The following is a 109,781-nucleotide window of genomic DNA, read 5'->3' as shown; positions in this document are numbered from 1 at the left end:
TGACGGCAGTCACCGGTCACCTCTCCTTCTGCAGTACGGACAGCGCGGCGATGAGTTCGGCCTGGGGTTCCGGATGGACCTCCAGGGCGTCGAGCGGGGCGAGCCGTCGCTCGCGTTCGTTGTGCATGACCCGGTCCAGGTGCTCGGTGAGCAGCCGCCCGGCCCGGTCGCGCAGCCGCAGCGCGCCGTGCGCGCCGATCCGTTCGGCGAGCCCCTCCCCCGCCGACCGCGCCCGGCGTCCGCCCAGCAGGGCGGTGGCGACGAGGGCGGTGACGACCTCGGAATCGGGGGCGACGCTGCGGTCGAGGACGCTCACCTCGTCCTCCGCGTACTCCTCGAGTTCCCTGCGCCAGCGCCGTACGGCCATGCCGATGCGGTGTTCGACGCTCGACGGCCGTGGGTCGCGGCCCGTCAGTTCGGGGGCTGCGGCGGCCGGTTCGCGCCGCCAGGCGTCGTCGACGCGCTCGTCGGCGGCGGTGACGGCGCACAGCAGGAGAGTGCTCAGGCTCTCCACCAGCGACTCCAGCAGCTCGCTGGCGGAGCAGTCGAGCGGGAAGGCGCGCCAGCGCTTCAGCGCGTCGCCGGCGAGCACGGCACCGGCCTGCAGCCGGCTCCGTACGCGCGCGTACTCGCTGTCGTACGCACTGTCCACGGCGCTGGTGAGCCGTAGCGCTGCCGCGTACTGGGCGGCGGCGGCGTTCGCCAGCTCGGGCATGCGGACCTTGAGCGAGTCGAGCAGACCGTTGGCCGTCCGGATGATGGCGTGTTCCCGTGCCCCCGGGTCCTGGGCCTGCTGGCTGAGCCAGGTGCGCAGCGGTGCCACCGCCGTCGCCGGCAGCAGCCCGCCGCCCCAGGCCGACTCGGGCAGCTCGGGCACGGTGAAGCGGGGGATGTGGCCGAGTCCGGCCTTGGTGAGGAGCGCGCCGTACTGCCGGGACACGTCGGAGACGACCTGATGCGGAACCCTGTCCAGAACGGTCACCAGGGTGGCGTCGTACTCCTTGGCTGTGCGCAGCAGATGCCAGGGGACGGCGTCGGCGTACCGGGCGGCCGTCGTGACCATCACCCAGATGTCGGCCGCGCAGATCAGCTGGGCCGCGAGGGCTCGGTTGTCCGCGATCAGGGAGTCGATGTCGGGCGCGTCGAGCAGGGCGAGCCCGGGCGGCAGCGTGTCGGCGGTCTCGAGCCGCAGCACGCGCGCGGAATCCTCGCCCGGTGCCATCAGTTCCTCCGCCGGATCCTGCTGGGGCATCCACACGCGCGTGAGGTCGGGCAGCACCCTCACCCCGCTGAACCAGCGATGGTCGTCCGGATGACAGACCAGCACGGGATTTCGCGTGGTCGGCCGCAGCACTCCCGCTTCGGTCACGCGCCGGCCCACGATCGAGTTGACGAGCGTCGACTTGCCCGCCCCGGTCGATCCGCCCACCACGGCAAGCAGCGGCGCTTCGGGCTCTCTCAAGCGGGGCACCAAATAGTCGTCGAGCTGTGCGAGCAGTTCGTCGCGGTTGGCACGCGCTCGTGGCGCCCCCGCCAGGGGCAGCGGAAAGCGTGCGGCCGCGACACGGTCGCGCAGGGCGGAAAGTGCGTCGAGCAGCTGAGGCCGTACGTCCAAGGTCACCACATGCGAAGAATGCCCAATTTTAGGGGAATTCTGAAGCATATGAGCATGTCTGCGCGCCGACGGGACACAAGGGATGGAAGGGACGACTGGGACACAGGCACAGTCCAGGCATAACGAGTGCACAACACCCGGGGCGCGAGAGGCCAAAAGCGGTGCACGATTCGTACCTGCCTGCGATTATCAGGACCGCTTCACCGAACCTCCACATCGAGCCACGGAGGCGAAGCAACAGGGACACGGACGCGGGAGCCCTATCCTTGTCCCCGGCAACGTCACGGAATCAGCCCACACCCGGGCGCACCACGACCGAGGCCACCACAACCGGCCCCCGTAGCTCAGTGGATAGAGCAGGCGCCTTCTAAGCGCTTGGCCGCAGGTTCGAGTCCTGCCGGGGGCGCACACACCCTCTGACCAGCGGAAACGCTGGTCTTCTTTCTGTCTGGCCCGAAGCACATCGCTGTGACAGCAAGCGCCTTGACTGCCCACGCCCATGGGCGCGACCATCAGTTCATGCCAACCGAGCGATATGACCTCGGTCCGATGGTGGCTAGCTGGCTGCGCTCTCTGCGCGCCCGGAACCTCTCGGACAACACCGTCAGGATCTACTCGAACGCGGCGAACAAGTTCCGCGACTTTCTGCTCGAGGAGTACGAGCCGGCCGACAGCAAGGCGAAGCCGGCGCCCGAAGAGCTCGAGGAGATTCACCGCGAGCACCTCGAGGCGTACGTCACGGCGACCATGCAGCGCACGAGCCCGAGCAACGCCCACAACCACTACCGCTCGCTAAAGACCCTCTTTAACTGGCTGGTTGAAGAGGAAGAGCTCGATCTGCACCCCATGCGCAGCATGAAGCCCCCGAGCTTGCCCGAGGTCGAGGTGCCGATCATCCCCGACGCTCACCTCAAGAAGCTCTTTGTGACCGTCCGCGGCAAGGGGTACGCCGAACGCCGCGACGCGGCGCTGCTCTTCCTCTTCCTCGACACGGGGGTGCGGCTGTCGGAGTGCACCGACCGAAAGGTCGGCGACGTCGACCTCGACCTCAACGTGCTTCGCGTGCTGGGGAAAAAGAGCAAGTGGCGGTCGGTCCCGTTCGGCCGGACGACGGCTCAGGCGCTCGACCGGTACCTGCGAGCGGCGGCGAAGCACAAGGGGAAGCCCCTGGAAGAGGATATGTGGCTGTGGTGGGGCGCCGACCGGCGGCACGTGTACCACCGCTTCACCGTCTGGGGTGTTGGGCAGATGCTCAAGAAGAGGTGTGAAGAGGCCGGCATCCCGCCGCTTCACCCTCACCAGTTCCGGCACACCTTCGCCCATCAGTGGAAGTTGGCGGGGGGCAGCGACGACGACCTGATGCGCATCACGGGTTGGTCGTCGCGCGAGATGATCACCCGGTACGGCGCGTCGGCCGGGACCGAGCGGGCGAGGATCGCGCACCAGAAAAACAGTCCGCTCGACCGGCTCATGTAAGCGCGTTCGAACAAGACTGCGCCCCGGCGACCGGTGTCGGCGAACCCGGTCGTGCGGGGCGTTGCAGTGCGGCCTCGAGCTCAAGGCTCCGGGCGGGATATCTCGAGATCTCCGATCAGCCGCGGCACTCGTACGCATAGCAGCGCGAGGGCTGCGGCTTCGTCCATTTGCGCGGGGTCATGTGCGAGCCGCACGTACGACCCGAAGTCTCTGTACATCATCGGCGTACCGTCGTCGAGCTCGACCTCTTCGACGTGCACCTCTGCCATCTGACCCCCTAACCCGCCGGTGAATCTGGACACGCCAGACTCGCACAAGCGTTCGAAACGCGCGAGGTCAGATCACCTTACGTCCGAATGCACCGCATGCGCAGGGTTCACACCTGTAACTTTGGGTCACAGGGGTCGTTCACCCGATCGGGTGATGGGGAGTAACGAAACGAGCGAAGAAATCGCTGTCTATGCCTCGGTCTGAGCTTCGATCTGCCACCGCTCGGCGACGGCGCGAGCCTTCGAGGTGTCGCTGCCGGCGTCGAGCGTCCGGATCAACGTCGCCGGGGCGCCCTGGGTGAGCTCTTCGGCGGTGTACCCGATCATCTGTAGGTGCGCAGCGGCGCCGACGACGGGGCGAGGCAGCCGGAGCCCGGCGGCGAGCGCCGAGACGAGCGTCGGAGTGATCCGGTACGAATCGCCGTTGATGATCTTCGCGATCAGGCTCTTACCGGGCGCGTAACCCGTTTCCGGGTCTTCCGCTTCCGCGGCAAACTCGCGCGTGCTCCAGCGCTTCCCTTCGCCGACCTGCGACTTAACGAGCTCGGTGAGTGCGTCGCGCTGCTCCAGCATGGTTCCACCTCTCCGTCTCGTCGTTCGATTCCACACCGCCCGTGCGATCGAGAGGTGAAAATAGCAGGTCATCGCGTACAACCATTTGCCCGGTGCGGTTCATTGTCCACGATCGCGGGCAGTCCTGGGGCGTCGACAGCAACTCGTACCGAAAATTGACGTATTCGGTCCCTGCCCACGTTCGTGGACACCGCTCAAGCGGTGTGCTTTAGTGGTGCTGCCCACGAACGTGGGCAGTTCAACGGAGGACCGCTCATGCCCGATGCCCGCGTACATCTGCACGACGGCGAGACGCTGCGCAAGCTGATGGAACGGGCGCCGAGCGGGTCAATCACGATCGAAGAGCTCGGCAAGCGAGTCGGTCTGTCGAAGTCGAAAGTCGGCATGCTGCTGTCGGGCGAACGCCCCACGGTGAGCGCCGCAAAGGCCGACGACATATGCAGAGTGCTCGGCGTCCACAGGGGCGCTCTCTTTTTTAAGCCACTGCCCACGCCCGTGGGCACGGACAGCACGGAGGGAACACGCGATGAACACGGACGAGCGCTCACTGCGAATGCGGATCGCGGCTCACAAGAGCTGGGCGGTCACGACGGACCGGCCCGGCCGTACCGCCGCCGCGCGTAAGGCGTCGCACTGGACTCGCTTCCTCGACATGGCGCGCAAGGCCAACCCCGAGGCGACCGAGCAGCAGATCGAGCAGATCGCCGAGTCAATGCGTAAGGCGCATTTCACCGAGCTCGCCGCCCGGTCGGCGGCCGCCCGCCGGATCAAGGCGCAGATGCGGCGCTCGCAGCGCACGGCGGCGACGCGCGCCGAGCTCGAGCAGTACGACGCCGGCCGAGGCAGCACCGCCGCCTGACCCCCGACGCGAGTCGGGGCCGGCCCGGACCGGCATCCGGATCGACCCCTTACGGCTCGCACCCCACTAACCAGAGCAGAAAGCGAGGCGGTCGCCTTGAGCGCTCAGCCTACCGAACGCCCCCACGAGCTCACCGACTTCGACCGGTCGGCGGGCAACGAGCTCGCGGTGTGCGCGATGCTCGATTACCTCAACCTCCCCGCGGCGACCTTCACGCCGCGCCCCGACGTCGTGCACGTCACCGTGATCGACGCTCGCGACCTCGGGCGCTGGATGTACGCACTCGGCGGCGAGCTCGTCCCGACCGGCGGCAGCCGCGAGGACGGCGTCACGCTGTGGACGCTGCGCACCGAGACGCCGGTACGCGGCGACGGCTCGAAGGTCCCGATCCGAGTGCACGCCGCGGTCGCCGAGGGCGTCGACGTCCTCGCCGAGCTGCGCCCCGGGGGTGCCCGGTGACCACGAACCCGCACGTGCTGCCCGCGGCCGACCTGATCGACGCCGTGATGCGTCGGGCCGCGGCCGACCCCGCCGTCGACGCCGCTGCCGTGCTCGACGACGCCGGGCTGCTCACCCGCCCGGACCCCTTCGCGACGCCCGGCCGACGCCGCCCCGGGCCGAGCCCGGCCGCCGTCGCTTCGCTCGTCGAGTGCCGCAAGGCGAAGGCGGCCGCCGACCTCGCCGAGCCCGAGGTCGCCGAGATGCCCGGCGAGCCGGCGGTGACCGCGGCGTACGGCGAGGTGCGCTTCGTTGTCCGTCCTCGCTCGCTCGACGACTGGCGCCGCTGGACTCAGGCGCTCGGCGTGCACGACGCGCAGGGTCGCGCGATCGGCGGCGCCCTGGTCGCCCGCTTCACGTACCGCGGCGTACGCGCCCGGCTCGTCGGCGAGGGCGTGCCCGCGCTGCTCGGTAAGGCGCTCAACGACTCGCCTCGGCGTCCGCGGTGACAGCGGCCGACTGGCTCGACGTGCTCAACACCCTCGGCTGCGGCGCGGCCGCCGGACTGCTGCTGATCCTCGCCGGCGCCCTCACCCCCGCACGCCCTCGCAACTCCCGTACTGGAAAGGACGACCCGGCATGACCGGACACATCACCGACGAAACGCTGCGCGAGATCGCGCTCGCGGTCGGGCCCGACTGGCAAGCGGGTCGGCACGAGCCGCGCGACCCCGAGGCGGCGCTCGTGACGCCCTCGCTCGACGAGATGGCGGCCGAACCCGGCGCTACACAAACGCAGTTCCGGGTCACGTACGAGCGGGTCGGTCGGCACGGCGGCCGCGGCGGGCGTCCGGCGCCGGCGCCGCTCGAGTGCTGGGCGATCGGCGCCGACGGACTCGCCGAGCACGTCGCTAAGGACGTCCGGCCGTACCTCGCGTCGAGCGACGTCGAGGTGCACGTCGACCTCGAGCAGATGACCGGGTTCATCCTCGCCGGCATGAACAACGGCGGGTCGTTCACGATCGAGCAGCTCGCCGTCGCCGAGAGGCGTGACGCCTGATGCGGACTCTCGACGAAGCGCGCGCCGCGGCCGCCGCGCAGTGGGGCGGCGAGGGGCTGCCGAAGTGGCGTACCGCGTTCCTCACGATCGCCGGCGAGGAACCGACCGCGATCGTCCCCGTCTGCCACGACCCCGAGCACGAAGAGGCCGACGGCAGCGTTTACGACTGCTGCCCCGAGCCGGCGATCGAGGTCGAGTCGGCCGAGCTCGCCGAGTATCTCGTCGCGTTGCTCAACACGGACGCGCCCGGTGATGCGGCATGAGCGCCTCGGTCGAGCGCCGTACGGAAACCGTTCCGCTGCTGATCGGCGAGCAAGTCGAGGCGTACGGCCGGCTCGTGCGCGAAGCGACGTTTCGCGAAGTGGCCGAGTTGCTGCGCAAAGACGGGTTGCCCATGTCCGCCGGGCTGCTCGAGGCGCAGCTCGAGCTCGAGGAAGTCGACCGGCGTGACGCTGCTCGGCGGCCGGCGAGCGGGCCGGCTGACGTGCCGGCGATCGCGGCGCCGAACCCGGTCGTGCCGCGTGCCGTGTCCGAGGAGAGCATCGACCGGGCTGTACGTCGGGCCGGTGTCGGCGCGTACTTCGCCGGCGTGCGTTGGTACGGAATCGCGGCCGCCGCAGGGGCGATCGAGCTGTGACTGACCCGAAGCATGCGGTCGCTACCGAGCGGGGTCGGTACTACGCCGACCCCGCCGGGGGTCCCGACCTGATCTCGGTAACGAACATCACGGGCTCGTCGGTGCACAAGCCGGCGCTCGTGCCGTGGGGCGCCGGGCTCGTCGCCGACGCCGTTATCGCCGACCCGATCGCGGTCGCGCGCCGTGCCCGGACCGAGCCGACCGCGCTGCGGCGCGAGCTCGTCGCGCTGCCGAACGCCCGCCGCGAGTCGGCGGCCGACCTCGGTACGCGCGTGCACCGCCGGGCGCACGCGATCGTGATCGGTTCGCCGTCCGCGGCCGACCCCGAGGTCGAGCCGTACGCGCGGCAGCTCGCCCGGTTCTTCCGTCTCTGGCGGGTCGACTTCGACCGCGACGTCGAGGCGGTCGAGACGACGGTGATGCACCGCCGCTACGGCTACGCCGGCACCGGTGATCTGTGGCTGTGGCTGCCGACCGGGCCCGGCGGCCGCCGTGAGTTGTGGCTGATCGACTACAAGACGTCGGCGAAGAAACCGGTCACGACGGTCTACGCCGAGCAGCCCTATCAACTCGCCGCGTACCGGTGGGCGCCCGTCGCGCTGCTGCCGGACGACACCGAAGTGCCGGCGCCTCGGCCGCGCCGTACGGCCGTGCTCAACCTGCGGCCGCGCGGGTTCCGGCTGATCGAGCTTCCGAGCGACCGCGCGGTGTTCCGGGCGTTCCTCGGCGCGCTCGCCAACGCCCGCTATCTGCACAACGCGCCGAGCGCGTACCCGACGATCCTGCCGCCCTGGGCGCCGGGATCACCGTCCCGAAAGGCAGCGTGACCATGGGATCGCGCATCCTCAACGCGAAGAAACAGGCCGCCGAGCTCGGCCGCATCCGGACCGGCTACAGCCGCCCCAACCCGAAGAACCCGAAGGGGCGGCCGATCCCGGTCCGTTCCCGCACGTTCCTTCTGTCGTCGCACTCCGAGCAGTACGTCGCGAAGGCGGCCGAGCTGTACGGCGGCGAGGTCGAGCAGTGGACCCCGCAAGGCTCGAAGGTCGCGCAGTACCGCGTGATCACCGAGGCGCGCGAGCTGCACGCGATCATGCCGGCCGGCGACCCGCTGTCGGTGTCGTACGAGCTGTGGTCGGGCGGGGGTTGCGCACGCCGCTGTGACGGCGTGACAGAGAAGATCAGCCGGCGCCCGTGCTTGTGCCTCGCGGAGTACGGCGAGGAATGGCACTTGCAGAACGACGTCGAGCCGGGCTCGGTCTGCAAGACGACCTCGCGCATCGGCGTCATGTTGCCGGACATGCCCGACCTCGGCGTTTGGCGGCTCGAGACGCACAGCCACTACGCGGCCGACGTGATGGCGGGCGGCGTCGACACGGTGCTACAGGCGACCGAGGGCAAGAGCATGATGCCCGTCCGGCTGTGGATCGAGCAGCGGGAAGTGATGCGCCCGACCGGGCCGAAGCACTTCCCCGTCGTGATGCTCGTCCCCACGATTCCGGCGCTTCGTCACGCCCTGTCGGGCCCGCTGTCGACGGCGGCCGCGTTGAACCCGGCCGTGCTCGTCGACCGGCCGGCACTCGAGGCGGGCCCGGCCGAGCGACCCGACTACCTCGCCGAGGCACGCGAGTGCACGACGGCGGCCGCCGTGATTCAGGTCTGGCACCGGGCGCGCGCGGCCGGGCACGGCTCCGACGAGCTGCTCGCCGACCTCAAGCAGATCGCCGAGGACGTCGAGGCCGGCGTCGACCCGCGGACGGGCGTCGTCGACGACGACCAGGGCGACGACGAGCCGGGCCCGGACGCCGACGGCGTGTACGACGTCGAGGTCGTCGAGGGCGACACGGAACCCCCGACCGCGTACCCCGCGGCCGCGTGGCCCGAGACGGCGCAGCCGGGCGGGGGTGCCCGGTGATGTGGCACACGGGCCGGCTCGCCGCCTTCGACCTCGAGACGACCGGGACCGACGTCGAGCGCGACCGGATCGTGACCGCGGCTGTCGTCGGGTGCGGCGGGTTCGGCTCGTATATCCCGTGCACGTGGCTCGCCGACCCGGGCGTCGAGATCCCGGCCGAGGCGACCGCCATACACAAGATCACGACCGAGCAAGCTCGCACCGAAGGCGAGCCGGCTGCCGACGTCGCCGACCAGATTGCCGAGCAGCTCGCGCAGTGGCTCGGCGACGGGATGGCTCTCGTCGGGCACAACGTGCCCTTCGACCTCACGGTGCTCGACCGCGAGCTGCGCCGTTACGACCGCGAGCCGCTGCTCGACCGGCTCGGCGAGCGGCCGCTGCACGTGCTCGACACACGAGTGCTCGACACGCACGCGCTGCCGTACCGCCGGCGCCCCTCGGCCGACCAGGGCGCGCGGCAGCTCATCACCCTCGCGCAGGTCTACGGGCTCGGGTGGGACGCGAAGGCGGCGCACGGCTGCAAGTACGACGCGCTCATGTCGGCCCGGATCGCTCAGCAGATCGGGACGCTCGCGCACATGTCGCGCCGCTACTGGCCCGAGTCGATCCGGACTGCGCGGCGGCCGCGGTTTCACGAGCTGCGCGGTCTGTCCCGGGCCGAGCTGCACGAGCTGCAAGTACGCCTCGCCGCCGAGCAAGCCGAGGGACTGCAAAGCCACTTCCGCAAGAACGACCCGACCGCCGTCGTCGACGGCTCTTGGCCCATTCGCCCATGGGTCGAGGACACAGAGAGCAAGGGAGTACCCGCGTGACCGACGCATACCGCTTTGTCGACATGGACGAGCAAGCGCTCGTCGTGCTGGTCGATCGCGAGGGCCGGCTCGAGGTGCAGACCGGCAAGATCTGCACCGTACGCGCCGCCGACGTGCTCGAGCGGCTCGCCGCCCGGCTGCGCGCATCGCACCCGCCCTTCCCGTGCTTCCCGCCGGCGGCGCCGAACCCGACGCCCGAGCGCCCCGACGTGCTGCTGCTCGGCGAAGGCGGCCGGCTCGACCGGTCGGCGAAGGTGTGGACCGACGGGCACGGGCACGCGTGGGACCTGTCCCTTACCTGGGGTGACGCGTACGGCGCCGAGTGGCGTTGGCACGGCACCCTCGACAGCAGCGGCGCGCCGCTGCTGCGGGCGAACAACGGCGTCACCGTGCAGTCGTTCGACATCGTGCACGCGCTATACGGGCCGCTCGCCCCCCTCGCCGAGGGCGCGAAGTGACCGGGGTCCCGGGGCTGCTCGAGCCGGCCCGGGCGGGCGTCGACCCCGCGGTACTCGAGGGCGCGCTGCGCGTGCTCGGGCTCGATCTGTCGATCGTCTCGACGGGCTACGGACTGCCGAACGGGTCGACGGGCCGGATCAAGACACGGCAGCGCGACGGCGACCGCCGGCTGCTCGTGATCGAGGACACGGTCGCCGAGCTCGTCGCCGAGCACCGGCCCGACGTCGCGGTGCTCGAGGACATGCCGACCCGGATGCGGCCGAACGCGGTCAAGGCGCTCGGCAAGGTGCACGGCGTCGTGAACGCGGTGCTGCTGCGCGCCGGCGTGCCGTACGTCTACCTGTCGCCGGCGACGCTCAAGAGCTACGCGGCCGACAACGGCAGCGCGTCGAAAGACGACATGGCGGCCGCCGCGTACCTCGCGGCCGGCGTCAAGTTCCCCGACGACCCGAAGGGCGACCGCTGTGACGGCTGGTGGCTGCGGGCAGCCGGACACGACGCCTACGGGGTACCGCTCTTCGAGCTGCCGAAGGCGCAGCGCGAGCGGCTCGCCGTAGTGCCATGGCCCAACTTGTCGCCGCAGCGATGGGTGTTGGGGGTCGACCAGTGAGGCGCGGCCGCGCCGCGCCGGGCGCCCCCACAATCCCCGGGACCGCGGTCACCCCGCCGCGCCGGCCGCTCGAGGACGTCGCCGGCGCCCGGCCGGTACCGGCGGTCGAAGGGCAGCTCGATCTCGTCGACTTCTGGCAAGGCTGCGGGTTGCTCGACGACCAGCAGCGCGAGGCGCTCGAGGCCGAGCAGCCATGAACGGCGCCGGCCCCACGATCGGACTCCCGCACCCGGGCTACGGGCTGCGGGTCCGGCTCGACCACGCGAAGGCGAAGGACCTCGCGGCCGCCGACTTCGCGTGTTCGTGCGGCCGGCCGCCCGAGGACGCCTTCGGATACGACGCGGTCGAGGCTCTCGTGATCCGGGCCGAGCGGCACATGCGCGACGAGTGCCCCAACGAACACGTACGAGCGGCTGCCGCCCTGCGCAGCGAGCGCCGCAAGCAACACGCACGGAAGCGAAGGAAGTAGTGCCCATGCCTCACGAGATCGAGCCGGGCAAGCTGCCCGAGGTCAAGGTCGACAGCAATGCGACATGGCTGCAAGCCGCTCTCACGGCCGAGCAGCGCCGCGGACTGTGGCAGCACCCGGGCACGTCCGTGTTCGCGGTCGTGCGGCTCACGGCGAAGAGCTTCGTCGGGCACGCTGAAGGCGAGGACAAAGACCCGGTCGTGAAGGTGCGCATCACGAGCGCCGAGGCGGCCGAGACCGACGAAGAGGCGAAGCGCGTCGCCGAGGTGATGCGCGCCATGATGCGCCGGCGCAGCAAGAACGGAACCTTCGACGAGCTCGGGCAGCCCGACGTCGAGGCAGCCGTGCAGGAAGTGCTCGCGCTGCTGCCGACCGAGGCGGACTACGAAGAGCACCTCGAGCGGCGCCGAGCCTCGCGCGACGGGCAGCAGTGATGCGGCCGGCCCGAGCGCAGCGCGCGCCCCCAACTCCCTTTATCCACACCTGTGGATCACTGCTCGACCGCCCCGGCGGCGCCTTCGCGGACACCCGCGGGCCGCGGGACCCGCACCACACCTTCCCGCCGGATTGCTCACCACTGAGAGGCTTCGATGCCCTGGTTCAACGTCGACGACAAAGCTCACTCGCACCCCAAGATGATCAAGGCGGGGAATGCTGCGGTCGGGCTGTGGCTGCGCTGCGGCTCGTACGTCGCGCAGCACTTGACCGACGGCGTCGTGCCCGGACTGGTCGCGGACATGTACGGCACGACGCCGCAGATCTCGAAGCTCGTCAAAGTCGGGTTGTGGCACCCGCACGGGCACATCTGCCCGAGCTGCCCGCAGCCGGCCGAGGGCGACTACTACATGCACGACTATCACGACCGGACGAACGGCAACCCGCTGCGAGCCGAGGTCGAGCAGCGCCGGCAGCGCGCCGCGGAGAAGAAGCGCCGGCAGCGCGGGGGCGGCGACGGCGGGCCCGGCGGTCCGTCGCGGAATCGCTCGCTCTTCGATGACGATCCCGACGCGATCGACGACGGATTCGACGACGATTCGCCCGCGAAAGACACCCCCGATTCTCACGACGACGCAGGTCACGGGGGTACGTCCCCCGGGGACAGTGCGGGGACCTCGCGCGCGCGTGCTCCACTCCCCTCCACTCCACTCCCTAAGAGGGGGGTTGAGGAGAGAGAGGAAGCTGCGGGTAGTTCGCGCGCGAGCGAGCCGGCTCTCTCTGCGATCACCGCCGATTGGCGGCCGAGTAGGGACGACGTCGCGGCCGCGCAGCTTGCCCGAGTCGACGCCGGCCGGCAGCAGTTGACCGACGAGCAGCTCGCCGAGGTGACGCGCAAGTTCGTGCGTCGCATGGCGGCCGACGGGCGTACGGCTGCCGCGTGGGGTGCCCGGTGGCAGGAGTGGGCCGAGCGCGAGCGACCCGAGCAGCACGACAACGTCGTGCCCTTCGCGGGTCCCGGTGCCCGTGCCCACGGGCGCGGGCCGACGAAGGGTGAGCAGCAGCGCGCGAGTCTCGAGGCACTGCGCCGGCGCGTCGAAGGGGGCGGCGCATGACCCCCGCCGAGACGCTCGAGCTCTTCGAGTTGATCAGCCGGATCGACGACCGCGTGCTGCGCACGACCGAGGACGAGCAAGCGGCGCAGCTCATGCTCTGGTCGACCGCGCTGCGGTACGTGCCCTTCGACTTCGCCGGCCGGGCGATCGGCGAGCACTACGCCGAGAGCGCCTTTCCCGTCATGCCGAAGGACATTGCCACCCGGTGGCGCAAGGTCGGCCGCGAGCGGCTCGAGCGGCTGCCGGACACCTTCGAGCCCTGCGCTTACCCGCAGCTCGACCCGGACGACGAAGCGGGTTACCGGGCAGCGCTGCGCGCACGCCGCGAGGCGGTGCTCGCCGGGACCGTGCGCCCGGGCGGTCTGCCCGAGCTGCGCGCGGCGTCGGTGCGTGTCTCGCCCGGCCGCCCTAACGACGAGTACCTGCGTGCCCGCGAAGAGATGCGCCGACGGCGCCTCGACCGGACAGGAAGCGAGGTCAAGCGATGAACGCCGCCGAACGAGAGCGCCGACAGATCTGCGACGCCGTCGCCGCGGTGATCGCGGGCGCGATCGAGGACATGCTCGCCGAGCACCCCGACGCGTCGCCCGAAGCGCAGGCCCGAAAAGCCGTGCGCGTGCTGCGGGCCCTGGGTTGGCACATCACGGCCGCGCCGCTGTGCGCCCTCCAGAGGGACGAACGCACCCCCGACAGCACCACAACCCCGGCCGACCACTCTGCGACCGCCCTGCGGTCCGCGTAGCGCCTTGACGAAGGGAAAGATCACATGACCGCCGAGAACGATCTCGCCGAGGGACCGCAGTACATCGGGGCCCGGATAGTGCGCCCCGACGAGCAACTCGCCCCGCCCCGGCTCTTCGTGCTGCGCCGGCACGTCGACGTGTCGGGCGTGAGCGGTACCGGCAACGTCGCCGACGGCGTCGAGTGGCCCGACGGGACGGCGTCGGTCCGGTGGCGCGGCGAACACCCCTCGCTCGTGTTCTGGGACCGCGGCCGCACGTCCGTTGAGCTCATCCATGGCCACGGTGGGGCGACCGACGTCGAGTACCTCGACCAGGAGGTGACCGGCGAGGCGCCGACGGCGGACGCGCCCGACGCCCTGCGCCGCGTGATCGACATAGCGCTCGGCAAGCCGGTGCGCTGCCCGCAGTGCGGCCGGCCCGGCGCGTGCCGCTGCATCGCAAACCGGCACGACGCCCGGGTCGAGGTCGTGCTCGCCGCGGTGCTCGGCTACCTCGCCCGCACGAACGGGCCGACGCCGTGAGCGCCTTCACGTACGACCCGACCGACCTCGACGAAGAGCAGCTCGAGGTGATCGACGGGCTCACCGACGAGCAACTCGCCGCGTACTTCGAGGACCCGATCGAGCCCGACCCGCTCGCCGGCTACTCCCACGCCGTCAGTCCCCAGCTCGGCCGCGCGCGCCCGTTCCCCAACGCCCGCGATCGCGGGATTACCGATCTCCCCGGTTTCTGACCGACCGCCCCACGCACCACAGCGAGGAACCATGACCGAGAGCACCACAACCGCCCCGAGCTGCGGCTCGGCATGCGCCGAACAGCACACCTACGCCGACCGTTGTGTGCTCGCACCGCTGTACCCCTCCGTGCACACCGACGAGCGGCTGCTCGCCGCCCTCGAGGACGTCCGCAAGTGGCGACACCGGCAGCCGAACCGAGGTGCGCGCCACTTCGCTGAGCTCGACGCGATCCTCGACGCCGCGGCTCTCGGCCGCATCCGGCGCGAGGTCGGCGAGGACGTCCCGGCGTCGCTGCCCGAGGCGGTCGCCGCGCATCACCGCATCATGGCCGCGCGGCGCCGCGCCCTCGACGACCTCGGTCGCGTGTGGGACGCAGCCGAGGCGGCAGCAATCCGGCAGATCGCTCGGTTCATGCCGATCGGGCAGGCGAGCCGATGACGACCGCGGCCGAGGCGGCGATCGAGCTGCATGTGCAGCGACTCGTCGACGCGCACGGGCTCGACGAGCCGACCGCGCGCGACGCCGTCGACGTCTACCGGCGCGGCGAGCGGGGCGAACATCACGAGCTCGTGCACCGCGCCGCCTTCGAGGTGCTCGCCGCGTTGCAGGGGCAGAACGTCGCGGCGCTGCTCGCCGCGGTCCGGTCCGTGGCCGAGCGGTGCTTCGCCGCGTTGCGGCCGATCCTCGAGACGTCGACCGTCGGGCAGCCCGAGGACTTCGGATTGGTACCGGTCGTCGAGGTCGAGCAGCCGGCCGCCCCGCGGTCCCGGCCGGCTCGGCGCCGGCCGGCGTGGCAGTCGCCCTACGGTCCGCCGGCCCGGCGCTCGAGGGGGCGGTGACTGTGCCGGCACCCCCGAACGCGTTCGCCGCCCTGTCGCGCCGCAGCCGCTTCGAACGCGGCGTCGCGCAGCTCGACAACGCCCCATAGCAGCGGGGCGTCCCCGTGCCGGACAGCAGCCGGGGCGCCCCGCCCCCCTTCGCGGGACAGATCACCCTACGCCCAAGCAAGATCAGGAGTACCGGCCATGACGAGCAACACCCGCACCGCTGCCGACGACCTTCGCGTCGTCGTCGACCACTGGCAGCACTTGCGGGCCCTGGTCGACACGTCGACGCCCGCTGTATGGACCCCGCCGAAGGACGTCGCCGACTACCTGCGACAGCTCGACGAGCATCACGCGGCCGAGCGCGCCGCCGAGTCGGTGATGACGCCGGCGAAGTGGCTCGCCCGCCCCGGCGAGCATGACCAGGACGCGGCCGCCCGCCCCGAGCGCGAGCCGCTCGCCCTCGCCGAGCAGTCTGCCCCGTTGCGGCTGCACGTCGTCGACGCGTGCCGCGCGGTCGAGGTCGCGCTGTGCACGGTCGCCGATGAGATCGCGGCCGCCGTGCAGCGCGCCCCGATCAAGCGACTGTCGCGGTCGATCCCGGGCGACCGGGTCGGTCTCGACCTCGCGCTGCTCGCCGCCCGAGACGAAGCGGACCCGCAACGCTGGCACTACAACCTCGGCGACCGCAGCGCGGTACGGGCGGCCGAGTGGCTGATCGACCGGCTCGAAGGCGCCCCGGGTCCGTGCACGCCAATCGACGATGCGCAGCGCGCGCGTATCGGCCGTATCGCTCGTGAAGCGGCTCGGCGTATCGAGCGGACGATCGGCAATGACCGGCGCCGCGAGTTTCCGATGGATCGCCCGTGTCCGTACTGCGGCGCATCACTGACGATGCACCGCGGCGGCACTGATGCGTCGACCGTGACCTGCGAGAACGGCGAAGAGTGCGGCGCCCCTGTACCGATCGTCGAGGGGCGCCGCACGTGGGCGGCGCCGCACGAGCTCGCGTCGCTCGAGGGCGCCCTCGCCGCTGCTGCGCACCGAGCCGTGCGCGCATTGGCCCGGCGACGGCAGCGCACCGCGGCCGCCGCGGGCGGTACCGGCACGTAGGCACGCAAAAGCCGCTGTCGTCCCGTGCGTTGGGGCGACAGCGGCGCTCGAGTGGTGACGCGGCCGGCTACTTGGGCGCGTGCTGACTCAGGATCTCGACCGCTTTCTCGGGCCCGCCGACTTGCTCGACGAGCTCGCCGAGGTCGACGGGGACGAGCGCCACCTGCCGCTTACCCCGACTCGTGAGGTACCGCACGACCCGCAGCTTTCGGACCGTCGCAAGCAAGTCGCTCAGGTTCGCGCGCGCTTCGACGATCGGGTGATCCGTCGCGTTCTCGTCCATGCCGCTCACTTTATCAACGCGCCCTGATGCGCATGAAGACTTGATGTACATAAAGACGCGATGTACATTAGGGCGCAACACGATGCCCCGGGAGGCGCCGCAATGCAGATGCCGAAGTTCACGAAGATCACGACCGGCGGTCACCCCGCTTACCGCTTCGAACACGACGGGAAGACCTACAGGGCACACCGATACGCCTCGGGCGCCGGCGCGTGGAACGTCGACCGGATCGACGGCGACAAGCGCACGCCCGTTGTCCGCGGAAGGGACACCCGCGCGGCCGCCGTCGCCGCGGTGATCGACGCCCCCGCCGCCCGCACCGCTGCTGACTTCCCGAAGGGGACCCGCGTTGCGTCCCCCGAGGGGCGGCACGGAACGGTAAACGGTGTCGACGTCGGGCGCGTCACCCTGCCGGAACACCCCAACTACGGTCGCGAGTACATCGGCGTCGACTGGGACGCGGTCGAGGGTGACAAGGGATGCGGCCGGCGAGGTCGACCGTTCGTCGACGAGTTGACGCCCGTCGCTCCGCTGGACGGTCCCCGCGTGGGTGAGCGCGTCACGTACGCGGTCGGACGCCACACGGTGAACGCGACGGTTACGCGACTCCAGAACGACGCGGGGCACGTGGGCGTCGTCGTCGACGGTGACCAGACGGGCGCGGTACGCCCCGTCGCGGTCGCGCTGCTCGACGTGCACGCGCCGGACCTCGACGAGCTGCACGGGGACGCGCTCGCGATCGACCGACTGTATGACGTGGCCGCAGCAGCCTCGCCCGCCGAGCCGGTCAACGTGATCGACCGACTCGACGCCGTCGTACGTGCGGCCGCCGGCGTCTCCGGACCCGGTGAGTCGCCGATCAGGCAGAGCCCGCTCGACGCCGTCGACTTCGGCGAGCCGCGGTGTGTGCACGGGTTCTACGAGCGCCCCGAGGACCGTACGAAGCCCGTCGAGGCGTGCAAGACGAAGCAGCCGACCGCGAGCGTCGGTGTGCTCTCTGATGAGGGTTGCGTCGATCAATTCGACTGCGCGGTGCAGGCGTCGGACGCGGCCGCGCGCATGAACGCCGAAGAACAGCACCCCGCCGACGACCCGCTGTACCGCTGGGCGGTGCTGTGCACCGAGCACGAAGAGCAGCCGGCCGGCACATGCGAAGACTGCTTCACCGAGCCCGACGCCGGTTGACACAAAGCAGCCCGGCCGGTGATTGCAGCACCGGCCGGGCGCAGGACCCGCCCCCGCCCCCCTTGCGAGAGTGACAGGAAGCCTGATCCATGAAGAATCGTAGCCACCCGCCGGCGGACGAAACCCCGCCGCCGATGATCCCGGGCGTCCGGTACCGGCGCGTCAAGCGCCGGCGCATGGTGACGACGACAATCGACGGCGAGGCACGCCAGACACCCGAGAATTACTACGACTACGTGCCCGTGCCCCCGCGCGACTTCGACGGGGCGCTCATGATCGGTGTCGTCGTCGTCGCGGTCGCCGTCACCGCCCTGTCGATCACGTGGTCAACGGCCAGCATCGGCGATCTGCTTGCCTCGGTCGTCGTCGCCGGCATCGCGTACGGCGCCGCCGCGGTGTTCGACTCGGCATGGCTCGCGTGCATGGCGATCGAGTGGATCGAGCGTCACGACCAGCAGCGCGCGACGTACGCCCGGATCGCCGGATGGATCGCGCTCGCCGCCGCGGTCGCCGCGATCGTGGCGCACGGCTATGTGCGAGACGACCGCCCGGCCGGCTACATCGGGGGGTGTGTCTCGATCATCGCGAAGGGGCTATGGCTCGTCGTGATGCGGCATTACCGGGTGAAGCTCGGCGAGGGCGCGCAGTCGTGGCTGTCGCAGCGCCGGCAGGAGATCGCGACCGAGCGCGCGCTCAGTGTCGAGGTGCGGCGCCTCGAAGGCGCACGGGCGTATCACGCCGCGGTGTTCGGCCCGACTGCTGCGGTCGCGCAGCAGATCGCCGCGGCGCCGGCGCCGGCCGAGCTGCCGCATGATGCGCCCCCGCCGCAGGTGCCCGCCGCACCGCCGCACCGCGAGGCGCAGCACCCTGTACCGCCCGTCGCGCCGCACCCCGCGGACGAAGAGCCGCAGCGCCCCCGCGAGGACAAGCGAACCGTTCTCGACATCATCGACGAGACGGTCGACGCCGCCCTCGCCGTATCGGGGCTGTCGAAGGCCGATGCGGTGCGGCGCGTCCGTGATGTGCTGCCCGCGCTCAACTCCGCGCAGATCGCCGAGCACCTCACCCGCCGCGGGTGGGAGACGACCGACGGGTACGTGCGCACGGTCAACTCGCGCGACGCGCAGAAGCCGCAGCCGAGGACGAAGCCCGAGCCGAACGGTCCCTATCTGTAGCCCGAGGGGGCCCGCCGTGCTCGCCGTGTTCTTCGTCGCCTACTTCGCCGTCTCGACCGCCGGCGCGTTCGTCGGGCTCGTCCGCATCGCGCCCCGCCGCGCCCCTGGTCTGTACGCCGGCCCGGTCGCCGGAACGACCGGCGTCATTCTCACGTTTCTCGCGCTCGGCGCGAGCCTGTACCGCTGAGGAAGCCATGCCCAAAGAGGTCACCCCGAGCGCGGTCTATCCCGCCGGGACACCGATCCCGACCGCCCCGCCGCTGCCCGCGGCGCCGCACGGGACCCCGAACCTTCCCCCGTGGCGCACCGCCGCGCCGCCCCCGCCCCCTCCGACAGCCCCGACGACGCCCCCGCCCGTAGCGGCGCCCGACCCGGGCCCGATCGAGCATCACGTGACCGTCGAGCTCGTCTACCCCGAGCAGCCCGAGCCCGAGCCCGAGCCCGGCCGGTGGGAACGACTCTGGGGCTCGGTCACCGGGTTCGTGAGCCCGTGGAAAGCGGTCGGCGCCCTCGCCGCCGCAGTGATCCCGATCCCGTGGACCGGCTACAGCGCCGCCGTCACATGGGCGTACATGACGAGCGAGGCGCGCGAGATGCACCCCGCCTTCGGGTACGCGCTCGCGGCCGGCGCCTTCGCCATCGCCGTGCGGCGCTTCGTGCAGCGCCGCAGTCTGCTCGCACTGTGGGCAACGGCCGTGACGCTCTTCGGGTTCGTCGGCGCCGCCGACTGGTTCGACGTCGTCGTGATCATCACGGGGGTTCACCGATGAACGTCGCCGTCAACCTCGGCGGGGTCGCGGTCGGGCTCGCGATCCTGTGGCTCAACGTCCGGAAGTGGTGGAAGGGGAACAGAGACCCGAAGGAACTGATCCCCTACGGCGCCGGCTCGGCGCTCGGGTCGCTGTCGACGATCTGCGTCGGGGGCGCCCTCGGGTGGGGCGCCTCGGGCATCGCAGGTCTGTTCTCCAGCGTCGGCAGTAAGGGCGTTGAGACGACGACCGGTACGAGCGGCGCCGCAGCCATGCCGACGGGCCGCATGGGCGTACTGACGCCCGAGGGCGGCGTGATCACGTGCCTGATCCTGGTGGGCGTCGTCGTGCTGTACAAGTCGGCGGGCAAGCTCGAGAAGCGTCGGATCATGGGCGGGTTCGTGACCTTCGCGATCCTCGGATTCCTGCCCGGTGTCGCGGCGCTGCTCGGCTGGTGGCCCGACTCGGTCAACTGGGCCGGCGCGAAGGTGCTCGAGGTGCTCAGCCGAGGGGCTGATGCACTGTGAAGCAGCAGATCGCGAAGGCGGCCGCGAAGGTCGCCGCCCGCAACACCGACGGATGGCTCGCCGAGGGGAGCGAGGCCATATGGGAGCGCCTCGCCGACGGCGTGACCGGCTGGATTCGCGAGGGTAGGCGAGACGACCTCGAAGGGTGGCGAGCAGCGCTCGGGCCGCTCTTCCGGCTCGTCGTGGTCGGCGCGCTCGGGTATGGCGCGTGGGCGCTCGTCCGGCGCTTCCCGTGGCTGCTGTGGCTGCTGCTCGCCGGGCTCGTCGCGGCCGCGTGGAAATCGACTCACAAGCGCCCCGCCGAGGACGTCGACGAGCCGGCCGAGGACGAGCTCGCCGAGCAGTCCCCCGAAGAGCGCCGCGCGGCCGCCGAGCAAGCCTTCGTCGAGTACGTCGTCGCCTCGATCGGAGAGGCGAAGGGAGTGCACCTCTCGACCCTCGCCGAGGGGCTCGACAAGCCCGGGCTCTTGCCCGGTTGGGGAGTGGCCGAAGTGCGCGCGCAGTTGGGGGCGCTCAACATCCCCTGTCGGCGGTCCGTAAAGGTGCGCGACGCGGCCGGTAAGTGGGCGGTCGCGTGGGGGGTCCACCGGGACGACATTCCGGCTCTCAACACCCCTACCCCGACCGAGGACAGCGAGGCGGCCGCGTAGCGGTCTACCCCCCGGTCTACCTGCGGTTCTACCGCCGATCTACCTCGATCTACCCCCTTCTACCGGGGGTGTTCTACCCCGGGGCGGCCGACAGCTTGCCGGCATCCCGACCGCCCCGGGTCACCTATCCCAGAAGAGACAGGACGACCCATCATGCCTAAGTTCCGTCGCAGCGTCCCCATGTCCGAACTGCGCGACCAGATGACCGACGAGCAGAAGAAGCAGCACGAGACGACCTATCAGGCGAGCCGCGGCGGGTGGTTCAAGACCGCTGAAAAGCCCGTACCGGGCACCCCGCAGAAGTAGCGCACCGCGGCCGCCGCGCCCCGTCCGGGACTGCCGGACGGGGCGCCCGTACGAGAGGATCGGACCCATGGCGAAGAAGATCGAACACGAAGGCGCCGACGGGCCGATGACCCTCGACGAGCTGTCGGCGTTCGTCGCCGACGCGTACGGCAACGGCGCGCAGGGCGACGAGACGGTCGCGGCCGCGGTCACCCTGCGGGGCAAGCTGCGGTCGGTCAAGGTGAACGCACCGGTGCCGGCCGAGCGCCCCGGCGCCGAGCGCTGATGTACGCCGGGATCACGTCGGCCGAGGCGCTCGAGAACGTCGCGGCCGCGACAGCCGATGCACATCGCTGGGGAATGTCGTACGCCGAGCTGTACGGCGAGCAGCTCGTCGACCAGGACGAGCCCGAAGAGCCCGACTTCGCACGGTGATTCGTCGACGATTCGCAGCACTTTCGCCGAGGATTCGTCGACGATTCACGCGCGAAAAATCTGCGATCGCCGGACGAGTACGCAGGTCAACACGCTGTGTCCCCCGGGGACTCCCTCGGGACTACGCGCGCGCGTGCCCCTATCCACTCCACTCCCAAGAGGGGGCGGGCGTAGAGAGCAGACGTACCGCAACCCTCGCGCGCGAGCGCGCAACGCCCGCACGCCGTACGCGTCGTGACTTGACGTAAGCGATCACATGTCGCACCCTGGCCGAACAGACGACCCCTGCCCGGATACGGGCAGCACCCCCTCGACGCCCCCGCCGGCCCGGCCGCGGGGGCGCTCGCATTTCCACCCCCAGACACCGCGCAGTGCGGTACACACGATCAAGTGCGGGTTGCTGGCTGCGCCCCGTGCTGCGCGGCACACCTCCGGCCGAGAGGAACACGTGATGCGCGTACGCCTCACGGACGGGACACGCGAGGTCGAGATCAGGACCGACGGCACCGCGGACGACGCGCCGCTGCTGCGGCAGATCGAACGCACCGCCCGCCGGCTGCTCGACGCCATGCCCGCACCGCATCATGCGGCGCCGCAGCGCTTCGGGTTCGGCCGCGACCTCGACCGCATCGCGCTCGACTCCGTCGCCGAGCGCGCCGACCCCGAGCCCGACTTCGAGGACGAAGGAGACGACGAGTGCCGGACACGGTGACGCTCCCCGTACGCATCCGTGCCGGCGACGGACCCGAGACAGAGATCGGCACGATCGAGCTCGACGGACCCGACGCACGACCCGCACTCGCCGCTCTCTTCCGAGCTGCCGCCGACTACCTCGACCCGCAGGACCCCGACAGATGACCGGGGGTTGGCAAGGCAGTACCCGCCGCTTCGAACTACCCCCCGACTGGCCCGAGCTGCGCGCGCTCGTCCTCGCCCGAGACGAACACCGGTGCCGATGGCGCGAGGGCGGCACGGTGTGCGGACGCAGGGCGACGGACGTCGACCACATCACGCCCGGCAACGACCACAGCCTGACCAACCTTCAAGCCCTGTGCCACGAACACCACGCGATCAAGAGCTCGCGTGAGGGCAACGCCGCACCGCGCGTCACCCGGTGGCGACCGACCGAGCGTCATCCCGGTCTGCTGTAGGCGACGTACAAACCCGCAGGTCAACGGTTCGCAACTCTGCTGCGAGCGCCTCGATTTGATGAGCGACCGAGCAAGTACGAGACGGGCGACCAAATCGAGCACCGCACGCGCGAGTCGCAAGCCTCTGACCTGCGGATATGTGCAAGTCGGATCGCGGCCGCCGAGCTCGTCGACCGCCGATGACGACCGTTCATGACGACCAGCCGAGCCGGACCGTACGACAAGCCTCTGACCTGCGACTTTGCAGAGACATGCACAAACCCGCAGGTCAGAGCGCTGCGACGTACCAAATCGGAGCGCAGTTCTGCGAGGCACGACGAGATACCCGACGAGCAGCTCGTCGACGACCCGGACGAGCCGAGCACCCCGCCCCCCTGGGGGGTGACTCCCCTCCCCCCGCCCGTCTGGGCTCCGGGAGGTGCTGTGGCGCTCCGTGCGTATGAAACGCCGAGATTTGGGGGCACGGCGCCCCCTGGGCTGCCCGTAGGGGTGCGGGCAGGGGTCGGGGAGGCTGATTCGATGGCGCGGCGGGTGGGCACCGTACAGCGCCTCTCAGCCCCTCGACCCCAATCAACGATTGGTAAATGTGCAGGTCAGAGCGCTAAAAGCGTAACAACTGCGGTATCATAGAGGCATGCCGACGCCGACCTGCGAGCACTGCCCCGCCCCGCTGCCGATCACCGCGCGGCGCCACGCGAGGTACTGCTCGACGCGCTGCCGCATGGCGGCGCATCGCGCGCGGCGCCGCACCCTGCCGGGCGAGCTCACGAGCCGGCCGCGTTGGGTCCGGCGCACCTCGACGAAGGTCCCGGTCGCGGTGACCGGCGAGACGGCGAGCAGCACCGACCCCGAGACATGGTCGCGGTACAGCGACGCCGCGGCGAGCCGGGTCGGCGCCGGGCTCGGGTTCGTCCTCAACGGCGACGGCGTCGTGTGCCTCGACCTCGACCACTGCCTCTACGGCGACCGGGTCGCTCCGTGGGCGCAGCGCATTCTCGACGCCGCCGGCCCGACATGGGTCGAGCGGTCGGTGTCTGGCGACGGGTTGCACGTCTGGGGGCTCGGCGAGCTGCCGCACGGCCGGCGCATCACGGTCGGGACCGGGACGGTCGAGCTGTACGGCACGGGCCGGTACATCGCGGTCACGGGCGACACGTGGGGCGACGCACCTCGCCGGCTCGGCGACCTCGCCGAGGTCATTGACCGACTGCTGTAGCGACTCCCGACACGGGCGCGCTGCGGCGTACCCGACACGGGAGGTAGACCGATGGCAGTCACGGGGCGCAAGCCGAAGGACGGGCCGAAGCGCAACCGAGTCGCCGCGGTGCACGACTGGATCACCGTCGTCGACCAGCCGTACGACGGCGAGCGGCCGAAGCTGCCGCGGGCCCGGCGGGTCGAGTGGACCGACCGCGAGCTCGGCCGGCAATCCGAGATGCAGCCGTTGCAGTCCCTCACGGCGAAGTGGTGGGACCGCATCGCTTCCATGCCGCACTGTGTGCTGTGGTCGGATGCCGACTGGCAGTACGCCGTGACGACGGCGCTCGTCGCCGACGCCGTGTTCGCCGGCGACGTCCGGCTCGCCGGCGAGCTGCGGCAGCGCGAGCGCGTGCTCGGCACGACCCTCGACGCCCGGCGTGATCTCCGCATCCGGTACGTTCCGCTCGAGGACGACCAGGCCGAGGACGAGCCGGCCGCGCAGGGCGAAACGTCGCGGCCGCGCCCGGTCACGCGGCTGTCGGAGCGTCGGGCCCGGCTGACGACCGATGCCCCGTGAGCTTGTCCGCGCACCGGAGCATGACCGACACCGCTCGCTAGGGTGGCTCGCCCTCGCGTGGAAAGAGCATTTCTGCGTTCACGGGCCCGGCGACATTCAAGGCCGGCCGCTCGACCCGGACGACCCCGACGGCATCCCGCTCGACGACGAGCTCGCCGCCCTCACGGTTGACGCCTACGCCCTCGACGGGTCCGGGCGCCGGCTGTACGACTCGGCGTTCTTCAGTCGGGCGAAGGGGCGCGACAAGTCGGGGACCGCCGGGCGGTTCGTGCTCTTCGAGGCGTTCGGCCCATGCCGGTTCGCGGGGTTCGCCGAGGGCGGCGAGGTCTACCGGTGGCGCGACTTCGAGTACGTCTATGAGCCGGGCGAACCGATGGGGCGCCCGGTCACGTACCCGTTCATTCGCTGTCTGGCCACGGAGGAAAGCCAGGCCGGCAACACGTACGACAACGTCCTCTTCAATCTCACCGACGGGCCGCTCGGCGAGGACTTGCCCGGCGACGCCGCGGGCGTGACCCGGATCATCCTTCCCGACGGCGGCGAGATCGTCCCGTCGACGGCGTCCAACGCTGCGAAGGACGGCGGTAAAGAGAGCTTCGTCGTGTTCGACGAGACTCACCTGTACGTGCTGCCCGAGCTGCGGCGCATGTACGACACGGTGCGCCGCAACCTGGGCAAGCGTAAGGACGCCTCGCCCTGGTCGCTCGAGACGTCGACGATGTACGCGCCGGGCGCCGGCAGCGTCGCCGAAGAGACGCACCTGTACGCGAAGCTCATTCGCGAGGGAAAGACACGCACGGCTCGGCTGCTCTTCGATCACCGGTCCGGGTTCGAGGGCGTCGACCTCACCGACGAGTGCGCGGTGCGCGAGTCGCTCGTCGAGTCGTACGGCGACTTCGCCGGCGTGATGGATCTCGACCGGCTCGTGAACGAGATCTTCGACCCGCGCAACTCGCCTTCGGACAGCCGGCGGTACTTCTTCAACCTCGCCGAGGCGGCCGCCGACGCGTGGCTCGCCGAGCCCGAGCTCATTGCCGTGAGCGACCTCGACAAGGTCGTCGCCGACGGCGAGATGATCACGCTCGGGTTCGACGGGTCGAGGAAGCGCTCGCGAAAAGTTACGGACGCGACGGCGCTGATCGGCTGCCGCGTGAGCGACGGTCACCTCTTCGAGCTCGGGGTGTGGGAGCAACCGGCCGGCGCCGCGGGTGAGAACTGGGAGGTGCCGAAAGCCGAGGTACTCGCCGCGGTCGAGGACGCCTTCGCACGGTTCAACGTCGTCGGGTTCTACGCCGACCCGGCGAAGTGGCAAGAGCACGTGATGGGTTGGGAAGCGCGGTACGGCAACCGGCTCGAGGTCAAGGCGAGCCGCACACACCCCGTCGAGTGGTGGATGACCGGCGGCCGCGCGATACAGATCGTGCGGGCAACGCAGCGCCTACTCGACGCGATCCTCGAGCGCGAGATGACCTATGACGGGTCGTACGCACTGACCCGGCATTTCCTCAACGCCCGGCGCCGCGAGGGGCGTACCGGCATACAGATCATGAAGGAAAACCCCGACTCCCCCCGGAAGATCGACGCCGCGGTCGCCTCGATCCTCGCGTTCGAGGCTCGGTCGCAAGCGGTCGCGCAGGGGCTCGCCGAAAAGGCCGAGCCGATGGGCGGGTTCACGTTCTGACAGCCCGAGAGGGGGCGACGTGCTGAGCGACGAGACCGAGTCTCCCGACTGGTGGCTGCTGCGCCTCGGGCGTCAACTGCGGGACCGACAGCCGCAGCTCGATTACTGGTGGGACGAGTACAAGGGCAACCACAAGTTGCCCGAGCTGCCGCGGAACGTCGGCGAGGCGTTCCGCGAGTTTCAGCGGAAGTCGCGGACTAACTTCCTGGGCACCGTGGCGAACGCGCCCGTGCACCGACTGCGCGCCCTCGGGATCACCGACGGCGAGGGGAACCCGGACGACGACGCCGCCCGGTGGTGGCAGCTCAACCGGCTCGACAGCCGGCAGAAGCAGGTGTACCGGGTCGCCCTGTCGCAGTCGGTCGGGTACATGATCGTCGGACCGCACCCGCGGCAGACCGAAGAGAACGGTCGGCCGGCGCCGCTCATCACGGCCGAGTCACCGAGCGAGTGCATCGTCGAGCACGACCCGGCGACCGGCGAGCGCCGCGCCGGGCTCAAGGCTTGGTACGACGACGTCGCCCGGGTCGGCCGCGCCACGGTGTATCTCCCCGACCGGCTCGTGCGGTACGTGACGAAGCAGCGCGGGCCCGGCCGGCTGCCGTGGGGGCGGCAGGCATGGGAGCGCGACGGCGACGAGACAGAGCACGACCTCGGCGCGCTGCCGATGGTCGACTTCCCGTGTCGGCCCGACCTCGGCGAGGACCCCGAACCGGAATTCGCCGGCGTGATCGACATTCAGGACCGGCTCAACCTCGGCGTACTCAACCGGATGACCGCCGGCCGCTATGCGGCGTTCCGGCAGAAGTACGTCACCGGTCACAAGTTCCGGAAGCGCACGGACCCGATGACCGGGCTCGAGGTCGTCGAGCAGCCCTTCGTTCCGAGCCCGTCCGCGGTGTGGGCGAGCGAGGGCGAAAACGTCAAGTTCGGGCAGCTCGACGCGACCGACCTGTCGGGGTTCCTCAAGGAACACGAAGCGGACATACGCAACCTTCTGTTGATCAGCAACACCCCCGCGTACTACTTCGCGACCGACCTGATCAACATCGGCGCCGACACGGTGCAGGCGCTCGACGTGCTGCACCTCGCGAAGGTCGGCGAACACATGTCGTTCTTCGGCGAGGCGCTCGAGGACGTCATGACTCTGTGCGCCGCGCAGGCCGGCGTCGAGCGCGACTTCACCGAGGCCGAGGTGCGTTGGGCCGACCCGAGGCAGCTCAACCCGGCCGTACTCGCCGACGCCGCGACGAAGAAGAAGGCGATCGGCTACCCGCTCGCCGTGCTCGCCGAGGACATGGGCGAGTCGCCGCAGCGCGTACGCCGGATCGCTGCCGGCGCCGCGGCCGACGCGCTGCTCGGCGCTTCGCTGCTGCCGACGCAGCAGCCCGGCGCGGCCGCGGGCACCGGGACCGACCCGGCCGCCGGGACCGGAACGGGTAACGCCGCATGAGCGAGGCCGTGCAAGAGGCGCTCTCGCAGCAGTACGACGCGATCACGGGCCGACTGCGCGAGCGGCTGCTCGCCTTCGTCCTCGGCGCCTTCGAGTCCCTCGGCAACTACCGGGACGCCGACGCCGCCGGGTTCGTCGAGCAAGTGCTGCCCGTTGTCCTCGGCGCGCAGCAACAGATCGGCGCGCTCACCGACGCCTACCTCGCGACCATGGTCGCCGACATGTTCGGCGGCGCCGCGGCGCCGGCCGGCGTGAAGCTCGCCGACGACCTGCGCGGGGTGCCGGCGGCCGAGGTGTACGCCCGGCCGTTCGCCACGGTGTGGACCGCCCTCGGCGAAGGGCGCGACATGACCGAGGCGGTCGGGCTCGGCCGCAATCGGCTGCGGTCGGTCACCGACACCGATTTGCAGCTCGCTCGCACGCACGCCGCGCGGCAGAGCATGCGGCGCAGCCGGGCGAAGTTCTACCGGCGCCGGCTGTCGGGGTCGAAGAACTGCGCGTTGTGCGTGCTCGCGTCGACGCAGCGGTACCGGGTCGAGAAGTTGATGCCGATTCACCCGGGCTGCCACTGCAAGCCGGTGCCGATCCCGGGCGACCGGGACCCCGGGCAGATCATCGACGAGCGGCTGCTCGAGGACGCGCACGACGCGATCGCGCGCACCGTCGGGCAGTCGGACCGCGGCGGGCGAGCGCCCGACTACCGCGAGATCATCATCACCCGCGAACACGGCGAGATCGGCCCGTTGTTGGCCGTGCGCCGTCATGAGTTCACCGGGCCGAAGGACGTCGGGCCGACCGACGTCGTCGACACGGACTGACGCGCCGACACGGCGCACCAATCGCTCACCCTCACCCGACACGGGAGACACCACCATGCGCACGCGCACTCTGCCCCGTCATGCCCGTACCGGGCTGCTCGCCGTTGGTTGGCGTAAGGCTCGCCCGCATCAGGGCGAGAACGCCGGCGAGCTGTACCCGGTGTGGCCGATCCTCGGCGGCGCCCCCGATGACGGGGACGGCGACGGCGACGAAGGTGACGACCAGGACGACGACGGCGACGGGTCCGACACGGACGACGACGGCGACGACTGGTCAGAGATCGTCAAGGGCTGGAAGGCCGAGGGGCTCAACCCCGGGCAGATCAAGGCCCGGCTCGAGGCTTCCCGCAAGTGGGAGGACCGCGCGAAGAAGAACAAGGGTGCCGCGGACGAGCTCGCCAAGCTGAAGCGCGAGGGCATGAGCGACACCGAGGCGGCAGTCGCCGCGGCACGCGCCGAAGAGCGCGTAAAGGGCGGCGAGCGCATCGCGAAGTCGGCATTCCTCGCGGCCGCGAAGGGCCGGATCGCCAACCCGCAGGACGTCGTCGACGAGATCAACCTGTCGAAGTACGTCGACGACGACGGCGAGGTCGACGACGACGCGATCGCCGAGCTCGTCGACAAGCTCGCCCCGAAGCAGTCCGACAAGGACGACGGCGACGACGACGAAGGCGACGACGAGCGCGACACGCGCCGCGGCCGCCGGGGCAACGGCGACCGCCGAGGGTTCGACCAGGGCGCGCGCGGCGGCCGCTCGAGCCGCAAGCGGCAGAGCAGCGTCGCAGCCGGCCGTGACCTGTGGGCCGAGAAGCACGGCAAGAAGACCAACACCTGACACCGGGAGTCTCCCCGATGAACCTTGCACCCGTGACCGAGACCTTCGGTCAAGACGATCAGTCGTGGCTCGCGTCCGCGCACGGTACGGACACCGCGAAGCCGCTCACCCTCGACACGTCGGCGTTCGTGCCGGCGACCCACTACCCGAACGGCTACTTCCCGAGCGGTCTGCCCCTGGGCAAGATCACCGCGACGGGGCTGTACGGGCCCTACGACAACACGGCGGCCGACGGGCGCGAGGTGCTCGCCGGGTTCCTGTTCACCGCCGTCTCGGCGCCGTCCGTCAACACGGTCGACCCGCAGGGCGCGCTCTTCTGGCACGGCGCGGTCGTCGAGGCCAAGCTGCCTCGGCCCGTCGACGCCGCCGGAAAGACCGACGTCGCCGGCTACATCAAGTTCTTCTGAGAGGGGTGATCACCCATGCTGATCAATGCTGACTACATCACCCCCGCCGAGCTCACCGGCTACGTGCGAGCGGGTGCGGCCGACCTCGCGGCGAATCAGTTCACGCTCGCCCGGTGGCTGCCGAACAACGCGATCGACGATCTCGAGTACCGCTTCACGAGCGGCGGCGAGGGACTGGTCGAGGCGGCGACGTTCCGGTCGTACGACGCCGAGTCGCCGATCGCATCGCGGCCGGGCATCAAGCGCGTGACCGGCGAGCTCCCGCCGATCTCCCGCAAGATCAGGCTCGGCGAGTACGACCGGCTGCGGCAGCGCCGGCTCGACGGACAGGTGCGCAACGCGCTGATGCGCGACGGGCTGCGCATGACGCGGGCGGTGTCCGCGCGTATGGAGCTCGCCCGCGGCGAAGCGCTGTACAAGGGCAAGCTCGAGCTCGCCGAGAACGGCGTGATTGCGACCGTCGACTTCGGCCGCAAGGGTGCGCACACGGTCGTACCGTCCGTCGCGTGGACCGACCCGGCCGCCGAGATCCTCGCTGATCTGCTCGCGTGGAAGGCGGTGTACGTCGACAGCAACGGCGAGGCGCCCGGCGCGATCCTGACGAGCGAGCGGGTCGTCGCGCTGATGATGCGGAACGACGAGCTGCGCGCCCTGGTGTACGCCGGCGGCGTCTCGCAGCCTTCGGTCGTCTCGATCTCTTCGATCAACGAGGTACTTCGGGCGTACGGGCTGCCGCCGATCTCGACGTACGAAGCGCGCGTGCGCGTGGGCGGCGTCACGACCCGCGTGATCCCCGACGACCGGGTGCTGCTGCTGCCCGCCGCGGGCGACGCGAACGACCCCGAGTCGACCGACCTCGGCGCCACTCTGTGGGGCACGACCGCCGAGTCGCTCGACGGCGATTACGGGATCGAGGACGGCGAAGAGCCGGGCATCGTCTCGGGCGTCTACAAGGACGACGACCCGCCGGCGCTGTGGACGAAGGCAGCCGCGATCGGTCTGCCGGTATTGGCGAACCCCGACCTGACGTTCTGTGCCGACGTCGCCTGAGAGGGGTGATCGCATGAGCAGCACGAAGCAGCTCGTCGCGTACGTGCACGTGCGGGACCTCGGCGGCCGCTCGGTGGCCTTCGGTCCCGGCGAGGACGTCCCGGCGTGGGCCCGGAAGCAGATCACGAACCCGAAGGCGTGGGGCGACGTCGAGCCGGCCGACTCTTCGCAGGCCGAGGCGACCTCGCCCGCGGGCACGGGCGACACGCTCGAGGCACCCCCGCGGACGGGCAAGGGGTCGGGCGTCGAGGTATGGCGCGACTTCGCCGCGCGCAAGGGCGTCGACGTCGACCAGGACGCGACCCGCGAGCAGATCATCGCGGCGAGCGAGGCGGCCGGCGTCGTGCCGCGAGAGGAGTAGAGGCATGGCGGCGTACGCGACCGTCGAGGACTACGAAGCTCGCGCCGCCGTCTCTCTCACCGGGGCGAAGCGCTCGCAGGTCGAGGCGTACCTCGACGACGCGTCGGCGCTGATGCGCCGGCATATCCCGGACGGGTACGAGCCGGACCCGGCGACGCTCAAGGCGATCGCGGTCGCCGTTGCGCGCCGGGTCATGGCCAACCCGGGCGGGTACCGGCAGAGGTCGATCGGGCAGTACGCCGAGACGCTCGGCGAGAACGGCGGTCTGTACCTCACGTCGGACGAGATCGCTCTGTTGCAGCCCGAGACGCTCGACGACCCGGACGCCGACGCCGCGTACTCCGTAGGGCTGCGCGACGACGGGCTGCCGGGTTGGCGCCGGGACCCGTGGCCGCACAGCTCGCCGGACCCGTCCGCCGGTTTCTGGGCCGGTGGTGTGTGGTGATCGGCGACGATCTGCTGCCGCACCTGGTCGACGTCGAGCAGCCCGGCCGGAAGACCGACCGGTACGGCAACGACGTCGACGACTGGTCGGCGTCGACGCATACCGCGGTCAACGCATGGATGCAGCAGAACACCGGCGCCGAGGACACCGACGGACGGAACGCGCAGATCGGCGAATGGCTCATGATCTGCAACCCGGTCGACGTCGACGGCAACCCGCTCACGGTGCGCGGCGAAGCGCGCGTGCATTGGGGCGGGCTCGACTTCGAGGTGATCGGACCGCCGGGCCCGGCGTACGAGCCGAGCGAGCTGCACCACTTCGAGATACGGCTCAAGACAGTCGAGGGGTGATCATGGCTCGACCGTCGTTCCGGCCCAACCGGGCGAACATCGCGACGTTTCTCAAGGCGCCCGAGACGCGCCGGCTGATCGAGCGGAAGGCACGGGCGACAGAGTCCGCGGCCGCCGCGGCGAGCTCGGCCGACGGGCTGTTTCGCGTCGACGTGCAGACCGAAGAGCACCGCGTGCGCGCCGCGGTGATCGGTGACTACTCGACCGCCGACCCCGAGGTGTCGCGCGAGGCGCTGCTGCGCGGTCTGGACGGTGCGAGGGGCGTCGACTGATGCCGGCGCCGATCGTGTTCCCGGACGCCGCCGAGCTCGTCGCCACCTATCTACGGGAAGAGCTCGCCGCGCACGGGCAGCCGGTGCGCGTCGTCACCCGCGTACCGAACCCCCGGCCGGCCGCCTTCGTCCGCGTGAAGCGCATCGGCGGCGCCCGGCTCGACGTCGTCACCGACCGGCCGCGGCTCGACGTGCACGCGTGGGGCGACGACGACGAAGCGGCACACGACCTGATGCAGATCACGCGCGCGCTGCTGCTCGCGATCCCCGGATGGCGGGGCGCGGCCGCGTACGACGTCGCCGAGGTCGGCGGGCCCAACGAGCTGCCCGACCCCGAGACGTCGTCGCCGCGGTACGCCTTCGCAGTCGAGGTGTCTCTGCGGGGCAAGCGCCTCGCCTGATCAGGACTCACCCGCCCCCGACCGCACCCTCGGACCGTCCGGCGGCCGGGGGTTTCTCCATGGAGGGACCATGACCACACCGACGCCGCCCGTCCTCGACGACGGGCTGCGGAACAACTTGATCCGCAAGCAGCTCATGCAGGTGATCTATGCCGCGGACTACTCCGCGGCCGCGGTCGCCTCTCCCTTCGACTCGGCGACCGGCGCGCTCGTCGCGCTGCCGACCGGTTACGTCCCGGTGGGCTACACGTCGGACGATGGACTCACTTTCACAGCCGATCTGTCCATGGCCGACACGACGTCGTCGCAGTCGACCGAGCCGACCCGGTCGGACGTCGAAAGCGAGGTGCTGACCGGGCAGTACGTGCCGCAGGAGACGAACGCGGCGACCGTGTCCATGTACAAGGGGCTTCCCCTGTCGGGTACCGGCGCGCTGCCGGCGATCGGCGAAGCGTGGGCAATGACGCGCCCGGCCGTGCCGAAGGTCCCGTACTACCGGCTGCTTTTCATCGGCGTCGACTACGGCGACGACGGCGGCGAGATCTACATCGTCAAGCACTACCCGAAGGCCCGGGTCACCTCGAAGGACGATCAGCAGTGGGCCCGGTCGACTGAGACGCAGTGGCCCGTCACCGTGCAGGCGTACCGCGATCCGGTGCTCAAGACAGCCGAGAAGGAATGGGTCGACGGTCCGGGCTGGCGCGCGCTCGCCGCCCCGTGACGGACCCCCACAGACGGGCGAGGGACGGCGGTTCTGGGTGAGCCCCTCCGTCCCTCGCCCTTCGCATGCTCACCCGCAGCTCACCCGAGGAAGAGAGCACGATCATGTCGAAGCCCAACAAGGCCCGTTACAAGCTGTCGGCCGTCAAGCGGTCGTACTCCGAAGCGGTCGGCGGCGAGCTCGTCGAGGTCGAGACGGACGACGGGAAGGTGTTCACGTTCCCGCACCCGCTCTTCACCGACGACGACACCGCTCGCGCGATCGACGCCGCCGAGGGCGACACCGGCAAGGCGCGCGTTCTGCTCGGCGAGAGTTACGACGACTTCGTGAAGAGCGGCGGCGAGGCGAACACGCTGATGCTGGTCTACGTCGCCGCGCGGTCTGAGATGCAGGACACCCTCGGCCGGCACCGCCCTACCAAGAGGTAGGCGAGGACGGCGACGCCGAGCTCGACGAGCTCGACGAGCCGCTCGCCTACACCGTGCTCGACGTCCTCGGGGACGAGCCCGAGGCCGTCGAGGCGGACCTGATCGCACGGTACCCGGGCTACGGCCGGGGCGGTCCCCTCGCGGCGTTCTGGCGCGGCGAGATCACGCTGCGGCTGCTGCGCGTCATGGTCGAGCATCTGCCGCCCGACTCGGCGACCGCGCGCGCGAAGCGCGGTCACGACTGGCAGCACGTCGACTTCGCCGCGCAGGACACGGCCGATCTGCTCGCGCTGCTCGTGACGCAATTCGCCAACGCGCACCGCGACCCGAAGAAGTACCCCAACCCGCTGCCGCTGCCCGAGCCGGGTTGGCGGCCGGGCGACCCGCTGCCCGACGACCAGGCCGCGGCCGAGGACGAGCGCCGGGCGACAGCCCGAGACGCGTACGTGCGCATCACGCAACAGCTCATCCCCGGGGGGTGATCCCGCATGCCGGTCGAGGTCGGCGTCGGATACGTGTCGATCGTCCCGGAGATGAGCCGCTTCGGACCCGAGCTTGACCGGCAGATGAGCCGGCAAGAGGGCCGGCTGCGCACGGCCGTCGCCGAACCCATGAACGACGCCGGCGGCCGGGCCGGTCGAGGTGCGGGCGACGGCATCCTCGGCGGCATCGGCGGCAAGCTCAAGGCCGGGCTCGCCGGCGTCGCGGTCGCCGGGGCTGCTCTGTTCGCGAAGGGGTTCGGCGACGCCCTCGAGCAGGAAAAGAGCGGCGACAAGCTCGCCGCTCAACTCGGGCTCAGCGAGAAGGAGTCGGCCCGGCTCGGCAAGGTGTCGGGCTCGGTCTACGCGAAGGGCTACGGCGAGAGCGTCGAGCAGGTCAACGACAGTCTCAAGAGCCTCGCGCAGAACGGCGTCGCCGCGGTCAACGCCCCGAAGAAGGATCTTGCGGCGCTCAGCAAGAGCGCGTTGAACCTCTCCGACACCTTCGACGCCGACGTGACCGAGTCGGCGAAGGCTGCCGGACAGATGATCCGCAACGGGCTCGCGAAGGACGGTAAGCAGGCGTTCGACCTGTTGACCCGCGGGTTCCAGACCGGTGCGGACAAATCCGAAGATCTGCTCGACACCCTCAACGAGTACAGCACTCAGTTCCGCGACCTCGGTCTGACCGGTGCGCAGTCGATCGGGCTGCTCACGCAGGGACTCAAGGCCGGCGCGAGGGACAGTGACACGGTCGCGGACGCCCTCAAAGAGTTCGCGATCAGGGCGAAGGACGGCTCGAAGACCACAAAGCAGGGGTTCGACGCGATCGGTCTGTCGGCCGACGAGATGGCGCAGACCTTCGCGAAGGGCGGGCCCGCCGCAGGCAAGGCGCTCGACACCGTCCTCGACCGGCTGCGGAAGATCCCCGACCCGGTCAAGCGGTCGCAGGCTGCCGTCGCGCTCTTCGGCACGAAGGCCGAGGACCTACAGCAAAGCCTGTTCGCCCTCGACCCGAGCAAGGCCGAGGACGCCCTCGGCAAGGTCGGCGGCGCCGCTCAGAAGATGGGCGACACGCTGCACGACAACGCCGCGAGCAAGATCGAGGCGTTCAAACGCGGCGCGATGCAGAAGCTCGTGACGTTCATCGGCGGGTACGTGCTGCCGCCGCTGGAAAAGGCCGGCTCGGTCGTCACGCGCGTCGTTGCTCCTGCCTTCGGCGCGGTAAGCGACGTCGCCGGGCGACTGTTCTCGACCTTCGAGAACAGCGGCGCAGTCTCGGCGGTCACCTCGGCACTGACGACCGCCGGCAGCGAGGTGCGCGACACTCTCGCCCCGGCGTTCTCGACGCTCGGCAGCACGGTTACCGGGACGCTGCTGCCCGCTCTGTCGGGCGTCTGGTCGGTCGTCTCGGGCCGGCTCGTGCCCGCCCTGGGCGGCGCCCTCGGTACCGCCCTGTCGGTTACCTGGGGACTGCTGTCGAAGGTCGGCGCGATCCTGGTCGGGACCGTCTGGCCCGCCGCGATGCGCGTCTACTCGGCGCTCGCTACCGCGCTCGGGCCGATCATCAGCAGCGTCTCGTCGTTCATACAGCAGCGCGCGGTTCCTGCCGCGCAGATGCTCGGCGCGAAGCTCGGCGAGCTCGTCGACCGGGCGCAGCCGGTGATCTCGGTCGTCGCGACCGTCGCGTCGTGGCTCGGCGTCATGGCGGCGAAGGTCGTCGGGTTCGTCGTCCCCGTACTGCTCAACCTGATCGGCCCGGTGTTCTCGGCCGTGTTCTCCGTGCTCGGCACGGCGATCGGGTGGCTCTCTGCGACGGTCGGCGCCGTCGTGTCCTTCGGCCGCGGTGTTGCCACCGTGGCAACGGCGGTCGGCGCCGGGTTCATGTGGCTGTGGCAGAACGCCGTGTCGCCGGCGCTGTCGGGCATCCGCACGGCCGTGTCGGTCGCATGGTCGATCATCGGCCCGATCCTCGAGGTCGGCGCCGCGGTCGTCCGCAAGGTGTTCGGGCTCGCGTTCTCGTGGGCGTACAACAACGCGATCCGTCCGGCCATGTCCGGGATCAGCGGCGCCGTCTCGGCCGCGGGTGCCGGCGTTATGGCCGTGCTGCGGCCGATCGGCAGCTTCCTGCGCAGCACCCTCGGCCCGGCGTTCTCGTGGCTGTACCGCAACGCCATTCAGCCGGCCATGTCGGGGGCGTCGTCGGCGATCGGCTCGATCTGGCGCGGCGGGATCAAGCCCGTATTTGCGGCGCTGCGGTCGGGAGTTGGCACCATCGGCGACAGCTTCGCGACGGCGCGAGACGCTGTCGCGAAGAGCTGGAAGGGGATCGAAGGCGCCGCCAAAACGCCCGTTAACTTCGTGTTGGGGACGGTTTGGAACGACGGTCTGCTGCGTGCCTGGAATTCCATCGCGGGTTGGGTCGGGCTCGATCAGCACAAGCTGAAGAAGGTCAAGCTACTCGCGAAGGGCGGCACCCTCGGGCCCGAGCCGGGCATCTACAACTCGCCGACCGCGATCGTCGGCGAGGGGAACCCGGCTCACCCCGAGTACGTGATCCCGACCGACCCGCGGTACCGCAAGCGCGCGCTCGCGCTGCACGCGGCCGCCGGCACGCAACTCATGGCCGATGGCGGCGTGATCGGGACTCTCAAGGGTTGGGGCTCGTCCGCGGTCGACAAGGTCGTCGGCGGGGCGAAGGCGGTCGGCGGCGCGATCAAGTCGGCGGCCGACTTCCTGACTGACCCGAGCAAGGCCATGGGCGCGATCTTCCGGCCGATCCTGTCGAAGCTCGGCGGGATCAGCGGAGGTGTGTTCGGCAAGGCGGTCGCCGCCGTCCCGAAGATGGCAGTCGACGGGATCAAGTCGCTCGTATCGAAGTTCCTCGACTTCGGGGGCGGCTCGGGCGACGTCGGCGGGTCGGGCGTGAAGCGCTGGACGAGCGTCGTTTTGCAGGCGCTCAAGATGGTCGGGCAACCGGCGTCACTGCTCAACACCGTGTTGCGCCGCATGAATCAGGAGTCGGGCGGCAACCCGCGCGCGATCAACAATTGGGACGTCAACGCGAAGAACGGCGACCCGTCGCGCGGGCTCATGCAGACGATCGGGTCGACGTTCAACGCGTACGCCGGATCGCTGCGCTCGAGGGGCATTTACGACCCGCTCGCCAACGTGTACGCGAGCATGCGGTACGCGTTGTCGAGGTACGGATCGCTGTCGGCCGCGTACAACCGAGCCGGCGGGTACGCGTCGGGCGGGCAGCCGAAGGCCGGCGAGCTCGCATGGGTGGGCGAAGCGGGTCCCGAGCTCGTCCGCTTCAAGGGCGGCGAGACGGTCTACGACAACCGCACGTCGCTCGGCATGATGGCGGGGCTCGGCGCCCTGCGAGGGTTCGCGAAGGGCACGACCCCCGCGAAGGCGGCACGCAAGGAAGTGCCCGGCGACCTCAAGGCGTTCACGAAGTCGCTCACCGGTTCGGCGAGCTCGATCGCGTCGGCGTCGAAGGCGCTCGCCGATGATTTGCGGAAGACCGGCAAGGCGGGTAAGGCGCTCGCCGCTCAGGTCGGCAAGACCTCGAGCAAGTTGCAGTCGCTCGCGAAGCAGCGCGACAGCGTCGCCTCGAAGATCGAGACGGCGAAGCAGGCAGCGGCCGACCAGAAGAAGAGCGCCGCCGACTACATGTCGTTGTCGAGTCTGGGCGAGGTCTCGTCGGTCGGCGACCTGATCTCGGGCATGCAGTCGCGGCAGTCGTCGCTCAAGAGCTTCGAGTCGCAGATCAAGGCTGCGCAGAAGAAGGGCGTTTCACAGAGCCTCATTCAGCAGCTCGTCGCGGCCGGTCCCGACAGCAATCTCGCGCAGCTCGTTTCGGGCGCGACCGCGGGCGACGTGAAGAAGCTCAACGCGCTCGCCGCGAGCGGCGCCAAGTTGTCGACGTCGTACGGCAACTACATGAGCGACGCCATGTACGACAGCGGCGTCGCGGCCGGTAAGGGATTCCTTACCGGGCTCAAGGCGCAAGAGAGCGCGCTGCAAAAGCAGATGACCAAGCTCGGCGACGTGCTCGTCGACTCGATCGAGAAGCGGCTCGACATTCACTCGCCGAGCCGCGAGACGGAACGGGTCGGCGATCTGGTCGGCGCCGGTCTGGTCGGCGGCATGGTGCGCTCGCTCCCCGAGATCAACGCGACCGCCGTGCGCATGGCGGCCGCCGCGGTCCCGGTCCCGGTCGCCTCGACGCAGTCGACGGACACCGCGGCCGGGCTCCAGCACGGGCAACAGCTCGCGCTCGTCCTCGCGGACGGGACGCAGCTCGACGCCTATGTCGACACCCGAGTCGACGCCGGAATGACCGGTGCCCGCTCGCGCAGCCGGGCCGGCGTGAAACGGAGGTAACCCTATGCCGATGATCGTCGACCCGACGGCGCCGCAGATCACTCGGCCGACTCGCGTCGCCTCTCCCGACGGGTGGTTCGCCGCGATCGTCGATCCACTGTGGGCGGGCGTCGTGCTGTCGGTGGACTACTCCGCCGGCGACGCGCCGCTCGCCGACGCCGCCGAGGTGATGCGCGTTCGGATCGTCCGACAGGACCCGGCCGCAGCCGTGCCGGTCGCCGTGCGCAGCGGCGACACGGCATGGGCGGTCGAGGGCGCCGGCACGGCATACGACGCCGAGGCGCCCCTCGGCGTCGGCGTCGTCTACACCGCGACAGCGCTCTACGCCGACGGCAGCACGGGCCCGTCGTCGAGCGTCGCCGTCACCGTGCCGGCGCCCGAGCCGGGCGACGATCGCGATCTGTGGATCAAGTCGCTCGACGAGCCGGCGCTGTCCATGCGCGCGATGCTCGTCGACTGGTCGGGGGCGACGGCGGCCGGCCGGCAAGACTCGGCCGACGTCGCCGGCAGCCCGTACCGGGCGGTCGCGTACGACGAGCACGCGGCCGAGTCGGTGCAGATCGTTGTCGACGTCGCGCCCGAGGACGTCGACCGCATGCGCGCGTTGCTGCGGTCGGGCGTGCTGCTCGCGCAGACGCGGCCGGCGTACTACTTCCCCGACAGCTTTCACGTGCCCGGCGATATCACCGGGCCGACGCCGACCGGCAAGCTCGGCAGCAGCGAGGGGTACCGGTTCGGCTGGACGATCGACCCGGTCGAACGACCGGACACGACCGATCAGCCGATGCGGCTGCCGGGCTGGTCGTGGGACGTCGTCGCCGACAGCTTCACCACATGGGACGCGGTCGCCGCTTCGTACCCGTCGTGGGCGTCGCTGTCGACGAACGGCGTCACCTGATGCTGACGCTCACCCCCGAGGCGCAGCGGGCGATCACCGGCGCCTCGCGGCGGCCGCGGCGGGCCGAGTGGTCGGTCGACGGCGGCCGCACGTGGACACCGGCGAAGGTCGGCGACAGCGAGGTACGCGGGGACCGCAACGCCGAGTGTCGCTACAGCGCTTCGGCCGAGCTGCTCGGCGTTCCCCGCGGCCGCAACGGGATCAACTCGGCGATCACGCAAGTACGGCTGTGGCAGGGGATCGCGGGCCCGCGCATGGACCCGTATTGGGTGCCGGCAGGGGTGTACGTCGTCGACGGCGTCGAGCGCACGACGCTCGGCGCCTCGGTCGATCTGCTCGGGCTCGAGGACTCGATCAGGGGCGCGAAGTTCCCCGTCGCCCGGACGATCACCGCGGACACCGCAGGGGCGATCGTGCCGGCGCTCGTCGGCGAGGCGCTTCCCGGGCTGCCCGTGTCATGGCGGCCGGGCGTCGACCCCGACACCGCAGTGCCGCAGTTCGTCGTCGACGAGGATCGTTGGCAAGCGCTCAGCTCGGGCACCGACAGCTCGGGCAACTCAACAGGGATCGCCGCGGCGATCGGCGCTGAGTTCTTCTGTGACGCCCGGGGCATCCCGACCATGGCACCGGTGCCAACCCTCGACGACCCGGTCGTCTGGCGCATCCCGTACGGCGTCGCCCTGGTCAAGCCGGCCGAGCGCGAGTCGGCCGAGGGGCTCGTGAACGTCTGGGTGATCTCGGGCGACGCCGGCGACGGCGCGGCCGCGGTCGGCCCGTTGTTCGTGTGGGACGACAACCCGGCGAGCGTCACGTACGCCGGGCCCGACCCGATCGACGACCCCCTCGCCCCGCAGCGCCTCGGCATGCCATGGGTGCGGCTGCGCGTCGAGCGGTACTCGTCGGCGCTGATCACCTCGGCCGCGCAAGCGGACACGGTCGGTCGGGCGAAGCTCGCCGACTCGCTCGGCGTGCAGTCGACGATCTCTTTCACCTCGATCTGTCACCCCGGGCTCGAGCCCGGCGACGTCGTCGAGGTCGAGGTGCGCCCCGACGAGTGGCAACGCCACATCATCGACTCTCTCTCGTACAGCCTCGGCGGCGCCTCGATGAGCTGCACGACCAGGACGACCGCCCGGAGGGTGAATTGACCAGCGAGGCAGCGCGCGCTCTCGGGGAAGATCTCGCACTCGCGAAGGGCGCGACGACCGGGTCGGGGATCGTGTCGGGCGAGGTCGTCGACGTCACCGACACGGGCGTGAACGTGTCGGTGTCCGGGGCGCTGCTGATCGACGTGCAGTGTGCCGACGCCTACCGCAACCGGAACGCGGGCGACTGGGTCGCCGTCAAGCTCGGGGCGAAGCCCGTCGTCATGTGGCGACTCGGCGCCGACCCGGGCCCGTTGGATGAGGACACGATCAAGGCGCTCTCGAAAGAGGTCGCCCTCGACGAGCAAGTCGTGCGGGCAGCGACCTGGGGAACGGCGGCGCCGAGCGGTTCGGGATGGCAGCAGGCGACCGTTCCCTTCGTCCGGAAGAACGCCGAGGGAAAGGTCGAGCTGTACTTCCAGCTCGCTTCACAGTCCGACACGAGCCCGAGCGCTCCCCCGGAACGGGCACCGAAACCGGTGACGATCTCACCGACGGACACGGGCACATGGCGCGGCGGCCGCCCGGATGACTACGCCTCTTATCCGACTCAAGGCGACTGGACCGGGCGCGGTGACCGGCGCGGCGCATTCTTCTACGGCTCGAAGATCGCCGACGCGTGCTCGGGCAAGAGCGTCTCGAAGATGACGGTCAAGTTCACGCGGCGCACGGGTTCGGGTGTCAACGCGAAGCGATCGCTTCACCTGTACCTGCACAACTACAGCTCAGCACCCTCGGGGCAGCTCTCGCTCGGCGACGGACCCGAGGAACTGCTGTCGCTGTCGGTCGGTGCGACCGGTACGGCAACGCTGCCGGCGTCGTGGCGAGCAGCGCTCGCGGCCGGCTCAGCGAAAGGGCTCGCGATCTACGCGAGCGGCAGCCGCGACTACCTCAGTCTCAGCGGCGGCGCGATCACCATCACGTTCAGCTAGGGGGCCCTATGGCAACCGTCGGATACGCGAAGCTGCCGATCCCGGGGGGAGGTGACGCCCCGGTAGGACCGGGCAACCTCGCCGACCTCGGGCTCGCGATCGACCCGCACCTAGTGCAGCACGTCGTCGACAAGGCCGAGCGCGACTCGCAGTACGCGAGCGCGCCCCTGCACACGGTCGTCTCGGCTGAGAACGGGTCCCTATGGGTCAAGACGAGTGCGACGGCGAACGCGTGGGCGACAGTCTACGAACCGTTGCCCGCATGGCGGCCGGTGTCTCTCGCGAGCGGGTATCAGGCCGGCGAGTTCCAGCCGCAGGTACGGCTCATGGGCCAACGGGTGCACCTACGCGGCCGCATCGTTCGCACCGACGGGACCGTGTTCCCCGTGTCGGGAGTCAAGATCGGCGACGTCCCGGCCGACTGCCAACCCGCGGTGTACGCATCGTGGGCCGGCGGGTCCGGTATCTCAGGCGACCCCGTCGTCGGCGTGGGGCGCGTCGAGGTGCTCGGCAATGTCTCGGGCTCCAGCCTCGGCGGTGTCGGCTCGATCGTCTGGTTCTCCCAAGACGGCAGCGGCGTGCCGTGGGTGGACATCAGCGGCTCGTACTGGAAGGACTGACCGCGGAGTATGGCTCTCTACACCTACGGCGGCACCGCCGACACCGTACTGACCACCTCGACCGGCGACGTCGTCCCCGACTATCCCGTCGACGTGCGGGTCGCCGGCACCGGGCAGTCGGTCACCGCCCTGTACGAGTCCGACGGAACCACACCGATCAGCGAGCTACGGTCGAACCCCGCCGGCAGCGAGGCGCCCGGCGCGATCCGCACTTTCATGTGCGAGTGGCCACAGATCGAGTACGTCTACAACGCGACCGGCGGCCGAACGGTGACGTGGTATCAGGCCGGCCGCGAGGTACCGATCGAGGCGTTGCAGACTGCGACGAGCGCCGCGAGCACGGCCGCGGCCGCCGACGAAGCGGCAACGGCAGCACAGAGCGCAGCGTCGAACGCTGCCGCGACCGCCGAATCGGCGAGCAGCGTCGCCGACGCCGCGCAGGATGCAGCCCAACAGGCAGCGCAGGACGCGAGCGACGCAATCGCCGCGGTGTCGTCGCGGCTGCCGACCGCGGCGACCGTCGACACCCTGCCGAGCATCGTGTACGACGCGCACCGCGGCGGCGCCGGCGAAGCGCCCGAGAACACCCTCGCCGCGCTGCGGGGCGCGATGCCGTGGGCCGACGTCCTCGACCTCGACTCGCAGGTGATCGGCGACGGTACGCCCGTGCTCATGCACGACAGCACCGTCGACCGCACGACGAAGGCCGCGGGGAACGTGTCGCTGTACAACGCGGCGCAGTGGGGACTCATCCGGTCGGACCCGTCGGCATGGTTCGCCGCTTCGACGCCCGATCTGCCGCTGCACACGGTCGAGCAGATCCTCGACGACCTCGGCGGCCGCCGCGTGATGACGGTTGAGGCGAAGAACGCGGCCGGCGTGACCGCCCTCGCGAACATGATCAAGGCGCGGCGCCTCGAGCGATCCGTGTTGATCAACACGAACGATCCGACCGTGATCCCGACGATCAAGACTGCGGGGTGTCTGGCGCACCTGTGGCGATCGGCGTCGCAGATGGCTACCGACAACGCCGCGACGATCAAGGGGAGCGGCGCCGATCTGCTCGACCTCGATATCGCGGGTACTGACGCGCAGATCACGGCGGCGATCGCGCAGAATTACCCGCTCGGCGTGTGGGCGCACACTCTCGTGCGTCGCAAGGAACGTGACCGGGCCCTGTCCTTGGGCTGCAAAGGGATCATCACCGACTATCCCGGCTATGTCAGCGGCCGCGTGGCACGACGCACGGCGAGCTCGTTCTCGTCCGGTCAGTGGGGCTACGGCTACGTCTCATCGGGGGCCGCGCGCCCGGTCCTCGACGCGTCCGGACGCATCCCGTTGTCGCCGCCGGCGTCGAGTGCGGCCGCCGATGCGGTCGTGATGCTCGCGGGTGAAGTGTCGCCGGCTCCTGCCACGACGACGATCGACGTGAAGTTCTCGTTCCCGGTCGCCGGGTCGACGGGATGGTCGTTGTTCTCCGTGCACCTCGGCGCCGACGACGACGCGACCGTGCTGTCGGGTACGTCGATCCTGCACAACGGCTACACCTGCCAAATCTCCAACGACCGCTCTCTGCGCATCTATCGCGACGACAAAGCGGCCGGCACGTCGACGCAGCTCGCGAACACGGCGACCAGCACGGCGCTTTCGGCAAACACGGTCTACACGCTGCGCGTCGTGATCACGGCGACACAGATCACGCTCTCAGTGCCCGAGGTAGCAGGGCTGACGACCACAGTCACCGACTCGACGTACCGGGTCCCTTGGTACCTGTTCGTCGGCCGCAACTACACCTCGACACAGACCGGGCTGATCTACGTGCAGAGCATCACGACCACCTAACCCCCGTAGGAGACACAGCATGCCCGTACCTACCGTCGGTCAAATCGTGCTCGTCCCGATGGACCAGGCCGTCAACAACGGCGCCGACGTCGCCCCGGCGATCGTCTCTCACGTGTGGTCGGAAACCTCGATCAATGTCCGCGTGATCGAGGACGGACCGCGCATCGAATGGCGGCAGTCCCTCGAGTACACCGACGACCTCAGCAGCCTCGACCGCGGCGATCTGTACTGGTGGACGTGGCTGCCGCAGCCGGCCGTCGACGACGGCAGCTCGACCGAGCCGACACCGACGGACCCGACGCCGACGGACCCGGGGACGACCGATCCCGCTGTCTGATCACCGCTCATCATCCGACGCCCCGCGAGGGGCTTTTTTCATGCCCGAAAGGGAGGGCTCACCCATGGGTGACACAGAACGGCCGATCCCCGATCGGCTCGCCGATCAGCACGAGCAGGCGCAGCACCTCACCCGCACCGGCAACGGGCCGACCGTGCCGAACGAAGAGGAGTTGCTCGCCGCGGCGCACGGCGCCCCGGACATGGCGGGGTTCTACACCTCGCCCGAGCTCGTCGAGGACGAGCCGGCCGCCGAGAGCGACGGCGACGAGTCCGACCAGGACCCCGCCGCGGCCGCGGACACCGCCGAGGGGGGCGAGTCGGCATGAGCCTCGAGGGGATGATCGCGGCCGCCGAGAAGTCGATCGGGCTCGGCGAGCCGAACCACATTCAGCAGTGGTATCGCGAGCGCAACGGCACCGACTACAACGGCAACTTCGCATGGTGCGACGCTGCGGTGTCGTACTGGGCGACGCAGGCGGGCGAGCGCGACGCCGTGCTCTTCGGGACCGACTTCGCGTACACCGTGGCGCACGCCGCTCGCTTCAAGGCGGCCGGCTCGTGGCACGCCATGACGAACGGGATCAAGAGCAGCGGCATACGCCGCGGCGACGTGATCTTTTTCGACTGGGCCGGCTCGAGCGAGATCGGCAAGATCGACCATGTCGGGATCGTCACCGGTGTCTCGGCCGATCACCGGTACGTGTTCACGATCGAGGGCAACACCCTCAACGTCTGTGCGAGGCGCGTGCGGGTCGTCGCTGATATCGCCGGGTTCGGTCGGCCGAAGTACAAGGCGGCGAGCAGCAACTCGGGGTCGTCGACGTCCTCGACGACGTACACCGTCAAGGCGGGCGACACGCTCGGCGAGATCGCCGAGGCGCACGGGACGACCGTCGAGATCCTCGCCGATCTCAACTCGATCAAGGACGTCGACAAGGTCGCCGCGGGGAAGAAGCTCAAGTTGCCGGCGGGCACGTCGTCGAAGCGGGTCGTCAGTCTCGCGAAGCTGATCAAGGCATTCAAGGCGGACCCGCCGAAGGCCGGCACCCCCGTGTCGTACGCCGCGGTCGAGATCGTCGAGGACGCGCTCGTATCCGAGGGGCTGCTCGCCAAGAGGTACGCGGACGGACACGCCGGCTCGGCGACGGGCAGCGCGTACGCCCTGTATCAGCAGCGTCTCGGGTACAGCGGCGACGACGCCGACGGCATCCCCGGGGCGACCTCGCTCGCGAAGCTCGCGAAGAAGTACGCGTTCACCGTCGTCGCCTGATCGCCGCCCGGCCGCCGCCGGGCGGCCGGGCTCACCCATCACCCGGAAGGGGGCGGCTCATGCCCGCTCTGTTCGTATCGTTCATGCGCACCGCCGTGCCGTTCGTCGTGGGGTGGCTGCTCACCCTCGCCGTGCGCGCCGGGATCGAGATCGACTCGGCGACCGTCACGGGCGCCGTGACGGTCGGGCTCGGCGTCGCCTACTACTTCGTGTTCCGGCTGCTCGAGTGGCTCGGTGAGCGGCTGCCCGGTACCGCTGTCCAGACCGTTGCCGGCGTGCTGCTCGGGTGGGCCCGGCCGCCGTCGTACCCGAAGTGGGAAGCGCTCGAGCCGGTCGACCCGGCCGCGTACACCGGGCAGACCGGCAACGGATGACGCCGGCCGGTTAGCCGCGGTAACCCCCCACTGCACACCGGAGGTAGCGCGTGGACGCTGCGACGCTCGGCGCCGTCGGGACCATCGTCGTCGGGCTCGCGGCGGCCGCCGCTGCACTGATCGGGCATCGCGGCGCGAACGCTGCGTCGCAGTCCGGTGTCGTGATCAGCGGGTACGGCGGGCTCGTCGACCAGTTGCAGGAAGAGCGCGACAAGCTGCGCGACCGGGTCGTCGAGAACGAGCGGCTGCTCGCCGCGGCGTACGCGGAACTTGCCAGTGAGCGCGCTGATAAGGCTGCACTGCACGAACAGATCGCTGCACTCAACGCCGAGAACAACCGGCTGCGCGACCGGATCGTCGAGCTCGGAGGGCAACACACGTGAAGAGCCGTCATGCTCAGCCGATCCTCGCGCAACGGTGGCGATCCCTCGCGGTCGCCGCCGTGCTGCTCGTCTTGTCCGGCGCGGTCGTGCTGGTGTGGCTGCGGGTTGACGCCGAGGTGTCTGCCCGCAAGCAGGAGACCGCGGCCGCCGTCGCCGAGGCGAACTTGCGCGGCGACGCAGTATCGACGCTCGCCGGCGACGTGCGCGTGCTGCGCGCGCAGATCAAAGCCGAGGGCAAGACGCCCGCCGCGCCGGACCCGTCGAGCGCGGTCGAGAACCTGCCCGACAGAGCCGAAGTGCCCGTACCGATCCCGGGCCCGGCCGGTCCCCGTGGCCCGAAGGGCGACCCGGGCGAGCCGGCACCGACCGTGACACCGTCGGCCGGTCCGGCGGGCCCGTCCGGGCCGCAGGGCGAGCCGGGCGCTACGGTCACCGGTCCCGCGGGCCCGCCGGGTCCGGTCGGGCCCGCGGGACCGCCCGGCGAGAACGGGCGAGACGGCGTCGACGGTAAGGACGGAAGCGACGGAAGCGACGGGCAGACATGTCCCTCGGGCTACAGCTTGCAGGCGCCCGATTGGGACCCCGACGCTCTCGTGTGCCGACGCGATGGCGCCCCGCAGCCGAGTGACCCGTCGCCGTCGCCGAGCTCGTCGTCGACGCTGCTCGGGCTGCCGGCCGAGCGTCGCCGCATCGCGTGAACACTGCGCCCCTGTCTGGCCTAACGGCCGGGCGGGGGCGCCTTTGTCGTTCCTGGTCAGAAACGGGAGCGACCCCCGTCGAGATGAGTCGACAGGGGTCGTGAGTGCTCCCCGAAGGGGCTGCATCCCAAGTATGACCCATGCGGACCGCAATCGGCAGTCGTACGCTGGTCGTTGAGTGCTCTCACCCGAGATGGGGTATCCATGATCAATCTCACTGGCTTGACCACCGGGGAGCGGATTAAGTACTACCGCACGAAGGCGGGCAAGACTCAGGCCGCCGTCGCCGGGCTCGTCGGCCGCTCCGATGACTGGCTCAGCAAGGTTGAGCGAAACGTCGTCAAGATCGACAGTCTCTCGATGCTGATCGCGATCGCTCGCGAGTTCGGCCTCGACAACGTCGCCGATCTCGTCGGCTCCGCCGTCGACTTGAGCCTCGGCAACGGCGCCGAGCATCCCTCGGTTCCGGGCATCCGGCGCGCGCTCAACACCCCGCCGTCGCTGCTCGGCGTCGGGCTGCCGGGCGACGCTCTCAACGGGTCGCAGCTCGGCGAGCGGGTCGTCGAGGCGTGGGGCATCTACGAGAAGGAGACAGAACGGTACGGGCCCGTCGGCGAGATGCTGCCGGGGCTGCTCGCCGAGTCGTACTCGACGCTGCGCTCGACGACGGGCGAGGACGAGCTCGAGGCAACCCGGGCGCTCGTGTCGTTGCTCCATCTGCATCAGGTGTTCTTGCGCCGCGTGGGCGAACGGAAGCTGTCGTTGCGCGCGGCCGACCGCGCGATGCAGATCGCGGACGAGACAGGCGACCCCGCGCTGATCGCGGCCGCCGCATGGAACGTGTGCGGCATCCTCACCTCGAGCGGCGAGGTCGCCGACTCGCTCGAGCTCGCCCGCACAACGATCGCGCACTGCCGGCCCGGCGAGGACGCCTCGCCCGAGCACCTCTCGGCGTACGGCGCGCTGCACCTCGCCGCCGTGATCGCCGCCGTCCGCGACAGCAAGGCGCCGACTGCATGGGATCTGTTGCGCGAGGCGGACAGCATCGCGAGCCGGCTCGGCACGGACGCGAACCACTTCCATACGTCGTTCGGGCCGACGAACGTGAACATGCACGGCGTGCACCTCGCGGCCGAAGAGGGCGACGTCGTCGAGGCGTTGCACCTCGCCGACAACGTCACGATTCCGGCCGACGGCGTGCTGCCGCTCGAGCGCACGACGCGGTATCTCGTCGAGGTCATGCACGCGAACCGTATGAGCGGCGACCAGTACGCGACGCTGCACATGCTGCGACAGATCATGGAAGCGTCACCCGAAGAGATCAAGTACTTCCCGCTTGTGCGCGAGGCAGTGCAATCGCTCATGAAGCGGCCGCGGCCGCACATGCATGCGGAACTGCACCGGATCGCCGAACACGTGGGCGTACTGGCCTAGTTGGCAACCCGGAACCCTAGGCGACCCGGAAAATTTTTCCGGGTCGCCTTCGTATGTGCGCCTTACGGTCAGTCACATGACGACGACTCAGCGAGGGCGCCGAGGGGTGACGTTGACCGCCAACCCCGCGCAAGGCGTACGGATTGAGCGCGACGGATCGTTAGAGATGACCCAAGCCGGCCGCTTCGCGATGCCGCTCTCGGTCACACAGAACGGCGCCGAGCTCGGCGTCGGCCGACTGATCCTCACGTACGAAAGCGCCGCCGAGCTGCACGCCGAGCTCGGGCGTCTGCTCTCTGCCGAGTCGAACACCCCGACTACTCCGGATGAGCGGAGCGAGACGTGACGACCAATGAGGCGGCGCCGCCGGGCGCACCGACACGACGAACCACACAGGACAGAATCCGCCGGGCGCAGCTCGCGGACGCAGCCGGCGGGTTCGACGGGCTCATGCCCGTTGACTGGATCAGGGACAGCGGAGCGAGCGTTAGCCGAACCCTGATGCTGTGGGATCAGGGGCAGCTCGCCGAGCTGCCCGCGGGTATCGGGTGGGACGTCGTTCGGATGGGACGTCACCGGGGTTGGCGCACCGTGACCGCGCTGCGCACGGCCGGCGCCGCGATCGGACCCGTGTTGCACACCGAGGCGCACGTCGAGGTTCTCGTGCCGCTCGGCTCGGTCGACGATTGGGACCAGGACGGCGCGACGGTCGTCGACCAGGGCGAGACGATCGCCCTACCGCCGCCCGCGATCGTCGCCCCGCGCACGGTCAACGCCCGCTCTTGGATCGCGCCCCCGGGCCCGCCCCTCACGGACGGGACGGCGCTGTATGAGGCGTACGCGGCCGCCGGCGCGAGCCTGGCAATGGACGGGGCGTCGAGTGACCGCTAACGCTGCCGTCGAGCCGGTGACGCTCGACGTAATCGTGTTCCTCAACGTGCGCACGTGGCTCGGCCAGACACCGGCCGGTGATCCTGTCCCCGCGCTGCTGCTGACGTACCCGGCGCAGCGGGCCGAGGGCGTCGACCCGGGCGTCGTCGAGGACGTCATGCGCCGAGTGGCGGTGTCGCTCGGCGCCGCCCCGGCCGGCTCCCCCGTGCCCGAGGTCGGGGTGCGCCTCGGCGTGCGGGGTGCCGATGCGCTGATGTGGTTCCCCGGCTGCGCGTACGCGCTCAAGATCGCCCGCCCCGAATGGGTGCGCGCCCTCGCGTCTTGTGGCCGCGCGCTGCTCGAGGTCGGGCTCGACGAGCTCTCGACAGTCGCCTCGGTCGCCGAGGTCGACGAGTACCGGCAGCACGCACACGACAGCGGCCGCATGCACCTCGCCCTCGCCGACGTCGGCCGGCGCCCCCTGGGGGGTGCGGCGTGAGGGCGTGCACGATCTGCGATGAGCCGATCAAGCCCGACGAGCCGTACAAGCGGCATGCGCGCAGCCGGAAGGAGGAGCGAACGCTGCCCGCCTTCTTTACGCACGACCGCTGTCGGCAGCGCCCCGCCGTCGTCCCGTTCATCGCGACATGGTCGGCCGAGAAGAACATCGTCGCGCCGAGGGTCGTCTCGCGGCTGACGGGCGGGATCGGCTACGTCGGCGAGGTTCCCGACGACCGCGACCGGGGCGTGCTGTGGGGGCGCGCACTCGACATGCGCGGCCGCGGCCGCCCGCTGTACGCCGACGTGCACCCCGGCCGGCAGCGCTTCGCCATGCGGCACGAGTTGTGCCAGGTGTGCGGCAAGCCCGCCAACTTTGACCCCCGCGGCACGCTGTGGCTGCTCGAAGATCGGCGCGGGGACTACCCGGGGTGGCCGAATGATCTGATGACCACGCACCCGCCGATCTGCCGGGCATGCGTGCCGACCGCGCGGGCGCAGTGCCGGCACCTGTGGGCGGGCTCCGTGACCGTGTTGGTCGGCCGGTCGGAGGTGTGCGGCGTCGTCGGGCAGCAGTACGCCCCGGGCGCCTTCGGGCCGCGCAAGGTACGAGATGACACGGTTCTGTTCGAGGAACCCGCGATTCAGTGGACGATCGCGTCACAGCTCGTCCGCGCGCTGTACGACTGCACGTTCGTCGACGTCGGGCGCGAGCTCGCTCGGCGTTCATAGACAGGGGCGGCCGAGCGGTGACGTGCTCCCCCTCCGTAACCCGCCGGCCGCCCCGTACCACTCCAGATCAGACCCCAGACCACCGGACGTACGTTCGAATCGTCTCAGGTCTGGGAAAGATCGTTGCGATCGGTGCCGAGTACAGGCATCGTTCCGGGCATCCGCCCCCCACGGCGGGCGTGAGGTTCACTCGCGCGAGGTTCCATCCGTCCCGATGACGGACACGCCCGGCCGCCCCGGTCGCCCTACGATGGGCAGCCGGGGCGGTTTCGCGTCTGACCAGGGGCGATATCCGGTCGGAGTTCCTCGGGAAGCCCTGAAAATGACAACAAGCGCTTCGGCGACTTTCGTTCGCGAGCGACCTGCGAAAACGCAGGTGAGCACATCGCTCAGGCCCGCGCACCTTCTAAGCGCTTGGCCGCAGGTTCGAGTCCTGCCGGGGGCGCCTAGTCTCCGCCCTCCCTCGGGAGGGCGTTTTTGCTGTTCAGAGCAGGTGCAGCCCGACATGACGAAGCCCCGGGCCCTCCCCTGACGATCAAGGGAGTGCTCCGGGGCCGTCCGGCTGTCACCGGGTTTTTGCGGGTGGCCGTGTCGAATACGTGTCGACGTTTCTTGGCCGGAGATCAGCCGGCGTCGGGCAACTCGGGGAGGTCTCCGGCTGCTTCGAGGCGCTTCTTCAAATCAGGAAGCTGCCCTCCGACACAGCGGGCGTACGTGGCGAGGAGTACCGGCACGCTGTTCCCGGCCCACTCGGCAACCTGCGCGGGCGGGATCCCGTCGTTGAGCCATTTGGTAAGTCGGGTGTGTCGGTTGTCGTACACCCGCCTCCCCGTGGGCGACTCGAAGACGTGCGGGGGCAAGACAGCCTTGCGCGCGCTGCGCCAGGCCCGGCGGATGACCGAACCCGCGAGGATGCCGCCCGCCTCCCCCTGGAACAGCAGATCTCCCGGCTTGAGCTGTTCGTCCTCGATGTGCTGCCGCAGGATGCGCGTCAGGGCGGGATGCCCCGGCGCGGTGCGCGTCTCGCCCTCGGCCCGGCCCTTCAGGTCGCGTTCCTCGTGGATCTCTCCGGTGTCGGTCCACTGCGTCCCGACCTCCGGAGTCGCCGTGTGGATCAGCAGCTCACACCACTGATCCCCGGCGTCAGCGTCGGGAATCGTCACGTCTTCCACTCGCGTGGCTGTGGCTTCCTCCGGTCGCAGACGGCAGAAATACAGCGTGGCGAAGAACGCGTGCAGCCGCCTTCCCCCACGGGGCCGGCGCCGGATCCAGTCGAGAAGTGCCGCCGCCTGGTCCGCATTCGGCAAGGACCGCTTGTCCACGGCATTGCTGGTCTTGGCGACAGCCGTCGACTCCTTGCCCTTGGGGAGGGGGTTGGTCCACAGAACACGCCGCCGGATCGCGGCTGCACGACCGGGGGGCCAGAGGTGATCACCCAAGAAATCCTCGGGCACGAGCGCGCCGGCGAGGTGACTTGGAGCTACACGCACACGGCGGCCTACTACACCGGCCAAGTCCTCGCGGCCCTGGAGGACGGGAAGCTTGGGGTGCCGACACGGAAGCCGACCCGTCGACTTCGGGTGATGTCAGCGGCATGACAATATGCGTCGTCGAACGGCCGCGACCCAACATAGGATGCCGTCGCGAACTTGTTCGGGAAGTCTTCCCGAACCGCGCGGAGTTCATGGGGGAAGAGTGTTTCGTCGTACTGCCGCTGCCATAGCAAGTGTGGTCGGTGTCATGGCTCTCGGCGCCACACCGGCGTCCGCCAGCCCGACTGTCAACTGGAAGCCCGTAAAGACCAACTCGAATTGGCACTGCACGACCCAGCAGGGAACTGACATCCCTGGTGTCAACGTCAAGATGTGCATCGTGACGAACGCGGCGGGCTACGCCCAGGGCGTTCTCGTCGCTCAGAACGCGTCGTCGCAGCACGTCGGGATCAAGGGTCGTATCCGCTTCGAGTCGCAGTACGGCGGAGACGTCTGGTGTGAGTGGAGCCAGCTGTCGAAGGGGGCGACCGCTGGATGCTATGCACCGACGGTTGGGCCCTTCTACCAGACCACAAGCACGGCGACTGGCGACCTGACCGTCGATGGGTACACGACTCGGGTCATCATGGGCCAGGTTGAGCTGCCTCGCTGATTGTAGATTCGCTGCTGCGTCGCAGTTCAGATGACCTGCGGAGATCCACAGTTAGGCCTGAATCCTGAAATAAGGATGAGGCCGCACCGCAAAGCCTCTGCACGACAGGGGCGTCGTCCTCAACTGGTGGACGGCGCCCTGCTGGATTGACTGAGCCATTGAGACTTCGCCGACCTCGCGTGACCGCGAACTGCTCGAAGCGGTTGACGCGAAGTCTGCGGCCAAGAAGCGTCACTACGACACAGCCATCGTGGCGGCTCAGGTTGAGGCCGTTGAGGCGGTTGAGGCGGTTGAGGCGATCTTCGCCCTGGCCGCAGCTGTAGCCGAGCAGGGGACAAGCGCACACCCCGCATCTTCTAAGCGCTTGGCCGCAGGTTCGAGTCCTGCCGGGGGCGCACAGTCTCCGCCCTCCTTCGGGAGGGCGGGTTTGCTGTTCGGGACGGGATTCAGGCGCCCTGGCGCTCGGCCCGCTGTCGGGCCAGCTCTTCGACCGCGGTCGGTAGCGTCGTCTCGAAATCGATCAGCTTGGCCCAGGTCGGGGTCACCACGATCCGGACCATGCCGTCGTACAGCGAGCGCACCTCGGCCTCCCATTCGACCCGCTGCTCGGCCGACATCTGGTAGCTGCCGTTGATCTGCAGGTACTCCTCGGGAATGCCGTCGACGACCTCCAGCTCGGCCCTGCCGCGGATCAGCAGGATCTTCGGCGGGTGGACCTCGGTGTCGATCGTGAGCGCGACCATCGGGTTCGCCCGCAGCGACGGGAGTTTGGGCGCGTTCGTCGCCGTACACATGACGATGTGCGACCCGTTCCAGATGAAGGCGATCGGTACGTTTCGCGGGGTTGCGTCCTTGGCGACGTAGGCCAGGCGGGTCACGTCACGGGCCAGCAGCTCCTGGCTGATCGGGCGGTTCAGGACCTCGGTGATCTCGTTCGGCTGCATGGTTCGGTTCCTCCTTCTCAACTAACACTCAGCGCAGCTGCTCGGCCAGTCCGACGATGATGCCCTCCGGGCCGCGGAGGTAGCAGAGCAGATAGCTGTCCTCGAACCGGGCGATCTCGCCGACGAGTTCGGCGCCGTGAGGGCGCAGGCGGGCAACGGTGTCCTTGAGGTCGTCGACGGCGAACATGACACGGTGCGTGCCCAGCACGTTGTGCGGCCGGTTGCGCGGCCCGTCGCTGATCACCGCGGGGCTGTGGTACTTCGACAGCTCGAGCCGGCTGTGGCCGTCCGGGGTCCGGACCATCGCGATGTCACAGCGGACGCCGTCGAGTCCGGTGCACTGGTCGGCGACGAGGCCCCCGACCTCCACCCTGCCCTCCAGCTCCATACCGAGTTCCACGAAGAACGCGATGGCGGCATCCATGTCCTCGACGACGATGCCGACGTTGTCCATCCGCTGAATCGCCATGCCGGTTTCTCCTTCTTCCTCGTGCGGCCGGTGGTGGCCGCTGCTGTCCCTGGGACGGAGCCGGTCGCACGTTCTCGACATCCGCAGACGGTGGAACTCCAAAAAATCTGGATCGCGCCTCGGGTGAGATTCATCCGGATGCACCAGCCCGCCGCCGGCACGCTGAGAACGGCTCCCACTGAGAAGGCCGACACCGTGGTTGCTGCGCTGTTCACGAGCGTGCGGGAGTGGGCCACGCCGCTCGACTGTCCGCGACGGCCCCAGTCGACGGCCTCAGTCGACGGCCTCAGTCGACGGCCGGCAAGTTGCCCAACGCCTCTCCAAGCGCGAGCTCGGTGGCGCCCCGGGACTGGAGGCCCTGCTTGAAGAGCTCGGCCGTACGCTGCGTTGCCTTCTCACCGCGGACGAGTTGCTGGAACAGTGCGGCGTCTGCGCGCACTTCGGCGGGCGTGGGCAGGCTGATGGCGTTGATGGCCGACTTGGCCGCGATCAGGGCGTCGCGGGGGAAGCCGCCGATCCGCGCGGCGATGCCTGCCACGAGCTCGTCGAGTTCGGCGTCGGGGACGGCACGGTTGACCCATCCGTAGCGCTCGGCGAGGCCGGCGTCGAAGTCCGATGAGGTCAGTACGGCTTCGAGTGCTCGGCCCCGGCCCAGCAAACGGGTGAGGTGCTGGATCCCGCCCGCGCCCGGGGGTGTTCCGATTCCCACTTCGGGCTGGCTGAGGATGGCGTTCTCCCGCGCGGCGAAGCGCATGTCGCAGGCGAGGAGGAACTCACTGCCCGCTCCCCGGGCCCGGCCGCGCAGCTTGGCGATGGTGACGGCCGGGAGCCGGCTCAGCTTGCGGAACAGCATTCCCAGGGACGCGTCACCGGGGCCTCCGGCCTTCGCGGCCTCGGCGGTGTACTCGGCGACTTTCGTCAGGTCGACGTGCGGGAAGAAGAAGTCGGCGTCCGCGCTGTCGAAGATCACCACTCGTGGGGCGGTCGGGGCCGACAGTTCGTCCAGCAGCGCGACCAGGTCCCGCACGACCTCGGGGCCGATGAGGTTCAGCGGCGGGGCGTGGAACGTGGCGGACAGCACGTTGCCGTCCAGCCTGGTGATGATGGTTTCGTACGACGCGGTCATCCCGATCTTCCCGTCCTCGCTCATCCTGAGCTCCCACCTGAAGATCACAACATATCGGGCCAATCCGGTCAGTGTCGGTCAGTGCCGGTCACAAGTCCGTGCCGCCGCCGACGTCGAGGTACTGGCCGGTGATCCAGCGAGCTGCGTCGGAGGCGAGGAACCCCACCACGTCCGCCACGTCGGCAGGCCTGCCGATCCGGTCGAAGACGGACCGTGCGGCCAGGGCGGCCCGTGCTTCGGGCGTCGTCCGGCGGCGGGCGTTCATGTCCGTCTCGATGAACCCGGGCCCGACCGTGTTGACGGTGATCCCGCGGCCACCGAGCTCCTTGGCCAGACCCAGGGTCATCGTGTCCAGCGCACCCTTGGACATGGCGTACGCGAGGGACTCGGGGAAGGCGCGCCGTGAGGCGAGCGAGGAGATGTTGATGATGCGCCCGCCGTCCCGCATCCGCGGCAGCGCGTTCTGCACGAGGAAGAACGGCGCCTTGGCGTTGACGGCGATCATGCGGTCGAAGATCTCGGAAGTGGCCTGACTCACGGGGCCCGAACCGCTCGTGCCCGCGTTGTTCACCAGGATGTCGAGCGAGCCTTCGGCGGCCGGCACCGATTCGCCCTCCTCCCCCGCGCCCTCCTCCCACTCGCTCTCCTCCCCCGCGCCGTACCGCCCGTACTCCTCCCGCTCCTTCCGCAAGCCCGCGTCGAACGCCTCGAAGACGGCCCCGGCGTCACCCGGCACCCCCAGCTCGGCCCCCAGCGCGAAGGCACGCCCGCCGCTCTGCCGTATCTCCTCGACGAGTTCCAGGGCGGCGGCCTCGCTGCGGCCGTAGTGGACGCCGACCAGCGCCCCGTCCTGGGCGAGGCGCCCGGCGATGGCTCTGCCGATGCCCCGGCCGGCCCCGGTGACCAGTGCGATCTTGCCCGTCAATGTGCTGTTGCTGTCCACGAAGTCCCTGCCCCTGCCCCTTCCCTGCCCTTCAGCGATCCAGGAACCGCCGGTACCACGACGCCTGTTCCGCCATGCCCTGCGCGAAACCGGCCCCGGGTTCCACCCCTGCGCCCGCCCAGAAACCGTCGTCCGCGAACCAGTGGTCCACGGCGAGCATGTCGAGGTGGTGCAGTGCGCGCGGCTGCCCGGCGAGGCGGGCCCGCGCCTCGTCGATGTCGACGGGTACGCCCGGCAGGTGCGGGGCGAGGCGGTCGGCCACCGTGTCCAGCAGTTCCGAACAGGCAACCGGATCGGGGTGGTTGACGTGATGGACGCCGGCCAGGTCCTGGGCCGACAGACCGGCGGCGACCACCGCGCGTCCCAACGCCCGTACGTCGACGACCGAGTGCCGGGCGGCGCCGCCCTTCAGCCCCGCCGACAGCAGCCCCATCAGGCCGACCAGGCCGGGCACCACCCAACGGTCGCCGGCGCCGAGCACGAGGTGCGGGCGCAGTACGACGCCGCCCGCGTCCAGCACATACCGTTCGGCGGCGGCACGGGCACGGCTGGTCGGCGAGGCCGGTGCGAGCGGCAACTCGCGCGGGAGAGCACCGGTGAAGGGCCCCCGGCCGTACACGGCGGCCGTACTGACGTAGACGACGCGGGACACACCCGCGCGCGTCCCCTCCTCGACGAGGGCGCGGGTGCCGTGGTCGTTGACGGCCTCGGTGAGCGGTATGTCGTCGCCTATGTGGGAGGCACAGTGCAGTACGACGTCGACGCCGTCGCAGACACCACGCAGCGACGGCGCATCGGCCAGGTCGGCCCGGACGACGTCCGCCGCGCGGCCACCGTCGGCGCCGCCGCCGTCCGTTGGCAGGCTCGCCGGATCGCGCAGCAGGAGCCGCACCGGGTTCGGCGTGTCGCGCTGCGCCTCCCGGAGGGCGGTGACGACATGACTGCCGATGAAGCCGCTGCCTCCGGTGACGAGGATGCGTGGTGACAAGGTGGGCCCCTCCCTGACGGACTACGGACGAACGAACGACGGACGACGGGTCGCACGCGTGATCAACGGTCGGTGACGGACCCGCTGCTGGTCAATCCGCCCTCGCGCCACGCGTCGTAGAGTCGATCCAGTCGGTGCCCCGGCCATGGAGAGGAACCACCGTGCGGCTGCGCTGTGCTGTGCTCGACGACTTCCAGAACGTCGCGACCGAAGTCGCCGACTGGTCGCCGCTCGCGGACGACGTGGAGGTCGTCCAGTTCACGACCCACGTCCCCGGCGAGGACGCCCTGGCCGAGGCCCTCGCCGACTTCGACATCGTGGTCACCCTGCGCGAACGCGTCCCCTTCCCCGGCTCCCTGCTCGCCCGGCTCCCGCGACTGAAGCTGCTGATCGCCTCCGGCATGCGCAACACGGTCATCGACTACGCCGCCGCCGAGGCGCACGGCGTCACCGTCTGCGGTACGGCGAGTTCCGCCACGCCGCCCGTCGAGCTCACCTGGGCCCTGCTGCTGGGCCTCGCCCGCGGCCTCGTCCCGGAGAGCAACGCCCTGCGCTCGGGCGGCCCCTGGCAGCACACCGTCGGCGCCGACCTGCACGGCCGCCGGCTCGGCGTGCTCGGCCTGGGGAAGATCGGCAGCCGGGTGGCCCAGGTCGGCCTCGCCTTCGGGATGCACGTCAGCGCGTGGAGCCAGAACCTCACCAAGGAGTACGCGGACGAGGTCGGCGTCCACCTGGCCCCCTCCAAGGAGGCCCTGCTCGCCGACAGTGACTTCGTCTCCGTCCACCTCGCCCTGAGCGACCGCACCCGCGGCCTCGTCGGCCCCGCCGAGATCGCCCTGCTCAAGCCCACTGCGTATCTGATCAACACCTCACGCGCGGCGATCGTCGACCAGGACGCCCTGCTCGACGCCCTGCACGAGGGCCGCATCGCCGGCGCCGGCGTCGACGTCTTCGACACCGAGCCCCTCCCCGCCGGCCACCCGATGCGCACCGCGCCGCGCCTGCTCGCCACACCCCACCTGGGCTATGTCTCGCAGGCCAACTACGCGACGTACTACGGCCATGCGGTCGAGGACATCCAGGCGTACCTGGCGGGTTCACCGGTGCGGCTGCTGCCCTGACGGCCGCGGTCAGGCGATGTCGGCCGCCGCCTGCTCGGCCTCGGCGGGGCGCCGGTAGATCCCCTCGCTCCGGCGCAGATGATGCAGGTCGACCAGGTAGCGCCGGAGCGTCACATGGTCGATGTCGTCGCTGTCCTCGCACCAGGCGCGCAGCTTCTCGTTGACGGTCCGCTCCGGGTACTCGACGCCCGGCTCGAAGGTCTGCTCGGCGATGTGCCGCAGCACCAGCTTCTTGCGGGTCCACCGCGCCGGGAGCCGGACCAGCCGCCCGTCCCGGACGAAGGTCCGCAGGACCATGTCGGTGGGCCCGTCGCCGGAGGCGGGGTCCGGGTCCGCCCCGTTGCCGTCCTCCCGCCGCGCCGCCGCCCGCACCTGCTCCTTGAACAGGCCGTACGCCACGGCCAGTTCCCCGTCGTCCCCGGCCGTCACCACGCCCTGCTCCCGCAGCCGCCGCAGCGACACGGCGGTCTCCTTCGCGGACAGCCCCGCCACCAGGGCGACCTGCTCGGCGCTCCGCGCCCCGAGCGCCACGGCGGCGAAGGCGCGCACCCGGGTCTCTTCGGCGAACAGCCGGACCAGTTGTTCCGTTTGTTCCGTCGGATCGGTTGCCATGTCCGGAGGCTAGCTGCCTTGGACCGCGGGGCCGAGCGATTTCCCGGTGGGCCGGGGCGTCAGGCGTACCGGTAGATCTTGGACACGTCCTCCAGCTCGTCCGGGGTCACGTCCCAGGGCGGCAGCCGCTCGTCCCGGGCGACGATCCGGCGGTACTGCCGGCTGTCCCGGCCGGGCGGCTTCGCCGGCAGATAACGGTGTTTGCGGTGGCGTCGCTGCCAGCGCTGCCACTGCATGTCCACGAAGGCGTGGTGCAGCCAGAAGACGGGATCGTTGACGGACGCGCCGCCGAGCATGGCGCCCCCGACCCAGCGGTGCACCCGGTTGTGGTTGCGCCAGGAGTCCCTGCCGGTGCCCCACCCCTCCAGCTTGTTGCGGAAGCCCTTGGTGACCGTCGAGTCCCACGGGGCGGCGTCGTAGACCGGGTCGTCGAGGGCCTGCTTCAGGTCGGCCTTGGTGGGCAGGGCCATCGGGTTGCGGGAGCGGCCCAGGTCCCGGGTGAGGAAGTTGCCGTCGGTGATGTTCGCCCGGATGGTCCAGTTGCCGGTCCGGTAGGCGAACGGCCCGGTCATCACCTGCCGGTCCCCGGGCCGCCCGTTGCCGCCGAGCAGCTCGCCGGTCCACGGCAGCGAGGTGGTCTTCCGGTCCCGGGTCCAGTCCCAGTACGGCACGGTCACCGAGGAGTCGACCCGGCGCAGCGCGTTCTCCAGGTCCAGCACGAACCTGCGGTGCCAGGGCAGGAAGGAGGGCGCCATGTGGGCGGCGCGCAGCCCCCGGTGGCCGTCCCCGACGAAGTGCGCGATGTGCAGCCGTACGAACTCGTCGTACTCGCCGCGCCGTTTGATCTCCAGCAGCGCCTCGACGAACCGCCGCCGCTCGGAGCGCGTCAGCTTGGTCACGTTCTTACGCACGTACGCCATGCTGCGCCTCCCCGTGCGGGTACCCGCCACCGAACGGCCCGGGAGCCAGGTCACGCAGTCGCCCGCCGGACCCGAGTTCGTCGACGGCCGCGCGGGTGGCCTCCAGCGGAGTGCGGTACCAGCCGTAGTGGTCGACCATGCTCAGCCAGGTGCCGTCGGCACGGCGCATCAGGTGCAGCGGCCGGCCGTCCACGGTGACGTGCCAGGCGACGTCCAGGGCGGTGAGGCCGCCGAGGGACATGGCTGCGCCCTTGATACGGCGGCCGCGGTAGGTCTCGTCGAAGGCGGTGTCGGTGTCCGGAGGTCGCTCCGCCGACCGGGAGGGCCGGGATGCGGTGACGACCGGGGCGAGCGCCACGGCGGCGGAGGCGAACAGCAGCCGCCCCAACTCCCGCCGTGTCCGCCGCTCCGGCCCGCCGCTCACCGTGGTGCCCGCCCCCTGCACCGCACCCACCGAGACCCCGTCTGCACTGACGGCCATCGCTCACTCCTCGTACGGTTCGGCTGTTCGTACGAGTAACCGAGCAGGTTGCCCCGCGGTCACCGCCGAAGCGCCCATACGGTGCAATGGTCAGCTCGTCCAGAAGTCCCACCAGCGGGTCAGGATCAGCATTCCGACGATGCCGATGTGCAGCACCGGAAGCACCCAGGTGAACTCGGCGAGGAACGTCTTCACCGGGCCCGGCGCGGGCAGGAAGCCGTTGCGCACGGTGAAGGACGTCACGTACCAGAACAGCGGGATCGTCGCGAGCCAGGCCAGGCAGCACCACAGGCACAGGGCGTTGATCCGGTACAGGGACTCGAACTGCAGCCAGGACACGAACCCGACCCCGAAGAGACAGCCGGCCCCGAAGGTCAGCCAGTACCAGCGCGGGAACGCCGCCCCGGCCAGCAGGCTGACGCCGACGCAGATCACGATGGCGTAGGCCGCCAGGCCCAGCATCGGGTTGGGGAACCCGAAGGCCTCGGCCTGGTCGCTCTCCATGACGCTGCCGCAGGAGACGACGGGGTTCAGGCTGCAGCCGGGGACGAAGTCCGGGTCCTCCAGCAGCTTGAACTTGTCGAGGGTGATGACCCAGGAGGCCAGCAGCCCGGCCGCCCCGCAGAGCACCAGCAGCAGGGCGAACGCCCGGCTGCCGCCGGCGGTCCGGCGCATCGGCCGCGCAGAGGCGTTTGAGTCAGGGGCCACCGCGCGACCTTATCGACGGCCCGCGCAGCGTTCCGGTGCCCGCTCACCCGACCGGCCGACAGCTCGGGGGACCGTCCGCCCGAACGAGGGACGCGGACCGCTTGTGGATGTGGTCAGCGGTAGACGCGGAGGTAGTCGACGTCGAAGGTGAGCGGGGCCGGGTCGCAGGGGGCCGCGTGGTACTGCCCGGCGCACAGCGACAGGTTGAGGATCGGATACGCCGACCAGCCGTGGCCGACGCCGGTTCCGTCGGAGAAGACGCGGTCGCCGTTGACGTACCACTCGACGCAGGTCGCGCCGAGGGCGGTGCCGATGGTCACCCATCTGTCGGGGCCGATCGCGTCGACGTCGGTGTGGTACGTCGAGGCGTGGTTGACGTGGTTGGACAGCTCCAGCAGGTGCGGGTTGTCCGAGTGGTACTCGAAGCAGTCGACCTCGTTCTCGCCGTCCTTCCAGGTCCACAGCGCCGGCCAGGCTCCGGTCCCGCAGGGCAGTCTGACGCGGGTCTCCATGTAGTCCCCGGCCCGGACCCGGAACTCCTCGGCGGAGTACTCGGTGGTGAGCAGGCCGGTGTGCCAGGCCTGCCGGCCGTTCTCCAGGGTGCGGCCGGCCGGGGTGGCGGTGAAGGTGGCCACGCCGCCTGAGACGGTCACCGCGCCGGGGGTGAGCCAGTCGAGCTTGTTGTCGTCGGGGTTGTGATCGCAGTAGCGGTAGGCGCTCGATCTGTCGCCGGTCCATCTGGCGCCCCAGGCGACCGGTGCGGTGAATTCCTCCGCCCAGATGAGCGACCTGCCAAGGGCCGCGGCCGGCGTGAAAACGTCGCTGTCGGTGGTCATGCCGGCGAGGGTAGACCGCGGGACGGTCCGAACCGGACCGGCTCGACGAAGGTTCCGTTCGACAATTCTTAAATTCATCTTTTTGATCGCGCAAGCGGCCCAACCTCTGCCCGGCACCACCATACGATGAATTGATTCGTCGACCAGATGCCAATCGATCCGAATCCCGTTGCGCATTCCATTCTCCACTCCACCGACTTTCATGCGTATGGAGTAACGCGTCGCTTTTGCAGCGCTGTTGGACTGCTATGTTCTCCAACCGTCGGATCAGAGGTACTTTCAAGCGAGGTGAATGATGAAGAAGGCAGTTCTCACCACTGCGGCTTTGGCCATCGGTGCGGGTCTTGTGGGTGGCTCGGCCGCCGCGGCGGTGGCCGCCGGAGGATCGGGAAGCCCTGCCGGGCCGCTCGGTCTCATGTCCCCGACCAAGGTGACGCCGGCGGTGGTGCCCGCGGCCGACACCGTGGCGCGACTGGCCAGCGACGGCGGGATCGCCAAGGGCAGCGCGTTCGACAAGAAGAACTCGGGGGGCATGTCCGGCGTATACCTGGACGGTATGGACCCGGATGCCGCCAAGCGGCCCACGATTCCGGTGAAGAACCCGGCCGGCAGCGGCACCGTCCAGGTCCGCCCGCTGCAGGCCCCGACCGCGTCCGGTCTCGGCACCTTGCTCCCCAAAAAGTGACGACCCGGCAACCGTACGAGTCGGCCGTACCGGCGAAAGCCGGCCCCGGATTTCTGAGACTCTGATCCGGTTCTCGACAGCCGGAGGCCTTAGGTAGGCCGGACGCTGGATCCGGACCGCAGCGCCACCTCCGCACATGGCGGGCCCGCAAGCCCCCTGGCACCCGCGAACCATTGTCCCGGCCCACCGGCCCGCACCCTGTCGGTGGGCCGGACGCATGTCGGCGCCCGTTCTGAACTGCGCCATTCAGCAAACGATCCAAGGCATTTCATGGAAGACCGCGCGGATTACCGCTCGACTCCCGGCGGACACTCGGCATTGCGCCATCCGATGGAATCTAGCCGCGTTTGAATGTTTCCACCGTGACTTATGCATGCATATACGGGTTTCCTTTTCGTAAGCGTGCGCAACCGTGAATTCAGGAAGGAACCAAGTGCCCAAGAAGTTCGCGGTCATCACGGCCCTCGCCCTCAGCACCGTCGTCGGCAGCGCCGGCATTGCCTCTGCCGGCGGCTACCCGAGCAGCGGCGGCGACACCACCACCGTCAAGGGCGGTAGCGGTTTCTCGTCGTCCCCGGTCGTCGTGAACGAGCCCCAGCAGGGTGTTCTCATCTCCAACGGGACCCTCGTCGACCTTCGCTGCGCCGTGCCGTGGTCGAACGGCGCCGTCCTCGCCGCCACGATCGCGCCGAACTCGAAGTACGTCGGCTGCAACACCGGCAAGATCGAGCAGGCCCGCAACTCCGTCCACAAGGGCGGCCTGCTGTTCTGACCCCTGCTCCGAGAAATTCGAAGCAGGCAAACACCAAGCGCAGCCCGGAAAGGCTCAGCACATGCTTAACAAGGTTACGGCCATTTCCGCTCTCGCCGCGGGCATCGCCCTCGCGACCGGCGGCACCGCCGCGGCCGACAGCAACACCACCACGGTCAAGGGCGGTAGCGGTTTCTCGTCGTCCCCGGTCGTCGTCAACGCGCCCCAGCAGGGTGTGCTCATCGTCAATGGCACCCTCGTCGACGCTCGCTGCGCCGTGCCGTGGTCCAACGGAGCCGTCCTCGCCGCAACCCTCGCGCCGAACTCGAAGTACGTCGGCTGCAACACCGGCGACATCAAGCAGGGCCGCAACGAGATCCACAACGGCGGCCTGCTGTTCTGACCCCTGCTCCGAACCATTCGAAGCAGGTAATCCTCAAAACGCAGCCCGGAAAGGCTCAATCATGCGTAACAAGGTTACGGCCATTTCCGCCATCGCCGCGGGCATCGTCCTCGCGACCGGCGGCACTGCGGCGGCCGACACTGACACCACCACCGTCAAGGGCGGTAGCGGCTTCTCGTCGTCCCCGGTCGTCGTCAACGACCCGCAGCAGGGTCTCGCCATCGTCAACGGCACCCTGATCGACGGTCGCTGCATCGCCCCGTGGTCGAACGGCGCCGTCCTCGCCGCGACCATCGCGCCGAACTCGAAGTACGTCGGCTGCAACACCGGCAAGGTCGAGCAGGCCCGCAACTCCGCGCACCTCGGCGGCCTCCTGTTCTGATCTGTGCTTCACCCCATGGCGGTCCGCCGGTATGCCGGCGGACCGCCATAGGCGTGTCCGCGCCCCTTCTGATCCAGAGCTTCTGGTCCAGAGCCTCTGGCACAAAACCTTGGGCCCTGTCTGCGTCAGCGTGCAGACAGGGCCCAAGGTCAAGGAGCGCCAGCAAGGAGGAGGAAAGAGCGCCCATTCAATGGGTCCAACTGAGTTGCTCCGCCTCCGGTCACTCCGAATCCTCCATTTGGCCCAAGCCGAAGGGCCGGCTCCGAGTTCGGAGCCGGCCCTTCGACATAAAGGAACGAATGGTCTACCTGATGCCTACCGAAGCGGAAGTCCACCGAGCAGCTGGCCGTCGACGGGGTTCGGCAGGGCACCGCCGATGACGGGCGTCTTCACGACGCCCTGCGACTTCATGCCCTTCTTCACGTTGTCCGCCGTGCGCTTCACGTTGTTCCCCACGTAGCCCGTCGGCACCTTGGCGGCGGAGGGGAGGCTGCGGGCGACCGTCTTCCCGTTGTCGACGAGGCCCGCCGCCGGCATGTTCACCGCGGAGGCGGCGGGCACGGCGGCACCGGCGATGGCGAGGGAGCCGACGACGACGGCAGCAGCCTTCAGGTTCTTCATCATGTTCCTTTCCAGGAAAATCATCTTCGGTAACTCGCGTTCTCCTGGGCTAACGATGGCTACGCCGCTCTGGAAACTCTGCCGCCGCCAACTTCCGGGAACTCATACGAGAAGACCGATCGGCGGCTGCTGCGCAACCGCAGCGGGTCCGAATGGGTGATCCCCTGCGAGAAACAACTCCGAAAACGTCATCATTCCAACACACTTGACTGCTTCTCGGATAAGTATGGATAAGTGGCTGGTGTTGCTCGTCTCTTTGGTCCAGTAAGCCACACGTCGTGTCGCTGGTTCGGACTCTTTTCCTCGGAAGGGCAGCCACGGTCATGCGCATTACGCCGCACATCCTGCATGTGGCCCAGCCCGTCGAGGGCGGTGTCGCTCGGGTCGTGACGGACCTGGTGGCGGCTCAACTGGCCGCGGGGCTACGGGTGACCGTGGCCTGTCCGCGGGGCGGCACCCTGACCGACGCCCTGCGGACGCTGGGCTGCACCGTGCGCCGCTGGGAAGCGACCCGCTCGCCGGGGTACCGACTCCCGGCGGAGGTACGGCAGTTGGCCCGGCTGTGCGGCGATGTGCGGCCCGACCTGGTGCACGCGCACAGCGCGAAGGCAGGGCTCGCGGCCCGGCTCGCGGTGCGCGGTGCCCTGCCGACCGTGTTCCAGCCGCACGCCTGGTCGTTCGAGGCCGCGGAGGGACTCGTCGCGCGTGTGGCGCTCGACTGGGAGCGTTTCGGGGCGCGTTGGGCGGCACGCGTGCTGTGCGTGAGCGAGGCCGAGCGGCTCACCGGGGTACGGGCGGGCATCACCGCCCCGTGGCGGGTGGTCCCCAACGGGGTCGACACCCACAGGTTCCGGCCGGAGGGAGACAGCGCACGGTCCGGGGCCGGCCCGCTGGTCGTCTGCGTGGGCCGGCTGTGCCGTCAGAAGGGGCAGGACGTGCTCCTGGCGGCCTGGCCCGAGGTGGTGCGGCAGGTGGCCGGGGCGCGGCTGGTGCTGGTCGGCGACGGCCCGGACGCCGACCGGCTGCGTGCCGGTGCGCCCGCTTCGGTGGAGTTCGCCGGCACCACGACCGACACCGCGCTGTGGTACCGGGCCGCCGATGTCGTGGTGCTGCCGTCGCGCTGGGAGGGCATGGCGCTCGCCCCGCTGGAGGCCATGGCGTGTGCCCGGCCGGTCGTCGTCACGGACGTGGACGGAGCGGGCGAGAGCCTTCCGCCCGGCCATCTGCCGTCATGTCTGGTGCCGCCGGACGACCCGGCCGCACTGGCACGGGCGCTCACCGCGCTGCTGCTCGACGAGCCGCTGCGCGCGGCGCTGGGCGCCCAGGGCCGCGCGCATGTGCTCGCCGGCCACGATCTGCGGCACGCCACGGACGCCGTGAGCGACGTCTACCGCGAGCTGCTCGACCTCGTCACCGCGCAGGTCGTCGGACCCAACGAGGGCAGGAAGTGCATCACCACATGACCGCGGACAGCACCGTTGCCTCACCGGGGCAGCAGCGGGCGCCCGAGGGCGCCGTCACCGTCCTTGCCCCGCGCGGCCTCACCGCCGGACGCCGGGGGCCCGCCGGACGGGAAGCCCGTCGTCCGCACCGGACCTCCCGGGTGCCTCTGTGGCTCGTCGACGGCGGCGGCGTCCTGCTGGGGGCCTGGGTCCTGCCCGCATCTCACAGGTACCCGCTGGTCATCGCCCTGCTCGCGCTCGGTGTGCTCGTGCTGAACCGACGGGCCGCGCTGTACGACACCCTCGTCGTCCCCGGCGCCCTCGACGAACTGCCCGCCGTCTGTGGCCGGATCGCCGTCGGCTGGGCGGCCGTCGTCGCGCTCTCCCCGCTACGGTCGCTCGCACCGGCCGTGCTGGTCACCGCCGTCGTCGTGCACTGCGCGGCGGCCTGTGCGGGCCGGGCGACGGTGCACGCGCTCCGGCGCCGGGCACTGCGGCGCCGGCCCTGCCCCGCCCTGGTGGTCGGCCCCGTCGCGACAGCACGGCGGGTCTCGGCCGCGCTGCTGCGCCAACCGGACTGCGGAGTACGGCCGGTGGGTCTCGTCGCCGACGACCCGGAGTTCCTCGGCGAGACCGACTCAGAGCCCGGACTGCCGGTGCTCACCACGGCGTTGGAGGCACGCCGGGCGGCGATCCAGAACGGGGTGGAGGAGGTGCTCGTGGTGGGCGCCGGCACCCGGGAGGAGAAGGCCGCCGTGCTGCGGGCGCTGGCCGCGTACGGATGCGCGCTGTGGGAGCTCGACGCGGACCCGGCGTCGTACGGACTCGGCGGGCACCGCCAGGGGGCGGGGCAGTTGGCCGGCTTCTCGCGCAGGTTGCTGGGTCCGGAGCGCGGGCTGCGGCGCGGGAGCGTGGGCAAGCGGGTGCTGGACGTGGTGCTGTCGGGGGCGCTGCTCGTGCTGGCCGGCCCGGTGCTGCTGGTGTGCGCGGTCGTGCTGCGGGCGATGGACGGGCCCGGCGTGGTGTTCCGGCAGGAGCGGATCGGCAAGGACGGGCGGCCGTTCACGATGCTGAAGCTGCGCACGCACCGGCCGGCGAGCGACCACGAGGCGGCGACGCGCTGGAGCGTGGCGAACGAGCAGGACATGAGCGCGTTCTGTCACTTCCTGCGCCGCACCTCGCTGGACGAGCTGCTCCAGCTGTGGAACGTCTTCCGCGGGGACATGAGCCTGGTCGGGCCCAGACCCGAACGGCCCTTCTTCGTCGCGAAGTTCAGCCAGGCCCATCCGGGCTATCCGGCCCGCCACCGCATGCGGACCGGTATCACCGGGCTCGCGCAGATCCACGGACTGCGCGGGGACACCTCGATCGAGGACCGGTGCCGCTACGACAACGCCTACATCGACAACTGGTCGCTGTGGCAGGACGTCTGCATCCTGCTGCGCACGGCGGCACAGTTCGTCCGGCCGACGGGGAGCTGAGCACCGGTGACCACTTCCGCGGCACCTTCGCCCGCGTTCGCGCTGCCGTGGCCGGCGGTGCGCCGGGTCCGGTCCGTCCTGCCCGTCCTGCCGGTCGTGGCGGTCGTCGTCCTGCTGGGGCTTCCCGTCACGCCGGGCAGGGCCGCGACGCCCGCCGACGCCGCCTCCGCACTGGCCGTGCTGTGTGCCGTCGTCCACGCCGTACGGCAGGCGCGGGCGCCGCTGACGCGGACGGCCGCGGTGGTGTTCGGGCTGCCCGTGGTGGGCATCGCGGTCGCCGCGGCGGGGGCGGTGACCACCGGCGACGCGTTCGCCGGACTGGCGCGCTATCTGCAGGTGTTCGTGCTGGTCCCGATCGCCGTGCTGCTGCTGGTGCGCGACCGGCAGGGCGCCCGGCTGTTGCTGTGGTCGCTGGTCGGCCTCGCGCTGTGGCAGGGCGGAATCGGCGTGCGCCAGTACCTCACCGGGACCGGGGCGTCGTATCAGGGAGCCGACATCCGGGCGGTGGGCACGTTCGGGCCGTCCGACGTGATGGGGATGGCGACCGTCGTGTCGCTCGGGATGGTGGCCGCGATCGGGCTCGCCCTCGGGACGAGGGCACGGCGGCAGCAGGTCGTGGCAACCGCGTGCGCGCTCGCGCTGCTCCTGCCGCTCGCGCTGTCCTTCAGCCGGGGGGCCTGGATCGCGACCGCGCTCACCTGCGGTGTGCTGCTGTTGCTGGCCGGGGTGCGGCGGGCGGCGCTCGTGTTCGCGGCGGTGGCCGCGGTCTGCGTGGTGCTGGTGGGCGGGCTCGGTCTGGGCGCCACGGCGTTGGAGGAGCGGCTGACCAGCATCACCCAGGTCGCCGACGCGCCGGACCAGTCGGTCGTCGACCGCTACACCATGTGGGCCGCGGCGGGCGACATGTGGAGCGGGCACCCGGTGACGGGCGTCGGGCTGAAGGCCTTTCCCGCACACCGGGACGGCCACGCGTCGCTCGCGCTGTCGTCCGGCAGCGAGACGGGAGGGGCGGGCCAGGCGTACCGCCGCCAGCCGCTGCTCTCCCCGCACAACATGTACCTGCTGATCCTCAGCGAACAGGGCCTGCTGGGCCTGCTCACGGTCGCGGGCAGCTGGCTGGCCCTGCTGCTGTTCGCACTGCGCCGGCTGCGCCGCACCGTTCGCGCCCGTGACTGCGCTCTGCCTGCCTGCGGTCTCCTGCTCTGGCAGCTCGTCAACTTCCTGTACGCCGACATCGGCGGCCCCGCCACCATCCTGACGGGCATCTGCCTGGGCCTCGCGGCGTGGTGGGCGCTGGCCGCCCGGGACGGGGCGGCGACAGCAGAAGCGAGCCCGCGATGACCGCCCACCCGGCGACGACGGGGGGCGCCCCCGACGGCGCGCCCGACGCCGAGGGTGCGCCTTGGCCGGACGGTCACGTCGCCGACTCGACCGGCATCAGCAACCCGCGACCGGTGGAGGACCGCCCTCACGATGCGCCGGCCGTCCCCGAGGGCCGGGGCGACATCCCGGCGGCCCGCCGGGGCAGTGCTCCCTCGGGGCGGTTTCTCGCCAGGGCGACCCTGTTGTCGGCCGCGTTGTCGATGGCCGCGGCGCTTCTGGGGCTCGGGCGGGATCAGGCGCTTGCGCATCTGTTCGGGGCCGGGGCGGAGACCGACGCGTTTCTGGTCGCCTGGACGGTGCCGGAGATGGCGTCGACGCTGCTGATCGAGGACGGCATGGCGTTCGTGCTGGTGCCGGCGTTCAGCATGGCGCTGGCTCAGCGGGCGCGCGGAACCGGCGGGCCCGACCCCGTGCGGGCCCTGATCTCCGCCTCGTTGCCGCGGCTGTGCCTCGCCCTCGCCGGTACGGCCGCCTTGTTCGCGGCCGGGGCGCCGCTGCTGGTCTCCGTCCTCGCGCCGGGCCTGTCCGACCCGTCGCTGGCCGTGTCCTGCACCCGGCTGACCGCGACCTGCGTCCTGAGCTTCGGGCTCGCCGGGTACTGCAGCGCGGCGCTGCGGGCCCACCGCAACTACCTCGCACCGGGCGCGATCTACATCGCGTACAACATCGCGATCATCGCCACGATGCTCGTCATCGGCGAGAGCTGGGGCGTACGGTCCGCCGCGCTCGGTGTCGCGATCGGCGGGTGCCTCATGGCCGTCGTACAGGCGCCGCCTCTGTGGCGGCGGATCGCCGGGCGCGACGAGCGGTCCGCGACGGACTCCGGGTCCGAGTACGACGGGGACCGTGGCCGGTCCGTCGTGCCGGCCCTCGTCTGTGCCGTCCTGCTCTTCGCGCTGTGCCGGCAGTCGCAGGTGCTCATCGAGCGGTACTTCGCCTCCGGGCTGCCCGCCGGTGCCATCTCGCACCTCAACTACGCCCAGAAGATCGCCCAGTTGCCGATGTCGCTGTCGATGATGGTGTGCGTCGTCACCTTCCCGGTGGTGGCGCGGGCCATCGCCGAGGGCGACAATCGGCGGGCCGGCGACCGGGTCGAGCGGGACCTGGCGCTGATGGCCTCCATCGTGCTGCTCGGCGCCGCCGTGGTCGTGGCCTGCGCGCCGCAGATCGTCCAACTGCTGTTCCAGCGCGGCGCGTTCACCGCGCAGGACACCGCCGCGACCGCCGCCGTCATGCGGGTCTACGCGGTCGGACTGCTCGGGCACACGCTGGTGGGGGCGCTGGTGCGGTCGTACTTCTCGACCGGCCGGATCACCTGGTTCCCGCTCGGCGCGATGGGCGCGGGCGCGCTCGCCACCGTCGTCCTCAGCGCCTGGGCCGTGGACCCGTGGGGTGCACGCGGCATCGCCGCGGCCAACGCCGCCGGCATCACCCTCACCGCGCTGCTCCTGCTGCACGGGCTGGGGCCCCGCGCCGTGCCCGTGCACGTCCGACGGGTCGGCGCCGAACTGGCCCGGCTGGTGTACGCGGCCGTGTGCGCAGGCGGAGCCGGGCTGGTCTGCGCGGAGCTGTTCGACTCGCCCGCGGCGGCCGTCGCCGTCTGCTGCATGTGCGTGACCGGCGTGTTCCTGCTGCTGGCCCGGCTCCTCGACACGGCCGGCGTCCGGTCCCTCCTGCTTCCCGTCACGCACTTCGTCCGTAGCTCCGTCACACGAAAGCCTCGCCATGGTCGCTGACATCTCCGCCGCGCCCCGCGCGGACGCACCCGACACCGAAACAGCCGTGGGGGGACGCCCGAGACGGCGTGCCGCCGCCTGGGTGGCCATGTACCACTCGGTCTCGGACTGCCCGGACGACCCGTACAACATCACCGTCACACCGGAGCGACTGGACAGACAGCTCGCCTGGCTGGCCGGCCGCGGCCTGCGCGGGGTGAGCGTGCGCGAGCTGCTCGCGGCGCGCGCCCGGGGCACGGAGCGCGGCCTGGTGGGGCTCACCTTCGACGACGGGTACACCGACTTCGTCACCACGGCCATGCCGTTGCTGCGCCGTCGGAGCTTCACCGCCACCGTGTTCGTGCTGTCCGGGCTCCTCGGCGGCGAGAACAGCTGGGAGCGGACCGGCCCGCGCAAACCGCTGCTCGACGTGGACGACGTCCAGCACGCCGCCGCCGCGGGCATGGAGATCGCCTCGCACGGGCTGACCCACGTCGATCTGACCATGGCGACCGACCAGGTGCTGCACACCGAGGTCAACGACAGCCGGCACCGGCTCGCCGCCATCACCGGCGGCGACATCGAGGGCTTCTGCTACCCGTACGGCCACCTCGACCGGCGTGCCACCGACGCGGTGCGCCGGGCCGGCTACGGCTACGCCTGTGCCATCGCCCCCGGCCCGGCCGGCTCCGGCGACTTCGCGCTGCCCCGCATCCACATGGGGCAGGCGGACACCTCGGTGCGGCTGGAGCTGAAGCGACGCCTGGCCCGGGTCCACGGCCGTGCCCTGGAGGCCGTGTGAGGGCCCTGCACGTCATCACCGGCCTCGGCGTGGGCGGAGCGGAACAGCAGCTGCGTCTGCTGCTGCGGCATCTCCCCGCGCAGTGCGACGTGGTGGCACTGACCAACCCCGGCCCGGTCGCCGCGGGTCTGGCCGCCGACGGGGTCCGCGTCACCCACCTCGGGATGGACGGCAACCGCGACCTCGGCGCGCTGCCCCGGCTCGCCCGGCTGATCCGCGCGGGGCGCTACGACCTGGTGCACACCCACCTGTACCGGGCCTGTCTCTACGGCCGGATCGCGGCGCGGCTCGCGGGCGTCGGGACCGTCGTGGCCACCGAGCACTCCATCGGCGACACCCGACTGGAGGGCCGCCCGCTGACCGTCGGCGTCCGTGCGCTGTACCTGGCCGGCGAGCGCCTCGGCCACACCACCGTGGCCGTCTCGCCGACGGTGGCGGAACGGCTGCGGCACTGGGGTGTGCCCGGGCCGCGCATCCGGGTCATCCCGAACGGCATCGACGCGCCCCGGTTCCGCTACGACGAGGTGCGCCGCAAGGAGGCCCGGGCGTTCCACGGGCTGCCGCCGGACGCGTACGTCGTCGGCGGGGTGGGGCGCCTGACGCCGGGCAAGCGCTTCGACCTGCTGGTGCAGGCACTGCCCGAACTGCCGGGTGATGTACGGCTGTTGCTGGTCGGCGGCGGCCCGGAGGAGGCGGCGCTGCTGCGTACCGCGCGGGCGCTGGGCGTCGTGGACCGGGTGGTGCTGGCGGGCGAGCGGCCGTATCTGCCCGGCCCCGGCGACGAAGCGCCCGGACTGGTCGCCCTGCTGTCCGCCATGGACGTGCTCGCCTCGCCGTCGCCGCAGGAGTCGTTCGGCCTGGCCGTGGTGGAGGCCCTGGCTGCCGGGCTGCCCGTGCTGTACGCGAGTTGCCCCGCCGTCGAAGACCTGCCGCCGGACGCGGCGCCCGGTGCCCGGCGCGTCCGGGGCGGCGCCGAGGCGTACGCGCGGGAACTGCTGCAGCTGCGGGCGGCGGGACCGGCCGAGCGGACCGTCCCGGACGTCGTCCACCGCTATGACATCGAGCGCACCGCACGCCAACTGATGGATCTGTACACGGACGCTCTGTCCGGCTCGAACCTGGAAGCGAGTTCCTCATGACTGACAACCCCGAAGAGGCTGCCCGGCCGTTCGACCGTACGCGCGCACGCGTGACGCGGCTGTCCTCGTGGTGGTGGCTGCCGGCCGCCGCACTGGTCGGCGCCGCGGCAGGTGGCGCGTACGGCCAGCTCAAGCCGCCGCAGTACACGGCCACGAGCTCCGTCGTCGCCGTGCCGAACGGCACCACCGAGGCCGACTGCACCGACGCGCTCGGCTTCGCGCAGGCGTACGGCCGCGTGGCCACCCAGCTCGCGGTGCTCTCGGACGCGCAGATGTGGGCGGGCGTGCCCGTCTCGACGCTGCGCGAGAACGTGGAGGTGGCGACCTCGCCGGACGCGCCGATGGTGGCGATCTCGGCGACCTCGTCGAAGCCCGGCCAGGCCGTCGACATCGCCAATGCGGTGTCCCGCGCGCTGATCACCGAGGCGGACCACACCAAGGCCCGCACCGGCATCCGGCTCGAGCGCCTCTCCCGTGCGCTCAAGCCCACCGATCCGTCCTCGGCCTCGCCGGCGCTGACTTCGCTCGTGGGCGCGAGCGCCGGTGGCCTGCTGGGCGGCCTCGTGCTGCTGGCCCGGCCGCGGCGGACGCCGGACGGGGACGACGACGACCGCAGCCGCGCCTCCGTACCCGGCCCGGCCGGTGCCGCCGACGCGCGCGGGACCCTTGGGTGACCGGGCAGGGGCGCGCGCTGTCGGTGGAGGTCTGCACCGACGAGCGCGCCTTCGGAGAGCTGACCGAGGACTGGGAGCGACTGCGCGGGGCGTGCCCGTCCGCGACGGCGTTCCAGAGCCACGCCTGGCTGCACTCGTGGTGGCTGTCGTACGGCAGACCCGGCCGGCTGCGGGTCGTTCTGGTGCGCCGGCACGGTGAACTGGTGGCGGCGGCCCCGCTGATGCGGGTGCACCACCCGCTGCCGGCGCTGGTGCCGATCGGCGGCACCATCACCGACTTCTGCGATGTGCTCATCGACGAGGAGGAGGCCGCAGCGGGCGCCGGGGCACTGGCCGACGCCCTGGCCGGCCTGGCGCGCACCGCCCTGGTCGACTTCGGTGAGGTGCGGCCGGGCGGTGCGATGGAGCGGGTCTACCTGTGCTGGCGCGGCCCGCGGCGCCGGATGAACGACTCGGTGTGCCTGGACCTGCCCGCCGTCCCCATGACCGAGCTGATCGGGCGGCTGCCGACGGGGCGTGCGCGGCGGATCCGCAGCAAGGTGAACCAGTTCACCCGGCTCGGCATCGAATGGCGCGTCGCGCGCCACGACGAGACCGAGGCCGCGCTGCGCCGGCTCCTCGAACTGCACCGCAAGCAGTGGCAGGGCAGGCAGGTGACCTCGGAGCACCTGCGGCCGAGGTTCCTGGAGCACCTGGTCCGGGCGGCGGTCCCGATGGCCCGGTCAGGTGCGGCCGTGGCGACGGAGTTCCTGCTCGAGGGCACCGTCGTGGCGGTCAATCTGACGCTGCTCTCGGGCCGCCTGACGGGCATGTACATGTACGGCTTCGACCCGCTGCTGCGGGAGCGCAGGGTGGACGTGGCGACGATGCTGCTGCACGCGTCCACCCGGGATCTGGAGTCGGGCGGGCAGTTCGCGCCCGACTCCGCGCGGACGCTGAGCCTGCTGCGCGGGGAGGAGTCGTACAAGTACCGCTGGTGTCCCGAGAGGGTCCTCAACCAGCGGTTCCTGCTGGCCCGGCGCCGCACCGCCCCGCTGCTGGCGGCGGCCGTGGCCGAGGCGGCGACGCGGCGCCGGGCCAAGCGGCTCCTGCGGCGCGATGCCGCGGCGGCGGAAGGGGCGCCGCAGGGGGGTGGCGCCGCGGCCACGTGAGACTGCTTCAACGGGGTGCGGTCGAGGGGACGCTCAGTTGCCGTACAGCTCCTCGATCTCGGCCGCGTACGCCTTCGTCACCGCATGCCGCTTGACCTTGAGGGACGGGGTGAGCATGCCGTTGTCCTCGTTGAACTCGCCCTCGATCAGGGCGAAGGCGCGGATCGACTCGGCACGGGAGACGGCCTCGTTGGCGTGGTCGACGGCCCTTTGGACGTCGGCGCGCATCCGGGGGTCCTGGATCACCTCGGACATCGGGGTGCCGGCGGGCATCTTTCGTACGGCGAGCCAGTGGCTCACGGCGTCCGGGTCGAGGGTGACCAGGGCGCCGATGAAGGGGCGGTTGTCGCCGACGACCAGGCACTGGCCGATCGGTGCGCGGCTGCGCAGGCGGTCCTCCAGGACGGCCGGGGAGACGTTCTTGCCGCCGGAGGTGACGAGGATGTCCTTCTTGCGGCCGGTGATCGTGAGGTAGCCGTCCTCGTCGAGGGCACCGAGGTCGCCGGTGGCGAACCAGTCGCCCTGGAGGACGGCGTCGGTGGCGGCCGGGTTGTTCCAGTACGAGCCGAAGACGATGCCGCCCTTGATGAGCACCTCGCCGTCGTCGGCTATGCGCACGGCGGTGCCGGGGACGGGTTGGCCGACCGTGCCGGGGCGGGGGCGCAGGGGCGGGACGATGGTGGCGGCGGCGGTCGTCTCCGTCAGGCCGTAGCCCTCGTAGACGAGGATGCCGGCGGCGTAGAAGAACAGGTTGAGGTTGCGGTCGAGGGGGGAGCCGCCGCTGATGGCGTAGCGCATCCGGCCGCCGAGTTCCTTGCGGACCCGGCGGTAGACCAGGAGGTCGTACAGGGCCCAGGCCGCGTAGAGGGCGGGGCCTGGGCCCTTGCCCTGGTCGAGGAACTTGTTCAGGTAGGCCTCGCCGAAGCGGACGGCTGTGCGGTCGGCGCGGTCGAAGGAGGCGGCGCGGCCCATCTTCTCCGCCGTCGCGCGGCCGGTGTCGTGGATCTTCTCGAAGAGGTACGGCACACCGACGAGGAAGGTGGGGCGGAACTCCCTCAGCGCCGGACGGAGTTCGTCGGGCTTGATGCTCGGGCAGTGGCCGATCTCGATGCGGGCCATCAGGCAGGCGATCTGGAGCGAGCGGCCGAGGATGTGGGCGAGGGGGAGGAAGAGGAGGGTCGAGGCGGTCTGCCGGGTGACCTCCTTGAAGATGGGGTGCAGCAGTTCGACCGTGTTGGCGGCCTCTGCGTGCAGGTTGGCGTGGGTGAGGACGCAGCCCTTCGGTTTGCCTGTGGTGCCGGACGTGTAGCAGACCGTGGCGATGGTGTCCGGGGTCAGGGCCGTACGGCGCTTGGTGACCTCCTCGTCGGGGACGTCGCGGCCGAGGGTGATGAGGTCGGCGAGGCCGTCCGCGTCCAACTGCCAGGTGTGCGGGGGGTGGGGGTGGGCGGCGGTGCCTGTGGTCACCGTGGTGGTGTTCTCGGCGGTCTCCGTGACGATGTGGCGGGCGCCGGAGTCGCGGACGATCCACTCCACCTGGTCGGCGGCGGAGGTGGCGTAGATGGGGACGGTCTGCGCGCCGGCGGCCCAGATGGCGAAGTCCAGGACGGTCCACTCGTAGCGGGTGCGGGACATCACGGCTACGCGGTCGGCTTGTTCCACGCCTGCGGCTATCAGTCCCTTGGCGACGGCGGTGACTTCGCGGGCGAAGGCGGTGGCGGTGATGGGGTGCCAGGTGCCGTCTTGCTGGGGGCGGCGGAGGACTGTCGCGTCGGGGTCCTCGGTTGCGTTGGTGAAAGGGACGTCGGCGATGCTGCCGGATTGCGCCGGCGGCGCGAGGGGCGGCGTGCTCGCCTCGCGGACCACGCCGTCGGCGTCCTTGACGACCTGGACCCTGGTGCGGTCCATCAGGTCGCTGCGACGCTGCTTCGCTCGCTTCAGGTCCTTGCGTACGCCCATGTCGGCTCCCGGTGCCAGGTGGACTTACTGGGGGGTCAACTTACTCGCGCGTAAGGGAAGGTCAAGCCTCCGGCGGTTGGGGGGATGCCTGCGGCGGCCTGTGCGGGGTGGGTGGGGGTGCGCGTAGCGCCTGCGGGTGTGTGGTGGGTCGGGGCCGTGCCGGGGGGTGTCCGTCCTCGGACCGGCGGTCACCTTAGGCCGGGAGGAACCGCGTGTTGACGCCGGCCACTGCGGGCGGACACCCCCCGGCACGTCCCCTTGCCGCCGTACGCGGGTGCGGCGCCGCGGGGGTACGCCACGACCGCGGTCGCTCCGTCGGTCACTTTTCAGTGCCGGTCCGGGCATTTCAGCCCGTCCGGCGTTTGAGGACTAGGCCCTTCAGGCCGATGGGGGTGCAGGGGGCGGAGCCCCCTGGCGGTCAGGTCAGGTTGGTGGCCTGGTGGATGGCTGTTGCGAGGTGGCGGACGGCCGTGTCCTCCGTTGTCGTGGCCAACTCGTCCGCCCGGTCGGCCAGTTCGGTCAGGCCGGTGGCACCGGGCAGCGTGGCCCGGCGGTCGTCGCCGAGGCGGAGGGCGTCGGCGAAGTAGGCCGCCGTGGCCGTGACCTGGAAGCGGGTGCTCGCGTTCCAGACGGAGTCCTGGAGGGAGCCCGTCTCCAGTTGGCCGGACTCCTCGTGCGGGGCCCGGGACTTGGGGTCGAGCCAGCGGACGCTCGCCGTGGCGAGGTGCCCTGCCGTGCCCGGCTCGGTGCGGACGGCGTAGAGGGCGGTCACGGTGTGGCCGGGGCCGATCTCGCCGCCGTCGACGCTGTCGTCGCGGAAGTCCTCGTCGGCGACCTGCCGGTTGTCGTAGCCGACGAGCCGGAACTCCCGCACCGTCTCGGGGTCGAAGGCGACCTGGGCCTTGGCGTCGCGGGCGGTGAGGTCGATGTTCTGCGGGAGCTGGCGGCTGAAGACCTCGTGGGCGTCGTCCTCGTCCGAGACGTACACCGTGTGGCCGTCGCCCTTGTCGGCGAGGCGTTCCATCAGGGCGTCGCCGTAGTCGCTGCCGACGCCGACGCCGAAGAGGGTGATGCCGTGCTCGCGGCGCTCGGCGGAGATGCGTTCGAGGATGGTGTCCGCGTCGGTGTCGCCCGTGTTGGCCAGGGCGTCGGAGACGAGGACCACGCGGTTGGTGGCTCCCTTGCGGAGGCCTTCGACGGCCGTCTCGTAGCCCGTCTCCATGCCCGCGCCGAGGTTGGTGGAGTCGGTGGGTTCCAGCGTGTCGATGGCGTCGTGGATCTCGGCGCGGTTGTCGCTCACGCGGGTCATCGGCAGGACCGTCTCGGCCTCGTCGCTGAAGGTGACGAGGGCGACCGAGTCGTCGTCGCGCAGCCGGTTCGTCATGACGCCGAGGGAGTCCTTGGCGAGGTCCAGGCGGCCCGGTTCGGCCATGGAGCCGGAGATGTCGATGACGAAGGTGAGGGCGGCGGGCGGGCGTTCGCCGGGGTCGGAGGCGGGGCGGGTGGCCAGGCCCACGCGGACCAGGGACCAGTCCTCGCGGTCGGTGCGGGCGCCGTCGACGGTGACCGTGAAGCCGTTGCCGTCGGGGCGGTCGTAGTCCTGGCGGAAGCTGTTGACGAACTCCTCGGGGCGGACCGTCGACGGATCGGGCAGCCGGCCCTCGGCGAGGGTGCGGCGGGCGTAGCCGTAGGAGGCGGTGTCGACGTCGAGGGCGAAGGTGGAGAGGAGATCGGGCTCGGGCGCGAAGTCGCGGGAGGCGTCGTCCTGGTCGTCGTCGTGCCGGTCGTCCCCGTTGTATTCGGGGGCGGGGAAGCCGTCCCGGCTGTCGCCGCCTCCCTTGTTGGCGCCGTCCGCCGAGTAGCCCCCGCTGTCGCTGCTGCCGCTCCCGCCGCATCCGGTGAGCAGCAGGGCGCCCGCCGTGGTGAGCGCCAGCAGGGTGACGTTCAGCCTTCGTGTTCGGTACCGCTTCATCGTCCGTGCCCCCTTGGTCCGTTGACGTCGACTTCTGCGACTGTGACGGGCCAGGGGGCCGGAACGTGCGCTACGGAGCGTTGCGGATGAGTCTCGAAGAGGGCACGGGGACGGTCCGTCGAGACCGGTGGGTGATCTTCCGGTGACCTACGACACCACGTCCTTGCGGGCGAAACCGCGGAAGGCCAGGGCGAACAGGATGAGGGCGTACGTTACGGAAATCGCGGTGCCCTGGATCATGCCGGACCACTCGGGGCGGGGCTGTACGGCGTCCGCCCACGCGAACTGCCAGTGCGCGGGCAGGAAGTGGCGCCAGTCGCCGAGGGCGGTCACGGCGTCGAGGACGTTGCCGACGATGGTCAGGCCGACCGCGCCGCCGACCGCGCCGAGCGGGGCGTCCGTCTTGGTCGACAGCCAGAACGCCAGGCCCGCCGTCACCAGTTGGGACACGAAGACGTACGCCACGACCACCAGCAGGCGCTGCGCCGCCGTGGTTGTGTCGAGCGATCCGCCGGTCGGGATCTGCAGGGGGCCCCAGCCGTACGCCGCCGTGCCGACGGCCAGTGCGACCAGCGGCAGCAGCACCATCGCGGCCAGGCTCAGGCCGAGGGCGACCACGAGCTTGGACCACAGGAGGCGGGCCCGGGGCACGGGGGCCGCGAGCAGGTAGCGCAGGGAGGACCAGCTGGCCTCGGAGGCGACCGTGTCCCCGCAGAACAGCGCGACGGGGATGACCAGCAGGAAGCCGGCGGAGACGAACAGGTTCACGGCGGCGAAGTTGGCGCCGGACGCCGTGGCCGTGTCCATCAGGGTGATGCGGTTGCCGCCGCCGTCCGGTTCGCCGCCGATCGCGAACGCGGCCACCAGCACGAACGGCAGCACGGCCAGGATGCCGAACATCACCAGCGTGCGGCGCCGCTTGAGCTGGCGGACCAGTTCGACCCGGAGGGGCAGCGTACGGCCCGCCCGGTAGCCGGAGGCGACCTCGGTGCGCTCGGTGAGCGTGCTCATGCGGAGCCTCCGATCAGGGTGAGGAAGGCGTCTTCCAGGCGGCGGTGCGGGCCCACCGCCTGGACGGGCACCTCAAGGCGGACCAGTTCGGTGACCAGGCGCTGTGCGCTGCCGTCGGCGTCGAGCCGGACCAGGATCCCGTCGTCGGTGCGCACGGCCGAGGCGACGCCCGGGAGAGCGGCGACCTTCTCGACGACCGGTTCCTCGACGGTCGTGGCCGTGCCGACGAGGAGGGTGTCGCCGGAGCCGATGATCTCGGCGACCGGGCCCGCCTGCACGAGACGGCCGCGGTCCATCACCACGAGGTGGGTGCAGGACTGCTCGACCTCCGCCAGCAGATGGCTGGAGACGATCACCGTGCGGCCCGCGGCCGCGTAGCGGATCATCACCTGGCGCATCTCGCGGATCTGGGGCGGGTCCAGGCCGTTGGTCGGTTCGTCGAGGATGAGGAGGTCCGGGAGGCCGAGCATGGCCTGGGCGATGGCCAGGCGCTGCCGCATGCCCTGGGAGTACGTACGCACCGCGCGGGCCAGCGCGTCACCGAGGCCGGCGATCTCCAGGGCCTCGTCGAGGTGGGCGTCCTGCGGCGGGCGGCCGGTGGCCTGCCAGTACAGCTCCAGGTTCTCCCGGCCCGAGAGGTGCGGGAGGAAGCCGGCGCCCTCGACGAAGGCACCGACCCTGGACAGCACGGGCGCGCCGGGGCGGATGGCGTGGCCGAAGACGCGGATCTCGCCGGCGTCCGGCTTGATCAGGCCCATCAGCATGCGCAGCGTTGTCGTCTTGCCCGCGCCGTTCGGGCCCAGGAGGCCGAGGACCTGGCCCTTCTCGACGCGGAAGGACAGGTCCCGTACTGCGAAACGGTCCTGTGAGCCCGCATACCGCTTGCTCAAGTCGGTGATCTGGAGCGGCACTTCGGCCAGCTCCGGGTCGGGCGCGGGGGTGGCGGTGCGGCGGCGGGCCGTCAGCAGCAGGGCCAGGGCGATGCCCACGCCGGTCAGCGGCAGCCACCAGACCCAGGCCGGCAGCGGGGCCTCGGCGGTGCTCACGCCGGGCGCGGTCGGGACCGACAGGTCGCCCTTCAGGGAGACCGTGTACGTCGCCGGGGAGGCCGGGGAGGCGTAGCCGAGGTCCGTGGAGGACAGGACCAGGCGCAGGCTGTGGCCCTTCTCGATGTCGTGGTCGATGGCGGGGAGTGTGACCGTCACGTCCTTGCCGGACTTGGCGCCCTCGACGCGCAGGGGCGTGACCAGCTGCGACGGCAGCACCTGCTGGGTGCCGTCGGGGCCGACGTCGTAGACCTTGCCGAACAGGACCGCGTCCTCGCTGGTCGACCTGACGTGGACCGTCGCCGTCGGGGAGCCGGTGATGTGCAGGTTGTCGGTGACCGGCGCCGACTCGAACGCGGCGAACTGGCCCGGGAAGTCCAGCGACACCCCGACGCCTAGCGAGGACAGCTGGGCGAGGCCGCCGGAGCCGCCGAGGCCGGGCAGGGCGGAGACGGCGGGCGGGTTGGCGCCGGCCGGGTTGGCGAAGCTCTGCTCGCGGCCGGTGAGGGCGATGGACTTCCGCCCGCTCTCCAGGCCGGGGTAGGTGTCCGCGCTCGCGCCCCGCAGCATGGCCTGGCCGTCGGTGGAGTCGACGCCTCCGGTGCGGGTGACGCGGAAGGCCGGGCCGGTGTCGGCGCTCTTGTCGTCCTTGAGGTAGCGGTCGAACCAGGACTGAACGCGCCCCTGGATACGGCTCGTCTCCATGTCGCCGCCGTCATGGCCGCCGGAGATCCAGTCGACGTCGACGGGGGCGCCGTTTGCGCGGATCGCCTGCGCCGCCCGGTCGGCCTGGCCGAGCGTGAAGAGGGAGTCGGACTGGCCCTGCATGAGGAGGGTCGGCACGTCGATGCGGTCGCCGACCGCGGACGGTGAGCGCTCTTCCAGCATGGTGCGGGCCGGTGCGTCCGGGGTGCCGGACTCGGCGACCCGTTCGTACATCTCGCAGATCCGCGTCTCGAACTTGTCGCAGCCGCCGGCGGTGTTGACGAAGATGCCCGCCCAGAGCTTCTTGAAGACGCCGTTCGGGAACAGGGCGTCCGCGAGGTTCCAGTACGTGATCGCCGGGGCGATGGCGTCCACCCGGTCGTCGTGTCCGGCGGCCAGCAGTGAGATGGCGCCGCCGTAGGAGCCGCCCGCCATGCCCACGCGTGGGTCGCCGGCCTTGTCGAGTTCGACCTGGGGCTGCTTCGCCAGCCAGTCGAGCAGTCGGGAGACGTCGGCGACCTCGCCCTTCGGGTCGTTCAGGCCGACCTTGCCGGTCGACTTCCCGAAGCCGCGGGCCGACCACGTCAGGACCGCGTACCCGTCCCGGGCGAGGTCCTCGGCCTGCTGCCGTACGTCGTCCTTGCTGCCGCCGAAGCCGTGCGCGAGGAGGACGGCGGGGCGGCGGCCGCCGGAACCCGCCGTGAAGTACGAGGTGTCCACGCGCACCCCGCCGCCCATGTCCATGACCCGGTCGGTGCTGCGCACCGACGGCACGTCGTCGTCGGCGACGGCCGTCCATGTACCGGCGCCGGCGAGGACGACGACGGAGGCCGCGACGGCGATCCACCGTCGCGGCCTCCGCACGCGCCCACGCAGTCCGGGCAGTCGAAGATCCATGCTTCAACGGTACGGGGTGAACCTGTCGGCAAGTTATCGACCGAGGGCTGAATCGCGGGACCTTCCCTGGGGGTACGGCGGGGATTTTGTCTACCGCGTTCGTGGTACGACGGCGCCTTCCCCGCGCCCCTTCAGGTCTGTTGATCTTCCGGAATCGACACGAGCCACCGTGTCTCCCTGCGGGGACGCAGGTACAGCGCCCAGTACAGGGTGGCCACCGCCGTGATGCCGCCCGTCCAGAGCAGGTGACTCGTCTCCTGCTGGCTGAGGATGTACACGAGAACCACGATCAACAGCACCGGCATCGCCGGCCACAGCGGCATTCGCCAGGCGCGGGTGTGCTTGTGGGCGCCGCGGCGGGCCGACAGCGCGGCGATCGCGACGAGCAGGTACATGCCGGTCACCGAGACGCCCGTGACGCCGTACAGGGTGTCGAGGTTGACGAAGCACAGTGCGGCGCCGGGCACTCCGACGGCGAGGGTGGCGACCCACGGGGAGCCGAAGCGGCCGAGCCTGGCGAGGACGTTGTTGACCGGCTCGGGCCAGGCCTTGTCGCGGGCCGAGGCGAACAGCACGCGGGAGTTCTGGATGACCATGACGATGCCCGCGTTGATGATGGCGAGGGCTACGCAGAGGCTGACGAAGGTGCCGACCGCGGAGTTGGACCAGGCGGTGACCATCGTGCCGATGTCGCCGCCGGTCAGTTCCCCGATGTCCGAGGCGCCCAGGGTGATGGCGGCGACCGGGACCAGGATGATCACGGCGGAGATGGCGAGGGTGGCCAGCACCGTGCGGGCGACGTTGCGGCGCGGGTTCTCCAGCTCCTCGGAGAGGTAGACGGCGGTCGAGAAGCCCTGGGTGACGAAGAGGGCGATCGCGAGCCCGGAGACGACCAGCAGGCCCGTCACGGTGTCCGTACGGCCGTCCGCGCCGGCCACCTCCATCGAGACCAGGCTCGTGGGCCCGCGCTCGGCGTGGGCGAAGCCCAGCACTGCCACCACGGCCGCGGCGATGACCTCCAGGACCAGGAAGACGCCGGTGATCCAGGCGTTGGCGCGCAGGTCGAGCAGGCCGGCGAGGGTGGCGAGGAGCATGACGCCGGCGCCGGCCATCGACGGGTCGAGGTCGACGATCGGGGCGAGGTAGTCGGCCGTGCCCATCGCGATCACCGGCGGGACGACCATGACGACCAGCAGCGACAGCACGAACACCAGCCAGCCCGCGAGCCGTCCGGACAGCGTGGACACCATGGCGTATTCGCCGCCCGCGCTGGGGATGAGGGTGCCCAGCTCCGAGTAGCAGAACGCCACGGCGATGCAGAGCAGCGAACCGATGGCGATCGTCAGGGCGGTGGCGGTGCCGAGCGAGCCGAACAGGTCGGGGACGACCACGAAGAGGGTGGAGGCCGGGGTCACGCAGGAGAGCGTGAGGAGCGTGCCGCCGACGACGCCGATGGAGCGCTTGAGCTTCTTGGGGCTGTCGGACGCCTCGACGACGGCGCCCTCGACAGGGGTGAGGGTGTCGGTCACGAGGGGGATGCAACATCGACGGAAACCATCACGTCAATGGGTGTTCACCTACGGAATCCGCAGCCATGCGGCGCCATTTCACGCGTTAACGTCGCGTCAAGGCCGCCCGCAGCGCGACTTCCGGGCGTGCGGGAACCGCAGCGCGGGCCCGTAAAAAAATGGGGCCGTCCGCGATGCGGACGGCCCCGACGCCGGGCGTCAGTGGTTGCGCGGGAACGGCGGACTGCTCGCGCCGACCTGCGCGTTCGCCAGGGGCGCCCCTTTGACCAGCGGATTCAAGTGTTGTGGACCACCCAGGCGCAAAGTCCACCGCCGCCCTAGACATCATGAGACCCATGGAATCGCAGACGATCCGGCCCGGCCACCTCACCGCACACCAGACCGCGCAGCGGCTCGGCATCACGCCCGCAGGCGGATGGCCGCCGATCGCCGCGCACCTCCACCGCGAAGTTCCGCGCGGGTTCTGACAGCGCCCCCCTCCCTGCACGACAAGGCCCCCGGCCCTTCAGTGCTGGGGCCCCTTGCGTGCTACTCCAAGTCGCCGAGGCTGGCGAGCCTGATTGGGTTGGTGTGTTCCTTCGGTGAGCCCAGCTCGGTCTTCCACTGCACCCACTCCTCAATGTCGTGCTGGCGGAAACGCAGGAAATCAGGCGGGTTCGGGCGCCGGGCGGACTCCACGTCGATGTCGATGTCGGGCAGCGAGGCCCGGCGCACACGAGGACGACGGCCCGCTGTGGCTATACGTGTATCTCCGAACAGAGCCCACCCAGCGGCCCTGACGCGCCGCCGAGTTGCGCGCCAAGCGTGTGCCATCTGGCCCGAACGCCGCAGGTCAGAGTGCGCACACCGCATCCCTTATGCGGTTGGGGGCATTCCCGATTGCGCGCACACCACCGCGTGACCTCCGGCAGACGCAATCTCCCGCAATCCCCAACCGAGCCGGACCACACCGCAGCATGCTGAGGGTTCAACCTGTACAGATGGAGGGCGACATGACGCTCAGGTTCATCGGCACCACATCAGAGCACGGCAACTGCCCGACGCTGTACGAGGTCGTGGAGACGGGGGACATCGTCGTCCAGGGCGACCAGCTCACCGACCCCGAGCACCTCGCCCAGCTGCGGGACGTCGGCGAGCATGAGACGTTCGTCGTCATCCCCCGCGAGCTGCTCACCCGCTTCGCCCCCAAGGAGTGACCGTGCCGCTGATCCCCTTCGAGGCGATCACCCACCTTTTCTCGGAGTTCGAGCACACCGCCTTCCGGCTGGAGACCCGCCGCGGGTACGCCTCCGACCGGGAGGGTGCCCGGTTCCAGGCGTTCACGCGCGGCGTGCTCCCGGAGCCGGAGCCGGACCATCCGTGGAACGTCAACGTGCGGGCGAAGGCCGGGCGGGGCGCACGATTCTCCCGTGTGCGGATCATCGACGAACCACCCACGAACGGGCAGCGGTTCCTCATGGCGACTGCGGCCGGGAACGTGGCCGCTGGTGAGGACATCCGTGTCCTGCCCCGCGCCGAGGCCGTGCGGCTGGACCTGCCGGACCACGACTTGTGGCTGTTCGACTCGCGCACCCTGGTCCGCATGCACATCGACGACACCGACACCACCATCGGTGTCGAGCTGGTCGACGACCCCGACGAGGTCCTCGCCGCCTGCCGGGCACGAGATGCTGCCTGGCGCGTCGCTGTCCCTACTGCTGAGGTGTGGGCGCAGGTACGTTCGTCCGTGTGAGCACGGATTTTCAAAGCGCCAGGGTCGCCCTCGGCGTGCGGCTCCGGGAGCTGCGCGTTGAGGCCGGCCTCAACGGCAAGGACATGGCCGAGCGGCTCGGCTGGCAGCGCTCGAAGGTCTCCCGGCTGGAGACGGGCAAACAGACCGCCACGGCCGCCGACCTCGACGCGTGGGCGCAGGCCGCCGGCGCCCCGGCTGAGGGCGCCGACCTTCAGAGCCGGTTGCGCGGGATGGAGTCCCAGCAGCGTTCGTGGCGCCGCCAGTTGGCGAAGGGCCACCGCGCCGTGCAGGACCGGTACGTCGTCGAGTACCGGCAGACCGCGACCGTCCGCGGGTACGAGGCCACCGTGATCCCGGGCCTGTTCCAGACCCCGGAGTACGCCCGGCATCTGCTGGTCCACAACGCCGAGCTCATGCAGTCGCCGCGCGATACCGAGGCGGCCGTGAACGCCCGCATGCAGCGCCAGGAGGTGCTGTACCAGCCGGGCAAGTCCTTCAACGTCCTCATCTGGGAGGGCGCACTGCACGCTCTGGTGTGTCCGGCTGACGCGATGGCCGGGCAACTCGACAGGCTGGTCGGCCTGATCGGCATGAGCTCTGTCTCGCTCGGCATCATCCCGTTCGGCGTGCAACTGACGCTCACCCCCAAGCATGGGTTCTGGATCTTCGACGAGGAACGCGTGATCGTCGAGACCATCAACACCGAGTTCACGCTTGAGTCCGACGACGACGTCGTCCTGTACGGGCGAGTGTGGGATCGCCTCGCCGAGACGGCCGTTGAGGGAGCGCAGGCCCACCGGCTCATCGCCCGCGCACGGGTCGCTCTCGACCTCACGTAGGCAATCCGCCTCAACTCCCGGACCGGGTTCGCAATCGCGCGCAATCGGCACGCGCTGCCACGACGGCCGTCCCTACGGTCCTGGTCATGGCCCTACCGACGTTCACCCAGCAGTACGAGGCCGGGGACGCGTGGCTCGCCAACTCCTGCGCGCACCCGAACCTCGTACGAGACGTGTGGGCTTCCCGCATGCTCGCCCCCATCCCCTCCGGTGAGGAGTGGCTCGTCGCCGAGGCACGGCTCGCCACCGGATATCCGAGGCTGGTCCGCATCCGCGCTGAGCAGCGGGGGCCGGTCCTTGCTGACCCTGTGATGGACGTTCTGTGGTGGCTGGTCCCGCTCCACGCACCCGAGAAACTGGCCGACGTGCGACAGCTGGCGGTGAAGCCATCGGGCTGGAGCCTGCACTGCCCGCCGACCGGGTGGCAGATCGAGGGTCGCATGTGGATCACACGTCCCGACGGATCAGGGCGACTCACCGACCCTGCCGTACTCGCAGCCGCGTTCGGCCCGGGCGGCTACCGACTTCCCGCGGAGGCTTCACGATGACGATCACTGCACCCCCCACAGAGACAGAAGGGGTGGACACACCGGCGCTCGGCCAGCTGCTCGTCGAGTCGGCCCAGAGCGGCCGTGGCCGTGCTGCCGCGCAGGCCCTTGCCGAAGAGGGCACGCTCCTCGCTCGCGACAACGTGCGCGCGGCCCTGGTCATCAAGGACGCTGGCCGTATGAAGGCGAACTGGGAGGGCCTCATGGGTCGCGTCTACACCCTCGGCCTCGACGAGCAGGAACGAGCGTTCCTAGGTCTCGTGCTTTCGATGGTCGGCATTGGGATCACGCCGCTGATCGCCCTGGAGAACCTGGATGAGCGCCGTCTGTTGATCCTGATGCGGGCGCTGCCTCTGCTCGCAGGGAACGAGCGGATTGCGGTTGGCACCCGCATGTAGGGCCTCGGCGCCGGGACGGCAAAGGGCCGGCGCCGGGATAGTGCGGTCCGCCCCCGTCACCCCCGTCGGGGGCGGCCGCACGAACGCCCGCCCGCCCTCTCAGCACCCCAGGCGACACGAGAGGACGGGCGGGTTCGCGGCGCGACTGATACGCGTCTCCCCACCCCGCTCCTTACTTCGAAGGCCCCCCAGCACGGACCTAGGCGAAGAACGCAATCGGGCCATCGCGTACTCAAGGTCACAACACAGACACATGCCCTCCGCGCGGTGCGCACACGGCTGCATCATGCCGATCACGCACAAGCGCCAAGGGGGACCCATGAGTTACGACACCCAACCACTCATGCCCAACTTGCCGCCCCCGGCGCCGAGACGCGGCCGACCCATCGCATGGTTCGCCGCCGCCTGCGTGACCGCCGCCCTGATCGGCGGCGGGGTAGCCATCACCACGAAAGGCGGCGGGAGCGGCGGGGACGAGTCGATCGCGGACCCGACCGCCTGTAAAGCGAAACTCACCGAGAACTACCGCAGGGTCATGGCCAATGGAGCCAAGGGGCCCACTCCAGCCACGCCCACCGCATGCGCCGGCCTCAACGAGAAGTCGTTGAAGCGGATCACGGGCGAGGTCATCACGGAGTACCTGGACAGCGACCAGGCAGCGAAGGACTTGGCACCAGCGCTCCCCTCCCCGTCCTTGCCGGCGTCGGCGGACGTGTCGCCTGAGTGCAGGACTTGGATCAAGGCCGAATTGCTGGATGACACCGAGGAGATCGACGCGACACCTGGCTACGACGCGTGCGGGGACCTGTCCGGGGAGGAGTTGCAGGCGGCGATTGACGCGGTGGCGGAGGAACTGTCGGCGCAGATCACGCCGGAGTCGTAGCGCCCTCGTCGAGGTGGCGCCCCTACATGTCACAACTCGGGCACACCCCTCCGCGCCATGCACACGCGGCTGGATGATGCCGACCAGCCACTGACCGTCCTTGGGGGGGGACCATGCGCCGCACTACCACCACCCTGCTCGCCGCCTGCCTGCTGCTCGCCGTCGTGGCGGCCGGCTGCTCGAAGTCCGACGACGAGAACGCCAAGGACTGCGCCGCCGCGCTCACCGAACGGACCGGCAGCGATCCCGCAGACAAGCCGACCGTCAGCGAAGCCGAGAAGCGGGTCGACGCGCTCGACAAGACGCTCGCGGACATGGTCCGTTCGGGGTACACGAGCGTGGCCAAGGACGCGGCTGACACGGTGGAGCAGAAGACCAAGGAAGGCGGAAAGGGCTGGCCGGAGGCGTGTAAGGCGCTCTCGGAGGACGACTACACGGTGCTGTTGATGGCCAAGGCCATCGATGGTCTGGGCTGGACGGACAAGGGCGGTCAGTTCGACAAGCTGAAGATGGTGGAAGGTCTGGGCGACTAGGCGTTGCTGTCGTCGTGGTGAAGCCCCGCTCCGGGAGGGTTCCGGGCGGGGCCTTCGTCATGCGGTGGGCGTGTCGAGCGCCCTACGCGCCTTCCGGCGACTCACCGCCCCACCGCCCCACCGAGGCCTTCACAGGCTCCAGAAGCGCCGTCAGCAACCCGCCCGGCTGCCGATCCCGGGCATCCCGCCCCACCTCCTCGACGACCGCGCAACGCTGGAACGCCAGCCACACCGCCACGCCATCACCGTCATCGGACGGACCGCCCGCGCCGAACTCCTCGGCGTACGACCCGCTCACCGCTCCGCCGCCTTACCCAGCAGCTCATCCCTGGCCGTCTTGTCCGCCAGCCCACCCAGTTGCCCCCACCGCAGCTGCGCCAGCGGATGCCGCGCATCCCGGGCCGCCGCCGCCGACTGCATGACCGCACCCAGCAGCGCCCCACGTCAAGGTCGTATCAGAGCGACTCGGTCATACGAACGCGGCGCAGACACTGAACACCTATTCGCATCTGTGGCCCGACTCTGAGGACACGACTCGACGAGCGATCGACGGCGCGTTCAAGGCCGCAACTCAAGATCATGCGGACTCTGGGCGGACCGATGAAGCCCGCTGACCAGAAAACAGCAGGTCAGCGGGCATGCACCAGAGGTGTCAGTGGTTGCGCGGGAACCCGAGGTCGACGCCGGAGGGGGCGTCGGACGGGTCGGGCCAGCGGGTGGTGACGACCTTGCCGCGGGTGTAGAAGTGCGTGCCGTCGTTGCCATAGATGTGGTGGTCGCCGAAGAGCGAGTCCTTCCAGCCGCCGAAGCTGTGGTAGCCGACGGGGACCGGGATCGGGACGTTCACGCCGACCATGCCGGCCTCGATCTCCAGCTGGAAGCGGCGGGCGGCGCCGCCGTCCCGGGTGAAGATCGCGGTGCCGTTGCCGAAGGGCGAGGCGTTGATCAGCGCCACGCCGTCCTCGTACGTCTCGGCGCGCAGCACGCACAGGACGGGGCCGAAGATCTCGTCCTGGTACGCCTTCGCGCCGGTCGGCACCCTGTCGAGCAGGGAAATGCCGATCCAGTGGCCGTCCTCGAAGCCGTCGACCGTGTAGCCGGTGCCGTCGAGCACGACCTCGCAGCCCTCGGCCGCCGCGCCCTCGACGTAGGACGCCACCTTGTCGCGGTGCACGGCCGTGATCAGCGGGCCCATCTCGGACGTCGGGTCATTGCCGGGGCCGATCTTGATCTTCTCGGCGCGCTCGCGGATCTTCTGCACCAGCTCGTCGCCGATCGAGCCGACGGCGACGACCGCGGAGATGGCCATGCAGCGCTCGCCCGCGGAGCCGTAGGCGGCCGACACGGCGGCGTCGGCGGCCGCGTCCAGGTCGGCGTCCGGGAGGACCAGCATGTGGTTCTTGGCGCCGCCGAGAGCCTGGACGCGCTTGTGGTTGGCGGAGGCGGTGGTGTGGATGTAGCGGGCGATCGGGGTCGAGCCGACGAAGGACACGGCCTTGACGTCCGGGTGCTCCAGGAGGCGGTCGACGGCCACCTTGTCGCCGTGCACGACGTTGAAGACGCCGTCCGGGAGACCGGCCTCCGCCAGCAGCTCGGCGATCTTGATCGACGCCGACGGGTCCTTCTCGGACGGCTTCAGCACGAAGGTGTTGCCGCACGCGATGGCCATCGGGAACATCCACATCGGGACCATCGCCGGGAAGTTGAACGGCGTGATGCCCGCGACGACACCCAGCGGCTGCCGGATCGAGGAGACGTCCACGCGGCTCGCAACCTGCGTCGACAGCTCGCCCTTCAGCTGCACGTTGATGCCGCACGCGAGGTCGACGATCTCCAGGCCGCGCGCCACCTCACCGAGGGCGTCGGAGTGCACCTTGCCGTGCTCGGCGGTGATCAGCTCGGCGATCGCGTCCCGGTTGGCGTCCAGCAGCGCCCGGAACTTGAACAGGATCGAGGTGCGCTGGGCCAGCGACGACTGGCCCCAGGTCACGTAGGCCTCCTTGGCGGCCGCGACCGCTGCGTCCACCTCGTCGACCGAGGCGAACGCGACCTTCGTGGTGACCGCGCCGGTCGCCGGGTCGGTGACCGGCCCGAACGTGCCCGACGCGCCTTCGGCGGTCTTGCCGCCGATCCAGTGGTTGACGATCTTCGTCATGCCCAGTAACTCCTTCACAGATGGCGGCGTCGGGTCGAGACGTGCCGTTCGTACAGCTCCCGTGCCTTGACCGCCGACGGTCGGGTCGCGGTCTCGGCCACAGGAACATCCCACCAGGCATGCGCGGGCGGCGCGCCCGACACAGTGTCTGCCGTTTCGGTCTCGACGTAGACACATGTGGGAGTGTCCGCCGCGCGCGCCTCCGCGAGCGCCTCGCGCAGGTCACGTACGGTCTTCGCGCGCAGCACCCGCATGCCCAGGCTGGCCGCGTTGGCGGCCAGGTCGACGGGGAGCGGGGCACCCGTGAAGGTGCCGTCGGCCGCGCGATGGCGGTACGCGGTGCCGAAGCGCTCGGCGCCGGTCTCCTCCGACAGGCCGCCGATGGACGCGTACCCGTGGTTCTGCACCAGCAACACCTTGATCGCGACGCCCTCCTGCACGGCGGTCACGATCTCCGTCGGCATCATCAGATAGGTGCCGTCGCCGACCAGCGCCCAGACATTGCGTTCGGGGGCGGCCATCTTCACGCCGATCGCGGCCGGGATCTCGTAGCCCATGCAGGAGTAGCCGTACTCCAGGTGGTACTGGTCCCGGGAGCGTGCCCGCCACAGTTTGTGCAGGTCGCCGGGGAGGGAGCCGGCCGCGTTGATGATCACGTCCGACTCGTCGACGAGCGCGTCCAGCGCGCCGAGGACCTGCGGCTGCGTCGGCCGTACGTCGGGCTCGTCGGCCTCGTAGCAGGCGTCGACGCGCTGCTCCCAGCGCTCCTTGTCCTCGGTGTACTCGGTGACGTAGGAGTCGGCGACCCGGTGGTCGTGCATCTCCAGCCTCTCGGTCAGCTCCTCCAGGCCGGTGCGGGCGTCCGCGATCAGCGGCATGCCGGCGAGCTTGTGGCCATCGTGGGGCGCGATGTTGAGGTTGAGGAAGCGCACGCCCTCGCCGGTGAAGAGGGTGCCGGAAGCGGTGGTGAAGTCGGTGTAGCGGGTGCCGACGCCGATCACCAGGTCGGCGGTGCGGGCGAGTTCGTCGGCGGTGGCGGTGCCGGTGTGGCCCACTCCGCCGACGTCCTGGGCGTGGTCGTGGCGCAGGGAGCCCTTGCCGGCCTGCGTGGAGGCGACCGGGATACGGGTGGCCTCCGCGAACTCGGCGAGGGCCTCCTCCGCGCGGCTGTGGTGGACGCCGCCGCCTGCGATGACGAGAGGACGCCGGGCGGCGCGGATCATCCGTACGGCCTCGGCGAGTTCGGTCGGGTCGGCGCCCGGACGCCGTACGGCCCAGACGCGCTCGGCGAAGAACTCCTCCGGCCAGTCGTACGCCTCGGCCTGGACGTCCTGCGGCAGCGCGAGGGTGACCGCGCCCGTCTCGACGGGGTCCGTGAGCACCCGCATGGCATGGAGGGCCGACGGGATCAGGGCCTCGGGCCGGGTGATCCGGTCGAAGTACTTCGACACCGGGCGCAGACAGTCGTTCACCGACAAATCGCCCGCGTACGGCACTTCGAGCTGCTGGAGGACCGGGTCGGCGGGGCGGGTGGCGAAGATGTCGCCGGGCAGGAGCAGGACCGGGAGGTGGTTGACGGTCGCGAGGGCGGCGCCGGTGACGAGGTTGGTCGCGCCGGGGCCGATGGACGTGGTCACGGCGTGCGTGGAGAGGCGGTTCGACTGGCGGGCGTAACCGACCGCCGCGTGCACCATCGCCTGTTCGTTGCGGCCCTGGTGGTACGGCATGACCTCGCCGTACTCGATGAGCGCCTGGCCGATCCCGGCGACGTTGCCGTGGCCGAAGATGCCCCAGGTGGCGCCGATCAGCCGCTGTCGTACGCCGTCGCGTTCGGTGTACTGGGCGGACAGGAAGCGGACGAGCGCCTGTGCGACCGTGAGCCTCGTCGTTGAGGTCATCGGTAACCCCCTGTGCCTTCTGCGTGGTCCGGATGGAAGCAGATCCGCCACTCCTGTACGGCTCCGCCGCCCCCTGTGGCTCGACGGCGTGCACCGCCCCTCAGGTGATCAACGCCGTTGCGAAACCGTCTCCTTCGGCCATCAGGCCGAGTGCGCGCCTTCCGGGCTCGGCGCTGGACGCACACGGCACGCCACAGCCGGCGGCGACCGCGCTGCAGGCCCGAAGCTCTGCCACAGGGCGGGTGACGCAGTACATGTCGTGGCCGCAAAGGCTCTTCGACAAAGACCTCCGGCGCGGGGCCGTAGCGGGCGGGGAGTCTTCGCTCGCACTTCGCTCCTGCCAAAGCAAAGCGGCCACCCGCGCCGGAGGCGATCTGTGCCCGGGCGTCACGGGGCACGTCGGCGAAGTCGGTGACTCCACTGAATACGCTTCCCCGGCCCAGGAGTTGGTACTTCTCGTTGTCGATGTCCACGGTGCATCCGCCGTTCAGCGGAAGCACGATCCATTCACTGTCCCCGGTGGTGAACATGTGCGTGCCACCGGGCTCCCACTCCACGATCCGCAGGCTGCTGTGGGTCCCGTTGCCCGTCCCGGCGTGCGGCCCGTTGTTCGTCCCGTTGTGCGGCTCGTGGTTCGTCATAAGGCCCTCACAGCAGTCCTACAGCGGTGTCGACGGCACCGGCCACGTCCCCGTCCGCCGGGTAGAGCAGCGAGCGTCCGACCACCAGGCCCCGCACGGTGGGCAGTTGGAGTGCCCCGCGCCACTTCTCGTATGCCCCGTCCTGGTCGTCGCCGACCTCACCGCCGAGCAGAACCGCCGGCAGCGTGGAGGTCTGCATGACCTCGGCCATGTCGTCGGGGTTCTCGGTGACCGGGAGCTTCAGCCAGGTGTAGGCGGAGGTGCCGCCGAGACCGGAGGCGATCGCGATGGACTTGGTGACGGCCTCGGCGGACAGGTCGTTGGCGACCTTGCCCTCGGGGGTGCGGTGGCTGATGAACGGCTCGACGAAGACCGGGAGTTGACGCGCCGCCATCTCGTCGACGGCGCGGGCGGTGGACTCCAGGGTGGTGAGGGAGCCCGGGTCGTCGTAGTCGATCCGCAGGAGCAGCTTGCCGGCGTCGAAGCCGAGGCGCTGGATGTCCTCGGGGCGGTGGCCGGTGAAGCGGTCGTCGAGTTCGAAGCTCGCGCCCTGGAGGCCGCCGCGGTTCATGGATCCCATGACGACCTTGCCGTCGAGGGCGCCGAGCAGCAGCAGATCGTCCAGGATGTCGGCGGTCGCGAGGACGCCGTCGACGCCGGGGCGACGGAGCGCAAGGCAGAGGCGTTCCAGCAGGTCGGCGCGGTTGGCCATGGCGAGTTTGCGGTCGCCGACACCGAGGGCGCCGCGGGCCGGGTGGTCGGCGGCGACGATCATCAGCCGGCCTGAGTCGCCGAGCAGCGGGCGACGGGCGCGACGGACGGCCGCCTCCGCGATCGCCTCGGGGCGCTGGGTGCGCAGGCGGACGAGTTCCCCTATGTCTACGGTCACTTGACGGCCCCCGCGGCGATCGCGGCCTCGATCTCGTCCGGCGTCGGCATCGCGGAGGAACACTCCAGGCGGGAGGCGACGATGGCACCGGCCGCGTTGGCGTGCCGCATGATCTTCTCCAGGTCCCAGCCTTCGAGCAGGCCGTGGCAGAGGGAACCGCCGAAGGCGTCACCGGCGCCGAGGCCGTTGAGCACGTTCACGGGCAGCGGCGGCACCTCGGCCTGGTCGCCCTTGTTGTTGAGGGCGAGGACGCCCTTGGGGCCCTGCTTGACGACCGCGACCTCGACACCGGCGTCCAGCAGCGCGCGGGCCGCGGCATGCGGTTCGCGCACGCCGGTCGCGACCTCCACCTCGTCGAGATTGCCGACGGCGACGGTGGTGTGCTTCAGGGCCTCGGCGTAGAAGGCGCGTGCCGCGTCGGGGGCGCTCCAGGCCGTGTCCTTCCAGAACATGGGGCGCCAGTCGAGGTCGAAGACCGTCGTACCGGACTTGGCGCGATGGGCGAGCGCCGCCAGCGTCGCCGTACGGCTGGGCTCCTCGCTCAGGCCGGTGCCGGTGACCCAGAAGATGCGGGCGTCACGGACGGCGTCGAGGTCCAGCTCGTGGGCGTCGATCTCCAGGTCCGGGGCCTTGGGCTGCCGGTAGAAGTACAGCGGGAAGTCGTCCGGCGGGAAGACCTCGCAGAAGGTGACCGGGGTCGGCAGGCCGGGGACCGGGGTGACCCAGCGGTCGTCGACGCCGAAGCCCTTCAGGGCCTCGTGGAGGTAGGTGCCGAAGGGGTCGTCGCCGGTGCGGGTGATCACCGCGGTACGGCGCCCCAGGCGGGCCGCGGCGACCGCGACGTTGCTCGCCGAGCCGCCGAGGAACTTGCCGAAGGACGTGACCTGCGGCAGCGGGACGCCGGTCTGCAGGGGGTAGAGGTCCACTCCGATCCGCCCCATGGTGATCAAGTCGTACGCCATCGGCTTCCCTCGGTCTCCCTTTGCAGCGGCGCTGCTGTCAGCGTTGCGCTTCGGCTCTCTTCGGCTTTCTAGCCTGACCGGGGAGGGCTGTCAATATTTTGTCCGGACATTCGAACCAGGCCCTGCGGGGAGAGGCGGGGCGCCTAGGCGTCTGCCGGGTTCTGTGGTGGGGCGTGTGCGGGTTTTGGGGGGCTTGTCGCGCCCACGCGGCGGAGCCGCAAGTCAACACAGCCCCGCGCCCCTGGGGGGTGCAGCAGGCGCTGGCTGTCAATGTGCCGCGCCCTGTGTGACTCGTGTGCCTTTGCAGCACTCGTGTCACAAAGGCACCTTCCGTGTCACACATGTCGCATGTACGCAGGTCTTGCGTCACACCCGGTGCACAGGCACTGTCCCCTTCTCACGGTGCGTCGTTGACCGGGCACAGGCTTTGTGATCGCCAGCGCAGCGCACGGTACCCCCGACGACCGTCCCCGGTCGCCGCCGCGGCGCGCGCAGGGAGGTGCAACCGATGACCGACCGAAGGCTCTGGTCCTACAAGGAGATCGCGGCTCACATCAAGGTGCAGCCGGACACCGTGCGGTCCTACCGCAAGCACGGTTTGCTGCCGCCGCCCGACCATGTGGAGAGCGGCAAGCCCTTCTGGTACGCCGACACCGTCCGGGCGTGGGTCGCATCCCGCCCGGGCAACCGCGGGCGCAGATCGGATTGACCTCCCGGGAAGTCGTCCTCCCGGAAAAAATCGACTGTGCCCCCACCGCCCCTTGGGGCACAGTCGCCCCATGAGTTTCTCCGTCAAACCCACCCTGACAGGCGACAGGACCGTGCTCCGCCCGTTCACCGAGGCCGACGCCGAGGGCATGTGGGAGATCATCGGCGACCCGGAGGTCCAGAGCTACACCGGGGATTCGCCCAACGAGCTCACCCCGCAACGGCTGCGCTCCTGGTACGGCACCCGCTCCGACCAGCCCGACCGCCTCGACCTCGCCGTCACCGACCGCGCCACCGGCGAACTCGTCGGTGAGGTCGTGCTGTACGAGTGGGATCCCGACGCCCGCAGCTGCACCTTCCGCACCCTGATCGGACCGCGCGGCCGGGGCCGGGGCCTGGGCACCGAGGCCACCCGGCTCATCGTCGGCCATGGCTTCGAGCAACTGGCGCTGCACCGGATCCAGTTGGAGGCGTATGCCTACAACCTCCGCGCCCTGCACGTCTACGAGAAGGTCGGTTTCGTGGTCGAGGGAGTCCGGCGGGAGATCGAGCTGCGGGACGGCGAGTGGGTCGACGAGGTGCTGATGGCTCTCCTCGACCACCAGTGGGCCGCGCTCAACTCCGCGGACCTCAACTCCGGCAGTCCCAGCTCCACCCATCCCGACTCCACCCATCCCGACTCCAGGGATCTCAGCTCCACGGCTCGATGACCGTCACCCCCGCTCCCGGCGCCGTCCCGAGCGCCGTCAGTGCCGACGGCGCCGCGTCCAGCGTGATCGTCGACGTCACCAGCAGATCGGGCCGCAACGCGCCCGACCGCACCAGCTCCAGCATCGGCGGGTAGGTGTGGGCGGCCATGCCGTGGCTGCCCAGCAGTTCGAGTTCGAGGGCGATCGCGCGGGCCATGGGGACGGGGGTCGTGCCGGACTCCGAGGGGAGCAGGCCGACCTGGATGTGCCGACCCCTGCGGCGCAGGCTGTTGACGGAGGCGGCGCAGGTGGTGGGTGAGCCTAGGGCGTCCAGGGAGAGGTGGGCGCCGCCACCGGTCAGGGCGTGGATCGCCGCCGCCGTGTCCGGTGTGCTCAAGGCGTCCACGCACTGGGCCGCCCCGAACTTCCGCGCCAGGTCCAGGGCCTGCGGTGAGACGTCCACCGCCACGACCCTCGCGCCCGCCGCCGCCGCGATCATCACCGCCGACAGACCGACCCCGCCGCAGCCGTGCACGGCGACCCACTCCCCCGCCGCCACCCTGCCCTGCTGCACAACCGCCCGGAACGCCGTGGCGAACCGGCAGCCCAGCGAGGCCGCCGTCGCGAACGACATCTCCTCGGGTACGGCGACGAGGTTGACGTCGGCGTGGTCCAGCGCCACGTACTGGGCGAAGGAGCCCCAGTGGGAGAAGCCGGGCTGGGTCTGGCGCTCGCAGACCTGCTGGTCGCCGGCTGCACACGCCGCGCAGCTGCCGCAGGCGCACACGAACGGCACGGTGACCCGGTCGCCGGGGCGCCAGGCGGTCACCCGGTCCCCCACCGCCTCGATCACGCCGGCGAGTTCATGGCCCGGCACATGGGGCAGCCGGATGCCGGGGTCGTGGCCCTGCCAGCCATGCCAGTCACTGCGGCACAGCCCCGTCGCCTCGACCCGCACGGTCACTCCGTGGAGGGCCGGGTGCGGGTCGGGCACCTCACGCACGTCGGCCGCTTCGCCGTACCGCTCGAACACCACTGCCCGCATGCCGGTCTCCCTTCGGCCGCGCCCCTTGCACGGAGATCATCAGGAACGCTAGACGCTCCACCCGGTTTGCGGTACGGCACCCGCGCCCGCTCGGAGGTCAGCGGTCCGCGCTCACCTTGTCCCGCTCCTCAGCGGGCTCGGCCGCCGGGGCCGGCGTCGGTTCGTCGCCCGACTCGCTGACTCCGAACCGCTCGTGGAAGCGCCGCAGCGGTCCCGGGGCCCACCAGGTGGCCCGGCCGGTGAGACGCATGACCGCCGGGACCAGAAGGCTGCGGACGATCATCGCGTCCATCAGCACCGCCAGGGCGATGCCGAGGCCGAGCATCTTGGTGTTGGTCACCCGCGAGGTGCCTATCGCGACCATCACCACCGCGAGGATCACGGCGGCCGCGGTGATCAGTCCTCCGGTGCGCTGCAGACCGTGGCGGACCGCCTGGTCGTGGTCGCCCGTCGTGTCGTACTCCTCCTTGATGCGGGAGAGCAGGAACACGCCGTAGTCCATCGACAGGCCGAAGGCGACGCAGAACATCAGCACGGGGAGGGTCGTCTCTATCGAGCCGGGGGTGGTGAAGCCGAGCAGGCCGGACAGATGGCCGTCCTGGAAGATCCAGACCACCGCGCCGAACATCGCCGTCAGGCTCAGCGCGTTGAGCAACACCGCCTGGATCGGGATCAGCACGCTGCCCGTCAGCAGGAACACCAGCAACAGGGTGACGATCGCGATGAAGGCGGCCGCCAGGGGCAGGCGCTCGGCTATCGCGTCCTTGGAGTCGACCAGGACCGCGGCCGCTCCGGTCACCTTGGTGTCGAACGGTGCCTGTGTGGCGCGCAGCTCGTCCACCAGCCGCTGGGCCGGGTCGTCGACCGCCTCGCCCTTCGGGAGCACGGTGAAGTACGCCGAGTCGCCCCGCACCAGCGGCCCGTCGACCCGGAGCACCTCCGGGAGAGCGGCGATCCGCTGCTTGTAGTCGGCGTACTGCGCCTGCGTCGCGCGTCCCTCGGCGAGCACCTCCAAGCCGCCGCCGGGGCTGCCCGGGAAGCCGTCGCGGATGTGCTGCTGCACGACATGGGACTCGGCGCTCGACGGCAACTGGCGGTCGTCGGCGGTGCCGAACTTCACGCCCAGGAAGGGCAGCCCGAGAAGGACCAGCACGGCGGTGGTGCCCAGGGCGAAGAAGGGGGCGCGGCGCATGACGAGGTTCGCCGTGCGGGCCCAGGCCTTGGCTTCCGAGGCGCCGGACGGGCCGGTCGTGCCTGGCGTGCCCGACGTGACGGACGTGACGGACGTGCCAGAGGTGCCGGGCTCCTGAGTGGACGCCTTCGCGTCCTGCTGCCCGCTCGCGCGCCGACCGCGGCGGAACAGGCGGCGCAGATCCAGGGAGTTGACCCGGTGGCCGAGCAGGACCAGTGCCGCGGGGAGGAGGATCAGCGCGGCTGCCGCGGCCAGCAGCACCACCGCGATCCCGGCGTAGGCGAAGGACCGCAGGAAGTACTGCGGGAAGAGCAGCATCGCCGCGAGGGACACCGCGACCGTGAGGGCCGAGAAGAGGACGGTGCGGCCGGCCGTGCGCAGGGTCGTGCCGACCGCGGTCAACGGTTCGGCGCCGGTGGTGAGTTCCTCGCGGAAGCGCCGGACGATGAAGAGGGCGTAGTCGACGGCCAGACCCAGCCCCAGGGCCGTCGTGAGGTTCATCGCGAAGACCGAGACGTCGGTGACCTCGGTGAGGCCGCGCAGCACGGCGTTCGTACCGAGGATGGCGACGATGCCGATGCCGAGCGGCAGCAGGGCCGCGACCGCGCTGCCGAAGACCATCACCAGCAGCACCAGCGTGACCGGCAGGGCGATCACCTCGGCCCGGATCAGGTCCTCCTGGATGATCGTCTGCATCTCGTGACGCACCGCGACCGGGCCGCCCACCCTGACGTCCACCGGGCCGTGCGCACCCCGGAACTCGGGAGCGATGCGGTCCAGGGTCTCCCCCGCCTCCTTCTCCTCGCCGGTGATGCGGGCAGCGATCAAAGCCTCATGGCCGTCCTCGGCGCGCAGGGCGGTAGCCGCCGAGGGGTCCGCCTGCCAGTAGGAACCGACTCCTGTGATCCCCTTCTCGCCGGCCAGGCGCGCGACGATCCGCCGCGCCTCCGCGGCGACCGCGGGGTCGTCCACCGAGGCGTCTCCCGCGTCCACGAGCAGCAGGAGGTTGGGCTGAGAGGCGGGGAACTCGCGCTCCAGCGCCTTGGTCGCGTACGTCGACTCGGCGTTCGGGTCCTCCCAGCCGCCGCTGCCCAGCCGGTCGGCGACGCCGCTGCCGGCCAGCACGGCGAGAGCGGTGATCACCAGGGCCACGAGCAGCGACAACCGGGGGCGTGCCGTCACGAAACGGGTCCAGCCTCCGACGCGGGGCGGCCTGTTGACTTCGGTCATGGTGCGGTGTCCCCTTCACACTGATCCATGCTGTGCGCCGCCCGGGCAGCATGAAGCCGTCACTGCCATAGACTGACAAACACGAGAGATCGCTCGCGTTTCCCAAGAATGCGAGCGACCGCTCGCGTTTGTCAATCGCGTTCGGAGAACTGGGGATAACGCGTGTCCGCCAACCGGGAGAAGGACGACCAGGTCCAGCAGGAGAAGGAGCAGCCGCGCCGCCGCCAGGCCCGCGGCGAGCGCCGTATCGCCCAGCTGCTCGATGCCGCGGCGGCCGTCTTCACCAGCACGGGCTACACGGCCGCCAGCACCAACGCCATCGCCCGCGAGGCGGGCGTCTCGCCGGGCACGCTGTACCAGTTCTTCCCGAACAAGGAAGCGATCGCGATCGAGCTGGGCGACCGCCTCATGCACGAGATGCGCGAGACGTACGGCGAGGCACTCGCCCCGGTCGACCCCGCGACTCCCCTGGACGAGGCCGTCGGCTCGGCCGTCGACCGGTTCATCGCCTTCAACTGCGAGCACCCGGTGTTCTTCGCGCTGATGCACGGCCCCGACATCCCCGGCCGTATCGCCGAGGAGCACGACGCCCTGCACGCGACTCTGCTGTCCCGGATCGAGGACCTGCTGTCCTCGTTCCTGCCCGATGCCGTCCCGGCCGACCTCACCCGGACCGCCCATATGTGCCTGGGCATGTACAAGGTGGGTCTGGAGCTGGTTCTCGGCCACGAGGGCGTCGAGCGCGACGCCTACGTCCAGGAACTGAAGAACGCCCTGATCCGCTACCTCGACCCGCTGGTGGGCGACCGGCCCGGCCGCCCCGACCCGGCCCGAACGGCGACGTGACGCAGCTCTGCTGCAAGGTGCGCATAGATCAGCTCCGGAGTACGAGGGCCCCCGCCTCGACCCACTGTCCGTCGCCCGGCGCCGACCCGCATCCCGGGACGATGGCGCCGGACGCACTCATGTTCGGCCACACCTCGGGCGGTTCGTGCCGCACCCTCGGGTGTCTCGCGCCGTACCGTCAGGCGCCGACCCCCCTTGGGGAAATACCCCGCAGGGGTATACCTTGGAGATGAAGGACCCCCTGGGTCCCCACAGCCCCACAGCCCCACCTGCCTCGACGAGGAGATCCACATGACCGCCCCGACCGACACCCCGGGTTCCGTCACCGCCGTCTACAAGGTGAGCGGCATGAGCTGCGGACACTGCGAGGGCGCCGTCACCGGCGAGATCTCCGAACTCCCCGGTGTCAGCTCGGTGAAGGCCGTCGCCTCCACCGGCGAGGTCACGGTCGTCTCCGCGGCCCCGCTGGAGGAGGAGGCCGTACGCGCGGCCGTCGACGAGGCAGGCTTCGAGCTGGTCGGCAAGGCCTGAGCCTGGCCATGACCCGCGCCACCGACCAACCTCCGATAACCGAGGCACCGGGCGCGCCCGCGACGGCCGCCCCCTCGCAGGTCGAGCTGCTCATCGGCGAGATGACCTGCGCCTCCTGCGCGGCCCGCGTCGAGAAGAAGCTCAACCGCATGGACGGCGTGACCGCCACGGTGAACTACGCGACGGAGAAGGCGAAGGTCAGCTTCCCGGCGGGCATCCAGGTCGCCGACCTGATCGCCACCGTGGAGCGGACGGGCTACACCGCCGAGGAGCCGGCTCCCCCGGAACCCACGTCCGACGAGCCCCCGGAGGACGCCGAACTGACCGGCTACCGCCGGCGTCTGACCGTCTCCGCGCTGCTCGCCGTTCCCGTCATCCTGCTGTCGATGATCCCGGCCCTGCAGTTCGACAACTGGCAGTGGCTCGCGCTCACCCTCGCCTCCCCGGTCGTCGTCTGGGGCGGACTGCCCTTCCACCGGGCGGCGTTCACGAACGCCCGGCACGGCGCGGCGACCATGGACACGTTGATCTCGATGGGCACCCTCGCGGCGTACGGCTGGTCGCTGTGGGCGCTGTTCCTGGGCGTGGCGGGCATGCCTGGCATGCACGACACCTTCGAGTTCACCGTCTCCCGTGTGGACGGCGCCTCGCAGATCTACCTCGAAGTGGCCGCCGGGGTCGTCACCTTCATCCTCCTCGGCCGCTACCTGGAGGCCCGCTCCAAGCGCCGCGCGGGAGCGGCACTGCGGGCCCTGATGGAGCTCGGCGCGAAGGATGTCGCCGTACTGCGCGACGGACGCGAGGTCCGCGTCCCGGTCGGCCGGCTTACGGTCGGCGACCGGTTCGCCGTACGGCCCGGCGAGAAGATCGCCACCGACGGCACCGTCGTCGAGGGCTCCTCCGCGGTGGACGCCGCCCTGCTGACCGGCGAGTCCGTGCCGGTGGACGTGACCGTCGGCGACGCGGTCACCGGGGCGACGGTCAACGCGGGCGGCCGGCTCGTCGTCGAGGCGACCCGGGTCGGCGCCGACACGCAGCTCGCCCGGACGGCGAAGCTGGTCGAGGAAGCACAGAACGGCAAGGCCGAGGTGCAGCGGCTCGCCGACCGGATCTCCGCGGTGTTCGTACCGGCGGTCATCCTCCTCGCGGTCGCCACGTTCGGCGCGTGGCTCGGCCTCACCGACGACACGGTCGCCGCCTTCACCGCGGCCGTCGCCGTACTGATCATCGCCTGCCCGTGCGCCCTGGGCCTCGCCACGCCCACGGCCCTCATGGTCGGCACGGGACGCGGCGCCCAGCTCGGCATCCTGATCAAGGGCCCCGAGGTGCTGGAGTCCACGCGCCGGGTCGACACCGTCGTCCTGGACAAGACCGGCACGGTCACCACCGGCCGCATGACCCTCCAGAAGGTGTACGCCGCCGACGGCACCGACGAGGACGAGGTGCTGCGGCTCGCGGGCGCCGTGGAGCACGCCTCCGAGCATCCCGTCGCCCGGGCGGTCGCCGCGGGCGCGGAGCAGCGCGTCGGGCGGCTGCCGCAGGTCGAGGGGTTCGAGAACGTGCCCGGGCGAGGCGTACGCGGGCGCGTGGAGGGCCGTGACGTGGTCGTGGGGCGCCTCTACGACGTGCTGCCCAGCGGGCTGGCCCGCGCCAGGGAAGAGGCCGAGAGAGGCGGTCGTACGGCCGTCGTGGTCGGGTGGGACGGGGCGGCCCGCGGTGTCGTCGCCGTCGCGGACGCGGTGAAGCAGACCAGCGCCGAGGCGGTGCGCGAGCTGCGCGCGCTGGGGCTCACTCCGATGCTGCTGACCGGGGACAACCGGGCCGTCGCCGAGGCGGTGGCGGACGCGGTCGGCATCGGTGCCGATCAGGTGATCGCGGAGGTCCTGCCCGAGGACAAGGTCGAGGCCGTACGGCGGCTGCGGCGCGAGGGGCGCTGCGTGGCCATGGTGGGCGACGGCGTCAACGACGCGGCCGCGCTTGCCACCGCCGATCTGGGTCTTGCCATGGGGACGGGGACGGACGCGGCGATCGAGGCGAGCGATCTGACGCTGGTGCGCGGTGATCTGCGGGTGGCGGCGGACGCCATCCGGCTGTCGCGGCGGACGCTCGCCACGATCAAGGGCAACCTCGTGTGGGCCTTCGGGTACAACGTCGCCGCGTTGCCGCTGGCCGCGGCGGGGTTGCTGAATCCGATGATCGCGGGGGCCGCGATGGCCTTTTCGTCGGTTTTCGTGGTGTCGAACAGCCTGCGACTTCGGACTTTTCGGTGAAGGCTACGGACTTTTCGGCGAAGTCCGAGTAAGAACCCCTCTGGAGTCCGGCGCCAGGCTCACATAAGCTCTTCACAAGACTCGCGCATCGTCCTTACGCTTGGGTCCCGATCGCCATATCGGGGCTCTTGCGTAGCTAACGGACATATGCAAGAGACGCAGATCACAGTGATGTGAACGTAACCATCGAAGGGGTTCGACGGTCTAAGTTGACGATGTCAGGCAGCGTCTTGGGGGGCGTTGGTTGGCATCTGAGGATGTCTTGGGGGACTTCCTCAGAGTTGCGTTGCCGGGGCACGTACGTCGGGAAGCTTTGAGCGGCCCTCCCGACCGTGCGCTGTCCCGGCAGACCGCACACAGCAGTAGTACGGCGAGTTCTGCTCGTTTTGCTCAACTGCACGGCAGTAACACAGCGATTCAGGCGCTGTTCTCTCAGACGCCCGGCCGGATCCCGTGGGGGGAATCCGCACCGGGACATGGGAAGGCGCCCTGGACGTCGGCCCGTGGGGGGACCGCCGCCAGGGCGCCTTCTGCTATCCGCACCCGCCCGGAACGAGTCGCGTCCCTCGACGCCGCGCCCCTGCCGCCCCGGCACCCAGCCTCCGGCCGAGCCACCCCCGCGAGGATCGGGCGCCGAGAAGCGCCCCGCCCCTCACCGGCAGATGCCGGCACTCCCCGCAGACCTCGCACCCCCGCCCCCACTCCATCGCGACTACGGCACCGCCCACCAACCGGCCAAGCAGCACGGGACGACTCCCGCCTCCCGTACGCGCCGGCCCAACAGGCCACCCGGGGCACCCCGGCCCGGACCCGGAGCAGCAGCCCGCCGGCGGGACACCGAGAAGCACCCCGCCAGGACGCCCTCCGCCGCGCGCACCCCACACCCAAGAACCCGACCCCCACCGAAGCCACCCGCACGACTCCGCACACGAGACCCGAGCAACCGGCCGCCGAGAAGCACCGCGCCCCTCACCGGCAAACTGCCGATATCCCGGCCCGCCACTCAGCCACGCCCCGTCCACGGCCGCGACCCACCATGACCAGGGCACCGCCCGTCGGCCAGGCAGTACGGGACGACTCCCGTACGCGCCGGCCCAGGCCACCCGGGGCACCCCAAGCCCGGACCCGGAGCAGCAGCCCGCCGGCGGGACACCGAGAGGCACCCCGCCCGGGCGCCCTCGGCCGCACGCAACGCAGCCACGCCCCTCCCCTGGCCGCGACCCACCATGACCACGCCGCGGCCGACCAGGCAGAGGACCGGCTCCCGCGCAAGCCACCAGAGCCCCCGTCCCCGACCCCGCCCCCGACCCGAGAAGCACCCCGCACGCACAAGAGCCCCACGCCCGACCGAAGTCGTGCGCAGGGCTCTGCATACGGGATCCGTGTGACGGCGCCGGCGATCGCGGCGCCCCACCGGCAGGTGTCAGCGCTCCTCGACCGGGACGAAGTCGCGCTCGACCACGCCCGTGTAGATCTGGCGCGGGCGGCCGATGCGGGAACCCGGCTCCTTGATCATCTCGTGCCACTGGGCGATCCAGCCCGGGAGGCGGCCGAGGGCGAACAGGACCGTGAACATCTCGGTCGGGAAGCCCATGGCCCGGTAGATCAGGCCGGTGTAGAAGTCGACGTTCGGGTAGAGGTTGCGCGAGACGAAGTACTCGTCGGAGAGCGCGTGCTCCTCCAGCTTCAGGGCGATGTCCAGCAGCTCGTCGGACTTGCCGAGGGCGGAGAGGACGTCGTGCGCCGCCGCCTTGATGATCTTCGCGCGCGGGTCGAAGGACTTGTACACCCGGTGGCCGAAGCCCATCAGGCGGACGCCGTCCTCCTTGTTCTTCACCTTGCGGATGAAGGAGTCGACATCGCCGCCGTTGGTCTGGATGCCCTCGAGCATCTCCAGGACGGACTGGTTGGCGCCGCCGTGCAGCGGGCCCCAGAGGGCGGAGATGCCGGCCGAGATCGACGCGAACATGTTCGCCTGCGACGAGCCCACCAGGCGGACCGTCGACGTGGAGCAGTTCTGCTCATGGTCGGCGTGCAGGATGAGGAGCTTGTCGAGGGCGGAGACCACGACCGGGTCCAGCTCGAACTCCTGGGCCGGGACCGAGAAGGTCATGCGCAGGAAGTTCTCGACGTAACCGAGGTCGTTGCGCGGGTAGACGAACGGGTGACCGATCGACTTCTTGTACGCGTACGCCGCGATCGTCGGAAGCTTGGCGAGCAGGCGGATCGTGGAGAGGTTGCGCTGACGCTCGTCGAACGGGTTGTGGCTGTCCTGGTAGAACGTGGACAGCGCCGAGACCACCGACGACAGCATGGCCATCGGGTGGGCGTCGCGCGGGAAGCCCTTGTAGAAGTTCTTGACGTCCTCGTGCAGCAGCGTGTGCTGCGTGATCTCGTTCTTGAACGTCGAGAGCTCGTCGACGGTGGGCAGCTCACCGTTGATCAGCAGGTAGGCCACCTCCAGGAAGGTGGAGCGCTCGGCCAGCTGCTCGATCGGGTAGCCGCGGTACCGGAGGATCCCCTGCTCGCCGTCGAGGTAGGTGATGGCGGATTTATAGGCGGCGGTGTTGCCATATCCGCTGTCCAGCGTCACCAGACCGGTCTGGGCGCGGAGTTTGCCGATGTCAAAGCCATTGTCGCCGACGGTGCTGTCAATCACCGGGTAGGTGTACTCGCCGTCGCCGTACCGCAGTACTACAGAGTTGTCGCTCACGTCTTCCCTCACCGACGTTGTGCCTCATCTTCGAGGTTGCCCTGACTGTCTCTACCCTCCCCCATTCGGCTCAGGAGAGTGCACTCGGGGTCGACCATTGGGCCTATTGGCGGCACTGAGTGCCGCCAACCTGTCATCCTGCCCCCTGTTTTCCCCATCTGGAAGGGCTCTGTGACCTTCACGACTCGTTTGATCGATCATTTTTTTCGACGCCTCGCGAAGCGCCAGGTCAGAAGCGTGCCCCGCGATGGGTCGAAAGCAGGTTCAGGAGCCCGCCAGCCGGAAGTCGAGCGCCGTGCAGCGCCGCCCCGCCGACACCGTCCGCACCGCCTGGCCGATCGCCTTGCGCGAACCGACGAGGACGACCAACTGCTTCGCCCGGGTCACCGCCGTGTACAGCAGATTCCGCTGGAGCATCATCCATGCTCCGGTGGTGACGGGGATCACCACTGCGGGATATTCACTTCCCTGTGAACGGTGGATGGTCACCGCGTACGCATGCGCCAGTTCGTCCAGTTCATCGAATTCGTACGGAACCTCCTCGTCCTCGTCCGTCAGCACCGTGAGGCGCTGGTCGACCGGGTCGAGCGAGGTGACCACGCCCACGGTGCCGTTGAAGACGCCGTTCTTCCCTTTCTCGTAGTTGTTGCGAATCTGGGTGACCTTGTCGCCGACGCGGAAGACCCGGCCGCCGAACCGCTTCTCCGTGAGATCGGGGCGCCCGGGCGTGATGGCCTGCTGGAGCAGGCCGTTCAGCGTGCCCGCGCCCGCGGGGCCCCGGTGCATGGGAGCCAGGACCTGCACGTCCCGGCGTGGATCGAGGCCGAACTTGGCCGGAACCCGACGGGCCGCCACATCCACCGTGAGCCGGCCGGCCTCCTCCGTGTCGTCCTCGACGAAGAGGAAGAAGTCCTTCATGCCGTCGGTGACGGGGTGCTGCCCGGCGTTGATCCGGTGGGCGTTCGTCACCACCCCCGACTGCTGGGCCTGGCGGAACACGCGCGTGAGGCGGACGGCCGGGATGGGGCTGCCGACGGCGAGCAGGTCCCTGAGAACCTCCCCCGCCCCGACGCTGGGCAGTTGGTCGACATCGCCCACGAAGAGCAGGTGCGCGCCCGGCGGTACGGCCTTCACCAGCTTGTTGGCCAGCAGCAGATCCAGCATGGACGCCTCGTCGACCACCACCAGGTCGGCCTGGAGCGGACGGTCCTTGTCGTACGCCGCGTCGCCACCGGGCTTGAGCTCCAGGAGGCGGTGGACGGTGGAGGCCTCGGCTCCGGTCAGCTCGGCCAGGCGCTTGGCGGCACGGCCGGTGGGGGCGGCCAGTACGACCCTGGCCTTCTTCGCGCGGGCCAGCTCCACGATCGAGCGGACCGTGAAGGACTTGCCGCAGCCGGGGCCGCCGGTGAGGACGGCGACCTTCTTCGTCAGCGCCAGCTTGACGGCGGCCTCCTGCTCGGGGGCGAGGTCCGTGCCCGTACGGCCCTTCAGCCAGCCCAGCGCCTTGTCCCAGGCCACGTCGTGGAAGCCCGGCATCCGGTCCTCGTCGGTGCGCAGCAGGCGCAACAGCTGGGCGGAGAGGGAGAGTTCGGCCCGGTGGAAGGGGACGAGGTAGACGGCCGTCACGGGCTCCGAGTGGCCGTCCGGACCGGGCACCTTCTCCCGTACGACACCGGGGTCGCCGCCCTCCTCCGGGACCTGGGCGAGTTCGGCCAGGCACTCGATGACGAGCCCCGTGTCGACCTGGAGCAGCTTCACCGCGTCCGCGATCAGGCGCTCCTCGGGGAGGTAGCAGTTGCCCTGGTCGGTGGCCTGCGACAGCGCGTACTGCAGTCCTGCCTTGACCCGCTCCGGGCTGTCGTGCGGGATGCCGACGGACTGGGCGATCTTGTCGGCGGTGAGGAAGCCGATGCCCCAGACGTCGGCGGCCAGCCGGTAGGGCTGGTTCTTCACGACCGAGATCGACGCGTCGCCGTACTTCTTGTAGATCCGCACGGCGATGGAGGTGGACACCTCGACGGTCTGGAGGAAGAGCATGACCTCCTTGATCGCCTTTTGTTCCTCCCAGGCGTCGGCGATCTTCTTCGTCCGCTTCGGTCCGAGGCCGGGGACCTCGATGAGCCGCTTGGGCTCCTCCTCGATGATCTTCAGGGTGTCCAGGCCGAAGTGCTGGGTGATCCGGTCGGCGAAGACCGGGCCGATGCCCTTGACCAGGCCGGAGCCGAGGTAGCGGCGGATGCCCTGGACGGTGGCAGGCAGGAGGGTCGTGTAGTTCTCGACGGTGAACTGCTTGCCGTACTGGGGGTGGGAGCCCCAACGGCCCTCCATCCGCAGGGACTCGCCGACCTGGGCGCCGAGCAACGCACCCACGACCGTGAGGAGGTCGCCGCCGCCTCTGCCGGTGTCGACGCGGGCGACCGTGTAGCCGTTCTCCTCATTGGCGTACGTGATCCGCTCCAGGACGCCTTCGAGCACCGCCAGTCGCCGCTCGCCCGTGGAACTCCCCGCCTGATTGGACATGATCCGACGCTACCGGTCGGGTACGACAACGCGGGGCGGCTGTGGACAGCGCGGGAAGACCGTGGACCGCGGCCGGCAGCCGTCACCCGGCCTGTGACCTCACGTGGTCGATGACCCGCTGGAAGTCCTCGGCGGGCGAGAACTCGACGAACTCGCAGTCCGCCACGGCCACGGGAACATGGCCGGGCCCCCAGTAGTAGGCCTGCCCCGCCTCGTAGTACTCCGCGCCCGTGGGCGTCAGCATCCGCAGCCGGCCCTTGAGCAGGTAGCCCCAGTGCGGGCACGGGCAGGCGTCCCCTTCGAGGCCCTTGAGGGCGGGGCCCATGTCCGTGCCCTCCGGCAGACTGATGTAGCTCACGGACATGCCGCCGCCGATCGCCTCGGTGCGCACCTCCACGCCGTCGCCGACGAGGACGACGGGCACCTCGTCGCGAGTCGCTGCCGTCATGATCCCTCCGCTCCGGCCCGCACGGGGCCTGGGGAAACGCCCCCGCACTTCCAGCGTGAACCGTCCCGCAGCCCGCCGCGACAGCACTGGGCCGACATCACGATCCGGTTTCGGGATGTGGTTGAGGGGTTGATTAACGGCCGTGTAATCGATTCCAATCCTCCGTACACGTCGATGTAATCGATTCCACGACGGCATCGACCACGAACGATCCACAAGGAGGTGGAGCGGCGATGGCGAGCATCAAGGACGTCGCTGCCGAGGCGGGCGTATCCGTCGCCACGGTCTCGCGCGTTCTGAACGACCATCCGTCGGTCAGCGCCGAGGCACGCGCACGCGTGCTGGCCGCCGTGGAGACCCTGGGCTACCGCCCGAACGCCGTCGCCCGCTCCCTGCGCACCGACCAGACCCACACCCTCGGTCTGGTCATCAGCGACGTGATGAACCCCTACTTCACCGAACTGGCCCGCTCCGTCGAGGAGGAGGCCCGCGCGCTCGGCTACAGCGTCATCATCGGCAACGCCGACGAGCGGCCCGACCTCCAGGACCATCACGTACGGAACCTGC

General features: G+C 70.5%; 131 protein-coding genes, 1 tRNA gene and 1 pseudogene (1 of these 133 only partly in view). 100 read left to right on the top strand and 33 right to left on the bottom strand.

The genetic code is table 11. From position 1 onward, the window contains the following. Nucleotides 1-16: 16 nt before the first annotated feature. Nucleotides 17-1,624 carry a dynamin family protein gene (locus tag OG331_RS32215; protein ID WP_406202684.1) on the bottom strand — a complete coding sequence of 536 codons (1,608 nt, stop codon included), beginning with the start codon at nt 1,622-1,624 and terminating at the stop codon, nt 17-19. Between the two features lie 324 nt (nt 1,625-1,948). Between OG331_RS32215 and OG331_RS32210 the strand changes: the two genes are divergently transcribed. Continuing rightward, nucleotides 1,949-2,021: transfer RNA gene (locus OG331_RS32210), tRNA-Arg, on the top strand. 113 nt (nt 2,022-2,134) lie between these two features. Next, nucleotides 2,135-3,091: a tyrosine-type recombinase/integrase gene (locus OG331_RS32205; protein ID WP_406202682.1), complete on the top strand. Its 957-nt coding sequence runs from the start codon at nt 2,135-2,137 to the stop codon at nt 3,089-3,091. 80 nt (nt 3,092-3,171) lie between these two features. Here OG331_RS32205 and OG331_RS32200 read toward each other — a convergent pair whose 3' ends face one another. Continuing rightward, nucleotides 3,172-3,360, bottom strand: coding sequence for a hypothetical protein (locus OG331_RS32200; protein ID WP_406202680.1), 189 nt, complete (start codon nt 3,358-3,360; stop codon nt 3,172-3,174). Between the two features lie 189 nt (nt 3,361-3,549). Then, on the bottom strand, nt 3,550-3,933 hold the full coding sequence (locus OG331_RS32195; RefSeq protein ID WP_406202678.1) for a hypothetical protein: 384 nt from the start codon (nt 3,931-3,933) through the stop codon (nt 3,550-3,552). A gap of 255 nt (nt 3,934-4,188) precedes the next feature. On the opposite strand from OG331_RS32195, the gene OG331_RS32190 reads away from it, so the two are divergent. The 24 genes from OG331_RS32190 (at nt 4,189) to OG331_RS32075 (ending at nt 16,158) form a co-directional block, all read left to right on the top strand. Then, entirely contained in the window at nt 4,189-4,557 is a 369-nt protein-coding gene (locus tag OG331_RS32190; RefSeq protein WP_406202676.1) for a helix-turn-helix domain-containing protein, read from the top strand. After that, a complete protein-coding gene (locus OG331_RS32185) occupies nt 4,460-4,792 on the top strand; it encodes a hypothetical protein (protein WP_406210930.1) in 333 nt (110 codons plus the stop codon). The genes OG331_RS32190 and OG331_RS32185 overlap by 98 nt, the downstream gene beginning before the upstream one ends. Nucleotides 4,793-4,888: 96 nt before the next feature. Then, nucleotides 4,889-5,251, top strand: a complete 363-nt coding sequence (locus OG331_RS32180) for a hypothetical protein (protein ID WP_406202674.1) — start codon at nt 4,889-4,891, stop codon at nt 5,249-5,251. Beyond that, on the top strand, nt 5,248-5,739 hold the full coding sequence (locus OG331_RS32175) for a hypothetical protein (RefSeq protein ID WP_406202672.1): 492 nt from the start codon (nt 5,248-5,250) through the stop codon (nt 5,737-5,739). The genes OG331_RS32180 and OG331_RS32175 overlap by 4 nt, the downstream gene beginning before the upstream one ends. Then, complete coding sequence (locus OG331_RS32170) at nt 5,736-5,873, top strand: hypothetical protein (protein ID WP_406202670.1); 138 nt, start codon at nt 5,736-5,738, stop codon at nt 5,871-5,873. Before OG331_RS32175 ends, OG331_RS32170 begins: the two co-directional genes overlap by 4 nt. Next, on the top strand, nt 5,870-6,289 hold the full coding sequence (locus OG331_RS32165) for a hypothetical protein (RefSeq protein WP_406202668.1): 420 nt from the start codon (nt 5,870-5,872) through the stop codon (nt 6,287-6,289). The genes OG331_RS32170 and OG331_RS32165 overlap by 4 nt, the downstream gene beginning before the upstream one ends. Then, a complete protein-coding gene (locus tag OG331_RS32160; protein ID WP_406202667.1) occupies nt 6,289-6,552 on the top strand; it encodes a hypothetical protein in 264 nt (87 codons plus the stop codon). Before OG331_RS32165 ends, OG331_RS32160 begins: the two co-directional genes overlap by 1 nt. Then, complete coding sequence (locus OG331_RS32155; protein ID WP_406202665.1) at nt 6,549-6,926, top strand: hypothetical protein; 378 nt, start codon at nt 6,549-6,551, stop codon at nt 6,924-6,926. Before OG331_RS32160 ends, OG331_RS32155 begins: the two co-directional genes overlap by 4 nt. Continuing rightward, a complete protein-coding gene (locus tag OG331_RS32150) occupies nt 6,923-7,753 on the top strand; it encodes a hypothetical protein (protein ID WP_406202663.1) in 831 nt (276 codons plus the stop codon). The genes OG331_RS32155 and OG331_RS32150 overlap by 4 nt, the downstream gene beginning before the upstream one ends. Nucleotides 7,754-7,755: 2 nt before the next feature. Continuing rightward, nucleotides 7,756-8,841: a hypothetical protein gene (locus tag OG331_RS32145; protein WP_406202661.1), complete on the top strand. Its 1,086-nt coding sequence runs from the start codon at nt 7,756-7,758 to the stop codon at nt 8,839-8,841. Further along, entirely contained in the window at nt 8,841-9,653 is an 813-nt protein-coding gene (locus tag OG331_RS32140; RefSeq protein ID WP_406202659.1) for an exonuclease domain-containing protein, read from the top strand. Before OG331_RS32145 ends, OG331_RS32140 begins: the two co-directional genes overlap by 1 nt. Next, a complete protein-coding gene (locus tag OG331_RS32135; protein ID WP_406202657.1) occupies nt 9,650-10,111 on the top strand; it encodes a phiSA1p31-related protein in 462 nt (153 codons plus the stop codon). Before OG331_RS32140 ends, OG331_RS32135 begins: the two co-directional genes overlap by 4 nt. Beyond that, nucleotides 10,108-10,722, top strand: a complete 615-nt coding sequence (locus tag OG331_RS32130) for a crossover junction endodeoxyribonuclease RuvC (RefSeq protein ID WP_406202655.1) — start codon at nt 10,108-10,110, stop codon at nt 10,720-10,722. The genes OG331_RS32135 and OG331_RS32130 overlap by 4 nt, the downstream gene beginning before the upstream one ends. Beyond that, nucleotides 10,719-10,919, top strand: a complete 201-nt coding sequence (locus OG331_RS32125; protein ID WP_406202653.1) for a hypothetical protein — start codon at nt 10,719-10,721, stop codon at nt 10,917-10,919. Before OG331_RS32130 ends, OG331_RS32125 begins: the two co-directional genes overlap by 4 nt. Further along, nucleotides 10,916-11,191 carry a hypothetical protein gene (locus OG331_RS32120; RefSeq protein WP_356617837.1) on the top strand — a complete coding sequence of 92 codons (276 nt, stop codon included), beginning with the start codon at nt 10,916-10,918 and terminating at the stop codon, nt 11,189-11,191. Before OG331_RS32125 ends, OG331_RS32120 begins: the two co-directional genes overlap by 4 nt. Nucleotides 11,192-11,196: 5 nt before the next feature. Beyond that, nucleotides 11,197-11,625: a hypothetical protein gene (locus OG331_RS32115; RefSeq protein ID WP_406202651.1), complete on the top strand. Its 429-nt coding sequence runs from the start codon at nt 11,197-11,199 to the stop codon at nt 11,623-11,625. Between the two features lie 156 nt (nt 11,626-11,781). Next, nucleotides 11,782-12,741 carry a hypothetical protein gene (locus OG331_RS32110; protein WP_406202649.1) on the top strand — a complete coding sequence of 320 codons (960 nt, stop codon included), beginning with the start codon at nt 11,782-11,784 and terminating at the stop codon, nt 12,739-12,741. After that, nucleotides 12,738-13,229 (top strand): hypothetical protein, encoded by a 492-nt coding sequence (locus OG331_RS32105; RefSeq protein ID WP_406202647.1) that lies wholly within the window; start codon nt 12,738-12,740, stop codon nt 13,227-13,229. Before OG331_RS32110 ends, OG331_RS32105 begins: the two co-directional genes overlap by 4 nt. Beyond that, nucleotides 13,226-13,483 carry a hypothetical protein gene (locus OG331_RS32100; RefSeq protein WP_393599966.1) on the top strand — a complete coding sequence of 86 codons (258 nt, stop codon included), beginning with the start codon at nt 13,226-13,228 and terminating at the stop codon, nt 13,481-13,483. Before OG331_RS32105 ends, OG331_RS32100 begins: the two co-directional genes overlap by 4 nt. Before the next feature lie 24 nt (nt 13,484-13,507). Continuing rightward, the gene (locus tag OG331_RS32095; RefSeq protein ID WP_406202645.1) at nt 13,508-14,005 is read left to right on the top strand and encodes a hypothetical protein; all 498 of its coding nucleotides are present in this window, start codon (nt 13,508-13,510) and stop codon (nt 14,003-14,005) included. Next, nucleotides 14,002-14,217 (top strand): hypothetical protein, encoded by a 216-nt coding sequence (locus tag OG331_RS32090; protein WP_406202643.1) that lies wholly within the window; start codon nt 14,002-14,004, stop codon nt 14,215-14,217. The genes OG331_RS32095 and OG331_RS32090 overlap by 4 nt, the downstream gene beginning before the upstream one ends. A gap of 31 nt (nt 14,218-14,248) precedes the next feature. Continuing rightward, the gene (locus OG331_RS32085) at nt 14,249-14,659 is read left to right on the top strand and encodes a hypothetical protein (protein ID WP_393599969.1); all 411 of its coding nucleotides are present in this window, start codon (nt 14,249-14,251) and stop codon (nt 14,657-14,659) included. After that, nucleotides 14,656-15,060 (top strand): hypothetical protein, encoded by a 405-nt coding sequence (locus tag OG331_RS32080; RefSeq protein ID WP_406202641.1) that lies wholly within the window; start codon nt 14,656-14,658, stop codon nt 15,058-15,060. Before OG331_RS32085 ends, OG331_RS32080 begins: the two co-directional genes overlap by 4 nt. A gap of 186 nt (nt 15,061-15,246) precedes the next feature. Further along, nucleotides 15,247-16,158, top strand: a complete 912-nt coding sequence (locus tag OG331_RS32075; protein WP_406202639.1) for a hypothetical protein — start codon at nt 15,247-15,249, stop codon at nt 16,156-16,158. A 67-nt stretch (nt 16,159-16,225) separates the two neighbouring features. On the opposite strand, the gene OG331_RS32070 is transcribed toward OG331_RS32075, so the two are convergent. Continuing rightward, on the bottom strand, nt 16,226-16,441 hold the full coding sequence (locus tag OG331_RS32070; RefSeq protein WP_406202637.1) for a prevent-host-death family protein: 216 nt from the start codon (nt 16,439-16,441) through the stop codon (nt 16,226-16,228). Between the two features lie 102 nt (nt 16,442-16,543). Here OG331_RS32070 and OG331_RS32065 point away from each other — a divergent pair, with 102 nt between their 5' ends. From OG331_RS32065 to OG331_RS31845, 45 genes are all read left to right on the top strand, one after another. Beyond that, nucleotides 16,544-17,626: a hypothetical protein gene (locus OG331_RS32065; RefSeq protein WP_406202636.1), complete on the top strand. Its 1,083-nt coding sequence runs from the start codon at nt 16,544-16,546 to the stop codon at nt 17,624-17,626. Nucleotides 17,627-17,715: 89 nt separating this feature from the next. Next, nucleotides 17,716-18,801, top strand: a complete 1,086-nt coding sequence (locus tag OG331_RS32060; protein ID WP_406202634.1) for a hypothetical protein — start codon at nt 17,716-17,718, stop codon at nt 18,799-18,801. 16 nt (nt 18,802-18,817) lie between these two features. Next, a complete protein-coding gene (locus tag OG331_RS32055) occupies nt 18,818-18,988 on the top strand; it encodes a hypothetical protein (RefSeq protein ID WP_406202632.1) in 171 nt (56 codons plus the stop codon). Nucleotides 18,989-18,995: 7 nt separating this feature from the next. Then, the gene (locus OG331_RS32050) at nt 18,996-19,571 is read left to right on the top strand and encodes a hypothetical protein (RefSeq protein WP_406202630.1); all 576 of its coding nucleotides are present in this window, start codon (nt 18,996-18,998) and stop codon (nt 19,569-19,571) included. Beyond that, a complete protein-coding gene (locus OG331_RS32045) occupies nt 19,568-20,077 on the top strand; it encodes a hypothetical protein (RefSeq protein WP_406202628.1) in 510 nt (169 codons plus the stop codon). The genes OG331_RS32050 and OG331_RS32045 overlap by 4 nt, the downstream gene beginning before the upstream one ends. Continuing rightward, a complete protein-coding gene (locus tag OG331_RS32040) occupies nt 20,074-20,727 on the top strand; it encodes a hypothetical protein (RefSeq protein ID WP_406202626.1) in 654 nt (217 codons plus the stop codon). Before OG331_RS32045 ends, OG331_RS32040 begins: the two co-directional genes overlap by 4 nt. 153 nt (nt 20,728-20,880) lie before the next feature. Then, nucleotides 20,881-21,033 (top strand): hypothetical protein, encoded by a 153-nt coding sequence (locus tag OG331_RS32035; protein WP_406202624.1) that lies wholly within the window; start codon nt 20,881-20,883, stop codon nt 21,031-21,033. 67 nt (nt 21,034-21,100) lie between these two features. Beyond that, entirely contained in the window at nt 21,101-21,298 is a 198-nt protein-coding gene (locus tag OG331_RS32030; protein ID WP_406202622.1) for a hypothetical protein, read from the top strand. Further along, a complete protein-coding gene (locus OG331_RS32025) occupies nt 21,298-21,447 on the top strand; it encodes a hypothetical protein (RefSeq protein WP_406202620.1) in 150 nt (49 codons plus the stop codon). Before OG331_RS32030 ends, OG331_RS32025 begins: the two co-directional genes overlap by 1 nt. Nucleotides 21,448-21,898: 451 nt before the next feature. Beyond that, a complete protein-coding gene (locus tag OG331_RS32020; RefSeq protein ID WP_406202618.1) occupies nt 21,899-22,159 on the top strand; it encodes a hypothetical protein in 261 nt (86 codons plus the stop codon). Then, nucleotides 22,144-22,305: a hypothetical protein gene (locus OG331_RS32015; RefSeq protein WP_406202616.1), complete on the top strand. Its 162-nt coding sequence runs from the start codon at nt 22,144-22,146 to the stop codon at nt 22,303-22,305. The genes OG331_RS32020 and OG331_RS32015 overlap by 16 nt, the downstream gene beginning before the upstream one ends. Beyond that, entirely contained in the window at nt 22,302-22,598 is a 297-nt protein-coding gene (locus tag OG331_RS32010; RefSeq protein WP_406202614.1) for an HNH endonuclease, read from the top strand. The genes OG331_RS32015 and OG331_RS32010 overlap by 4 nt, the downstream gene beginning before the upstream one ends. A gap of 634 nt (nt 22,599-23,232) precedes the next feature. Continuing rightward, the gene (locus OG331_RS32005; protein WP_406202612.1) at nt 23,233-23,814 is read left to right on the top strand and encodes a bifunctional DNA primase/polymerase; all 582 of its coding nucleotides are present in this window, start codon (nt 23,233-23,235) and stop codon (nt 23,812-23,814) included. A 51-nt stretch (nt 23,815-23,865) separates the two neighbouring features. Beyond that, nucleotides 23,866-24,375, top strand: a complete 510-nt coding sequence (locus OG331_RS32000; protein WP_406202610.1) for a hypothetical protein — start codon at nt 23,866-23,868, stop codon at nt 24,373-24,375. Then, entirely contained in the window at nt 24,365-26,056 is a 1,692-nt protein-coding gene (locus OG331_RS31995) for a Terminase (RefSeq protein WP_406202608.1), read from the top strand. The genes OG331_RS32000 and OG331_RS31995 overlap by 11 nt, the downstream gene beginning before the upstream one ends. Nucleotides 26,057-26,075: 19 nt before the next feature. Next, nucleotides 26,076-27,509: a phage portal protein gene (locus OG331_RS31990; protein WP_406202606.1), complete on the top strand. Its 1,434-nt coding sequence runs from the start codon at nt 26,076-26,078 to the stop codon at nt 27,507-27,509. Beyond that, the gene (locus OG331_RS31985) at nt 27,506-28,327 is read left to right on the top strand and encodes a hypothetical protein (RefSeq protein ID WP_406202604.1); all 822 of its coding nucleotides are present in this window, start codon (nt 27,506-27,508) and stop codon (nt 28,325-28,327) included. The genes OG331_RS31990 and OG331_RS31985 overlap by 4 nt, the downstream gene beginning before the upstream one ends. Before the next feature lie 55 nt (nt 28,328-28,382). Beyond that, entirely contained in the window at nt 28,383-29,162 is a 780-nt protein-coding gene (locus tag OG331_RS31980; RefSeq protein WP_406202602.1) for a hypothetical protein, read from the top strand. Nucleotides 29,163-29,194: 32 nt separating this feature from the next. Then, complete coding sequence (locus tag OG331_RS31975) at nt 29,195-29,569, top strand: head decoration protein (protein ID WP_406202600.1); 375 nt, start codon at nt 29,195-29,197, stop codon at nt 29,567-29,569. Between the two features lie 15 nt (nt 29,570-29,584). Continuing rightward, nucleotides 29,585-30,619: a major capsid protein gene (locus tag OG331_RS31970; protein ID WP_406202598.1), complete on the top strand. Its 1,035-nt coding sequence runs from the start codon at nt 29,585-29,587 to the stop codon at nt 30,617-30,619. Between the two features lie 13 nt (nt 30,620-30,632). After that, a complete protein-coding gene (locus OG331_RS31965) occupies nt 30,633-30,980 on the top strand; it encodes a hypothetical protein (RefSeq protein ID WP_406202596.1) in 348 nt (115 codons plus the stop codon). Nucleotides 30,981-30,984: 4 nt separating this feature from the next. Further along, nucleotides 30,985-31,425, top strand: a complete 441-nt coding sequence (locus OG331_RS31960) for a hypothetical protein (RefSeq protein ID WP_406202594.1) — start codon at nt 30,985-30,987, stop codon at nt 31,423-31,425. Then, nucleotides 31,422-31,775 (top strand): hypothetical protein, encoded by a 354-nt coding sequence (locus OG331_RS31955; RefSeq protein ID WP_406202592.1) that lies wholly within the window; start codon nt 31,422-31,424, stop codon nt 31,773-31,775. The genes OG331_RS31960 and OG331_RS31955 overlap by 4 nt, the downstream gene beginning before the upstream one ends. Nucleotides 31,776-31,777: 2 nt before the next feature. Next, nucleotides 31,778-32,047 (top strand): hypothetical protein, encoded by a 270-nt coding sequence (locus OG331_RS31950; RefSeq protein WP_406202590.1) that lies wholly within the window; start codon nt 31,778-31,780, stop codon nt 32,045-32,047. Next, nucleotides 32,047-32,448: a hypothetical protein gene (locus tag OG331_RS31945; protein WP_406202588.1), complete on the top strand. Its 402-nt coding sequence runs from the start codon at nt 32,047-32,049 to the stop codon at nt 32,446-32,448. Before OG331_RS31950 ends, OG331_RS31945 begins: the two co-directional genes overlap by 1 nt. Before the next feature lie 70 nt (nt 32,449-32,518). Continuing rightward, on the top strand, nt 32,519-33,169 hold the full coding sequence (locus OG331_RS31940; protein WP_406202586.1) for a phage tail protein: 651 nt from the start codon (nt 32,519-32,521) through the stop codon (nt 33,167-33,169). Between the two features lie 104 nt (nt 33,170-33,273). Continuing rightward, nucleotides 33,274-33,597, top strand: a complete 324-nt coding sequence (locus OG331_RS31935) for a hypothetical protein (RefSeq protein WP_406202584.1) — start codon at nt 33,274-33,276, stop codon at nt 33,595-33,597. 53 nt (nt 33,598-33,650) lie between these two features. Next, nucleotides 33,651-34,079 (top strand): hypothetical protein, encoded by a 429-nt coding sequence (locus tag OG331_RS31930; protein WP_406202582.1) that lies wholly within the window; start codon nt 33,651-33,653, stop codon nt 34,077-34,079. A 6-nt stretch (nt 34,080-34,085) separates the two neighbouring features. Further along, nucleotides 34,086-38,468 carry a phage tail tape measure protein gene (locus tag OG331_RS31925; RefSeq protein ID WP_406202580.1) on the top strand — a complete coding sequence of 1,461 codons (4,383 nt, stop codon included), beginning with the start codon at nt 34,086-34,088 and terminating at the stop codon, nt 38,466-38,468. A gap of 4 nt (nt 38,469-38,472) precedes the next feature. Next, nucleotides 38,473-39,366, top strand: coding sequence for a hypothetical protein (locus OG331_RS31920; protein ID WP_406202578.1), 894 nt, complete (start codon nt 38,473-38,475; stop codon nt 39,364-39,366). Next, nucleotides 39,303-40,514 (top strand): phage tail protein, encoded by a 1,212-nt coding sequence (locus OG331_RS31915; RefSeq protein WP_406202576.1) that lies wholly within the window; start codon nt 39,303-39,305, stop codon nt 40,512-40,514. The genes OG331_RS31920 and OG331_RS31915 overlap by 64 nt, the downstream gene beginning before the upstream one ends. Continuing rightward, entirely contained in the window at nt 40,511-41,443 is a 933-nt protein-coding gene (locus tag OG331_RS31910) for a hypothetical protein (protein ID WP_406202574.1), read from the top strand. The genes OG331_RS31915 and OG331_RS31910 overlap by 4 nt, the downstream gene beginning before the upstream one ends. 8 nt (nt 41,444-41,451) lie before the next feature. Then, nucleotides 41,452-42,063 carry a hypothetical protein gene (locus OG331_RS31905; protein ID WP_406202572.1) on the top strand — a complete coding sequence of 204 codons (612 nt, stop codon included), beginning with the start codon at nt 41,452-41,454 and terminating at the stop codon, nt 42,061-42,063. Nucleotides 42,064-42,072: 9 nt separating this feature from the next. Next, on the top strand, nt 42,073-43,905 hold the full coding sequence (locus tag OG331_RS31900) for a glycerophosphodiester phosphodiesterase (protein WP_406202570.1): 1,833 nt from the start codon (nt 42,073-42,075) through the stop codon (nt 43,903-43,905). 19 nt (nt 43,906-43,924) lie between these two features. Then, nucleotides 43,925-44,242 (top strand): hypothetical protein, encoded by a 318-nt coding sequence (locus OG331_RS31895; RefSeq protein ID WP_406202568.1) that lies wholly within the window; start codon nt 43,925-43,927, stop codon nt 44,240-44,242. Nucleotides 44,243-44,306: 64 nt separating this feature from the next. Then, a complete protein-coding gene (locus tag OG331_RS31890; protein WP_406202566.1) occupies nt 44,307-44,570 on the top strand; it encodes a hypothetical protein in 264 nt (87 codons plus the stop codon). Beyond that, on the top strand, nt 44,567-45,514 hold the full coding sequence (locus tag OG331_RS31885; RefSeq protein ID WP_406202564.1) for a LysM peptidoglycan-binding domain-containing protein: 948 nt from the start codon (nt 44,567-44,569) through the stop codon (nt 45,512-45,514). The genes OG331_RS31890 and OG331_RS31885 overlap by 4 nt, the downstream gene beginning before the upstream one ends. Nucleotides 45,515-45,573: 59 nt before the next feature. Further along, a complete protein-coding gene (locus tag OG331_RS31880) occupies nt 45,574-45,888 on the top strand; it encodes a hypothetical protein (protein WP_406202562.1) in 315 nt (104 codons plus the stop codon). Between the two features lie 50 nt (nt 45,889-45,938). Beyond that, complete coding sequence (locus tag OG331_RS31875; RefSeq protein ID WP_406202560.1) at nt 45,939-46,271, top strand: hypothetical protein; 333 nt, start codon at nt 45,939-45,941, stop codon at nt 46,269-46,271. Beyond that, entirely contained in the window at nt 46,268-46,969 is a 702-nt protein-coding gene (locus OG331_RS31870) for a collagen-like protein (protein WP_406202558.1), read from the top strand. Before OG331_RS31875 ends, OG331_RS31870 begins: the two co-directional genes overlap by 4 nt. A gap of 204 nt (nt 46,970-47,173) precedes the next feature. After that, nucleotides 47,174-48,403 carry a helix-turn-helix domain-containing protein gene (locus OG331_RS31865; protein ID WP_406202556.1) on the top strand — a complete coding sequence of 410 codons (1,230 nt, stop codon included), beginning with the start codon at nt 47,174-47,176 and terminating at the stop codon, nt 48,401-48,403. Between the two features lie 76 nt (nt 48,404-48,479). Next, nucleotides 48,480-48,749 carry a hypothetical protein gene (locus OG331_RS31860; protein WP_406202554.1) on the top strand — a complete coding sequence of 90 codons (270 nt, stop codon included), beginning with the start codon at nt 48,480-48,482 and terminating at the stop codon, nt 48,747-48,749. A 155-nt stretch (nt 48,750-48,904) separates the two neighbouring features. Beyond that, nucleotides 48,905-49,294 carry a hypothetical protein gene (locus OG331_RS31855; protein WP_406202552.1) on the top strand — a complete coding sequence of 130 codons (390 nt, stop codon included), beginning with the start codon at nt 48,905-48,907 and terminating at the stop codon, nt 49,292-49,294. Nucleotides 49,295-49,310: 16 nt separating this feature from the next. Further along, the gene (locus OG331_RS31850) at nt 49,311-49,772 is read left to right on the top strand and encodes a hypothetical protein (protein ID WP_406202550.1); all 462 of its coding nucleotides are present in this window, start codon (nt 49,311-49,313) and stop codon (nt 49,770-49,772) included. Further along, nucleotides 49,769-50,503 carry a hypothetical protein gene (locus OG331_RS31845; RefSeq protein WP_406202548.1) on the top strand — a complete coding sequence of 245 codons (735 nt, stop codon included), beginning with the start codon at nt 49,769-49,771 and terminating at the stop codon, nt 50,501-50,503. Before OG331_RS31850 ends, OG331_RS31845 begins: the two co-directional genes overlap by 4 nt. Before the next feature lie 623 nt (nt 50,504-51,126). Here the strand turns inward: OG331_RS31845 and OG331_RS31840 are convergent. After that, complete coding sequence (locus OG331_RS31840; protein ID WP_406202546.1) at nt 51,127-51,942, bottom strand: hypothetical protein; 816 nt, start codon at nt 51,940-51,942, stop codon at nt 51,127-51,129. On the opposite strand from OG331_RS31840, the gene OG331_RS31835 reads away from it, so the two are divergent. Further along, nucleotides 51,931-52,101, top strand: a complete 171-nt coding sequence (locus OG331_RS31835; RefSeq protein WP_406202544.1) for a hypothetical protein — start codon at nt 51,931-51,933, stop codon at nt 52,099-52,101. The genes OG331_RS31840 and OG331_RS31835 overlap by 12 nt on opposite strands. Nucleotides 52,102-52,243: 142 nt before the next feature. Continuing rightward, nucleotides 52,244-52,648, top strand: coding sequence for a hypothetical protein (locus OG331_RS31830; RefSeq protein ID WP_406202542.1), 405 nt, complete (start codon nt 52,244-52,246; stop codon nt 52,646-52,648). Between the two features lie 446 nt (nt 52,649-53,094). On the opposite strand, the gene OG331_RS31825 is transcribed toward OG331_RS31830, so the two are convergent. From OG331_RS31825 to OG331_RS31805, 5 genes are all read right to left on the bottom strand, one after another. Beyond that, entirely contained in the window at nt 53,095-53,592 is a 498-nt protein-coding gene (locus OG331_RS31825; RefSeq protein ID WP_406202540.1) for a pyridoxamine 5'-phosphate oxidase family protein, read from the bottom strand. Between the two features lie 28 nt (nt 53,593-53,620). Beyond that, a complete protein-coding gene (locus tag OG331_RS31820; protein WP_406202538.1) occupies nt 53,621-54,061 on the bottom strand; it encodes a VOC family protein in 441 nt (146 codons plus the stop codon). Nucleotides 54,062-54,347: 286 nt separating this feature from the next. After that, nucleotides 54,348-55,211 (bottom strand): enoyl-CoA hydratase/isomerase family protein, encoded by an 864-nt coding sequence (locus OG331_RS31815; RefSeq protein ID WP_406202536.1) that lies wholly within the window; start codon nt 55,209-55,211, stop codon nt 54,348-54,350. 64 nt (nt 55,212-55,275) lie between these two features. After that, nucleotides 55,276-56,130 carry an SDR family NAD(P)-dependent oxidoreductase gene (locus OG331_RS31810; protein ID WP_406202534.1) on the bottom strand — a complete coding sequence of 285 codons (855 nt, stop codon included), beginning with the start codon at nt 56,128-56,130 and terminating at the stop codon, nt 55,276-55,278. 31 nt (nt 56,131-56,161) lie between these two features. Continuing rightward, the gene (locus OG331_RS31805; RefSeq protein WP_406202532.1) at nt 56,162-57,118 is read right to left on the bottom strand and encodes an NAD-dependent epimerase/dehydratase family protein; all 957 of its coding nucleotides are present in this window, start codon (nt 57,116-57,118) and stop codon (nt 56,162-56,164) included. A 161-nt stretch (nt 57,119-57,279) separates the two neighbouring features. Between OG331_RS31805 and OG331_RS31800 the strand changes: the two genes are divergently transcribed. Beyond that, complete coding sequence (locus OG331_RS31800; protein WP_406202530.1) at nt 57,280-58,239, top strand: D-2-hydroxyacid dehydrogenase family protein; 960 nt, start codon at nt 57,280-57,282, stop codon at nt 58,237-58,239. A gap of 9 nt (nt 58,240-58,248) precedes the next feature. Here the strand turns inward: OG331_RS31800 and OG331_RS31795 are convergent, their stop codons facing one another. The 5 genes from OG331_RS31795 to OG331_RS31775 form a co-directional block, all read right to left on the bottom strand. Next, nucleotides 58,249-58,851 carry a DUF2087 domain-containing protein gene (locus OG331_RS31795; protein ID WP_406202528.1) on the bottom strand — a complete coding sequence of 201 codons (603 nt, stop codon included), beginning with the start codon at nt 58,849-58,851 and terminating at the stop codon, nt 58,249-58,251. A 59-nt stretch (nt 58,852-58,910) separates the two neighbouring features. Continuing rightward, on the bottom strand, nt 58,911-59,771 hold the full coding sequence (locus tag OG331_RS31790) for a tyrosinase family protein (RefSeq protein ID WP_406202526.1): 861 nt from the start codon (nt 59,769-59,771) through the stop codon (nt 58,911-58,913). After that, entirely contained in the window at nt 59,755-60,252 is a 498-nt protein-coding gene (locus OG331_RS31785) for a tyrosinase family oxidase copper chaperone (protein WP_406202524.1), read from the bottom strand. The genes OG331_RS31790 and OG331_RS31785 overlap by 17 nt, the downstream gene beginning before the upstream one ends. A 90-nt stretch (nt 60,253-60,342) precedes the next feature. Then, nucleotides 60,343-60,927: a vitamin K epoxide reductase family protein gene (locus OG331_RS31780; RefSeq protein ID WP_406210411.1), complete on the bottom strand. Its 585-nt coding sequence runs from the start codon at nt 60,925-60,927 to the stop codon at nt 60,343-60,345. 146 nt (nt 60,928-61,073) lie between these two features. After that, a complete protein-coding gene (locus tag OG331_RS31775; protein ID WP_406202522.1) occupies nt 61,074-61,796 on the bottom strand; it encodes a beta-glucanase in 723 nt (240 codons plus the stop codon). Nucleotides 61,797-62,211: 415 nt separating this feature from the next. Here OG331_RS31775 and OG331_RS31770 point away from each other — a divergent pair, with 415 nt between their 5' ends. The 4 genes from OG331_RS31770 to OG331_RS31755 all read left to right on the top strand — a co-directional run bounded on the left by OG331_RS31770 (nt 62,212) and on the right by OG331_RS31755 (nt 64,017). Then, nucleotides 62,212-62,481: a hypothetical protein gene (locus OG331_RS31770; RefSeq protein ID WP_406202520.1), complete on the top strand. Its 270-nt coding sequence runs from the start codon at nt 62,212-62,214 to the stop codon at nt 62,479-62,481. 433 nt (nt 62,482-62,914) lie between these two features. Beyond that, the gene (locus OG331_RS31765) at nt 62,915-63,253 is read left to right on the top strand and encodes a hypothetical protein (RefSeq protein ID WP_406202518.1); all 339 of its coding nucleotides are present in this window, start codon (nt 62,915-62,917) and stop codon (nt 63,251-63,253) included. A gap of 61 nt (nt 63,254-63,314) precedes the next feature. Next, nucleotides 63,315-63,635, top strand: coding sequence for a hypothetical protein (locus tag OG331_RS31760; protein WP_383246161.1), 321 nt, complete (start codon nt 63,315-63,317; stop codon nt 63,633-63,635). Nucleotides 63,636-63,696: 61 nt separating this feature from the next. Then, nucleotides 63,697-64,017 carry a hypothetical protein gene (locus OG331_RS31755; RefSeq protein WP_383246158.1) on the top strand — a complete coding sequence of 107 codons (321 nt, stop codon included), beginning with the start codon at nt 63,697-63,699 and terminating at the stop codon, nt 64,015-64,017. Nucleotides 64,018-64,332: 315 nt separating this feature from the next. Here OG331_RS31755 and OG331_RS31750 read toward each other — a convergent pair whose 3' ends face one another. Beyond that, on the bottom strand, nt 64,333-64,638 hold the full coding sequence (locus OG331_RS31750; RefSeq protein WP_406210408.1) for a hypothetical protein: 306 nt from the start codon (nt 64,636-64,638) through the stop codon (nt 64,333-64,335). Nucleotides 64,639-64,961: 323 nt separating this feature from the next. Here OG331_RS31750 and OG331_RS31745 point away from each other — a divergent pair, with 323 nt between their 5' ends. Genes OG331_RS31745 through OG331_RS31710 form a run of 8 tightly spaced genes read left to right on the top strand, consistent with a single transcriptional unit; the run spans nt 64,962 to nt 74,425 of the window. Then, complete coding sequence (locus OG331_RS31745) at nt 64,962-66,101, top strand: glycosyltransferase (protein WP_406202515.1); 1,140 nt, start codon at nt 64,962-64,964, stop codon at nt 66,099-66,101. Continuing rightward, entirely contained in the window at nt 66,098-67,561 is a 1,464-nt protein-coding gene (locus OG331_RS31740; RefSeq protein ID WP_406202513.1) for a sugar transferase, read from the top strand. The genes OG331_RS31745 and OG331_RS31740 overlap by 4 nt, the downstream gene beginning before the upstream one ends. Nucleotides 67,562-67,567: 6 nt before the next feature. Further along, nucleotides 67,568-68,902: an O-antigen ligase family protein gene (locus tag OG331_RS31735; RefSeq protein ID WP_406202511.1), complete on the top strand. Its 1,335-nt coding sequence runs from the start codon at nt 67,568-67,570 to the stop codon at nt 68,900-68,902. Continuing rightward, nucleotides 68,899-70,680 carry a murein biosynthesis integral membrane protein MurJ gene (gene murJ / locus OG331_RS31730; protein ID WP_406202509.1) on the top strand — a complete coding sequence of 594 codons (1,782 nt, stop codon included), beginning with the start codon at nt 68,899-68,901 and terminating at the stop codon, nt 70,678-70,680. Before OG331_RS31735 ends, murJ begins: the two co-directional genes overlap by 4 nt. Further along, nucleotides 70,670-71,461, top strand: coding sequence for a polysaccharide deacetylase family protein (locus OG331_RS31725; RefSeq protein ID WP_406202507.1), 792 nt, complete (start codon nt 70,670-70,672; stop codon nt 71,459-71,461). Before murJ ends, OG331_RS31725 begins: the two co-directional genes overlap by 11 nt. Continuing rightward, nucleotides 71,458-72,600, top strand: coding sequence for a glycosyltransferase (locus tag OG331_RS31720; RefSeq protein ID WP_406202505.1), 1,143 nt, complete (start codon nt 71,458-71,460; stop codon nt 72,598-72,600). The genes OG331_RS31725 and OG331_RS31720 overlap by 4 nt, the downstream gene beginning before the upstream one ends. After that, on the top strand, nt 72,597-73,274 hold the full coding sequence (locus tag OG331_RS31715) for a lipopolysaccharide biosynthesis protein (protein ID WP_406202503.1): 678 nt from the start codon (nt 72,597-72,599) through the stop codon (nt 73,272-73,274). Before OG331_RS31720 ends, OG331_RS31715 begins: the two co-directional genes overlap by 4 nt. Next, the gene (locus OG331_RS31710) at nt 73,271-74,425 is read left to right on the top strand and encodes a GNAT family N-acetyltransferase (RefSeq protein ID WP_406202501.1); all 1,155 of its coding nucleotides are present in this window, start codon (nt 73,271-73,273) and stop codon (nt 74,423-74,425) included. The genes OG331_RS31715 and OG331_RS31710 overlap by 4 nt, the downstream gene beginning before the upstream one ends. A gap of 33 nt (nt 74,426-74,458) precedes the next feature. Here the strand turns inward: OG331_RS31710 and OG331_RS31705 are convergent, their stop codons facing one another. The 5 genes from OG331_RS31705 to OG331_RS31685 all read right to left on the bottom strand — a co-directional run bounded on the left by OG331_RS31705 (nt 74,459) and on the right by OG331_RS31685 (nt 83,544). Continuing rightward, on the bottom strand, nt 74,459-76,384 hold the full coding sequence (locus OG331_RS31705) for an AMP-dependent synthetase/ligase (RefSeq protein WP_406202499.1): 1,926 nt from the start codon (nt 76,382-76,384) through the stop codon (nt 74,459-74,461). Between the two features lie 418 nt (nt 76,385-76,802). Continuing rightward, the gene (locus tag OG331_RS31700; RefSeq protein ID WP_406202497.1) at nt 76,803-78,356 is read right to left on the bottom strand and encodes a von Willebrand factor type A domain-containing protein; all 1,554 of its coding nucleotides are present in this window, start codon (nt 78,354-78,356) and stop codon (nt 76,803-76,805) included. Nucleotides 78,357-78,503: 147 nt separating this feature from the next. Then, the gene (locus OG331_RS31695; RefSeq protein WP_406202495.1) at nt 78,504-79,367 is read right to left on the bottom strand and encodes an ABC transporter permease; all 864 of its coding nucleotides are present in this window, start codon (nt 79,365-79,367) and stop codon (nt 78,504-78,506) included. Then, nucleotides 79,364-82,015 (bottom strand): CocE/NonD family hydrolase, encoded by a 2,652-nt coding sequence (locus OG331_RS31690; protein ID WP_406202493.1) that lies wholly within the window; start codon nt 82,013-82,015, stop codon nt 79,364-79,366. The genes OG331_RS31695 and OG331_RS31690 overlap by 4 nt, the downstream gene beginning before the upstream one ends. Before the next feature lie 131 nt (nt 82,016-82,146). Then, nucleotides 82,147-83,544, bottom strand: coding sequence for an APC family permease (locus tag OG331_RS31685; protein WP_406202491.1), 1,398 nt, complete (start codon nt 83,542-83,544; stop codon nt 82,147-82,149). A 335-nt stretch (nt 83,545-83,879) separates the two neighbouring features. On the opposite strand from OG331_RS31685, the gene OG331_RS31680 reads away from it, so the two are divergent. After that, nucleotides 83,880-84,011, top strand: a complete 132-nt coding sequence (locus OG331_RS31680) for a hypothetical protein (RefSeq protein ID WP_406202489.1) — start codon at nt 83,880-83,882, stop codon at nt 84,009-84,011. A 61-nt stretch (nt 84,012-84,072) separates the two neighbouring features. On the opposite strand, the gene OG331_RS31675 is transcribed toward OG331_RS31680, so the two are convergent. Further along, nucleotides 84,073-84,258: a hypothetical protein gene (locus OG331_RS31675; RefSeq protein WP_406202487.1), complete on the bottom strand. Its 186-nt coding sequence runs from the start codon at nt 84,256-84,258 to the stop codon at nt 84,073-84,075. A 278-nt stretch (nt 84,259-84,536) separates the two neighbouring features. Between OG331_RS31675 and OG331_RS31670 the strand changes: the two genes are divergently transcribed. The 7 genes from OG331_RS31670 to OG331_RS31640 all read left to right on the top strand — a co-directional run bounded on the left by OG331_RS31670 (nt 84,537) and on the right by OG331_RS31640 (nt 88,477). After that, on the top strand, nt 84,537-84,740 hold the full coding sequence (locus tag OG331_RS31670) for a hypothetical protein (protein ID WP_406202485.1): 204 nt from the start codon (nt 84,537-84,539) through the stop codon (nt 84,738-84,740). 2 nt (nt 84,741-84,742) lie between these two features. After that, nucleotides 84,743-85,276 carry a DUF6879 family protein gene (locus OG331_RS31665; protein ID WP_406202483.1) on the top strand — a complete coding sequence of 178 codons (534 nt, stop codon included), beginning with the start codon at nt 84,743-84,745 and terminating at the stop codon, nt 85,274-85,276. After that, nucleotides 85,273-86,115, top strand: a complete 843-nt coding sequence (locus tag OG331_RS31660) for a helix-turn-helix domain-containing protein (RefSeq protein WP_406202481.1) — start codon at nt 85,273-85,275, stop codon at nt 86,113-86,115. The genes OG331_RS31665 and OG331_RS31660 overlap by 4 nt, the downstream gene beginning before the upstream one ends. Before the next feature lie 86 nt (nt 86,116-86,201). Continuing rightward, on the top strand, nt 86,202-86,663 hold the full coding sequence (locus OG331_RS31655) for a hypothetical protein (RefSeq protein WP_406202479.1): 462 nt from the start codon (nt 86,202-86,204) through the stop codon (nt 86,661-86,663). Further along, nucleotides 86,660-87,061: a hypothetical protein gene (locus tag OG331_RS31650; protein ID WP_406202477.1), complete on the top strand. Its 402-nt coding sequence runs from the start codon at nt 86,660-86,662 to the stop codon at nt 87,059-87,061. The genes OG331_RS31655 and OG331_RS31650 overlap by 4 nt, the downstream gene beginning before the upstream one ends. Before the next feature lie 409 nt (nt 87,062-87,470). Beyond that, a complete protein-coding gene (locus tag OG331_RS31645) occupies nt 87,471-87,944 on the top strand; it encodes a hypothetical protein (protein ID WP_406202475.1) in 474 nt (157 codons plus the stop codon). A 113-nt stretch (nt 87,945-88,057) separates the two neighbouring features. Further along, nucleotides 88,058-88,477 (top strand): hypothetical protein, encoded by a 420-nt coding sequence (locus OG331_RS31640; protein ID WP_406202473.1) that lies wholly within the window; start codon nt 88,058-88,060, stop codon nt 88,475-88,477. Between the two features lie 82 nt (nt 88,478-88,559). Here OG331_RS31640 and OG331_RS31635 read toward each other — a convergent pair whose 3' ends face one another. The 6 genes and pseudogenes from OG331_RS31635 to iolC form a co-directional block, all read right to left on the bottom strand. Next, a complete protein-coding gene (locus OG331_RS31635) occupies nt 88,560-88,775 on the bottom strand; it encodes a hypothetical protein (RefSeq protein WP_406202471.1) in 216 nt (71 codons plus the stop codon). A gap of 354 nt (nt 88,776-89,129) precedes the next feature. Beyond that, nucleotides 89,130-90,632 carry a CoA-acylating methylmalonate-semialdehyde dehydrogenase gene (gene mmsA / locus OG331_RS31630; RefSeq protein ID WP_406202469.1) on the bottom strand — a complete coding sequence of 501 codons (1,503 nt, stop codon included), beginning with the start codon at nt 90,630-90,632 and terminating at the stop codon, nt 89,130-89,132. A gap of 14 nt (nt 90,633-90,646) precedes the next feature. Beyond that, nucleotides 90,647-92,530 carry a 3D-(3,5/4)-trihydroxycyclohexane-1,2-dione acylhydrolase (decyclizing) gene (iolD, locus tag OG331_RS31625; RefSeq protein ID WP_406202467.1) on the bottom strand — a complete coding sequence of 628 codons (1,884 nt, stop codon included), beginning with the start codon at nt 92,528-92,530 and terminating at the stop codon, nt 90,647-90,649. A 275-nt stretch (nt 92,531-92,805) separates the two neighbouring features. Then, a pseudogene (locus OG331_RS31620) lies at nt 92,806-93,171 on the bottom strand (5-deoxy-glucuronate isomerase); the annotation flags it as partial. Between the two features lie 7 nt (nt 93,172-93,178). Further along, a complete protein-coding gene (locus OG331_RS31615) occupies nt 93,179-94,060 on the bottom strand; it encodes a deoxyribose-phosphate aldolase (RefSeq protein ID WP_406202465.1) in 882 nt (293 codons plus the stop codon). Beyond that, a complete protein-coding gene (gene iolC / locus OG331_RS31610) occupies nt 94,057-95,022 on the bottom strand; it encodes a 5-dehydro-2-deoxygluconokinase (protein WP_406202463.1) in 966 nt (321 codons plus the stop codon). The genes OG331_RS31615 and iolC overlap by 4 nt, the downstream gene beginning before the upstream one ends. A gap of 508 nt (nt 95,023-95,530) precedes the next feature. Here iolC and OG331_RS31605 point away from each other — a divergent pair. Both OG331_RS31605 and OG331_RS31600 read left to right on the top strand, forming a co-directional pair. Then, nucleotides 95,531-95,731, top strand: a complete 201-nt coding sequence (locus tag OG331_RS31605) for a MerR family transcriptional regulator (protein WP_362382724.1) — start codon at nt 95,531-95,533, stop codon at nt 95,729-95,731. Between the two features lie 70 nt (nt 95,732-95,801). Beyond that, nucleotides 95,802-96,440, top strand: coding sequence for a GNAT family N-acetyltransferase (locus OG331_RS31600; RefSeq protein WP_406202461.1), 639 nt, complete (start codon nt 95,802-95,804; stop codon nt 96,438-96,440). Here OG331_RS31600 and OG331_RS31595 read toward each other — a convergent pair. Further along, the gene (locus OG331_RS31595) at nt 96,421-97,464 is read right to left on the bottom strand and encodes a zinc-dependent alcohol dehydrogenase family protein (protein WP_406202459.1); all 1,044 of its coding nucleotides are present in this window, start codon (nt 97,462-97,464) and stop codon (nt 96,421-96,423) included. The genes OG331_RS31600 and OG331_RS31595 overlap by 20 nt on opposite strands. A gap of 97 nt (nt 97,465-97,561) precedes the next feature. Continuing rightward, the gene (locus OG331_RS31590; protein ID WP_406202457.1) at nt 97,562-99,886 is read right to left on the bottom strand and encodes an MMPL family transporter; all 2,325 of its coding nucleotides are present in this window, start codon (nt 99,884-99,886) and stop codon (nt 97,562-97,564) included. Between the two features lie 162 nt (nt 99,887-100,048). On the opposite strand from OG331_RS31590, the gene OG331_RS31585 reads away from it, so the two are divergent. The 3 genes from OG331_RS31585 to OG331_RS31575 all read left to right on the top strand — a co-directional run bounded on the left by OG331_RS31585 (nt 100,049) and on the right by OG331_RS31575 (nt 103,533). Next, the gene (locus tag OG331_RS31585) at nt 100,049-100,732 is read left to right on the top strand and encodes a TetR/AcrR family transcriptional regulator (protein WP_406202455.1); all 684 of its coding nucleotides are present in this window, start codon (nt 100,049-100,051) and stop codon (nt 100,730-100,732) included. Nucleotides 100,733-101,023: 291 nt separating this feature from the next. Beyond that, nucleotides 101,024-101,263: a heavy-metal-associated domain-containing protein gene (locus OG331_RS31580; RefSeq protein WP_406202453.1), complete on the top strand. Its 240-nt coding sequence runs from the start codon at nt 101,024-101,026 to the stop codon at nt 101,261-101,263. An 8-nt stretch (nt 101,264-101,271) separates the two neighbouring features. Then, nucleotides 101,272-103,533, top strand: a complete 2,262-nt coding sequence (locus tag OG331_RS31575; RefSeq protein ID WP_406202451.1) for a heavy metal translocating P-type ATPase — start codon at nt 101,272-101,274, stop codon at nt 103,531-103,533. 1,423 nt (nt 103,534-104,956) lie between these two features. Here the strand turns inward: OG331_RS31575 and OG331_RS31570 are convergent. The 3 genes from OG331_RS31570 to OG331_RS31560 form a co-directional block, all read right to left on the bottom strand. Beyond that, entirely contained in the window at nt 104,957-106,246 is a 1,290-nt protein-coding gene (locus tag OG331_RS31570) for a citrate synthase (RefSeq protein WP_406202449.1), read from the bottom strand. Nucleotides 106,247-106,510: 264 nt separating this feature from the next. Further along, complete coding sequence (locus OG331_RS31565; RefSeq protein ID WP_406202447.1) at nt 106,511-108,766, bottom strand: ATP-dependent RecD-like DNA helicase; 2,256 nt, start codon at nt 108,764-108,766, stop codon at nt 106,511-106,513. 82 nt (nt 108,767-108,848) lie between these two features. Next, on the bottom strand, nt 108,849-109,214 hold the full coding sequence (locus OG331_RS31560) for a hypothetical protein (RefSeq protein ID WP_406202445.1): 366 nt from the start codon (nt 109,212-109,214) through the stop codon (nt 108,849-108,851). A gap of 233 nt (nt 109,215-109,447) precedes the next feature. Between OG331_RS31560 and OG331_RS31555 the strand changes: the two genes are divergently transcribed. Further along, nucleotides 109,448-109,781: the 5' portion of a LacI family DNA-binding transcriptional regulator gene (locus OG331_RS31555; protein WP_406202443.1), read on the top strand. 704 nt of this gene lie beyond the right edge of the window; the window shows 334 of its 1,038 coding nt (coding positions 1-334); the start codon lies at nt 109,448-109,450; its stop codon lies off the right edge, out of view.

This window comes from Streptomyces sp. NBC_01017, assembly GCF_045162795.1.
Lineage (GTDB): Bacteria > Actinomycetota > Actinomycetes > Streptomycetales > Streptomycetaceae > Streptomyces > Streptomyces machairae.
Note: the sequence above shows the minus strand (reverse complement) of the source record. Positions and strands in the feature narration are given on the sequence as shown.

Bases quoted from the DNA above. Each gene is read 5' to 3' on its own strand.
- OG331_RS32205 (WP_406202682.1), top strand. From the start codon at position 2,135: ATGCCAACCGAGCGATATGACCTCGGTCCGATGGTGGCTAGCTGGCTG.
- OG331_RS32200 (WP_406202680.1), bottom strand. From the start codon at position 3,360: ATGGCAGAGGTGCACGTCGAAGAGGTCGAGCTCGACGACGGTACGCCG.
- OG331_RS32195 (WP_406202678.1), bottom strand. From the start codon at position 3,933: ATGCTGGAGCAGCGCGACGCACTCACCGAGCTCGTTAAGTCGCAGGTC.
- OG331_RS32190 (WP_406202676.1), top strand. From the start codon at position 4,189: ATGCCCGATGCCCGCGTACATCTGCACGACGGCGAGACGCTGCGCAAG.
- OG331_RS32185 (WP_406210930.1), top strand. From the start codon at position 4,460: ATGAACACGGACGAGCGCTCACTGCGAATGCGGATCGCGGCTCACAAG.
- OG331_RS32165 (WP_406202668.1), top strand. From the start codon at position 5,870: ATGACCGGACACATCACCGACGAAACGCTGCGCGAGATCGCGCTCGCG.
- OG331_RS32160 (WP_406202667.1), top strand. From the start codon at position 6,289: ATGCGGACTCTCGACGAAGCGCGCGCCGCGGCCGCCGCGCAGTGGGGC.
- OG331_RS32155 (WP_406202665.1), top strand. From the start codon at position 6,549: ATGAGCGCCTCGGTCGAGCGCCGTACGGAAACCGTTCCGCTGCTGATC.
- OG331_RS32145 (WP_406202661.1), top strand. From the start codon at position 7,756: ATGGGATCGCGCATCCTCAACGCGAAGAAACAGGCCGCCGAGCTCGGC.
- OG331_RS32140 (WP_406202659.1), top strand. From the start codon at position 8,841: ATGTGGCACACGGGCCGGCTCGCCGCCTTCGACCTCGAGACGACCGGG.
- OG331_RS32120 (WP_356617837.1), top strand. From the start codon at position 10,916: ATGAACGGCGCCGGCCCCACGATCGGACTCCCGCACCCGGGCTACGGG.
- OG331_RS32115 (WP_406202651.1), top strand. From the start codon at position 11,197: ATGCCTCACGAGATCGAGCCGGGCAAGCTGCCCGAGGTCAAGGTCGAC.
- OG331_RS32110 (WP_406202649.1), top strand. From the start codon at position 11,782: ATGCCCTGGTTCAACGTCGACGACAAAGCTCACTCGCACCCCAAGATG.
- OG331_RS32105 (WP_406202647.1), top strand. From the start codon at position 12,738: ATGACCCCCGCCGAGACGCTCGAGCTCTTCGAGTTGATCAGCCGGATC.
- OG331_RS32100 (WP_393599966.1), top strand. From the start codon at position 13,226: ATGAACGCCGCCGAACGAGAGCGCCGACAGATCTGCGACGCCGTCGCC.
- OG331_RS32095 (WP_406202645.1), top strand. From the start codon at position 13,508: ATGACCGCCGAGAACGATCTCGCCGAGGGACCGCAGTACATCGGGGCC.
- OG331_RS32085 (WP_393599969.1), top strand. From the start codon at position 14,249: ATGACCGAGAGCACCACAACCGCCCCGAGCTGCGGCTCGGCATGCGCC.
- OG331_RS32080 (WP_406202641.1), top strand. From the start codon at position 14,656: ATGACGACCGCGGCCGAGGCGGCGATCGAGCTGCATGTGCAGCGACTC.
- OG331_RS32075 (WP_406202639.1), top strand. From the start codon at position 15,247: ATGACGAGCAACACCCGCACCGCTGCCGACGACCTTCGCGTCGTCGTC.
- OG331_RS32070 (WP_406202637.1), bottom strand. From the start codon at position 16,441: ATGGACGAGAACGCGACGGATCACCCGATCGTCGAAGCGCGCGCGAAC.
- OG331_RS32065 (WP_406202636.1), top strand. From the start codon at position 16,544: ATGCAGATGCCGAAGTTCACGAAGATCACGACCGGCGGTCACCCCGCT.
- OG331_RS32060 (WP_406202634.1), top strand. From the start codon at position 17,716: ATGAAGAATCGTAGCCACCCGCCGGCGGACGAAACCCCGCCGCCGATG.
- OG331_RS32050 (WP_406202630.1), top strand. From the start codon at position 18,996: ATGCCCAAAGAGGTCACCCCGAGCGCGGTCTATCCCGCCGGGACACCG.
- OG331_RS32045 (WP_406202628.1), top strand. From the start codon at position 19,568: ATGAACGTCGCCGTCAACCTCGGCGGGGTCGCGGTCGGGCTCGCGATC.
- OG331_RS32035 (WP_406202624.1), top strand. From the start codon at position 20,881: ATGCCTAAGTTCCGTCGCAGCGTCCCCATGTCCGAACTGCGCGACCAG.
- OG331_RS32030 (WP_406202622.1), top strand. From the start codon at position 21,101: ATGGCGAAGAAGATCGAACACGAAGGCGCCGACGGGCCGATGACCCTC.
- OG331_RS32025 (WP_406202620.1), top strand. From the start codon at position 21,298: ATGTACGCCGGGATCACGTCGGCCGAGGCGCTCGAGAACGTCGCGGCC.
- OG331_RS32020 (WP_406202618.1), top strand. From the start codon at position 21,899: ATGCGCGTACGCCTCACGGACGGGACACGCGAGGTCGAGATCAGGACC.
- OG331_RS32010 (WP_406202614.1), top strand. From the start codon at position 22,302: ATGACCGGGGGTTGGCAAGGCAGTACCCGCCGCTTCGAACTACCCCCC.
- OG331_RS32005 (WP_406202612.1), top strand. From the start codon at position 23,233: ATGCCGACGCCGACCTGCGAGCACTGCCCCGCCCCGCTGCCGATCACC.
- OG331_RS32000 (WP_406202610.1), top strand. From the start codon at position 23,866: ATGGCAGTCACGGGGCGCAAGCCGAAGGACGGGCCGAAGCGCAACCGA.
- OG331_RS31995 (WP_406202608.1), top strand. From the start codon at position 24,365: ATGCCCCGTGAGCTTGTCCGCGCACCGGAGCATGACCGACACCGCTCG.
- OG331_RS31985 (WP_406202604.1), top strand. From the start codon at position 27,506: ATGAGCGAGGCCGTGCAAGAGGCGCTCTCGCAGCAGTACGACGCGATC.
- OG331_RS31980 (WP_406202602.1), top strand. From the start codon at position 28,383: ATGCGCACGCGCACTCTGCCCCGTCATGCCCGTACCGGGCTGCTCGCC.
- OG331_RS31970 (WP_406202598.1), top strand. From the start codon at position 29,585: ATGCTGATCAATGCTGACTACATCACCCCCGCCGAGCTCACCGGCTAC.
- OG331_RS31965 (WP_406202596.1), top strand. From the start codon at position 30,633: ATGAGCAGCACGAAGCAGCTCGTCGCGTACGTGCACGTGCGGGACCTC.
- OG331_RS31960 (WP_406202594.1), top strand. From the start codon at position 30,985: ATGGCGGCGTACGCGACCGTCGAGGACTACGAAGCTCGCGCCGCCGTC.
- OG331_RS31950 (WP_406202590.1), top strand. From the start codon at position 31,778: ATGGCTCGACCGTCGTTCCGGCCCAACCGGGCGAACATCGCGACGTTT.
- OG331_RS31945 (WP_406202588.1), top strand. From the start codon at position 32,047: ATGCCGGCGCCGATCGTGTTCCCGGACGCCGCCGAGCTCGTCGCCACC.
- OG331_RS31940 (WP_406202586.1), top strand. From the start codon at position 32,519: ATGACCACACCGACGCCGCCCGTCCTCGACGACGGGCTGCGGAACAAC.
- OG331_RS31935 (WP_406202584.1), top strand. From the start codon at position 33,274: ATGTCGAAGCCCAACAAGGCCCGTTACAAGCTGTCGGCCGTCAAGCGG.
- OG331_RS31925 (WP_406202580.1), top strand. From the start codon at position 34,086: ATGCCGGTCGAGGTCGGCGTCGGATACGTGTCGATCGTCCCGGAGATG.
- OG331_RS31920 (WP_406202578.1), top strand. From the start codon at position 38,473: ATGCCGATGATCGTCGACCCGACGGCGCCGCAGATCACTCGGCCGACT.
- OG331_RS31915 (WP_406202576.1), top strand. From the start codon at position 39,303: ATGGGACGCGGTCGCCGCTTCGTACCCGTCGTGGGCGTCGCTGTCGAC.
- OG331_RS31905 (WP_406202572.1), top strand. From the start codon at position 41,452: ATGGCAACCGTCGGATACGCGAAGCTGCCGATCCCGGGGGGAGGTGAC.
- OG331_RS31900 (WP_406202570.1), top strand. From the start codon at position 42,073: ATGGCTCTCTACACCTACGGCGGCACCGCCGACACCGTACTGACCACC.
- OG331_RS31895 (WP_406202568.1), top strand. From the start codon at position 43,925: ATGCCCGTACCTACCGTCGGTCAAATCGTGCTCGTCCCGATGGACCAG.
- OG331_RS31890 (WP_406202566.1), top strand. From the start codon at position 44,307: ATGGGTGACACAGAACGGCCGATCCCCGATCGGCTCGCCGATCAGCAC.
- OG331_RS31885 (WP_406202564.1), top strand. From the start codon at position 44,567: ATGAGCCTCGAGGGGATGATCGCGGCCGCCGAGAAGTCGATCGGGCTC.
- OG331_RS31880 (WP_406202562.1), top strand. From the start codon at position 45,574: ATGCCCGCTCTGTTCGTATCGTTCATGCGCACCGCCGTGCCGTTCGTC.
- OG331_RS31865 (WP_406202556.1), top strand. From the start codon at position 47,174: ATGATCAATCTCACTGGCTTGACCACCGGGGAGCGGATTAAGTACTAC.
- OG331_RS31860 (WP_406202554.1), top strand. From the start codon at position 48,480: ATGACGACGACTCAGCGAGGGCGCCGAGGGGTGACGTTGACCGCCAAC.
- OG331_RS31855 (WP_406202552.1), top strand. From the start codon at position 48,905: ATGCTGTGGGATCAGGGGCAGCTCGCCGAGCTGCCCGCGGGTATCGGG.
- OG331_RS31830 (WP_406202542.1), top strand. From the start codon at position 52,244: ATGGCTCTCGGCGCCACACCGGCGTCCGCCAGCCCGACTGTCAACTGG.
- OG331_RS31825 (WP_406202540.1), bottom strand. From the start codon at position 53,592: ATGCAGCCGAACGAGATCACCGAGGTCCTGAACCGCCCGATCAGCCAG.
- OG331_RS31820 (WP_406202538.1), bottom strand. From the start codon at position 54,061: ATGGCGATTCAGCGGATGGACAACGTCGGCATCGTCGTCGAGGACATG.
- OG331_RS31815 (WP_406202536.1), bottom strand. From the start codon at position 55,211: ATGAGCGAGGACGGGAAGATCGGGATGACCGCGTCGTACGAAACCATC.
- OG331_RS31795 (WP_406202528.1), bottom strand. From the start codon at position 58,851: ATGGCAACCGATCCGACGGAACAAACGGAACAACTGGTCCGGCTGTTC.
- OG331_RS31790 (WP_406202526.1), bottom strand. From the start codon at position 59,771: ATGGCGTACGTGCGTAAGAACGTGACCAAGCTGACGCGCTCCGAGCGG.
- OG331_RS31785 (WP_406202524.1), bottom strand. From the start codon at position 60,252: ATGGCCGTCAGTGCAGACGGGGTCTCGGTGGGTGCGGTGCAGGGGGCG.
- OG331_RS31780 (WP_406210411.1), bottom strand. From the start codon at position 60,927: ATGCGCCGGACCGCCGGCGGCAGCCGGGCGTTCGCCCTGCTGCTGGTG.
- OG331_RS31775 (WP_406202522.1), bottom strand. From the start codon at position 61,796: ATGACCACCGACAGCGACGTTTTCACGCCGGCCGCGGCCCTTGGCAGG.
- OG331_RS31770 (WP_406202520.1), top strand. From the start codon at position 62,212: ATGTCCCCGACCAAGGTGACGCCGGCGGTGGTGCCCGCGGCCGACACC.
- OG331_RS31760 (WP_383246161.1), top strand. From the start codon at position 63,315: ATGCTTAACAAGGTTACGGCCATTTCCGCTCTCGCCGCGGGCATCGCC.
- OG331_RS31755 (WP_383246158.1), top strand. From the start codon at position 63,697: ATGCGTAACAAGGTTACGGCCATTTCCGCCATCGCCGCGGGCATCGTC.
- OG331_RS31750 (WP_406210408.1), bottom strand. From the start codon at position 64,638: ATGAAGAACCTGAAGGCTGCTGCCGTCGTCGTCGGCTCCCTCGCCATC.
- OG331_RS31745 (WP_406202515.1), top strand. From the start codon at position 64,962: ATGCGCATTACGCCGCACATCCTGCATGTGGCCCAGCCCGTCGAGGGC.
- OG331_RS31740 (WP_406202513.1), top strand. From the start codon at position 66,098: ATGACCGCGGACAGCACCGTTGCCTCACCGGGGCAGCAGCGGGCGCCC.
- murJ (WP_406202509.1), top strand. From the start codon at position 68,899: ATGACCGCCCACCCGGCGACGACGGGGGGCGCCCCCGACGGCGCGCCC.
- OG331_RS31725 (WP_406202507.1), top strand. From the start codon at position 70,670: ATGGTCGCTGACATCTCCGCCGCGCCCCGCGCGGACGCACCCGACACC.
- OG331_RS31715 (WP_406202503.1), top strand. From the start codon at position 72,597: ATGACTGACAACCCCGAAGAGGCTGCCCGGCCGTTCGACCGTACGCGC.
- OG331_RS31705 (WP_406202499.1), bottom strand. From the start codon at position 76,384: ATGGGCGTACGCAAGGACCTGAAGCGAGCGAAGCAGCGTCGCAGCGAC.
- OG331_RS31700 (WP_406202497.1), bottom strand. From the start codon at position 78,356: ATGAAGCGGTACCGAACACGAAGGCTGAACGTCACCCTGCTGGCGCTC.
- OG331_RS31695 (WP_406202495.1), bottom strand. From the start codon at position 79,367: ATGAGCACGCTCACCGAGCGCACCGAGGTCGCCTCCGGCTACCGGGCG.
- OG331_RS31690 (WP_406202493.1), bottom strand. From the start codon at position 82,015: ATGGATCTTCGACTGCCCGGACTGCGTGGGCGCGTGCGGAGGCCGCGA.
- OG331_RS31680 (WP_406202489.1), top strand. From the start codon at position 83,880: ATGGAATCGCAGACGATCCGGCCCGGCCACCTCACCGCACACCAGACC.
- OG331_RS31670 (WP_406202485.1), top strand. From the start codon at position 84,537: ATGACGCTCAGGTTCATCGGCACCACATCAGAGCACGGCAACTGCCCG.
- OG331_RS31655 (WP_406202479.1), top strand. From the start codon at position 86,202: ATGGCCCTACCGACGTTCACCCAGCAGTACGAGGCCGGGGACGCGTGG.
- OG331_RS31650 (WP_406202477.1), top strand. From the start codon at position 86,660: ATGACGATCACTGCACCCCCCACAGAGACAGAAGGGGTGGACACACCG.
- OG331_RS31640 (WP_406202473.1), top strand. From the start codon at position 88,058: ATGCGCCGCACTACCACCACCCTGCTCGCCGCCTGCCTGCTGCTCGCC.
- mmsA (WP_406202469.1), bottom strand. From the start codon at position 90,632: ATGACGAAGATCGTCAACCACTGGATCGGCGGCAAGACCGCCGAAGGC.
- iolD (WP_406202467.1), bottom strand. From the start codon at position 92,530: ATGACCTCAACGACGAGGCTCACGGTCGCACAGGCGCTCGTCCGCTTC.
- iolC (WP_406202463.1), bottom strand. From the start codon at position 95,022: ATGGCGTACGACTTGATCACCATGGGGCGGATCGGAGTGGACCTCTAC.
- OG331_RS31605 (WP_362382724.1), top strand. From the start codon at position 95,531: ATGACCGACCGAAGGCTCTGGTCCTACAAGGAGATCGCGGCTCACATC.
- OG331_RS31600 (WP_406202461.1), top strand. From the start codon at position 95,802: ATGAGTTTCTCCGTCAAACCCACCCTGACAGGCGACAGGACCGTGCTC.
- OG331_RS31595 (WP_406202459.1), bottom strand. From the start codon at position 97,464: ATGCGGGCAGTGGTGTTCGAGCGGTACGGCGAAGCGGCCGACGTGCGT.
- OG331_RS31590 (WP_406202457.1), bottom strand. From the start codon at position 99,886: ATGACCGAAGTCAACAGGCCGCCCCGCGTCGGAGGCTGGACCCGTTTC.
- OG331_RS31580 (WP_406202453.1), top strand. From the start codon at position 101,024: ATGACCGCCCCGACCGACACCCCGGGTTCCGTCACCGCCGTCTACAAG.
- OG331_RS31575 (WP_406202451.1), top strand. From the start codon at position 101,272: ATGACCCGCGCCACCGACCAACCTCCGATAACCGAGGCACCGGGCGCG.
- OG331_RS31565 (WP_406202447.1), bottom strand. From the start codon at position 108,766: ATGTCCAATCAGGCGGGGAGTTCCACGGGCGAGCGGCGACTGGCGGTG.
- OG331_RS31560 (WP_406202445.1), bottom strand. From the start codon at position 109,214: ATGACGGCAGCGACTCGCGACGAGGTGCCCGTCGTCCTCGTCGGCGAC.